Below are 95,148 nucleotides of genomic sequence, written 5' to 3'. Positions count from 1 at the left end.
GCACGTTCTATACAAACACATTATCTGGATATAATCAATTTCTTTGAAAGGAGGGCAACCAATGCCGCAGCAGAGTCATTCAATGCTAAAATCAAAGCATTTAGAGCACAGTTCAGAGGAGTAAGAGATAGAGCTTTTTTCTTATATAGACTTGCTAAATTATATGCTTAAATATAGAATCCCTCAGATTGTTACGTTGACCCCAATTTAAACCAACGAGTTACGAGGGATAGAAAAGAAAAGCGGAGAGAGTTTTTCAACTTTCTCCGCTTCAGTACCCAGACCCGGGGTCGAACCGGGATGGAAGTGAATCCACTGGTGTTTGAGACCAGCGCGTCTACCGATTCCGCCATCTGGGCATACTTGATTTCTCAATTGCGGTGCAAAGATACGACATTATTTTGAATCTGCAATAGTTTGGTAGAAAAAAAGAGAAAAAAATAATAAAACATATCTCAAACACTTCTATATTCAGAGAATAAACCGTACATTAGCAGAAACTTTTAAATAGAGTCTCTGTTATGACAAACAAGGATAATTATTGCGTGATTATGGGTGGCGGTATTGGAAGCCGCTTCTGGCCGTTTAGCCGCAAAACATTGCCTAAACAATTCTTAGATTTCTTCGGAACCGGTCGTTCACTCTTACAACAAACGTTTGATCGTTTCCAAAAGGTAATACCAACAGAAAATATTCTTATCGTTACCAATGCAATGTATGCAGACTTAGTTAAAAAGCAGCTACCCGAAGTAAACGAAAAACAAATACTGCTAGAACCTGCACGAAGAAATACCGCTCCATGTATAGCTTGGGCCTCCTATCACATCAGGGCACTGAATCCAAATGCCAATATAGTAGTGGCCCCCTCAGACCACCTTATTTTAAAGGAAGATGAATTTCTTGCCGCTATCGAAAAAGGACTGGATTTTGTCTCACACTCTGAAAAGCTACTGACACTAGGAATTAAGCCTAATCGACCGGAAACCGGATACGGATATATACAAATCGCCGAGCCTGCCGGAGATAACTTCTACAAAGTAAAAACATTCACCGAGAAACCAGAACTGGAATTAGCTAAAGTATTTGTAGAAAGTGGAGAATTTTATTGGAATTCCGGACTGTTCATGTGGAATGTAAATAGCATTATCAAAGCAAGTGAGTCCTTATTGCCCGAGCTGACTTCTAAACTGGCGCCCGGAAAGGAAATTTATGCCACTGATGGAGAAAAAGCATTTATTGAAGAAAATTTCCCAGCATGCCCTAATGTGTCCATCGATTTCGGCATTATGGAGAAAGCAGATAATGTATATGTGTCATTAGGTGATTTTGGCTGGTCTGATCTTGGAACCTGGGGATCACTTTATGATTTATCAGACAGAGACCAAGAAGGTAACGTCAGTTTAAAATGTCATTCACTTTTATATAACAGCAAAGACAATATGGTAGTATTACCGAAAGGAAAACTCGCTGTAATTGACGGGTTGGAAGGATACCTGATAGCGGAATCCGAAAACGTCTTACTTATTTGCCGTAAAGACGAAGAACATTCCATCCGCAAATATGTCAATGACGCCCAAATTCAACTGGGCGATGACTATATTTAATTTAATAAATAAGGCAACTTCTTCATTACGAATTAGTTGCCTTATATTCTATATTTAAGGAATATCCCTAAAAAAGCTTGCAATACTTTGAGTACACGTTATACTCTCATAAATCAAAATCTGTAAGAGGTTCCCACCGAGAATGACGCATGAACAGGAGTCAAATCTCCACCCGACCATATATCTTTAGTGTATAGTCGCAAACGAGGTTCGGCAAAAACACCGAATCCCTTAAGCAATCTATAATAAAAATGTACGCCGCCCTCCGCACCAATATTCGTTTTATTAGGCTCTTTTCCGAATGACAACACAGGACCTGCAAGCAACTCGACACCAAATTTACGGTCCGGATTATAACCTCCCATAAAATGAGTCACATCAAAGAGATAATCTGCCGATAAACTAATCAACTTACGGGCATCCGATCCGTTCTTTCCCGGCAAAGCAACATAATCCAAGCCTATCCGTGCACCAGAACAAGGGAAGAACTGCCGTCCTCCAGACACTCCTATTAAAACTCCAAGACCAGAACCGTCATCTAATTTCACCCGATGAATAGGCATATTTCCACCTACATTCCATGAGGCAAAATAATAAGGCTCGAATTCACTTCTGCGAGCAGCCAGCTCTTTCAACGTCTTACCACCTGCACGACGGAATTCCAGTCCGACCTGCACACTCATCACATTATCTGCCGTAGAGATGCGAGGCCCCACATAATTATCAATAACGTTGACATCTCTGTAAGAATAAGGAATACGAGAGAAACGAGGTTCTATAAATAATGCCGTATGATCGGAGAAGTAATATTTACATTGCAGCCCTGCCGTCACACCGGCATATGCAGCACCTGCCGCACTAACCTTTATATTTTCATTTTGCCTCCGTACCTTACCTAGTTCCAGACCTAACATCGGAACAATTCCCCAACGTTGTTCATTATCATGCTGCCAGAAAGAAAGAAAATTCAACATACTCTCTATCCGGACTCCTCCTTGCATCGTTCGCTTGTCAGCAAGAGTTCCATCTTCACGCGCAGCCTGCCCCCAACTACTTATACCTGCAAAACCGGAGAAACGTAATCCCCAGAAAGGTAGAAACCATTTACCGGCAGATACACTCATAGTAGGCCCTACCGAAGCTAAAGCCCCCATAGAACGTCCCGAGCCACTCAGGAACTGAAAGCCGACCCCTCCACTGATGAAAGTATTTCCCCAGAATGTTCCATCACCAAAACCGCTTTCTAACAATCTCTTACGATAAGAAGGGCTGAATCGATACGAAGTACCCACCGCAAAAGAGAGCTGTAAAGGAGTTCCCTTACCCTCACGCGAATTAATATAACGTTGCGTATACAGTCGCAATTTAGACTCAGCAAAAACATCAAATTGCTCACCTAGCCTCCAATAAGGACGTACACCGCCTTCTCCTCCCAAATAGGTCTTTCCCGGTTCAAAGCGATGGGTAATGACCGGACCGGCAAAAACTTCCGTACCAAACTTACGTTCCGGATCATAACCGATTACCCAATTGGATATATCAAACATATAATCCAAAGAAAGGCTCGTAAAAGTGTAACGGTCAACCTTAGCATCCGCCAAACGGGTAGCCGCATTGTTGAAGTCAAGTCCTAAACGGAATCCGGAAAGCGGACTAAACTGCCGTCCGACCGCAGCTCCGGTAATGAAACCCGGACGGCGTGAAGTAGGCCGGTTCAACTGTTGCGGCATTGTCATGCCGACAGCATAAGAAGTATAATAATAAGGAGTAAAATCTCCCCTAAGTTTGGCTAACTGCTGCCATTGCGGACGAGTAGGACGACGCAATTCGACCCCTACACTAATATTCATCAGCTTATCCATAAAAGAATACTCATTCACTTTTCCGGAAATCGTCTTCTCTGTAAAGGTATAAGGTACGAAGGACATACGTGGTTCTACGAAGAAAGCCAAGTTCTCTATCGGATAATACTTAAACTGTACTCCACCTGTCCATCCCGTATATGTTTTAGAAATAACCTCCTGCTCATCCTGTTTCTTCATCATCCCCAACTCGACACCGAACATCGGGACAACTCCCCACCGCATAGAACGCGCTTCTTTCTTGAACAACACAAAAGGATTCAACATCACTTCTGCCCGTCCGCCTCCATACAGAGTCATTCTGTCCATACCTGCCTTTTGATTCTCTTTCCACGCATCATACGATCCGAATGCAGATAAGCGGAAACCAAACAGATCCAAAAACCATTTACCTAAGGACACATTAAAAACAGGTCCTGTAGAGCCCAGCAGTCCTTGTTCCCTGGCCAATGAGGAATTTTGCGCTTGAAGTCCCATAGCCGCACTGATGAAAGTATTGTCCAAGAAGTTCTCCTCTCCTGCTTCCGTACTTCCACGCTGCTTGAAGGTACCTAAACGATAATTCATCCCCACACGGGCATTCAATCCCAAATCATATCCGTGCCAGTTATTTTCTCCGGAGATATCGATATTATCGGTATAAAAGGAGATTGCCGGTTCTACAAACACGTCCAGACGCGTGCCGGTGGCCAACTTCATCTGTAAACCTAGATGGAAATCGCCCGCTCTTTTTTTCTCTCCAGCCAAAGAAGCGAGATGTACACCCAGCCCTTCAACCGTAGAAATCTCGAACATACGATAAGGATTATATCCGGCAAAAGCCGTACTAAGATTGAATATATGATCTATACCGAACGAATAATTGCTCCATTTTTCATTATCACTCTGGCGACTGGCGCTTTGCCATGTTCCATAGAGTCGCATTCCGTTTTTAGAAGAAAAGAATTTAGTTGCAGACAGTCCGATTTCCGGTCCGCCGGAAAGATTCATATCCCCTTGTGGAATAATACGGTTGTAACCACCCCAAAAACCGAAGAAGAAGTTATCAAGAAACTTTTTATTGTTGAACTCCATCCCTTTAGGCTGATAACGTTTCTGCATTGAATACTTCATTGCATTGAACTTCACACGATAGGCTGTATCGGCCTGGCTTCTTCGTTGCATTGCGGAATCCTGAGCAGCTGCTGCATCTCGCATCTTTGCAATGGAATCTTGCTGCTGGGCAAGTACGCCGCCCGCAAATATTCCACAACAAATACACGTCAATATATATCTTTTCATCACCATTATTTATCTATTTAAGCTATTCATTTCCTCCCGTAGTCATTGCATCTTCATACCCCATCTTAGCATATTTGAAACAGTCTTCACTGATATCTCCATCCCATTCGGCTATTGAGATATAACTGCTGTCCTTCTTGAAACAGTTTGTCAACGCCTCTTCTGCCTGCATGGCATAAAAGTCTCCTTTACGACAATATAACACCGCTTTCAGATACATCGTCTTCGGATCGTCTGCGGGTAAATCCTCCAATGCTTTCTCCGCTTTTTCATTCCATGCGTGTGTCTTCATCGCCAGACACATCACGACATTATTAAGAGGAGAACTATTCTTGACCAATTCAAATGTTTCCAGACGACGGGCTATTTCCGCATCATTCAATCCGCTGGTCACTTTATAATATCCTCCCAAGCAGAACGCAAATGCCTTTATCTTCTTGTTCTTCTCATTGTCGGGCAGCAATTGCGCCAGACGACTGGCCTCCGAAAAATCTCCCTTCTTCAAATACATGGCAAGTTGATTGGCTACCACCTCCTCAACATTATCAATACCAATCACACGTCCGTCAAACGTACGCTCCACATTACAGCCTCTCACTGAGAAATCAATTAACGGCTTCAATACTTCCGTATCCACCGTATCGCGTTTCAAGTAAGCCACCGCTAAATTATTAGCAGCCAGCACCCACGGTTTTCCACCCGTCAATTCTTGAGAATAGTGATATGCACGGCGATACAGCTCCTCCAATTCCTTAGGATCTTTCACCATATTGAATAAGTGCCAGTATTCATACAAAGCAAAATTCTTTTTTCCCGAATGATAATCAGGATCATTCCGGTAACGATTCAATATTTCCTCCTTCGTCAAGGCACGATAAATTTCTGCGGTATATTCGCACTTCATTGAACGCAATTTGGGAAGATGGCTTTTTATAATAGTACTATAATATGGTAAAGCAGCTACTTGCCGAAATTGCTGGTCTTGGTTCTTCGGGTATTTCTCTACAATTTCGCGAATAGCGGCAGCCTCCGCAGCCAGCGTATCTTGCTCCAGCAAATCCGCTACCTCCAACCAAGTAGCAACTCGCGAATCATTAGGTGTATAAGTATACAAACGTTGCATCGTATGAGCCGGAATAACAGAGTACACCAACGAACGTGCATACGCCAGACGACGTTGCGACAAAGCCATATTAGACGCATAAGAACCTTCCGGTGACGAAACGCTATACAAATGAAGCTCTTTCAAAGTAGAACTTTCGCCATTTACCACCTCCAACAGTTTCGCTTTCAGTTTATTCAACTGTACTTCATTATTAGGATCTTCAGGATCCAATTCCGCCTTCCCCAGTAAGAAGCTCAAAGAAATGTCTTCCACACCGGTACGGCGTTCAACTTTCGGTTTTTCCTCATATTTCTTAGGGTCCAGTTCATACTGGTCGAGCGAATATTCGAGGAAACGTAACGGACGTCTGGGGCTACGGGTAGAGAGCTCCAACAAGCGCTCGTAATAAGGACGCGTATAATCTTCCATCTGCATAAGAGCCAGCACTTGAAAGTTATCTTGCGCATTGGATAGTTTGATTGTATCATTCCACATATAGGAAGCCTTCTCCGCTGAGAGGGGTTCGTTTTCAATGATAAAAGCGTCCAGCGAATCCCGGGTTATATCATATCCCATACGACGGTCCTGAGTCAGATAATATTGCGAACCATCGTATACACGAGGCAGACGATACATTTCAACTTTCTTTCCTTTACTATTATTTATCACGTATGGCTGTACGATCATTCGGGCATTGTCCTTTCCAATACGTGGAGGAACTGCAACTTTCGCTCCGTTCAAAATAATCATATCTCCATACTGATCAGGCGTTTCGGGCATGGACGTAACCTCCGTACGTTGCCCCACAACGGTTACCTGACTAATCATGTGTCCCATATCTACATACGTAGTAATCTCCCGTCGACCACTGATTGCTTCAAATACAGCGGGCGCCGTACTTACTTTGATAACCAATGAACCGGTCTCCGGTAAAGTAATCTGATAAGCTCCCGTCGCATCGGGTACTTCGTACATGGCTGAAAGGGTCAAACTGATATTGTCTTTGTTCAGTGCCGCTTCCATATCCTTTCCTTCTTGAACGGTATTGAAATAATAAATCTTTATGTCACCAATAGAAGAAATATCAAACGGGACAGGTTTGCGTTTCTTCTCGGATGCTTCTTTGTCCAAAATACGTCCCATCACTAATTTGGGGGCTTGCGCATTCAACTGAACACAAGTAGCTAAATAACATATCAATAGAAAAGCTATTCTCATAGCTCCGTTCACCCTTATCAAATTTACTTTCATATCTACAATCTCACTTTCTAACTATCTAATAATATAAGAAATAGAAACCGCTAACTTGGCTGGAAACAATTTATATCCATGCGCATTCGTCTTTCCCGGATTATTTATCAGATAATCCTCAAAATTATCATTCTCATAGTATTGTTGGTGCCAGAAACAAACGGCTCCGAAACCTGCCGAAAATTCAAGGTTCAAGCGTTTTCCCAATACCATTGAATATCCCATCGTTATACCAATACCTATGGCATCTCCATCGTAAATATGTTTTCCCAGATGCATATCATAGCTCGCACCTAAAGCGGATATACCGATGTATTCACGCACCATAGGACGTCCGTTAAACCAATATCGATACTCCGGCTGTACTCCGATAAGCTTGATATCTGTCCCCCAAGGTTTGTATCCTCCATAGAAACTTAAATCAACACTGGAGCGTTCTCCCACTACAAGTTCACATCCTAAGTTAGGCACTCCTGCCAAAAGTGACAAGCCATTGGTTTTCACTGCTATTTGCTGGGCGCACATCTCTTGTGCTCCAGCTCCAAGCAGCAAAATAAAGAAGAACAGATATTTTACGATTCGTGTCATGTCGTTATTATAACTTTACATCTTTATCAATAGTCGTATTGCTATCCCATGAATTTACATCGACTGCAGATGAGATGGATGCATCTTTTGGCAAGAATTTAACATTCATATTTGTTATTTCTCCTTGCCGTACCGGAATTGTATAACCGGAATATTGATCATAAATAGTATATTTCTTAACCTCTCCAGCTCCGCTTCTCATAACACAAGTCACTTCTTTTATCAGCGTCTGAGTATGAGGAAACATAAAACGAGCTGCCGGTTCACCTGGTATATTCCATGCGACAGAACCATCCACGACTTTATATGTAGAAGTAAATTGCTCTGTTGTAAATGACATACTTCCATTGGCAATTGCCATCCAACCTTTTTTACCGGAAATACAAGTTATTGTAACAGACTCTACAGTATAATTCTTATTAAGAACAGCCATACTCGTCGTATAGAACTTAAAATCCACTCTACCAAAGGCATGTTGAAACTCCAAAGTAATTGGATTGAGTCCCCATTCTGAATATCGAACGAATTTTTCACCTGTATAAAGATAGTCTATTGTATTAGCCATATTGTCAGTATCTAGTTGCCATGGAACAGCCCACTGAGAAGCTCCGGCAATTTCACGATATTCCGCCTTGTCCGTATAAGGATAATACCCATACAAATATAAAGCAGGATTTGCTCGTGATGGATATGTAGCCTGAAATTCCGATTGTAATTCGTCATACCCAGAAACATAGGTATATCGACCATTAAACAAATATTTTTGAAAATCGGATTCAAATTTACAATCACGCAAATTACATGATTCATTCTTCCCTCCATCAACTCCCGGTATTCCATAAATTCCAATTTGAGAGTTGTTCTCAAAAGAGCTCAATGGCGCACGAGTCGAACTTCTAGTAGGATCAACGTCAACCACGATAGACGAAAGAACATCGGAGCTGAATTTCAATTCAGCCCCTCCATTCATTATATCATCAGATTGAGGTGTACCCTCATCATTATCTTTACTACAAGATGTCAGTAAAAATAATATAACCGATACACCTAATATCCATTTATTCATAAACACTTTTTTAATGTTTAATTGACCTCTTGAGTTATATCCTCTCCGGTTTCCCACTTACCCAATGTAGCATGAACCTGGACTATCTGTAATCCATACACTGTCAAAGTGACTTTATATTTGGTATTAGGAGCGAAATCGACTTTACTGTTAATTTTCACAATACCCTTTTCTGGTTTTCCAGTAGGAGTGTTATTCTCGTCGAGGGCTACCAAAGTAACTTCCAACTCATATTCTTTTGTTTTTGAAGGCATTAACAGCACTGTTCCCAATGCTTTTTCTTGACCAAGTTCAGGAACAACAATCGTATCAAAAGAAGGAGTATCTCCATTATACAAAGACAACTCACCTGTTGCACCAGACTCTGTCAAGGTTCCAGCACCATCTCCCACAACTGTTAAATTAGCCGCAGTAGGAACATTCAAGACTTTTATATCTTGAACAGCAACAGGGACAGGTTTTCCTCCCCCTTCAATTCCTTTTTGAACTACAAAGTTTAATCTAGTCAAGCAATGTTGAAATTTCAAATCAGGAACAGGTGCGTCAACCACTTTACGAAAATATAATGCATTATAACCTGAGTATGTAACACCATCGACCATCTTATCTTCACAAACTGCACTTCCCCACATAATATCAGTCTTACCATCAATTGTATATGGACAAGAAATCGACCTCCTAGCAGCAACAGCAGTTCTAACGACCGGATAACAAGAATAGAAACTATAATTAACTTTAGAACTCATCGGATAGTAATAAGGGCCATTATCAAAAGTCACATCTCCACCACTTGCAACCGTAGCAGTCACAGGATCAGTTTGCCCAAATATATGAGAACTAACCAAGTTCCATTCTGCAGTTTCTGAACGATCTACTCCCCAAATTCCAATTTGTTCACCGTTCCAGGTATCCCCAAGAGCTGCTCTAGTATTATTATACTGTTGCACTGCACTCACCGTAGTTGCTTTTCCAAAAGCTATTTCGACTTCACTATTATCTACCGGTTCTACTGGAGTATTATTTCCTTCTTTTTCGTCAAAACCTTCACCACTTGAACAGCCTGCGAAAACAGCGGCCATTGCCATTACATATAAAAGATTCTTTTTCATATTCATTACTTATTTTACATCATTTGAAAAATCATTATCAGGATCGAACACAATACTTCCTCCATCTTTCCATTCGCCCAATTTAGCAGTAAGAGTTATCTCAGTTAAGCCATGTACCTGAATAGTTACATCGTAAGATTTAGAAGCTTCAAATATTGTGGGAGTCGGTTCACCTTTAGGAGGAGCAACTTTAGCAATGTCCAAATTCAACTTATAAGTATTTTCACGTTGAGTTAAATCTGTTATTATCTTACCATTTTTATTATAATATTGTACAACATCCACTTCAAGGGCATACGATGTTACACCCGGTTCAACCAACAAAGCTTCTCCTACGGGAGTCGCATTTGCAGCACCAGTTGCAGACGCATGGTATTTTCCGATAGTACCTTTGAAATCTTTTATATCCTCAGTCAGGTCAGCCTCTGTGAAAGTAATGTCTGCGTCCAATGCCTGCATAACACCTTGCATATTTCTCTCTTTCAGATATAAGAAAGGGAGAGTCTCCGGTGTAAATTGGTCAAAAACAGCCCCCTTATCAGTATCTGTTACATAAGCAAAAACCAATTTACCTGTATTTCTTGATTTAACACGAATACTCTTTACATATACATTTTCCGGACCTTGATCGCCCATACCCTGTATATTAAAAGTTAAACGAGTCAATAAGTGTTCAAATGTCATTGCTGGTTGATATCCTTTACGAGCAGTATATGCACTATATGCTTTATACTTGTCATCGCCAAGTGCAGCCTCCTGTTCTGTTGACAATTTTGCTTTAGCAATCATAAGATCCTGAGAGCCATCAATTGTAAAGTTTGCATATAATGTATTTGTTCCTGTTTCATAAGTTGGATTTGCTCCCAATGCATCATCTGCATAGTAACCAAAGAAATCATAAGCACCACTACGAGGGAAATATAAAGTCTGATCATTTTCCCATTTAACTACGGTTTCATTGTCACTGGCAGCAATACCAATCTTATCAAAGAAAGTCTTATCACCTGTAATTTTATCACCATAAGTTTCACCAGTAGTTGCGTCTTTTTGGAATGCAAAAATATGCAATCTTTGACCACTCCAAACATTAGCGTCACCTTTCCCACCAACAGTACCTGCACTTCTTGTCGAAGCCTCAACAGAAGCTGAAGGAGCCACAGCCGACAATAGAATAGGAGCTGCATCAGTACCTCCATTTACAGAATCATCTTGAGGTAAACCATCATTCTCACCCTGTGAACAAGACGCCAACACTCCGGCTGTCATCATTGCATAAAGAAGAAATCGTTTCATAAATAATACAATTTAAATTAATAAATATATTTGAATTTCACATTTTATTTATCTTCAAATTCCCCATCCGGATCTAATATAGTTTCTCCACCCGGTGTCCATTCACCGATTTCAACATTAGGTTTAATATCAGATAAACTATTAATTGTTAAATAGATTACATACGCACCACCTGCTACAAAACCAGCTCCTCCACCAGGCTCCAAATCAACATCTACAAATCCATGTCCTGGGTCACTCGACTTATCTTCATCCAAAAAGATACGTGCCGAATAAGTAGTAGCAGGCGCTAATAACAAGCTGGCACCGCTATTATCATTCTCATCTTCTTTTCCTAAAAAAGAAGGCTTCTTTTTATCTTCCGCACTTAACTCTGAATACTTCTTGCAGTCAATTACCCGACACCATCCGTCACTCCCTATCTCCTCACCATTCTTTTTCAACAAGTACAGATAGTCTTCACTATTCGCATAAGCCTCCTCCGACGCGTAGTCTTCTCTATTAAAAGATAGCCCTACATGAGTTTTTCCTGCATCATCCGCATCTATATCATTGACAGCAACGGTAAAACGTCCCCGAACTTTAGATTTTACACTAACCTTTTTTACAACCAAACTTTCATTGATAGAAGGTACACTTCCACCCTCCTCCGGACGGCAGATTACAAATCGCAGACGTACCAAATGGTGCTGAAAACTAAACACTGGATTCAAACCATGACTAGCAGAATAGGCGCTATATGCACGGTCCATGATTTTTTGTTTATAGGGATTATTTGCATATTTATCTTCCTGCAATTTGGGATTGGCCACAGAAGACATAAAATCCCTACGCCCATCCAACTCTACATCATAATAAATACGATTCTTCTCCCGAACGCATTGAAGTTGTGTTAAATCCAAATCATCCAGATAATAAGCAAAGAAGTTATACGGCCAATCCGTATGCTTCATATTATAGTAAATATCCTGTGAGCCTGTTTTATCATCAGGAAAGAATGGCATTAAGTTCGAATTATCAACCTTTACCCGAACCTCTTTCCCATGGCTGGAGGATTGTCCCCCATCTTCCGAAAGTCTGTTTGCATCCAATAAACAAATGTCTTCATTTGCCTCACTCCAACGAACAGACAAATCGGTTTCTACATTCTTATTAAATGCATAAACGTAGAACTTCGCATTCTTCCAAAATTCTAAATTTGTTCCACTCTCGACAGCTCCACTTCCACGCGTCAATATATCAAAGCTCGATACACCAAAACCTAAAACGATAGGAATATTCTCCGTCAAAGGTGCATCGTCATCTTCCGGTAACTCGCCCACATACGTACCTCTGGAACAACCGCACAGCAGCAACATACAAAGTCCTACCCACAAGACCTGTCTTACGCCTATATATGTTTGACCTCTTTCCATCATACTTTTATATATCCACATGAATCTCATTCGTTACATCGTCCCAGCCTATTACTCCATCACTACCTGCTCCACCTTGTGCACCGGAAGGAGTGATACGTAAATGGACATCAATAGTCAATTCACCGCTATCTTTCAGTCTCCTTCGCTCATTCACCTGTCCGGTTTCTTCGGTCAAGCCTAATTCCTTGATCTTTCTGGAAAGATTGGCTATACCGTTAGAAATAAATTCTTTTGTTCCGGTCTTCACTGAAAGAGCCAGACAGCAAACTCCCGGTCCCATAATCGCATAATTATCCATACCACCGACTAAACCGAACACATCCATAGAGGCAGTACATTTCAAGGTGGTGCATTTCTTGCCACTTTCTTCCGTTATAGTTTCTCCAGTAGTAGGAACAGGCACTTTCACAATCACCCTTTTCAAAGATGAAGTATTCAACAATCCGGTAGAAAGAGAAATTTCCGGTACAATTCCAGACATTTCGACAAAAATATATTTGATATCTTCCGGTTTCAGCTGTTGTTTATCTTCACCCTCTCCATCCTCTACCAAGTCCAGGTAAAAGTTAATATCAATATGCTGAGTTAAAGAGGTGAAATTGAATGGTTGTTCATAATTATTCCCCGCATTCAGTTCCAGATAATCACAACGGGAAATGATTAATCTACGACCTGCCTCCCATACATGTTCAATGCCGGGATTCAAATCCTTCCATGTATCATGAACAATATCCGTAACACTCTCTAATGCATGATGACGCATTTTTACTTCTTTCATGTGAACAGCATCGTTTTCCTTGAATTCATCCAAATTATGCAATTCAACTCTCGTATCTTTCACTTCCTCCATGACGATATTATCATTCATGTCTTTTACAACATTCCCGTCCTCATCCTTCTTCTCTTTCTTCACCATCGGATATGCCGGATCAGTAAAAGCCATCATCACATATTCACCTCCAGGAAGCTTGATATCAGGCTGATACTCACTCTGAGGTTCGGACTGGTCATCGGGAGTCGTGATGTCGGTATTGTCGCGAGTGGTTGAGCCATCACCCGAAGTTTCAGTATTTCCGTCATCAGGAGTTATTGCCGTTTCTTCTTTGCTCTTCTCCACTTTAAAGTTTCCATCTTTATCTGTCTGATAAACTATATGCCGTGTATTCAGGATACGAGTAGCTACAAAATATAGTTTCTCAGGCGTTTCATTGGCAGATAAGCCCAGTTCATTCCAATTATATGTAACCGAGAACCCGTCCACCACGTGCGGATGTGTAGTTTCATCACACAGATCTACCTTTGTACAACCGACCAAAAGCAAGGAAGCCAATAGAATTTGATATATAACAGTCACTTTCATTACGCTTCACCTCCCTCATTAGTCGTTAGTGGCACGATTTCCTGATCTTTCAAAGATTGTGGTTCGACGCCCTGCGGTTCAGGCGAGTCAGACTCAGCAGGCTGTTTCTCCTGAGCAGGTTGCTGTTCCTCCGTTGATTGTTGTATATCAGGTGTTTCCACTACTTTCCCAGCTTGCTTCTTCTCTTCCTTTGAATTTTTCTTCTCCAACTTTTTCACTTGTTCCAAAGAATCTTTCATCAACTTATCTTGTCTCTTAAGTGAGTCCTTTATATGATCCAAAGCTTCTTTTGCCAATCGTATAGAGTCTTTCTGCAACTCTTTCAGATGTTTCGCCCTATCCCGTGCTTCACTAATAGAATCACGCCTCAATTGCTTTTGACGCTTAGCTTCCGCACGCGCATTTATCTTATCATAATCAATTAGTTTATACTTGTTCTTGACAGAAGTAGAGAAACGATAAACAAAAGCTACCCGCAAATCACTGACAACCGGGAAAGGAACTAAATGACCTCCCTTACTTTTTTCAGGTAAGCGAGGATAACAATTACTTTCAGCATCATGCTTATACGCATCATATTTAGTATATACAAATCCGACACTGGCACCTAACTCCAAATCAATGAAGTTCTGGCGATAACCATATAAAGGAATACTGAATCCACCGGATACACCCAAACCGTAAGCAGAACCTTGCATTCCTGTCGAACCAAATTTAAAATTATAATTAGCAACGTCAGCATACACCCCCCAATAATAGGCACGCCAATAACGAGGATGGAAACGTTTAATAGTGAACACTTCCTCTTTCATCCGTTGAAAGAAAGAAGCAGAATCCAGATGATGGAAGTTACGTTGAGTAGTACGGAAATATTTCCGGAACTCCATACGGGCATCAACCAGATTATATACAATGCTAGGTTTATAATTTTGAGAAGTGTTCCAGTTGCCTTTGATACCGAGACTTAATGTGTAGTGTTTATAAGGAGAACCGAACAAATCGAATTCGGCAGTAACATTAGGTAACAATACAAGCCACTCGACAGCATTTGTTTTAAATGCCCATCGAGACTTAAAAGGCATGATGGAATCCTTATTTTCCACTGCCTTCTTACGCATAGAAGATTGAGCATAGCATTCTACCCCTAAAAAGGAAAAGAATAAAAACAACACACAAAATAGTAGTTTTATTCTAGAAATATGCCAAATCTTTTTGTGCTTACATATAAACGACACCGGCTTTCCTTGTACAAGGAAAGCACTATGCCCTTCGCCCTCATTTCCCATAACCTGCGTCTTACGCGTTTGTTTTTGCTTATTTGTTCTACATTGTTCCCTAATACAATGCTAATCAGCAGCAAAAGTAAATTAAATATCGCAAGATAACAAATATAAAACAAACTTTTAATAAAACACAAAAAGAAAAAAGAAAAAAGAAAAAAGAAGTTTTTCAATCTTTTCATTAGCAGAAAGTAAACGAAAAAGAAGATGTTTGTATGACAAATAGAAAAAAGGAGACTTTTTTAAAGATAAAAGAATAATAGTAAAACAAGGTTGCAGACAATCACTGCTCCGAAGCCTCCCAAAATCCAAGGACGAAGTTTACTTCTTTTCCCGGCAAAAAATAAGGCATAAAACATATTCACCAATATATTACTTACAATCGCCTGCATACTGCAAGCTGTAATAATCAGTACGGCAACGCTCCCCGTATTTTGCAATAAGTTCAAAATAAAAGGGGTTATATCGCTGAAACCGGATACAAAAGAGAGCAAATTCAATCCGCTTGTACCGGCGTAAACCAAAGTATAATGTGTCAAAACCGTAAATACGACAAATAATACAGCAAAGATCAACGCAACCTTAAATTCCAATGGATTGCTGCTATCATCCTCTTCCGACTCGACAGAAGTATCTTTAGGAAGTTTCTGCCGTGAATGAACAAACCAACCTACTATCGCGGATACCACTGACATTATCAACAGGTACGGATAAATAGAAAGAAAGATTTCCCTGCTAAAAATAAGTATCAGTATCATAAAACGCAAAAACATCATACTGACCGCCAATAACATGGCTGCGACGTACTCCGTAGCCTCTTGCTCCGAAGCTTTCCGACTTTTACGTGCAAGTACCGAAATAGTGGCTGTACTACTATACAACCCACCTATAATACCGGACACCAAAGTACCGGATTCATGAAACACATACCGCTTCAGCAAATAAGAGAGGTAGGAAATACCTGAGACGACCACTGTTGCCAACCAAATAGAATAAGGAGTCAGATTTATATCCAGAATCAGGTTTTTATGTGGAAGCATAGGTAATATAATACCACTAATAGCCAAAAACTTTGCCAACGTAATCATTTCATCATTTTTCATCCGCTGGGCAAATTCCGTAAAGGTATGCTTTAGTTCTGTAAGCAGAAGTACCGTCACAATCACCATGACATAAAACCAGGAAGGTTGGGTGGACACAATGGGAGCCAGACAATAGGTGATTAAGGCGATAATAATAGTCGTCACGCCAAAAACATGAAATTGAGCCTGCTTCACATAATAGTTCAGTCCCAGCAACAGTCCCAAAACAGCGCCTCCTCCCATAAACAAACGCATCCCCGTAGGGTCCAATATATAAAGAAGATAGCCTAATATACCGATGAAAGTAAATGTACGGTCAGTACCGAAAAGAGTTGTCTCCCCTTCACGCTTCAGACTGATACGGCGCTGTGAGAGTCCGATTAACAAAGAGAATAAGGTCACCAGAATAAAGGTAACCAATTCTCGTGGCACATAACCATATAACTGTTCCATATACTACCCTTTTTATTATAAGAACAAATATACGGTTTATTTGTTAACGTTCACCACATCTTATACGGTTTTTTCATTAGTTGGGAATTGTAATAACGTATATCGCCCGTCACTTCTTCACCGATAAAGTCCGGCTTCACAAAGGCCTCATCTTCAGAAGCCAGCTCGACTTCCGCCACCACAAGCCCCTCATTCTCACCATAAAACTCGTCAACTTCAAATATATGCCTGCCGCTACGAACCAGATAACGGGTCTTGTCAATAATTCCCGGTTCACACAATTTCATCAGTTCTTCCGCCTCCGGCAAAGACAGTTCCTTTTCCCATTCATAACGGCTTGTACCGGAAGCGTTGGAAGCCCCCTTGATAGTCAGGTATCCCTTATCATCCCGGATACGTATCCGGACAGTCCTTCCACGAGCACTGCTGATATATCCCTGCACAATACGACTTTTCGCAAATGCCAACGACTTATACTCTCCGATAACTAAAAATTTACGTTCTATTTCTTGTGCCATGCCACAAAAGTAATCATAAAAATCAGAACCTTGTCATAAATTCAATTACGATTTTATCCTGCTCCGATTCTTTCGGGATACCGTTTTTTTATAGAAATACTTTTCGAAGTTCAAACGAAGGTCGGCAATGAAAGCTTTTGAAAGGCTAAGTGTGATCCCACCCGTGACACGATGGCGTGCATAATCGTTTATAACCAAGGCATTTGTCGTCTTATCTATTTTGCCGTCACTATGATCCGTCATCATGTCATAACGTGCAAGAAAAGAAATTTTATTGAATACTTTCTTCAAAGGCAAGTCGTAATTGACAAAGCTATTCACAGCGTGCACATCTTTAAACGTCTCATGCCCGTACATTTTATATAGATATTCCGCTTCAATATGAAAACGATTATTTTGATAGTAAATACCGGCATCATACATATTAATCCGTACGGATTCCGGCTTTATCATCTGGGTGCTGAGTGTTATATTCCAATTTTTGCCGGGCAATAACTGAGCTTTAACCGAGTAGTTCAATGTTTTATGCCATTCTTTCTGATTGGTAAGCCCCGAACCGTTAAATAATCCGGCCTCAAGAATAAACGGGAAGCCACTCGTATGTTTATAAGCAGTAGTGAACCCGACATCACGGACATTTCCTACTTGCTTGGCTATGAATGAACGATTGGCAAAATACTGTTGGTGAGGAGAACGATGAGCATCAATCGTAAAAGGTACCCGCATTTGCCCAATCGTGAAATTAAGATCTTTCATCGGAAAGACACGTGCATACGCATCCAGCATTTTAATAGAGCCCTCGTCAGAAAGGTCGATTTCCGCTTTATAAGCAACCAAAGGATGCACATTTCCCGAAACACTAAAGCGCGCGTTACGTACTTCAAAACGACTTTCCTCTGTTTCTGTCTGGAATTCGTATTTTCCCCGAATCGTTCCGTGAATCTCGGGCAAATAGTCTTTCCATTCCATCGTCTGCTTATCTAATTTTTTGCCATCTCCGGCGTCTTCTTTAGCCTGTCCGAAAGCTGTTGCCGCCAACAATAATGTTACGACTGTTGTTGTAATTCTACTCATTTCAGTTGTTTGCTACTTAATCCGCAGCAAAAGTACAACTGCAAGGATACACAAGAATGACAATCCGGTTACAGTAGTATTACAAAAAACTCACCACAGATTACACAAACCTGTGGTGAGATTATCAGCCGAAAAAGGAAAAGGCAATCAGCATAATCAGTGCCAAAATAATTAATGAGACAAACACTATTTTGACAACCTTCTGGGCCTGCTCTTCTTCCTTCTTACTAATCGCTACTTTTTTCTTACCCTTGCCCATAATAGTTAGCTTTAAAGTTCAACGCTAACAAAGTAAGGACAAATCTTTTAACTTTCCAAAAATAACAGTTGCTAATTTTGTATTTTATGATTCCTGTGAAGAGAATTCCATCAGATAAGCCTTAATAAAATCCTCTATCTTACCATCCATCACTCCGTTCACATCCGAAGTCTGATAGTTGGTACGATGATCTTTCACACGGCGGTCGTCAAAAACATAACTTCGGATCTGCGAGCCCCATTCGATCTTCTTCTTTCCCGCTTCCACCTTCGCCTGTTCTGCCATACGGTGCTGCAACTCTTTATCATATAAGATAGAACGCAACTGGCGCATTGCATTTTCACGGTTCTTAGGCTGGTCGCGGGTTTCCGTATTTTCAATCAGAATCTCCTCTTCCTCACCGGTATAAGGATCTTTGTATTGATAACGCAAACGGACACCGGATTCTACCTTGTTCACATTCTGACCGCCGGCGCCACCGCTTCGGAAAGTATCCCAAGAGATACGTGCCGTCTCAATATTCACCTCAATACTGTCGTCTACCAACGGGGTGACAAAGACAGAAGCAAAAGATGTCATACGTTTACCCTGTGCATTGTAAGGAGAGACACGTACCAGACGGTGCACCCCATTTTCTCCTTTCAGATAACCGTAGGCAAAATCCCCTTCAATATTGATCGTACAGGTTTTGATTCCGGCCTCATCACCTTCCTGAAGGTTGGCAATAGTAGCCTTATAGCCATTTGTCTCAGCATAACGCAAATACATACGCATCAACATAGAAGCCCAATCCTGACTCTCCGTACCACCGGCACCGGAATTGATCTTCAACACACAATCCATTTGGTCGGCCTCATCACGAAGCATATTCTTGAGTTCAAGCGCTTCTACCGCCTCACGCGCTTTCGCATAAGCAGTATCCACATCTTCCTCTGTTACCAGTTCCTCTTTATAGAAATCAAATGCCAGCTCAAGTTCATCTGCCAGCGTTTTGACCTCATTATAGCCGTCAATCCACTTTTGCAGGTCTTTCACCAACTTCATTTGGGCTTCAGCTTTCTTCTGGTCATCCCAAAATCCCGGAGCCTGCGTTCTTAACTGTTCTTCTTCAACTTGAATTTTCTTCCCGTCGACGTCAAAGATACCTCCTCAGCGCATCCGTGCGCTCTTTCACGTCTTTAAGTTGTTCAATAGTAATCATCTTCTTAAATTAGAAATTAAAAGTTATAAATTATAATCGTACACTTATCTCACATCGAATCTCAAGCCTGGCTCTCAACTCTCCTCGTACATCTTCTCAATCAGGTCTTTATAATTTTCAGAAACGACTGAACGTTTCAGTTTCAATGTATTGGTAAGCTCTCCACGCTCCATACTAAATGGTTCGGGAAGCAAGGTGAAACGTTTGATTTGCTCATAATGCGCAAACTGTTGTTGCAAGGTTTCTATCCGCGCACGGAACAGCCCTACAATCTTTGGATGTTGCAACAATTCACTCATATCCTTATACTCAATACCTTTTTCCTTCGCATACTCTTTCACATATCCATATACGGGAACAATCAAAGCAGAAACGAACTTACGCTGATCGGCAATAATAGCAATCTGGTCAATATAACGGTCGATAACCAACTTTGTTTCCAAAGCCTGCGGAGCGATATATTTTCCATTCGAAGTTTTGAATAGGTCTTTAATACGCTCTGTCAGGAACAACTGCCCATTCTTAAAATAGCCTGCATCGCCCGTATGAAACCATCCGTCCGAATCAATAGCAGCAGCCGTAGCTTCCGCTTTCTTATAATATCCTTTTGTAATGGTTTTACCTCGAAGAAGAATTTCATTATCCTCACCGATCTTCACTTCAACTCCCGGCAATACAACACCTACCGAACCAATATCATATCCCACCGGCAATGTGCAAGACACAGTAGCCGTAGACTCTGTCAGTCCATAACCGACAACCATATTAATGCCTACCGAATGGACAAATTCATTGATTTCATCGGGTACGGCAGCACCGGCAGTCGGAAAGAAATTCCCGTTTTCAATACCGATGGTCTTCTTCAGTAAAGAATAAATGGTCTTTTCGTAGAACTTATATTTCAATTGGTTCATCACAGGAGGCGTCTTTCCTTTCCGCAGATAATCAAGATTGTGAATCTTACCAACCCGGATAGCATCCAACATCAATGCTTTCTTCATTCCTGTGGTCTCATTGATCTTCTCTTGTACTCCGGCATACACTTTTTCCCAGAAACGAGGAACGCTGCACATCAATGTCGGACGAATTTCCTTAATGGTTGTCTGTATATCCGCCGGACGGAGATTGATACAGATCTGTACCCCTTTATGGATACAGAGATAGCACCAAGCCTTTTCAAATACATGCGTCAATGGAAGGAAGTTCATAGAAACATCCTTATCCGACATCGTAGTCAGGCGGTCGTCATGAGTGCGAAACTGTTCCAAATAACAAGAATGATGAAGCATGACTCCCTTCGGTTCACCTGTCGTTCCGGACGTATAAAGAATATTAGCCAAATCGTCATAAGAAGCACGTCCCGTACGCTCTTCCACCACATCATTGTGCGGAAGTCCTTCTCCCATCGCCATAAACTCATCAAAATAGATGGACGACACATCACGGGGGTCTTTTACTACCGAACGGTCAAAGATAATCAGTTGTTGCAGTGAGGTGCAAAAGCCAAAGATACTGAATGCAGCGTCGTATTGAAATTGCTCACCTACAAAAAGATAGCGTATTTGTGCGTCGTTGATAATGTATTGTGCTTGTGCCGGTGAACTGGTCGCATAAAATGGAATGGTCACAGCACGATTGGCGAATGCACCAAAATCTACATAAAACCATTCAGGCTTGTTTTGCGAAAAGATACCGATATTCTCTTGTTCTCCCACTCCCAACGCAACGAGCGCATTGGCAGCCTGCCTCACAGTTCCGGAGAATTGATTCCAGGTGATCGGAATCCATTGAGCTGTCTCATAGTCACGGTACCTTAAGGCTACCTTGTCGCCATACTTTTCAGCCTGACGATGGACTAAGACAGATAAATGATGATAAGTCATACTCTTTGTATTAGTAAATATGGTACAAAGGTATTAGTTTTATTTGAAACAATTGCGCAAAACGACTATCTTTGTGCAAATATTAAGTAATAGACAAAATATTTGCAGTATGAAATATGATATTCCGACTATGACAGCAGAGGCTACAAGCCTTCTTAAATCATTAATCAGTATCCCTTCTCTTAGCCGGGAAGAGACTCAAGCCGCAGACTTCCTGCAAAATTATATTGAAATGGAAGGTATGCAGACCGGGCGCAAGGGTAATAATGTGTGGTGCTTTAGCCCCATGTTTGACCTGAAGAAGCCGACTATACTGCTCAATTCCCACATAGATACCGTCAAACCTGTCAACGGCTGGCGGAAAGACCCGTTTACGCCACGTGAAGAGAACGGAAAATTGTATGGACTGGGAAGCAACGATGCAGGCGCAAGTGTTGTATCTCTATTACAGGTGTTTCTGCAACTATGTCGTACTTCACAGAGATATAATTTGATTTATCTTGCTTCCTGTGAAGAAGAAGTATCGGGCAAAGACGGAATTGAAAGTGTATTACCTGGACTCCCCCCCATTTCATTCGCCATCGTAGGCGAACCGACGGAGATGCAACCTGCCATTGCCGAAAAAGGGCTTATGGTATTGGACGTTACCGCCACAGGCAAGGCAGGACACGCCGCACGCAACGAAGGAGACAATGCCATTTATAAGGTCTTGAATGATATTGCCTGGTTCCGCGACTATCGCTTTGATAAAGAATCGCAGTTACTAGGACCGGTAAAAATGAGTGTAACTGTAATTAATGCAGGTACTCAACACAACGTAGTTCCCGATAAGTGCACTTTCGTTGTTGATATCCGTAGCAACGAGCTTTACTCGAATGAAGATTTATTTGCTGAAATCAAGAAACATATCTCTTGCGAAGCCAAAGCCCGCTCGTTCCGTCTCAACTCCTCACGGATCGACGAGAAACATCCGTTTGTCCAAAAAGCAATAAAAATGGGACGTATTCCTTTCGGTTCCCCTACTCTATCCGACCAGGCATTAATGTTTTTTCCATCGGTAAAAATAGGACCGGGACGTTCTTCACGTTCACATACGGCAGAAGAATATATTATGCTGAAAGAGATAGAAGAAGCTATCGGACTATATCTGGAATTATTAGACGGACTTCTGCTTTAATACAGAAGTCCGCTCGTTATACTCTTAGTATCTTCAACTATCACTTTATCGATTGAGCCAAGGCTCCGGATTCAGTTTCTCCTTTTCACGACGCAGTTGGAAATGCAACACCGTCCGTCCATTATCCGTTCCATCCGAAAAGACCTCTCCGATGTGCTGTTTAGTTTTCACTGTATCACCGGACTTCACAGAAGCGGAAGACAGATTACAATAAACAGAAATATAATTCCCATGCCGGATAAGAACATTAAATAATCCGTTCAGTTGGAATACGGCTGCCACTTTTCCGTCAAAGATGGCACGTGCCTGAGCACCCGGCTTTCCTTGTATATCTATTCCTTTATTATCAAGTTTCACATTGCGTAGTCCCTCTACCGCATATTGCCCATAATGGCTGGTGATGATATAAGCACCGGATATGGGCATAGGAAGCTTTCCACGATTGGCGGCAAAATTGCCGGATAGCTCCCGATCCGCCTTACTCATTGTATACACCTCCAAAGGCTTCGACTTCGTTTTCGCTCCGGTTCCAGCCGATTGTCCTTCCTTGCCTTGCGCCTTCCTGCGAGCCGCCTCCTCACGACGGGCTTCCTCCTGTGCACGCTTACGGGCACGTTCAATCTCTTCCGCAATCAGCTTGTCAATACGGGCATTCAGTTGATTAGCCTCTCTCCGTTTCTTATTAATCTCATTCTGCAATCCTCTTTGTTTCTTTTGCAGATTGGCAACCAAAATCCTTTTTTCTTTCTCCTGTGCTTCCAACTTCACTTTTTCACCTTCACGTTCTTTCAGCAAATTCTCTTTGGCAGCCTTTACCTGCTGCCGTTCCGCCTTCTTTTTACGTATCTGTTCCTGTTTTTTCAGGATTTCTTCTCCTTGCAAACGCTGATAGGTAGCATATTCGCGAACATAACGCATACGGCGATAAGTTTGCCCCAAGTTCTTGGCAGAAAAAATAAACATCAGTTTTTCCTCTATCGATTTATTCTTATACAGGTACTGGACAGAAGCTTCATATTTCTTTTTCTTATCTTTCAAATCTTTTTCCAAGCTCCTCAATTGCCGTTGAAGAGAAGCCAGCTCACGCTCGATAGCCTCTACATCATTGTTAATAGCCATGATATAACGTTTCCTCTCTTCAATCTGCCCGGTCAATGTCGCCAGACTATTCAACTGACTACCTACATCTTTCTTTGTATTCTTCAATATCGTTTCCGACTCGGCAATCTGTTTTTGCAGCGCACCACGTTTGCTCTCCAACTCACGAATCAGTTTGTTCGATTGAGCGAAAAGCGGAACTGCCAGCCAAAGGCAACCGATAAGAATAACAAAAAAACGTTTCATCATAACAAAGCTACCAACATTTTTATTAATTCTTCCAAAGGAACCTGCCTGTACTTAGAACTCAACTCAGTCGGAGTCATTGAAAACTCTTTCGTAGAGAACTCATAAAGTTGCACCTTTACTTTTTCCAACGAAGAAATTCCTATATCCTTTCCTGTCAGTTCTGTCTTTCCACCGGGTAAAGACGCATCTGTCAGTATCTTCTCCAAACGAGAGAACTCCGCATTCTTGGGTAATATACCCTTCAGTTCTTCTTTACTTGCACGAACAAATCTTCTGTTCATCCTGTCCACTAACAATACCTCCTCAGGAGTCACTTCGATACGTGCTACCTCTGTACGCAGAATAGGCATCAGCAAAGAGATTTGCACCCGCTCATGAGTTTTCATCCTCATGGTTCCTCCTACCGACAGGCTTCCTCCTTTTTTATCGGGAATAGTCAGTTGGAGCTTGGAAGCCAGATAACTGGATACAGGTGCCTTTGTCTCCGAAGTCACCAGGCGCTTCGAACTCTTACAACCAGCCAACACAACCACAACCAACAATAGATAAACTATCCTTTTCATTCTGCTATAAATTTCTTCTTTTCTATTTTCTGCTTCAATGTTTTCGACTCACTACCCATCTCCAATGCCTTCTTCCAATATCCCAGTGCGCCTTCCACATCACCCGTCATAAAATAAATATCCCCGCAATGCTCCACTATTACATCACTTTTCCCTCCATCACTCTTCATTGCATTATCAATATAAATACGAGCCTCAGCATAGTTGCCTTTCTCAAAAAGAATCCAGGCATACGTATCGAGATAAGTCGAATTATTAGGTTCTGCCTTTACGGTCTTATAACTCATTTCTTCCGCTTTATCCAAATCACGCCGTTCCACAGACAGATAATAGGCATAATTATTCAACGCACCGATGTTGGAAGGGTTATACACCAAAGCTGAATCGTAGGCAGCATAAGCTTCCTTCATTTGCTTTTTGGTATGATAGATATCCCCCATAATTGAATAGAAATCCGAAATGACCTCTTTTCGGGTATCGGGTGTAATATGCTCTAATGCCCTACTACAAATACTCAACACACTGTCTGTCTGCTCTGCCTGATGATAGGCAATAGCCAGATAATAATAAAGTTCCAATGCATCCGGAGTAGCTTCAATGCCCGGCTCGCAGACTTTTATAATCTGCTTGTAGTCTTCCTTTTTCACGGCAGCGCTGACCAACATCAAGCGGGCAGCCTTATTCGTGGGATCTAAATCAACCACCTGTTCCAATACAGGCACTGCTTCCGGTTCCATATTCTTCGACAATAGATACTGTGCATAAAGCATGGGAATCTGCGGATCATCCTGGTCCAGTTTCATAATCCGATCAAACAGGGCTATCACTTGGGTACTGTCTTTAGCGGCCGATTGCTCATTCTCCACAATAATCTGACGCATCACATTAATTTTAGTATCAGGCGCCACTTTCTTATTCAGCAATAATGTGTCCAATTGTTGCTGATACAATTCTTTCTGTCCAATCTGATCATAATAGGAAGCCATCGAGAAAAGCGCCATCGGATTATCCGGTTCCACAGCCAATACCTTTTGGTACGCTTCGTATGCTTCCTGCTTCTTTCCGTTTTGCAGATATACATCCCCCAGTATCACTTGATAGCGCATGTCCATCGGATATTCCTGCACCAGACTTTCTATCTCCCTGAATGCTTTTTTATCATCTTTCATCTGAAGATAAATACGGAATTTCTCCATAGACAACTGTTCGTTCTTTCCCAAACGTTTCTCCAAACGGTTCAATGTGGAAATCACATCATTATATTTCTCCTGATGGCTGTAAATATCAAGCAAATTGAACAAAGGGTCTTGCTTCGCCGGAAAACGAGTAACCATTGTTTCAAGCAAAGTCACAGCCTTATCCAGTTCATTCTGCTGCTGATACAGGCTGACTAATCCCTGACTATACCAATAATTGTCCGGAGCATAAGCTACCGCTTTCTCTAAAGCAGCCTGTCCCTGAGGTACCTGACGGAGAAACATATAATATTGAGAAATTTCATAAAGGGCGGACGAAGCGTTCGGGTTGATTTCCAAACAATGTTGTAACAGACCAAAAGCCGTAGCATATTCTTTCTTTTCCTTCATTCGTATAGCTTCAAGAAAGAAATAGTCATATTTACGTTGCTGCTCTTCCGTCAGTTGCAGTACAACAGTTTTCTCCTCCTTCCTCACCTTTTTCTTTTTACCTTGCACAGTCGTGCAAAGAGGAAACAGTAAGGCATTTATCAGCAAGAATAGTATTATCTTTTTCATTTTTTCCCTGTATGACCGAAGCCTCCGGCTCCACGTTCTGTTTCATCAAGCACTTCCACTTCCTGCCACACGGCTTGTTCGTGCTTGGCTATCACCATTTGGGCGATACGTTCTCCATCTTCAATCACAAACGCTTCGGACGATAAATTAACTAAAACAATGCAAATCTCCCCCCGATAATCCGCATCAATCGTTCCGGGAGAATTGAGAACAGAGATTCCTTTCTTGATAGCCAGCCCGCTACGGGGACGTATTTGTGCTTCGAATCCTTTCGGAAGAGCTATATATAATCCGGTAGGTACCAGACAACGCTGCAACGGTTCCAATATAATAGGTTCGGAAAGATTAGCACGGATATCCATTCCTGCAGATAATTCTGTGGCATAAGCCGGAAGCGGATGCTTCGATTTATTGATAACTTGAATATTCATAAAATACACGTTTACTATATTAACAGGCGAAAATACACATTTTGAACTGAAAAATAGTTAAGTTTGCAGTTAAATAATAAATAATGCACACATTTGCCATGAATTGGAACCAATTAATATCAGCTAAACGCTTCGGAATGGAAGAATTCCACGAAGTACGACAGGAGAACCGCTCGGAATTTCAACGGGACTATGACCGTCTGATCTTCTCCGCTCCTTTCCGCAGGTTACAGAATAAGACGCAGGTATTTCCCCTGCCGGGCAGTGTCTTTGTACACAACCGGCTCACACACAGTCTCGAAGTTTCTTGTGTCGGCCGTTCTCTAGGCAATGATGTAGCCAAAGCCATCCTGCAACGCCAACCGGAGCTTCAAGAATCCTTTTTACCGGAGATCGGTTCTATTGTCTCCGCCGCTTGTCTGGCGCATGACTTGGGCAATCCTCCCTTCGGACATTCCGGTGAGCGGGCTATATCCACATTCTTCTCTGAAGGGAAAGGACTCCACTTGAAAGAAATACAGCCGGACGGAGAGCAACTTTCTACGATGGAATGGGAAGATCTGACACATTTTGAAGGAAACGCAAACGCATTCCGACTCCTGACCCATCAATTTGAAGGCAGGCGGAAAGGAGGATTTGCAATGACATACACGACATTGGCTTCCATTGTGAAATACCCCTTTTCATCAAGTCTTGCCGGCACAAAATCCAAATTCGGATTCTTCGTCAGCGAAGAAGAAAGTTTCCATAAGATAGCAACCGAGTTGGGATTAACCTTACTTAATGAACATCCGTTGAAATATGCACGTCACCCATTGGTCTACTTGGTAGAGGCCGCAGATGACATCTGCTATCAAATGATGGATATTGAAGATGCGCATAAACTGAAAATCCTCACTACCGAAGAGACAAAGGAACTGTTAATGGCCTATTTCAGTGAAGAACGCCGGGAACGCATCCGACAAACCTTCCTCATTGTCAGCGACACGAATGAGCAAATCGCTTATCTGCGTTCTTCCGTCATCGGATTACTGATTCGCGAATGTACCCGTGTATTTCTGGAGCACGAAGCGGAGATTCTATCCGGCACTTTTGAAGGAGCGCTTATCAAACATATATCCGAGCGTCCGGCAAACGCATACAAGCACTGCGCCGAAGTATCCCTGAAAAAGATCTACCGGTCAAGGGATGTACTGGACATCGAGTTAGCCGGTTTCCGCGTCATCAGTACCTTGCTGGAACTGATGATAGATGCGGTAACCTCTCCCGGAAAGGCCTATTCCGAGTTGCTCATCAATCGGGTTTCAAGCCAGTATAATATAAAAGCGCCTGCACTCTATGAAAGAATACAGGCGGTACTTGACTATATATCGGGTATGACCGATGTCTTCGCTCTTGATCTTTATCGTAAAATTAACGGCAACAGTCTGCCTGCGGTGTAACGACTTTCGGAGCGAATGCTTCATCATTATCACAAGGCATTTTCATCGCATCCGGATGGCTTTCTATAAACGTCTGGATGTGTCTCATCCGCTTATCCTCCAATATTTCATCTACCGCAATCAGGATTCCGGTTTCTTCCACATCGCCAAATTCATAGTTGATGGCGGTTCCGAACATCCGCATCGTAGGGCTCAAGCTCATATAAGCATTCACCAACGGCGGGATGTTATATCCCAATTTGCGAATCTCACAATTCAATATCTTATAGTCCTCCTTGAAAGTATCCTTACAGAACAAAGCCTTCAACTCTTCTTCGGAAGTCTCCGACTTCAAAGGCTCCATTGGAGTAACCAATTCTTCTTTATCATAGAAGTGCTTTTTGAGGAAATAAAGAATCATATCACGTCCCCGACGATGATAACTAGGATACATGGTCACTTTTCCAAAGAAATACTTCACGTTCGGCATGACCACCGTTAACGCGCCCAACCCATCCCACAAATTATCCAGAGCAAACAATCCTTTGCTACCGGCACGTGTAGACTGATATTCGAGCGTAACGAACGAACGTCCCAGTTCAATGGTCTGAGGAAGATATTCTTTAATAAAAGTTTCCGAGAAATGAAACATATGAGAAGTAGCCAGGATCGGAGCGCCTTTCTCATCGAAACGCACATCCGTTCCAAGCAAATACCGATAGCCGCCCAATATTTCTTCTGCTTCCGGATTCCATACGATCAACTGCTTATATGGATGTTCCATAGTGTCATATTCATCTATATCCATCGACAGCCCCGTTCCTCCACCGGCAGCACGAAAAGCGATTTCACGCAAACGACCGATTTCCCTCATTACATTGGGTGCATTCTGATAAGTAATAATATAAATCTGATTATTACTTTTATTCGTCATTCGCAAGCGTTTGTCTTCCGTCAACTCCGCCTTCAGCAGCTCTTTGCTTACCGGTTTAATAATCTCTTCCATATTTCTTGTTATAGTTGTTCTATCAGTTACAGTTTATATACAATGTCTTTCACGTACTCCGCCCACTGTGCCGGAGTTTTCGATTTATCGAAAGTCTGCCAGGGTATCGGCTTACCGAAAGTTACAGTAAAAGTCTGGTGTCGGTTCTTGAACATTTCATCCGCAAGGTACAACATGGCGATATTGAACTTAATACCTAATGCTTTGCAGAAATTTGCCAGATTATAAAAGAAATCGGAGTTCCGACCTCCAAAATGCACGGGGATCACATCACGTTCCGTCTGTATACTCTTTACTACAAATGTCTTCTTCCATTCCAGATCGCGAATCACTCCATTACGCCGACGCGAACAGAGACCGGCAGGAAACATGATCAGCTGATCGTCGGACTTAAATCCGGCCTCCACCATCTTAGGGAAATCCTTTGCCTGTTTGCCGGTTTTATTAATAGGTATGCAAAGCGGAGCTAATCCGTGAAGATTCATCAACAAGTCGTTCACCAGATATTTCACCTTCCCGTCATAATGCCGCCCCAACACATAACCAAGCGCGACACCGTCCTGCCCTCCCAACGGATGATTGGACACAAAGGTGTACAATCCGTCTTTAGGCAGGTTTTCGATACCTTTCACATCCACCTTCGCATCCAGAAAGTCCATACATGCCTCCAAGAAGTCTACCCCTACTTTATCTTTCGATTCATTCAGGAATACATTGATCTCATCCTGATGAACAATTTTCTTCAAATAAGAAATCACGAACTTAGGGATGTACTTATATCGCTTCGGAGCTTTTGTCCGAAGAATCTTATCGACATCAATCAAAAATAAAGAGTCATCAGTCATTCTTTTCAAATAAAAATGATGGCACAAAATTAACGGTTCTTTTTTATTAATCGCAATAATTTGGTAGAAAATGCAGGATTAAAGTTCATAACACAAAAAAATAGCACCCAAAAACTATCAAATACCACCTAAAAACTATCAGCTGACAATTTTCAGGTCAAATTCAGTCTGATTTTCCCCCATCGAATTCCTGAAAATACCGTAAAATTGCAACATCGAAATTTACGAACGAATATTCACAATTTAAAAGCAACACAGTATGAAAAATTTAAGCTTCAGAAAAGATTTAGTAGGAGTACAAGAAGAATTATTCCGCTTCGCCTACAAACTGACAACTGATCGTGAAGAAGCAAACGATTTGTTGCAGGAGACGTCATTAAAAGCATTAGATAACGAAGATAAATATATGCCTGATACTAATTTTAAAGGATGGATGTACACCATCATGCGCAATATATTCATCAACAACTACCGCAAGGTAGTCCGCGATCAAACATTTGTTGACCAAACCGACAACTTATACCACCTGAACTTGCCGCAAGATACAAGTTATGAAAGTACAGAGAGAGCATACGACCTGAAAGAGATGCACCGGGTAGTCAACAAACTCCCTAAAGAATACAGAGTTCCGTTTGCAATGCACGTTTCAGGATTCAAATACCGAGAAATTGCGGAGAAACTGAACCTCCCTTTGGGTACAGTAAAAAGCCGCATCTTCTTCACACGCCAGAAATTGCAGGAAGACCTGAAAGATTTTCGCTAGACCTTAACTAAAAAGATACTAAATTGTACGAGCCCCGAGTGTTGAACATACCGACACTCGGGGCTCTTTTTTTCAAGTAAATCAACATTTAACACTCTGTTGAAAACTTCTCTAAAAGTTTTTGTGGAAAATCGTGGGGAATTGTGGGGAATTTCATACTTTTACGGTCTCTTATTATAATAAGGTAATGATACGTTTTTTAGGTAATATTGAAGCCAAAGCAGACACTAAAGGAAGAGTGTTCATTCCCGCTATCTTCAGGAAGCAATTACAAGCTGCTTCTGAAGAAAGGCTTATTATGCGCAAAGACGTATTTCAAGACTGCCTGACTCTATACCCAGAGGGCGTGTGGAACGAGGAGTTGAACGAACTTCGCAGCAGACTTAACAAGTGGAACAATAAGCATCAACTCATTTTCAGACAGTTTGTGAGCGACGTTGAGGTGGTGACACCGGACAGCAACGGACGCATATTAATCCCCAAGCGGTATTTACAGATCTGCAATATACATGGGGATATACGCTTCATCGGCATCGACAACAAGATAGAGATCTGGTCGAAGGAGCGGGCAGAACAGCCGTTTATGTCACCCGAAGAGTTCGGAGCGGCATTAGAAGAAATTATGAACGATGAAAACAAACAAGATGGAGAAAGATGAACTGACATATCATGTACCTGTGCTGCTGAAAGAAAGCGTTGACGGGATGAACATCCGCCCTGACGGAACGTATGTAGACGTTACCTTCGGTGGAGCAGGACATTCGCGAGAGATTCTTTCACGGCTCGGGGAAGGCGGACGACTTTTAGGATTTGACCAAGATGAAGACGCCGAACGGAATATCGTTGATGATCCCCACTTTATTTTCGTACGCAGCAACTTCCGTTACCTGCACAATTTCCTGCGCTATCACGATATAGAGCAAGTAGATGCGATTTTAGCTGATCTAGGTGTGTCTTCCCATCATTTTGATGACAGTGAACGCGGTTTCTCTTTCCGTTTCGACGGAGATCTGGATATGCGCATGAATAAACGTGCAGGACTTACGGCAGCCGATATCGTAAACACTTACGAAGAGGAACGCCTCGCCAACATTTTCTATCTCTATGGAGAATTAAAAAATAGCCGTAAACTCGCGTCTGTGATTGTCAAAGCACGGAACGGGCAGGCTATCCGTACCATCGGAGAGTTTTTGGAAGTCATCAAGCCACTTTTTGGTCGCGAAAGGGAAAAGAAGGAATTGGCAAAGGTATTCCAAGCACTGCGGATTGAAGTAAACCAAGAGATGGAAGCATTGAAAGAAATGTTACTGGCAGCAACAGAAGCATTGAAACCGGGTGGCAGACTAGTAGTGATCACCTATCACTCACTGGAGGACCGCATGGTGAAAAACATTATGAAAACCGGAAATGTAGAGGGAAAAGCAGAAAGCGATTTCTTCGGGAATCTGAATACCCCCTTCCGCCTTGTCAACAACAAAGTGATTGTTCCCGACGAAACGGAAATAGAAAGGAATCCGCGTTCAAGAAGTGCTAAATTACGAATTGCAGAAAAGAAATAAAGAGAAATGGAAGAGGAAGTAGTAAATAAGAAAACAGAAGAGGGAAAAAAGAAAAAACGCACCTCACTAAAAAGTATTCTGGGTGGGGACATTCTGGCTACCGACTTTTTCCGCCGTCAGACGAAGTTGCTGGTACTGATCATGGTATTCATCATCTTCTACATCCATAACCGCTATGCCAGTCAGCAACAGCAGATCGAGATAGACCGGTTAAAAAAGGAACTGATAGATATAAAATACGATGCGCTGACACGTAGCTCGGAACTGATGGAGAAGAGCCGCCAGTCACGTATCGAAGACTATATTTCTAGTAAGGAGAGTGATTTGCAGACATCCACCAACCCTCCTTACCTTATTAAATAGGTGGAGATCTGGGAGTTTTAAAAGACAAGCACTGTGGCAGTTAATAAAAAGAATATAATGACCCGCTATTTCTTCGTCATCCTCGTGATGGCGTTGATAGGTGTAGCAATTGTCGTAAAGGCAGGAATCACTATGTTTGCCGAGCGTCAGTATTGGCAGGACGTAGCCGATCGTTTCGTGAAAGAGAACGTAACGGTGAAGCCTAATCGTGGAAACATTATTTCCTCCGACGGTAAACTAATGGCCAGTTCCTTACCCGAATACAGGATATATATGGACTTTATGTCCGGTGAGAAGGACGAAAAACGAAGAAAGAAAGATCAGGCCAGACGCGACTCCATTCTTAATGCCAACATGGATTCAATCTGCATCGGACTGAACAAGATTTTCCCGGATAAGAGTGTCGCTCAATTCAAGGCACATCTTAAAAAAGGGCGCCAGGCTAAGAGCCGTAACTATCTGATTTACCCGAAACGCATCTCCTATATACAATATAAAGAGGTAAAGAGATTGCCTGTGTTCTGCCTGAACCGATACAAAGGAGGATTCAAGGAGTTAGCCTACAATCAGAGGAAAAAACCGTTTGGCTCGTTGGCAGCACGTACGTTGGGAGATGTTTATGCCGATACGGCAAAAGGAGCCAGAAATGGCATAGAGTTGGCTTTTGACACCATCTTGAAAGGGCGGAACGGACTGACACATCGCCAGAAAGTGATGAATAAATACCTGAATATAGTAGACGTACCACCGGTTGACGGTTGCGACCTCCTCACTACTATTGATGTGGGTATGCAGGATATTTGCGAAAAGGCATTGGTAGACAAGCTAAAAGAGTTGAATGCAAGTGTTGGTGTAGTCGTTCTGATGGAAGTGGCTACGGGAGAAGTAAAAGCAATCGTCAATATGATGCAGGGCAAGGACGGAGAATATTACGAAATGCGCAATAACGCCATCAGCGATATGCTTGAGCCCGGTTCTACCTTCAAGACGGCCTCCATTATGGTAGCTCTTGAAGATGGAAAAATCACTCCCGACTACGTAGTGGATACAGGCAACGGGCAAATGCCGATGCATGGTCGCGTGATGAAGGACCACAACTGGCATCGCGGAGGATACGGCAAACTAACTGTCACCGAGATATTAGGAGTGTCTTCCAACGTGGGTACATCGTATATCATAGACCACTTCTACGGAAGCAATCCGCAGAAGTTTGTCGACGGACTAAAACGGATGAGTATTGACCAACCTCTCCATCTGCAGATAGCCGGAGAAGGGAAGCCGAACATTCGGGGCCCCAAAGAGAGAAGTTATTTTTCAAAGACCGCGTTGCCATGGATGAGTATCGGTTACGAGACACAAGTACCACCGATGAACATCGTTACTTTTTACAATGCAATAGCCAACAAAGGCGTAATGGTGCGTCCCAAGTTCGTAAAAGCAGCGATAAAAGACGGAGAGATAGTAAAAGAATATCCGACCGAAGTTATCAATCCGAAGATATGTTCGGACAAGACATTGGCAGACATACAGATGATATTGCGTAAAGTAGTAGGTGAAGGACTTGCCAAACCGGCAGGAAGCAAACAGTTCCATGTTTCGGGAAAAACGGGGACAGCGCAAATCTCACAGGGAGCAGCCGGATACAAGACGGGGAGAACGAATTATCTAGTCAGTTTCTGCGGTTATTTCCCGTCAGAGGATCCTAAATATAGCATGATTGTTTCCATTCAGAAACCGGGACTACCAGCCTCAGGAGGTTTGATGGCAGGTAGCGTATTCAGCAGGATTGCCGAAAGAGTATACGCCAAAGACTTACGTTTGCCGCTCACCAATGCGATTGATACGAATTCCGTAGTCATTCCGAACGTAAAAGCCGGAGAGATGAGGGAAGCTCAGCGGGTATTGGAAGAACTGAATATTCAGGTGCAAGGTAAAATAGCCGACGCAGGAAAAGAAGTGTGGGGAAATACCCACCTGGCTCCACAAGCCGTAGTGCTGGAAAGTCGGAGCAATATGCAGAATTTTGTACCGAGTGTCATAGGTATGGGAGCTAAAGACGCTGTATACCTGCTGGAAAGTAAAGGGTTGAAAGTGCATCTTGTCGGAGTGGGCAAGGTAAAAAGTCAGTCGATAGCCAACGGAAGCATTGTTAGAAAAGGACAGACAGTGACGCTTACGCTAAAATAGTGAATGATTAAAAACAAATAGAGTAATGTTATTAAATGAGCTACTGAAAGCAATCCAACCGGTACAGATAGCCGGAGATTCAAATATAGAAATTGCCGGAATCAACATAGATTCCCGTTTGGTAGAAGCCGGACAACTGTTCATGGCTATGCGCGGTACGCAAGCCGACGGCCATGCCTATATACCCGCCGCCATCAGTAAAGGCGCCACCGCTATCCTCTGCGAGGATATGCCCGAAAAACCGGTGGAGGGAATTACCTATATACAAGTAAAAGACAGCGAGGACGCGGTAGGTAAGATTGCCACTACCTTCTATGGAGATCCGACTTCCAAACTGGAGTTGGTCGGTGTCACCGGAACAAATGGAAAAACGACCATCGCTACCTTATTATATAATACCTTCCGCTATTTCGGATATAAAGTAGGACTTATCTCTACAGTCTGCAATTATATCGATGACGAGCCGATTCCAACGGAGCACACCACACCTGACCCTATCACGCTGAACCGTTTATTGGGACGGATGGCAGACGAAGGATGTAAATACGCCTTTATGGAAGTCAGTTCCCATTCGATCGCACAGAAGCGTATCAGCGGATTAAAATTCGCCGGAGGTATCTTCACCAATCTCACCCGTGACCATCTGGACTATCATAAGACAGTAGAGAATTATCTGAAAGCTAAGAAAAAGTTCTTCGATGACCTGCCGAAGAATGCGTTCAGTCTGACCAATCTCGATGACAAGAACGGACTGGTAATGACGCAAAACACACGTTCCAAAGTCTATACTTATTCGCTGAGAAGTCTCAGTGACTTCAAAGGACGGGTGTTGGAATCCCATTTTGAAGGAATGCTACTTGATTTCAACAATCACGAGCTGGCAGTTCAGTTTATCGGCAAGTTCAACGCTTCCAACTTATTAGCGGTATTCGGTGCCGCTGTCCTGCTCGGAAAAAAAGAAGAAGATGTGTTGGTTGCCCTTAGCACACTGCATCCGGTTGCAGGACGTTTCGACGCTGTGCGTTCAAAAGACGGAGTTACCGCAATTGTCGACTACGCCCATACTCCGGACGCCCTTACTAATGTGCTGAATGCCATACATGGGGTATTGGAAGGGAAAGGAAAAGTAATCACCGTAGTAGGTGCGGGTGGCAACCGTGACAAAGGCAAGCGCCCCATCATGGCAAAGGAAGCCGCCAAAGCCAGCGACCGTGTTATCATCACTTCGGACAATCCACGTTTTGAAGAGCCGCAAGACATCATCAACGATATGTTGGCCGGACTGGATGCAGAAGACATGAGAAAAACATTAAGCATCGCCGACCGCAAGGAAGCCATCCGTACGGCCTGTATGCTGGCTGAGAAAGGAGACGTAATACTCATTGCCGGAAAAGGGCACGAGAATTACCAAGAGATAAAAGGAGTAAAACATCACTTCGATGACAAAGAAGAAGTGAAGAGAATGTTGAACGATTAGACACCAACCACTGAAGAAATGTTATATTATTTGTTTGAATGGCTGCATAAGCTCAATTTTCCCGGAGCGGGAATGTTTGGATATACCTCATTCCGTGCACTGATGGCAGTTATCCTCGCCCTACTTATTTCGAGTATCTGGGGAGATAAGTTTATCAACCTGCTCAAGAAGAAACAAATCACGGAGACACAACGGGATGCGAAAATCGACCCGTTCGGCGTCAACAAAGTAGGCGTACCAAGTATGGGAGGCGTCATCATCATTACCGCCATCCTGATTCCTTGCCTGCTTTTAGGCAAGTTGCATAATATATATATGATACTTATGTTGATCACCACCGTATGGCTGGGATCACTCGGTTTTGCCGACGACTACATCAAGATTTTCAAGAAAGATAAAGAAGGACTGCATGGCAAGTTCAAGATCATCGGGCAAGTAGGTCTGGGACTGATTGTCGGACTTACTTTATATTTAAGTCCGGACGTGGTCATTCGCGAAAACATCGAGATACACAATCCGGGACAGGAGATGGAAGTGGTACACGGAACAAATGACTTGAAATCTACCCAGACGACCATTCCTTTCTTTAAGAGCAACAACCTTGACTATGCAGATCTGGTAGCTTTCATGGGCGATCACGCACAAGCGGCCGGATGGGTACTGTTCGTTATCATCACCATCTTTGTCGTTACCGCCGTATCCAACGGAGCCAACCTGAATGACGGCATGGACGGAATGGCGGCGGGCAATTCCGCCATCATCGGAGCTACGCTAGGGATATTGGCTTACGTATCATCACACATTGAGTTTGCCGGCTATCTGAACATTATGTACATCCCGGGATCGGAAGAACTCGTAATTTACATCTGCGCCTTTATCGGTGCATTGATCGGCTTCCTCTGGTACAATGCCTATCCGGCACAAGTATTCATGGGAGATACCGGCAGTCTGACGATTGGCGGAATCATTGCCGTATTCGCCATCATCATCCATAAAGAATTGCTGATACCGATTCTCTGCGGTGTATTCCTCGTAGAAAATCTATCGGTCATTCTCCAACGGGCTTACTATAAAGCCGGAAAACGAAAAGGAGTGAAACAACGGCTGTTCAAACGGACGCCGATTCACGATCATTTCCGCACTTCCATGAATTTGATAGAACCGGGATGTACGGTGAAGTTCACCAAGCCCGACCAACTGTTCCACGAATCAAAAATTACTGTCCGTTTTTGGATTGTGACCATCGTGCTGGCAGCCATAACGATTATAACGCTGAAAATAAGGTAAACGCTGAAGATAACTGAGGCGTGAATTAACAATAAAGAATCAGAGAGTATTAACCCGATTATTAACTTTTAAAGGATGTGCACAACTAATAGGCAATTCAGCATATTGGAGACAAGAGCACATTAGTGTAAATGAAAAGAATAGTAATTTTAGGAGCTGGCGAAAGCGGTGCAGGTGCAGCCGTACTCGCTAAAGTCAAAGGATTTGAGACGTTTGTTTCGGATATGTCCGCCATCAAGGACAAGTATAAGGAACTTCTCGACAGCCACCACATTGACTGGGAAGAAGGCCGCCATACCGAAGAACTCATTCTGAATGCCGACGAAGTAATCAAAAGTCCGGGTATTCCGAATGACGCTCCCCTCATTCTGAAACTGAAAGCTCAAGGAACGCCGGTTATATCAGAGATTGAGTTTGCCGGACGTTACACGAACGCCAAAATGATCTGTATCACCGGTTCGAACGGGAAGACGACTACGACTTCCCTCATCTACCATATTTTCAAGAGTGCAGGTATGAACGTAGGTTTGGCAGGCAATATCGGCAAGAGCCTGGCTTTGCAGGTAGCCGAAGACCACCATGACTATTATATTATCGAACTGAGTTCTTTCCAGTTGGATAATATGTATAACTTCCGTGCAAATATAGCCGTATTGATGAATATTACTCCGGACCATCTGGACCGCTACGATCATTGTATGCAGAATTACATCGATGCCAAATTCCGTATCACCCAGAATCAAACTCCGGACGACGCTTTTATCTTCTGGAACGACGACCCTATCATTAAACGCGAATTGGCAAAGCATGGTCTGAAAGCACACCTCTACCCTTTCGCAGCCGTAAAGGAAGACGGAGCGATTGCATACGTAGAAGATCACGAAGTGAAAATCAACGAGCCGATTGCTTTCAATATGGAACAGGAGGAATTGGCTTTGACAGGCCAGCATAACCTGTACAATTCTTTGGCAGCCGGTATCTCAGCCAATCTGGCAGGTATCACCAAAGAGAACATACGCAAGGCCCTCTCCGACTTCAAGGGCGTGGAACACCGGTTGGAGAAAGTGGCACGTGTCCGTGGAATTGATTTCATCAACGACTCCAAAGCGACAAACGTCAATTCGTGTTGGTATGCCCTGCAAAGCATGACTACCAAAACAGTATTGATTCTCGGTGGAAAAGATAAAGGAAACGACTATACGGAAATTGAAGACCTGGTACGCGAAAAGTGCTCGGCTCTTGTATATATGGGACTTCACAACGAGAAACTGCATGATTTCTTCGACCGTTTCGGTTTGCCCGTAGCAGACGTGCAAACCGGCATGAAAGACGCCGTAGAAGCCGCCTATAAATTGGCGAAGAAAGGTGAAACCGTATTATTAAGTCCTTGCTGCGCTTCTTTCGACCTCTTCAAGAGTTACGAGGATCGTGGCGAGCAATTTAAAGAATGCGTCCGTGCCCTTTAATTTTTAATTTATAATTTTTAATTTCTGCAAGATTGGATTTATTAAAGAACATATTCAAAGGCGACAAGGTAATCTGGATTATTTTCCTTTGTCTCTGCCTCATCTCGATAATCGAGGTGTTCTCGGCAGCGTCGACACTGACCTATAAAAGTGGCGACCATTGGGGACCGATTACACAGCACTCTGTTATTCTGATGGTGGGTGCAGTAGTAGTGGTAATTCTACACAACATACCCTACAAATGGTTTCAGGTATTTCCGGTCTTCCTGTATCCGATTTCTCTGGTACTGTTGGCATTTGTCACCCTGATGGGTATCATTACAGGCGACCGTGTCAACGGAGCTGCGCGTTGGATGACCTTTATGGGATTACAGTTCCAACCGTCGGAGTTGGCAAAAATGGCGGTTATCATTGCCGTCTCATTTATCTTGTCCAAGAAACAGGACGAATACGGAGCCAACCCGAAAGCCTTCAAATACATTATGATTCTTACCGGACTGGTCTTTCTGCTTATTGCACCGGAAAACCTTTCAACAGCCATGCTGCTATTCGGAGTTGTATGTATGATGATGTTCATCGGGCGGGTATCTTCCAAGAAACTGTTCGGTATGCTGGGGCTAATGGCACTTGTAGGCATAGTGGCTGTGGGAATACTAATGGCCATTCCCGGAAAGACACTGCACAATACGCCGGGACTTCACCGTTTCGAGACCTGGCAGAACCGTGTTTCCGGCTTCTTCGAAAATAAAGAGGTACCTGCCGCCAAGTTCGATATTGATAAAGACGCACAGATAGCACACGCCCGAATCGCCATTGCTACCAGCAATGTAGTCGGCAAAGGTCCGGGCAACTCAATACAACGCGATTTCCTCAGTCAAGCCTTCTCCGACTTTATCTTCGCCATTGTGATCGAAGAGATGGGATTGATAGGGGGGATATTCGTGGTATTCCTCTATCTATGCTTGCTGATGCGGGCCGGACGAATCGCCCAGAAATGCGAAAGGACTTTTCCCGCCTTCCTTGTGATGGGGATTGCCTTGTTGTTGGTATCGCAGGCAATACTGAACATGATGGTTGCCGTCGGACTATTCCCCGTCACAGGACAACCGCTACCTCTAGTCAGCAAAGGAGGAACAAGTACATTGATTAATTGTGCTTACATCGGAATGATATTAAGCGTCAGCCGATATACCGCTCATCTGGAAGAACAGAAAGCGCACGATGCGCAGATTCAGTTGCAGATCGCGACAGATGCGGCCGCCAATTCGGAAGCTCAGACTGCTGCCGAGCCAACTGCACAGATTTTGAACAGCGATGCAAAATTCGAGGATGAGAGTGACAAGCAATGAACGGTCAGTAGCACGAAACGGATAGGAGAAAAGAACTATGACGGAAAAAGAACTTAGAATTATTATTAGCGGTGGAGGTACGGGAGGGCACATCTTTCCCGCCGTCTCTATTGCAAACGCGATAATAGAGTTACGCCCTGACGCCAAAATCCTCTTTGTAGGAGCGGAAGGTCGTATGGAAATGCAACGGGTTCCCGATGCGGGCTATCAAATCATCGGTCTTCCGATAGCCGGTTTCGACCGCAAGCATTTATGGAAGAATGTATCGGTAATCATCAAACTGATACGCAGCCAATGGAAGGCGCGCAGTATCATCAAGAACTTCCGTCCGCAAGTAGCGGTAGGCGTAGGCGGTTACGCCAGTGGTCCCACGTTGAAGACCGCTGGAATGATGGGAGTGCCTACCTTGATACAGGAGCAGAACTCGTATGCCGGAGTCACCAATAAACTATTGGCACAGAAAGCCCGGAGAATCTGTGTAGCTTATGACGGTATGGAGAAATTCTTCCCTGCCGATAAGATTATCATGACGGGAAATCCGGTACGTCAGAACCTGACAAAAGATATGCCGTCCAAAGAGGACGCACTACGTTCTTTCCATCTGCAACCGGACAAAAAAACGATTCTTATCGTAGGTGGCAGCTTGGGAGCGCGCACCATCAATAACACGCTGACTGCCGGATTAGCGACAATCAAAGAAAACGGAAACATACAATTTATCTGGCAAACCGGTAAATTTTACTATCCGCAAGTGACAGAAGCTGTGAAAGCGGCAGGCGCACTTCCCAATCTATATGTAACGGATTTTATCAAAGATATGGCTGCTGCCTATTCAGCGGCCGACCTTGTTATCTCCCGTGCAGGAGCAGGCTCCATCTCTGAATTCTGCCTATTGCATAAACCTGTCATTCTGGTACCTTCCCCCAATGTGGCCGAAGACCATCAGACTAAGAATGCCCTAGCACTGGTAGACAAACAGGCAGCTATCTACGTCAAAGACAGCGAAGCGGAAAAGACATTGGTAGATGTTGCTTTAACCACCGTCAATGATGAGCGGAGATTAAAAGAATTAAGCGAGAATATAGCCAAGCTGGCTTTACCCGATTCTGCGAAAATCATCGCGCAGGAAGTGATAAAACTGGCGGAAGCAAAGAACTAATCGATTCATACAAATACTAAAGATAGAAGAAATGAATATCGAAACTATAAAATCAGTTTATTTCGTAGGTGCCGGCGGTATCGGTATGAGTGCCCTTGTACGCTACTTCCTCTTCAAAGGCAAGGTAGTAGCCGGATATGACCGTACTCCCACTCCATTGACTGAAGCTCTGATTGCCGAAGGCGCGCAGATACATTACGAAGAAAATGTGGATTTGATTCCGGAAGCTTGTAAAGACAAAGAAAGTACGCTCGTCGTATTCACCCCCGCCGTCCCACAGGAACACGAAGAACTGGTTTACTTCCGCAACAACGGATTCGAGATACAAAAACGCGCTCAAGTATTGGGAACGATTACACATTCGAGCAAAGGCTTGTGTGTAGCCGGTACTCATGGAAAGACCACTACATCCACCATGACGGCACATCTGCTCCATCAGTCACACGTAGAATGTACCGCCTTTCTCGGAGGAATCTCGAAAAATTACGGAACAAACCTCTTGCTTTCACAGAAAAGCCCTTACACGGTAATCGAAGCCGACGAATTCGACCGTTCCTTCCATTGGCTGTCCCCGTTTATGTCTGTCATTACAGCTACCGATCCGGATCACTTGGATATTTACGGAACAGAAGCAGCTTATCTGGAAAGTTTCGAACATTACACAACCCTCATCCAGCCGGGCGGCGCATTGATCATCCGCAAAGGCATCTCACTACAGCCCAAAGTGCAACCCGGTGTACGCGTTTACACCTATTCACGTGACGAGGGCGACTTCCATGCAGAGAATATCCGCATCGGAAACGGAGAGATATTTATAGACTTTGTGGCGCCGGATACCCGTATCAATGATATCCAACTCGGAGTGCCCGTGAGTATCAACATAGAAAATGGCGTAGCCGCTATGGCATTGGCACACCTGAACGGAGTAACCGATGAAGAGATTAAAAGAGGCATGGCTAGTTTTCGGGGAGTAGACCGCCGGTTCGACTTTAAGATCAAGAACGACCGGATAGTCTTCCTGAGCGACTATGCCCATCACCCTTCAGAAATCAAGCAGAGTGTACTGTCGATGCGGGAGCTTTACAAAGACAAGAAAATCACAGCTATCTTCCAGCCACACCTTTATACCCGTACGCGCGATTTCTATCAAGACTTTGCCGACAGCCTGTCGCTGCTTGACGAAGTGATTCTGGTAGATATCTATCCGGCACGCGAAGCCCCGATTCCGGGAGTTACCAGCCGGCTGATTTACGACAATCTCCGTCCCGGTATCGAAAAAAGTATGTGCAAAAAGGAAGATATACTGAACATTCTGAAAGATAAAAACATTGAAGTATTAATAACTTTGGGAGCAGGAGATATAGACAACTATGTCCCCGAGATAAAGAAAATACTGGAAAGGAAGAATGATTAATAATTTATGGTAAAGAGAATCCTTTTGTCCATCGTCATGTTGGTGCTCATAGCCTACCTGGTCGTAGCTGTCAGCGCCTTCAACCGCAAGCCTGCCGACCAGACCTGCCGTGACATGGAATTAGTTATCAAGGATACCGCTTATGCCGGTTTCATCACTAAAGACGAACTGAAAGGTATCCTTCAGAAAAAAGGCATCTACCCCATCGGGAAAAAGATGGGACGCATCTCTACCAAGTCACTGGAACGGGAACTGAGTAAACACCCGTTGATTGACGAAGCAGAATGCTACAAGACTCCTAGCGGCAAAGTCTGCGTGGAAGTGACACAACGCATTCCCATCTTACGGGTAATGAGCGCCAACGGTGAGAATTACTACCTTGACAACAAAGGAACCGTCATGCCTCCCGATGCAAAATGCGTCGCTCACCGGGTAATTGTCACCGGAAACGTAGAAAAGTCGTTTGCAATGAAGGATTTATATAAGTTTGGTGTATTTTTGCATAACAATAAGTTCTGGGATGCGCAGATAGAACAGATTCATGTATTGCCCGACCGCAATATCGAATTAGTGCCACGTGTGGGAGACCACCTTGTCTATCTCGGCAAACTGGATGACTTTGAAGACAAACTGGCACGCCTGAAAGAATTCTATAAGAAAGGGCTCAATAAGGTAGGCTGGAACAAATATTCACGCATCAACCTTGAATTCAGCAATCAGATTATCTGTACGAAAAGAGAACGATGAGTGATAAGTGATGAGATATAAGTGACAGATCTCTCCAAATAGTAAACTGTAAACAATTAAATAGTAAATAAAGAGATGGCAACAACAGAATTTATCGCCGCTATTGAACTTGGTTCATCGAAGATAACCGGTGTGGCCGGAAGAAAGAACAGTGACGGAAGTATGCAGATACTGGCGTATGCACAGGAAGACTCTTCTACGTTCATCCGTAAAGGAGTTATCTTTAACCTGGACAAGACGGCACAAAGTCTGACTTCTATCATCAACAGACTGGAAGGTGAGTTGAAAAACTCAATTGCTAAAGTATATGTAGGTATTGGCGGTCAATCACTTCGCACAGTACGCAACGTGGTAAGCCGCGATCTGGAAGAAGAAGCCATCATATCGGAGGAACTTGTCAGTGCTATCGGCGACGAGAACATCGCCATCCCGGTGGTAGATATGGACATACTGGACGTAGCGCCACAGGAATATAAAGTGGGAAATAACCTGCAAGCCAATCCGGTGGGTCTGGTAGGAAGCCATATCGAAGGCCGTTTCCTCAATATTGTCGCCCGTGCTTCCGTGCGGAAGAATTTGGAGCATTGCTTCCAACAGGCAAAAATAGATATAGCCGAACAACTGATTGCCCCGCTCGTGACAGCCAACGCGGTATTGACAGAAAGCGAACGCCGTTCGGGCTGCGCTTTGGTCGACTTCGGTGCAGATACGACTACCATCTCCGTTTACAAAAACAATATCCTCCGCTTCCTGACTGTGCTGCCACTAGGAGGTAACAGTATCACACGAGACATCACCACCTTGCAGATGGAAGAGGAAGAAGCAGAACGTTTGAAGAAAACCTACGGTGACGCTCTTTATGAAGAAGAGCCCGAACAAGAAGAGGCTACTTGCAAACTGGACGATGACAGCCGTATCATTAAAGTAGCCGACCTCAACAATATCATCGAAGCCCGTGCCGAAGAAATCATCGCCAATGTATGGAATCAGATACAACTCTCCGGCTTTGACGACAAACTGCTGGCAGGAATTATCATGACAGGAGGAGCTACCAACCTAAAGAACCTGGAAGAGATGTTGCGCAAACGTAGCAAAATAGAGAAAATCAGAATGGCAAGACTTCCACGCAATACCGTTCATGCCCCTAGTGATATCCTGAAAAAAGACGGCTCGCAGAATACGTTATTCGGACTTCTGTTTGAAGGGAACCAGAATTGCTGCCTGATAGAAACTGTTTCTCAACCTGCTCCGGCCACTCCTAAACCGGAAGCGGAAGTTCTCAAGACAGCCGATATGTTCGAAAACGACCAAGATTTGAAAGAACAGGCCCGCATCGCCCGACTCAAGAAAGAGGAAGAGGAACGAGAAGCCAAACTGGCTGCCAAAGAAGCCGAGAAACTTCGCAAACAGAAAGAAAAGGAGGAGAAAGAAAGGCGGAAAAAAGAAGCTAAGCCCGGTTGGTTCACAACAAAAATGAAGAAAACGATTGAGGAAATGACCAACATCTTCAATGAAGATGATGAAATGAAATAACTTCCGGAGACATAGCTTGTAATTTGTAAATAGTAACTAGTAATTAGCATAAGATTATGGACGAGATAGTACAATTCGATTTCCCGACAGATTCACCGAAGATCATCAAAGTGATTGGCGTAGGTGGTGGTGGTGGCAACGCTGTAAACCACATGTACCGGGAAGGTATTCATGATGTAACGTTCGTTCTTTGCAACACGGACAACCAGGCATTGGCCGAATCACCGGTTCCGGTGAAACTGCAACTGGGCCGTAGCATCACACAAGGTCTTGGGGCCGGCAACCGTCCCGAACGGGCACGCGATGCCGCCGAAGAAAGTATAGAAGACATTAGAAACCAACTGAACGACGGCACCAAGATGGTATTCATCACTGCCGGAATGGGTGGTGGAACAGGAACCGGCGCAGCCCCTGTCATTGCCCGCATCGCAAAGGAGATGGATATTCTGACAGTCGGTATCGTTACCATCCCCTTTATCTTCGAAGGGGAAAAGAAAATTATCCAAGCGTTGGACGGCGTGGAACGTATCGCTCAACACGTTGACGCTTTATTGGTTATCAACAACGAACGCTTGCGCGAAATATATGCCGACCTTACCTTTATGAATGCATTCGGCAAGGCCGATGATACACTCTCCATCGCTGCCAAAAGTATTGCCGAGATTATCACCATGCGCGGTACGGTCAACCTGGACTTTGCCGATGTGAAGACTATCTTGAAAGATGGTGGAGTAGCCATCATGAGTACCGGATTCGGTGAAGGAGAAAATCGGGTAACCAAAGCAATCGATGATGCGCTGCATTCTCCGCTACTTAACAACAACGATATCTTCAACGCCAAAAAAGTGATGTTGAACGTTTCTTTCTGTCCGTCATCCGAATTGATGATGGAAGAGATGAACGAGATACATGAATTCATGAGTAAGTTCCGCGAAGGCGTGGAGGTTATCTGGGGTGTTGCCATCGACAACTCTTTGGAAACAAAAGTGAAGATTACCGTACTTGCAACCGGATTCGGAGTAGAGGATGTTCCCGGCATGGACAGCCTGCACGCTGCGCGCAGCCAGGAAGAAGAGGAACGCCAACTGCAACTGGAAGAAGAAAAAGAGAAAAACAAAGAACGCATCCGCAAAGCATACGGAGAAAGCGCCAGCAATATCGGAAGCAAGAGTCTGCGCAAACGTCGTCACATCTACCTCTTCAATATGGAAGATCTGGACAACGACGACATCATCGCTATGGTAGAAGATTCTCCCACATATATGCGCGATAAGACAACCCTCACCAAGATACGGACCAAAGCCGCTTTGGAGGAAGAAGTCACAACGGAAGAAGCAACAGACGAGAATGGCGTGATTACGTTCTAAACAAAGAACTAAAAACGAAGATTATAAACTCGCAGAATCAGGCTTCAGTTATAATTTTTAATCTTTAATTTTTAATTATAATAGTATGGATTTATTTGATAAAGTCAGCGAAGACATAAAAAACGCAATGAAGGCAAAGGACAAAGTAGCCTTAGAGACTTTGAGAAACGTTAAGAAGTTTTTCCTTGAAGCAAAGACTGCTCCGGGAGCTAACGATACACTGACAGATGACGCGGCACTTAAAATCATCCAGAAACTCGTAAAACAAGGAAAGGACTCTGCCGAGATCTATATCGGACAAGGCCGTCAGGACTTGGCTGACGCAGAGCTAGGACAGGTAGCCGTTATGGAGAAGTATCTGCCGAAACAAATGTCTGCCGAAGAACTGGAAGCGGCATTAAAGGAAATCATTGCCGAAGTGGGTGCCACCAGCGGAAAAGACATGGGTAAAGTAATGGGAGTAGCTTCCAAGAAATTGGCAGGACTTGCCGAAGGCCGTGCCATCTCAGCAAAAGTAAAAGAGCTTTTGGGATAATTCACCCACTCTCTACTGAGAAGTTTTTTTTACTTTCGATCTCTCATCTCTCATAAATCAGAGATAAAAGATTAAATATCAGCAATATACTTTATGAGAGATAACTCACGATGAGTTATCTCTCATCATTTCTCCCAGTATCTCTCATCATTTCCTCAAAACGTCTCTCATCATCCTTCAAGTACCGGCATTCATCTATCAAAGCACTGGCATAAGTTTATAAAACTACCGACATTGTTCTGTTAAAACACCGACATAGTTAATTCGTCACGGCCGTGACGAGATCTCGTCATGGTTGTGGTAGGATCTCGTCACAGCCGTGGGAAGAAGTCACCACAGCCATGACAAATCATCTATACCGGTATCCAATATGAACAATGCAGGGAATAAACACATTGTATCCCTACTTCTTTCATCTACTAAATCAGTGCCTATCAGCCGAAAGGAGCTAATCAAACAGTTCTTTCAACACTTCTAATGATTTCAATACCGGGAAGTCCGGCAAATGCAGACTATAATAATCATTGATAGTCGTCAGACAACGAGTACGTTCGGCACGACTCATACCGAAAAGATGCATAGTCTCATAATTCATACGCATCAATTGCCGAAGACGTCCCGCATCTTCAGGATTGATATAGGATGAATGCAGTTGGGGACGAGTAGAAGTAAAACAAGCATTCAGCAAATCGAAGTAATCACCGGCATGATAGTCTTCCAGATTGGGATAAAGGCCCAAAAACGGGAAAGACGCATTAGAAAAACAAGATGGAAATTAGAGAATCCTTCCCTGCACTCATCCAGCCAAATGATGGAATGCTGCAAATAAGCAAACAACGGACGGTTCTCAGCCTCCTCCCGAATAGCCCGATAAAGGAATTCCGATAGAAAAAGTGCCATCGCAGATTTATAAGGATCATAGGGAATGGAAGAAAAAGGATAAAAGGATTTCGCCTCTTTCACCCGATAAAGAGTCGCATTCGGTCTGTAATCCGCCTCAAATTCAATAAAAGACAACGGCTGGAAAAGAACGGATTTCACCGCTGCTTTTCGTGAACGGGGAACTGCCACAAGAAAAGAAGCCCTGCCGGAAAGCTCCGTATATATATCTACAATGATAGAAGTATCATTATACTTTAATGTATGAAGAACGATTCCTTTCGTTTTTTGCAGCATAACCAATCACAAATTTCCATTCCGGAACAAAACTACAAAAAATCTTCTAAATAAGAATCCCGTTGACTGCCGAATAAAAGAAAATAAGCGATTCCGTTCGCAGAGAGAAGGAAGAGGAAAAGAGCGCCCTTTATATATAATAAGGTATAGGCAAAAGTACATCCGATATTGGCAAAAGGAAAAATGAAGTTTTTTCACGAGAAACAGAGAAGTATAATTAATTGAATATCAGAAAGAAAAGAAAGACAAAAGAAGACAACCGGAAAATTTATGCTATTTTTTTCAGCAAATTGTTTGTCAGTTTCAAAAAAGTTCCTACCTTTGCATCCGCAATCGAGAAACAAACACAGATTCGAGAAAGCAAAAGCAGAAATGCAACACAGAATGGCCCGTTCGTCTATCGGTTAGGACGCAAGATTTTCATTCTTGAAAGGGGGGTTCGATTCCCCCACGGGCTACAAGTTAAAAGAATAAACGAACTAAAAAAAACAGATTAGTCGAGATGGCAAATCATAAATCATCACTGAAAAGAATCAGACAAGAAGAGACTAGAAGACTTCACAACAGATATTATGGCAAGACCATGAGAAACGCTGTTAGAAAGCTTCGCGCAACTACTGACAAAGCAGAAGCAGTTGCAATGTATCCGGGCATTACAAAGATGTTGGATAAGTTGGCTAAGACAAATGTGATTCACAAAAACAAAGCTAACAATCTGAAATCTAAGTTGGCTATTTACATCAACAAGCTCGCTTAATAAGAAGAATTCAATAATTCTATATAGCACCAGGCTGAACTTTTAAGTTCGGCCTTTCTTGTTTATAATTACCTATATACCAGTTCACCCAAGAAAACGGAGAATCCTCCTCCATTCTTAATTTTTCACGGTTTATTCTTCGTCAAGTCGACAAATTTCACTATATTTGCTCTGTTATTAAAGTTAGAAAGGCAATTATGAGCGAAGAACAAATCACTCCCAATAACGGGTCTTATTCTGCGGATAGTATCCAGGTATTGGAAGGTCTCGAAGCAGTAAGAAAACGCCCTGCGATGTACATCGGTGACATCAGCGTAAAGGGACTTCACCACTTAGTATACGAAATTGTCGATAACTCCATCGACGAAGCGTTGGCAGGATACTGTACGCACATAGAGGTGACAATCAACGAAGACAACTCAATCACAGTACAGGACAACGGACGCGGTATTCCGGTAGACTATCACGAGAAAGAAAAGAAGTCGGCATTGGAAGTAGCCATGACCGTACTGCATGCCGGAGGTAAGTTCGATAAAGGTTCCTACAAAGTATCCGGAGGTCTGCACGGTGTAGGTATGTCTTGTGTGAACGCATTGTCCACACACATGACTACTCAAGTATTCCGGGGTGGTAAGATTTACCAGCAGGAGTATGAAATAGGTAAACCACTTTATTCTGTAAAAGAAGTCGGCACTTCCGACATTACCGGTACCCGCCAACAATTCTGGCCGGATGGCAGCATTTTCACGGAAACGGTGTATGACTACAAAATATTGGCTTCACGTCTGCGCGAATTGGCCTACTTGAATGCAGGACTACGCATCTCACTGACCGACCGCCGCGTGGTAAATGAAGACGGCAGCTTCAAAAGCGAGCAATTCTATTCGGAAGAAGGTCTGAGAGAGTTTGTACGCTTCATCGAGTCTTCTCGCGAACACTTGATAAACGACGTTATTTATCTCAATTCAGAGAAGCAGGGAATTCCTATTGAAGTGGCTATCATGTACAATACCGGATTCTCCGAAAACGTTCACTCATACGTTAATAATATCAACACCATCGAAGGTGGTACGCACCTGGCCGGTTTCCGCCGCGCATTAACCCGTACATTGAAGAAATACGCCGAAGACAGCAAAATGCTGGAAAAGGTGAAGGTGGAAATCTCGGGAGATGACTTCCGCGAAGGCTTGACCGCTGTTATTTCTGTAAAAGTAGCCGAACCTCAATTTGAGGGACAGACCAAGACGAAGTTGGGTAACAACGAAGTAATGGGTGCTGTAGACCAAGCGGTAGGTGAAGTGTTATCCTACTATTTGGAAGAACATCCGAAAGAGGCCAAAACAATTGTTGACAAGGTGATTTTAGCCGCTACCGCCCGTCACGCTGCAAGAAAAGCCCGTGAAATGGTACAACGCAAGTCTCCGATGTCCGGAGGCGGTCTGCCGGGCAAACTGGCCGACTGTTCGGACAAAGATCCGTCTAAATGCGAACTGTTCCTTGTCGAGGGAGATTCGGCAGGCGGTACTGCCAAACAAGGCCGTAACCGTATGTTCCAAGCCATCCTCCCGTTACGCGGTAAGATTCTGAATGTGGAGAAAGCCATGTACCACAAAGCTTTGGAAAGCGAGGAAATCCGTAATATATATACCGCATTAGGGGTGACAATCGGAACGGAAGATGACAGCAAAGAAGCAAATATCGAAAAGCTGCGTTATCACAAGATTATCATCATGACCGATGCCGACGTCGATGGTTCTCACATCGACACATTGATCATGACTTTCTTCTTCCGCTATATGCCTCAAATCATTCAGAACGGATACCTGTACATTGCTACTCCTCCGCTCTACCTTTGTACGAAAGGCAAGGTAAAAGAATATTGCTGGACAGACGCGCAGCTTCAAAATTTCATCGACACTTACGGCGGTGGTTCCGAAAGCGCCGTACACATCCAACGATACAAAGGTTTGGGTGAGATGAATGCGGAACAGCTATGGAGTACGACTATGGACCCCGAAAACCGTATGCTGAAGCAAGTAAATATAGATAATGCAGCGGAAGCCGATTATATCTTCTCCATGCTGATGGGTGAAGACGTAGGTCCGCGCCGCGAATTTATTGAAGAGAACGCAACGTATGCAAATATCGATGCATAGTTGTCATATTACGTTTTTATAAACCAACCTCACATCTTACAACGAGGAAACGCCTGCCGGAGAGTAATCTCACAGCAGGCGTTTTTCTTTTCATCTTACTATCCCGTGGAACCGAGAATCAGAGAAGATGTTGTTTTTTCAGTTCCTCAACCGCTATTTCCAGTTCTTTATACCATTCCTCCCCGAACTTACGGATCAAAGGCTCTTTCAGGAACCGATAAACCGGGAGGTTTTCCTTTTTACCTAGCAACACTGCCGCCTTGCATACATCCCAACGATGATAATTGACAGCCTTGTAAGGTCCGTAATCTCCGATACGGATAGGATAAAGATGGCAGGATACCGGTTTATAGAAATCTGTTTTTCCTTCACGATAGGCTTTTTCAATAGCGCAGTAGCAACATCCCTTCTCATCATAACAAGTAAAGACACAGTCTTTATTATTAACAATAGAGGTCACCAGATCTCCTTCCTCATCCGTATATACCACTCCTTGCTTTTCGATTATCGCACGGGCTTCGGGTGCCAGCTCATCCCAAATAACCGGCAACACTTCTTCCAGTTTCTCCACTTCCTCCAACTCTACAGGTGCCCCTGCATCTCCCTCAATGCAACATTCACCTTTACAAGCGTCCAGATTACAAAGGAACTTTTCCCGAAGCACATCCAGCGATACAACTACATCATCAATCTGTATCATTTGCAATATTTATATCAGACAAAAAAGGCGGAGTTCTACCCCGCCCTCCCAATTATAAAAATCTAAATTACTTAATCAACACGCTACCGTCCATCTCAGCCGGAACTTCCAATCCCATAATCTTCAGGATAGTCGGAGCGACATCAGCCAGACGGCCGTTCTCTACTTTCGCAGCCTTATTCTCTGTCACGTAAACACAAGGAACGGGATTCAGAGAGTGAGCCGTGTTTGGAGTACCGTCCTCATTCAAAGCGTGGTCAGCATTACCATGATCGGCAATGATGATTGCTTCGTAATCCTGTGCTTTAGCAGCTTCGATCACATCTTTCACACAAGCGTCTACAGCAACAACAGCTTTCTCGATAGCTTCGTAAATACCCGTATGGCCTACCATATCACCGTTGGCGAAGTTCACTACGATGAAATCATATTTGTTTTCGTTGATAGCAGCCACCAGTTTATCTTTTACTTCGTAAGCGCTCATTTCCGGTTTCAAGTCGTAAGTAGCTACTTTCGGAGACGGAACGAGGATACGGTCTTCCTTGTCAAACGGAGTTTCACGTCCACCGTTGAAGAAGAACGTCACGTGAGCATACTTTTCCGTCTCAGCGATATGAAGCTGGCTCATACCCTTAGCAGAAAGATACTCACCCAAAGTGTTAGCCACATTTTCTTTGTCGAACAGGATATGTACACCTTTGAAAGAAGCGTCATACGGAGTCATACAGTAATATTGCAATCCCGGAATGGTGTGCATGCCTGCTTCCGGCATATCCTGCTGAGTCAACACAACGGTCAGCTCTTTGGCACGGTCGTTACGATAGTTGAAGAAGATTACCACGTCACCTTCTTTGATTGTTCCGTCGACATTGGCATTTACAATCGGCTTGATAAATTCGTCCGTCACACCTTCATCGTAAGATTCCTGCATTGCCTGAACCATATCGGTTGCCTTCTTTCCTTCACCGTTCACCAACAGATCGTATGCTTCTTTTACACGTTCCCAACGTTTGTCACGGTCCATTGCGTAATAACGGCCGATGATGGAAGCGATCTTTCCTGCCGATTTCTCACAATGAGCAGACAGTTCCTCAATAAATCCCTTACCGCTCTTCGGGTCCGTATCACGACCGTCCATGAAGCAATGGATGAATGTATTGTCGATATTATATTCCTTAGCGATATCGCAAAGCTTGAAAAGATGAACCAGTGAGCTATGTACGCCACCGTTGGAAGTCAGTCCCATGAAATGCACATTCTTTCCGTTTTCCTTTGCATAAGAGAAAGCCGAAATGATTTCCGGATTTTTCAGAATACTATTGTCAGCGCACGCACGGTTGATTTTCACCAAGTCCTGATAAACTACGCGTCCTGCACCGATATTCAAGTGTCCTACCTCTGAGTTACCCATCTGTCCGTCGGGCAAACCTACATTTTCACCGCTTGCCTGGAGCTGAGAGTGAGGATAAGTGTTCATCAGATAATCCCAATAAGGAGTGGGAGTGTTGAAGATTACGTCGTCTTTCTTTTGGTCACCTAGTCCCCAACCGTCGAGGATCATTAAAAGGGCTTTCTTACTCATAATATTTCAATATTTAAATTATCACTCTGATTTTCGGGCGCAAAGGTACAAAAAAGATGGTTACGATGACGCTTAATCTATGTTAAGCCAGTTGATTATCAACGGGCAATCCAACTATTTTATTTACCTTTGCAACGCTTTTAAATTAAAATCATAGAAATATGGACGATTCAAACCCGCGAACGTGCACAACTAGTATTAATTAAAGCGAACAGAGTCATTAATATCCGATGTCTCTGCTCGTACTAAACAACGAAAGGAGACAATTAAGATGAGAACGTATCTTTATTGTGAGGCTGGCTTTGTGGAAAAAGCACAATGGCTGCCCAATAGCTGGGTCAACGTAGTATGCCCGAACAATGATGACTTTGAATTTCTGACTAAAACACTAAATGTTCCCGAATCATTTCTTGATGATATTGCCGATACCGACGAACGTCCGCGTACAGACACGGAGGGGAATTGGTTGCTCACCATTCTGCGCATCCCGGTGCAGAACAAGCAAAACGAGAATCTGCCTTTCGGCACTGTCCCCATCGGCATTATCACCAATAATGAAATCATCATATCCGTCTGTTATTACAACACTGATTTGCTGCCGGACTTTATCGAGCATACCCGTCGGAAAGGTATCATTGTCCGCAATAAGTTGGATTTGATTTTACGGCTTATCTATTCTTCTGCCGTATGGTTTCTGAAATATCTGAAACAGATAAATCTGGACATCAGTGCTGCGGAAAAGGAATTGGAACGCAGTATCCGTAATGAGGACCTGCTTCGCCTGATGCGATTGCAGAAAACACTGGTTTATTTCAATACTTCCATACGGGGCAATGAAGTGATGATCGGCAAACTGAAAACGATTTTCCAAGACACGGATTACCTGGACAAGGAATTGGTAGAGGATGTTATTATTGAATTGAAACAGGCACTCAATACCGTCAATATTTACAGTGATATCCTTACAGGCACAATGGACGCTTTCGCTTCCATCATCTCGAACAATGTGAATACAATCATGAAACGCATGACCAGTTTATCCATTGTATTAATGCTCCCGACATTGATTGCCAGCTTCTATGGTATGAATGTGGATATCCACCTAGAAGAAGTACCTTTCGCTTTCTCGTTGATTGTGCTCTTCTCCATCGGATTGTCAACATTGGCGTTCGTGATATTCCGGAAAATCAAATGGTTCTAAATTCAACTCAGAACCTCTTGTATGGAATACTACTCCACATAATTGAGGTCGTCCAAACCTGCAAAATAAAAACAGCTTGTCATCTTATATAAACCATAAGCGACAAGCTGCACATTATACGTTTTTTCTTCTAGAGAAATTAATAAAAAGAGAATAGAGAGAGAAATTATTTTTTATCCTTGTTTACAGCAAGCTTTTCTTTTATTCAATGGAATAGAAACTCCGATAAATCCATTAACTGAGTTTGAGTTCTTTCCTAAGAACATATAGTCAGTTCCAAGAAAGATCGGTCCCAATTTCAAACCAAGTCCGAAAGACTTACCTGCTGACTGAATAGCCGAATAACTAAGCGCTACGTTAAACCAACTCTTCGGACGATAGTTTGCTGACAATGTCAATTCAGTAAGGGCATCTGGTTGTACAAAACGAGTTGTTGACAATACACCAACAGCCAATTTATTATTGAAGAAACCGTATTCTGCACCTAATACTAAAGTAGAAGCAAGACGAGATTTCCGAGATTCTTTAGCTTCACCTACTTCGAGCTGCAACATATCATAGTTAAGCACATCACCTTGCGTCACAAGATCCATATAATTTTCAGTATCATTCTGTAGCTGATTCAATGCACCCTTAACACTATTTTGTGGGTCAGTTATATTAATCATATCTGCATAAGTACTTCCTTTAATATTGATTGGATCCGGATTAGCAGATGCAATCTTTGTACTTGATTTAGACCAAGAAATAAAACCTAAATCGAGAATAGAAGCAGATACAGTCAAATTATCCAGAATTTTATAAGACGCACCTAAATCAATGCCAAAACCATAACCAGCTATACCTAAATTTCCACTATCAAAGTCAAAATCAGTTACATAATCTTTACCCTCTTCTTCTTTTAATTCTAAACCTTTGAAAGAACTCTTAAGCTCGGCACCAACAGTGAGGTTTGCATGATAGTTATCAAACTTTGCTTTCAAGTCTTTAGCTTTTGTTTCAATCTCCCCCAAAGAGCCACTCCAATAGCTATCATTAGACCATTCATTTATTTGTTGGTCAGTAGGTAGATTAGCACTCATTGCTATTCTATTAAGCTTCAATTCCATATTACCAATACCTAATAAAGCCTTTACTCTAGCACCAACAGTCAAACGACTATTAATCTGGCGGGAAAGTCCTAAACCTATTTCTGTATAAGCATTGATATTCAATTGCTGACCACTAATATCATAGTTGCTATTTCTCCAATTGTCTTCTATTGTCTCCATCTGATTTAGGAACGTAAACATTGATTTGGTCAAATTAGCACCAATATCTGTACGAAGACCAATATTGAATGACCAGAAGTTCTTTCCTTTATACCATCCAGCAGAAAGGATTTCAGTACTGAAATTCACATTCAGCGTATTATTATCTTTCAAACGGTTCATGAAATCTGGTTTGGTATAAAAATCACCACCGTCGTCTATAATATCAATAATATCCTGATAACCTAATGAAGTAGAACCAACCGTTGCATTGACGGCACCTATCACCGGAAGATTAATAAATCCTTTCGTCGGTGTCAAAGCGGGATTCAATTGCTGACGATAGTGTGTACCTTCCATAAAATAAGAAGTACGTAAGAACTGCGCATTCGCAGGAAGAGTAATAATTGTCATAATGAAGGTCATCCCAATGAGCTTCATAAAAGAAAGTAGCTTGTTCGTTGCCATGATTTTATACTTTTTAATCCTTGTTATTGTTTGCAAATATATAGTATTTCAATAACAAATAAAAGCACTAATCAACAGCTTTTTAGCCTAAATAGAACATTTTTGCGGTTATACATAACAAAAACGTGTCTATTCTGCAAAAAAATGTAGAACGGATGAGAATAGAAGAAGCCCAAACTGATTTAAAAACCTAAAGTCAGTTGTCCATCTCCCAACAAATTGAAGGTCATTCGATGGTAAGGAGTCGTTCCCCGTTCGGCAATAGCCGCGCGGTGCTTTTTAGTCGGGTAGCCTTTATTGTGATCCCAATCATAATAAGGGAACTCCTCATGAAGACGATTCATATAATCATCTCTGTATGTCTTTGCCAATATAGATGCGGCCGCTATTGAAAGATACTTTCCATCCCCTTTCACAATCGTTGTATGAGGAATGCCGGGATATTTATTAAAACGGTTTCCATCGATCAGCAAATGTTGGGGACGAATAGCCAATTGATCAACGGCACGATGCATGGCCAGGAAAGAAGCGCGCAAAATATTTAGCTCATCAATTTCTTCCGGTGAGACAACACCAACCGCCCAAGCCACCGCTTCCCGTTGTATGACCTCACGCAATGCATAACGCTGTTTTTCCGTCAGTTGTTTGGAATCATTCAACAACTCATTCTTAAAATCTCCCGGAAGAATAACCGCAGCAGCATATACCGCTCCTGCCAGGCAGCCACGACCGGCCTCATCGCATCCTGCTTCAATCAGATTCTCATTTAAATAAGGTAATAACATCTTTATCGTTTTTATTTAGCTGCAAAATTAAACGAAATAAAAAAGGAGACCGTATTTCGCCTCCTTTTTCTTCCTTATTTCTCACTTTTTAAAATAAGCTCCAAGCAACAGTAAGCCCTGCCATCACAATAGCTACCATACTCATAAGCTTTATCAAAATATTCAAGCTCGGACCGGACGTATCCTTAAAGGGGTCACCCACCGTGTCACCCACTACCGTCGCCTTGTGAACCTCACTTCCCTTTCCACCGAAGTTACCTTCTTCCACATATTTCTTTGCGTTATCCCATGCTCCTCCGGCATTAGCCATAAAAATAGCCAATACAAAGCCACTACTTAAACCGCCAATCAACAACCCAAGCACACCGGGAACGCCAAAGATGAGCCCGGTAAAGATAGGAGCGATAATGGCAATCAAGGAGGGAACAACCATTTCCCGTTGAGCGCCTTTCGTAGAGATGGCAACACAACGTTCGTAATCCGGCTCCGCCTCTCCTGTCAGAATACCTTTAATCTCACGGAACTGCCGACGCACCTCATCTACCATGTGTCCCGCCGCACGCCCAACAGCGTTCATTGTCAGTCCACAGAACAGGAAAGCCATCATCGAGCCAAGGAACATACCTGAAAGGACTTTCGGGTTCATCAGGTTTACTTCATAATAATTCATGAAATCTACAAATGTGGCATTTGCCACACTGACAGTTCCACCATCCGGGAAAGTAAGCTCCACGCTTCCAAGACGTGTCAAGCCGATTCGTATTTCTTCAATATAAGAAGCCAGCAAAGCCAAGCCGGTCAGTGCCGCAGAACCTATCGCAAAACCTTTACCGGTAGCCGCAGTCGTATTTCCCAACGAGTCGAGCGCATCAGTACGCTTACGGACCTCAGCGCCTAGCCCGGACATCTCGGCATTACCACCTGCATTATCCGCAATCGGACCGTAAGCATCGGTCGCCAACGTAATGCCCAACGTAGAAAGCATGCCGACAGCCGCAATGCCGATTCCGTACAATCCCATTCCGACATTAGTGAAATCACCACCGGAAGCCAGCAGATAAGAAGCAATGATACCAACCACCACAGCAATTACGGGAATTGCTGTAGAAAGCATACCCAACCCTATACCGGAAATAATGACAGTCGCAGGTCCCGTCTTACCGCTCTCGCTCAACTTTTGTGTAGGACGATAGGATTGGGAGGTGTAATATTCCGTAGAACGTCCGATGACAATGCCGACCAGCAGGCCGACTACTACGGCACAAGAAATCAAAATCCAATTATCCAACTGCAAAAGCCATAGTATCAAAAAAGTGGCAACAACAATAAGTACCGAACTAAGATTTGTCCCAAATGCCAATGAGCCAAGCAAATCTTTCATCGTCGCATTCTCTTTAGTACGGACAGCGAATATACCTATAATAGAAAGAATGATTCCGACAGCTGCAATCAGCATAGGCGCAATCACTGCCTTAAACTGCATTGCCGTATCCGCCGAATGGATAAAGGCGGCAGCACCCAGCGCAGCCGTTGCCAGAATAGAGCCGCAATAGGATTCGTATAAATCAGCTCCCATACCTGCCACATCACCGACATTGTCACCGACATTATCGGCAATAGTAGCCGGATTGCGAGGATCATCTTCCGGGATTCCGGCTTCTACCTTACCTACCAGGTCAGCCCCGACATCGGCAGCCTTCGTATAGATACCTCCGCCCACACGGGCAAAAAGCGCCTGCGTCGAAGCTCCCATCCCAAAAGTAAGCATGGTAGTGGTAATCACACAGAGTTTATGAGTAGGTGTCAGTGCATCAGCAGGAATCACCGCATTCAGCAACAGATACCAAAAGGAAATATCAAGTAAACCTAGACCGACAACTACGAGCCCCATCACCGCACCGCTCCGGAAAGCGATTCTTAACCCCGCATTCAGTGAATTGCGAGCTGCATTAGCGGTACGTGCCGAAGCGTAAGTAGCCGTTTTCATTCCAAGAAAACCGGAAAGACCGGAGAAGAAACCACCTGTCAGGAAGGCAATGGGAACCCATGCGTTTTGTACGTGGAAGCCGTATGCCATAATCGAAAACAAAATCACCAATCCCAAGAATACGCAACCTACTATTTTGTACTGTTGTTTCAAATAAGACATAGCTCCCTTGCGCACAGCGGCAGCTATCTTTATCATTTGAGGTGTACCCTCACTCTCTTTCATCATTTGCTTATGAAAGTAATAGGCAAAACAGAGGGCCAACACGGAAGCGACCGGAACCAGCCAGAAAAGAATGTCATCCATAGATCCAAAATTATTAAAGGGTTTACAACCGCTAAAAATATGGAAATCAATCGAAAAAAGCAAGTAAAAAAGAAAGAAAATCAAAAAGGGATGAATAGCAGTGTCCATGAAAAAGTTGCAGCTATACCGTATGTATTTTACGATATAGCTGCCATTAATGTTAAAGAGAGAGAATTTATAATATAAGCATAGTCTCACGACCCTCCAAATATTCGTTTTATATATTAGACGCATCAAACTCCAAATAACTGCACTCGGAGGGAACTTTTTTTAGTTAAAGAATAAAAAAATCGCCATTCCTTCAAGGAACAGCGATTTAATATATGAGACTATTTTGTTTTATGGACTAAAACATACGGCTGACACGTTCGATTCCTGCCACCAATGCATCTACTTCAGCTTTCGTATTGTACATAGCAAACGAAGCTCTGACGGTACCTTCAATGCCAAGTCGCTGCATCAAAGGTTGTGCACAATGATGTCCTGTGCGGACAGCGATACCCAAACGGTCTAATAACGTCCCTAAGTCAAAGTGATGAATATTACCTACCAGGAAAGAAATTACAGCTCCCCTGTCGGAAGCTTCACCGAATATACGCATATCGGGAATTTCCTTCAATCGTCGCAAAGCGTAATTAGTCAGTTCATGTTCGTGATCCGCAATCCGTTCCATGCCGATACCGTTCACATAATCAAGGGCTTTCGCCAATCCGGTCGTACCGATATAATCCGGTGTGCCGGCTTCAAATTTGAAAGGAAGTTCATTAAACGTCGTTTTCTCGAAAGAGACATGCTGAATCATCTCTCCTCCTCCTTGATAAGGCGGCAGACGGTCCAACCACTCTTCTTTTCCATACAGCACGCCGACTCCTGTCGGTCCGTATATCTTATGGGCAGAGAACACTAGAAAATCGGCTCCCAAATCCTGCACGTCCACCTTCATGTGAGGAATGGACTGGGCAGCATCTACCAGGAAAGGCACACCATGGGCATGTGCTGTCGCAATCATTTCCTTGACCGGATTCACAGTGCCCAAGACATTGGAAACCTGGACTACACTGACAATTTTAGTACGTTCGGAGAAGAGTTTCTCATATTCATCCAACAATAGCTCACCTTTATCGTTCATCGGGATTACTTTGATGGCAATACCTTTGCGGGCTGCCAACAACTGCCAGGGAACGATATTGCTGTGATGTTCCATCACCGAAAGGATAACTTCATCTCCTTCTTCCATAAATTCATCACCGAAACTGGAGACAAGCAGGTTAATGCTTTCCGTTGTTCCCCGAGTGAAGATCACTTCGTTAGTAGTACGGGCATTAATAAACTGACGTACCGTCTCACGAGAAGCTTCATGCAGTTCCGTAGCCTGTTGAGAGAGATAATGTACGCCGCGATGCACATTTGCATTCACGGAGTAATATTCATCTACCAACGAATCGACCACCAGACGAGGCTTCTGCGTCGTCGCACCGTTGTCGAAATAAACCAAAGGCTTACCATAAACCGTACGGCTCAAGATCGGAAAATCCTCACGTATCTTTTGAATATCCATTTTTATGTTCATTTACAGATTGCACATCCCTGACATCTGTTCAACTCACCACGGAAGCGTTTTTCCACCAACAGATGAAGGCGGTCCTTCAACGCATCCAGACGAATCGTATCAATCACTTCATTGACAAATGCAAACATCAACAGCAACCGCGCTTCTTTCTCCGCAATTCCACGTGCACGCATATAGAACAACGCATTTTCATCAAGCTGTCCCACTGTCGCTCCGTGCGAACACTTCACGTCGTCCGCATAAATCTCCAACTGGGGCTGTGTATACATCCGCGCATCACGGGTGGCGCAAAGATTACGGTTGGTTTGCTGGGAACTTGTATGCTGCGCATCAGGACGCACCAGTACCAACCCGGCAAAAGCACCTACCGCTTGATCATCGAGCACGTATTTAAACAGCTCATTACTCGTACAGTTGGGCACTGCATGGTCAATACTCGTGTTGTTATCCACATGCTGGTTCTTATCAGCGATAGCCATGCCGCAAAGATTTATTTCAGCTCCCTCGCCTGCCAACAACACTTCGGTTGTATTACGGGTTGTACCGTTATGCAACGTCATGCCATTCAGATGTACATTGCTGTTCGCTTCCTGCTTCACATACAGGTTGCTGAAACGCACCGTGCTGGTATGTGTCTCTTCCAACTCATACATATCGAATACCACATTCTCTCCGGCAAAAACCTCAATCACCTGCGTTGCCAGGAAATTCACGTTATCCATTGCATGGTCGCAAAGCAATAAACGTGCCTGCGCACCGTCTTCCAGAATAATCAGCACACGGCGATTGACCATAAAGTTGACATCCGCACGCAGGATGTTCACCAACTGAATAGGTTTTTCCACAACCACATTCTTCGGCACATAGAAGATAACACCATCCTGTGCAAAAGTCGTATTAAAAGCTGTCACACCATCTTTGGAGGTATCCGCCAACTTACCATAATACTTCTTCACCAACTCCGGATACTGTTCGGCCACCTCTTTCAGGCTACCGAAAATAACGCCCTCCGGTAAATGGGTTTTAGGGAGTGCCTTATTATAGAATGCGTCATTGACCACAAAATAAAGAGCTGTGCTCATGTTCGGAACATCGCACTTAAACACCTCATACGGATTGACCGGAATAGCAAGACGGTTCAGATTCAGACCGAAATCCGGTTCAAAATACTTGCTTACATCCGTATATTTGTACTTCTCCATCTTACGGGTCGGAAATCCGATTCGCTCAAAATCGGCAAAAGCAGCAGCACGAGGGGCATTTAACACCTCAGCGCTATGTTTGCAGATCATGGCTTCCGTTTGTGAGAAGAGATCTATGTATTGTTGTTCAGCATTCATCGTCATTCTCCTACTTCTTTCTTAATCCAGTCATAACCTTTATCTTCCAATTCCAGAGCAAGTTCCGGTCCGGCAGTTTTCACGATACGACCTTTGTAAAGCACATGCACAATATCCGGTTTGATATAATCGAGCAAACGTTGGTAGTGGGTGATGACAATCGTACTGGTTTCGGGAGTCTTCAGTTTATTTACCCCTTCGGCCACAATACGGAGCGCATCGATGTCCAAACCGGAATCCGTTTCATCGAGAATGCTCAAACGCGGTTCCAGCATTGCCATCTGGAAAATCTCGTTCCGTTTCTTCTCTCCACCGGAGAAACCTTCGTTCACCGAACGGTTAGCGAGCTTATTGTCCAGTTCAACAACCGCACGTTTCTCGCGCATCAGTTTCAAAAACTCACTGGCGGTCAGTGCAGGCAGACCTTTATATTTGCGTTGTTCATTCACAGCAGCACGCATAAAGTTTACCATGCTCACACCCGGAATCTCTACCGGATACTGGAAACTAAGGAAAATACCCTCATGACTGCGGTCTTCCGGACTCAGTTCTAACAGATTCTTTCCATAAAAAGTAACCGAACCTTTCGTTACCTCAAAAGCAGGATTACCCACCAATACGGAGGAAAGCGTACTTTTACCGGAACCGTTCGGTCCCATAATCGCGTGTACTTCGCCCGGCTTTACCGTCAGGTTAATGCCTTTCAATATCTCTTTGCCATTGATGCTGGCATGCAGGTCTTTTATCTCTAACATAATCTTGATTAAAATTCATTTATCCTACGCTTCCTTCCAACGAAATAGTAAGCAACTTCTGTGCTTCTACCGCAAATTCCATCGGAAGCTTATTCAATACTTCTTTCGCATATCCGTTCACAATCAGCCCGATAGCGTCTTCTGTCGGGATACCACGCTGATTGCAATAGAAAATCTGATCTTCACTGATCTTGCTCGTCGTAGCTTCATGCTCCACTACCGCCGTCTCATTGTGAATGTCCATATACGGGAACGTATGCGCACCGCATTTATCCCCCAGCAACAGCGAGTCACACTGACTGTAGTTACGGGCATTATCCGCTTTTTCCGCCACACGCACCAACCCGCGATAGGAGTTCTCGCTATGTCCGGCAGAGATACCTTTACTTACAATCGTACTACGGGTATTCTTCCCTAAATGAATCATCTTCGTACCGGTGTCCGCCTGCTGAAAATTGTTTGTCACAGCTACGGAATAAAACTCGGCCGTCGAATTATCACCTGTCAGAATACAGGAAGGATATTTCCAGGTAATTGCCGAACCGGTCTCCACCTGCGTCCAAGAGAGTTTGCTGTCCACCCCTTTGCAGTTACCACGCTTCGTCACAAAGTTATATACACCGCCCTTACCTTCGGAATCTCCCGGATACCAGTTCTGAACGGTACTGTATTTCACCTCCGCACGGTCGTGTACAACAATTTCTACAATAGCGGCGTGCAACTGGTTCTCATCCCGCATCGGAGCCGTACACCCTTCCAGATAGGAAACATACGAATCATCATCCGCCACTATCAATGTGCGTTCAAACTGTCCCGTGTTGCGGGCATTGATACGGAAATAGGTGGAAAGTTCCATCGGACAACGTACTCCCTTCGGTATATAGACGAATGAGCCGTCCGAGAACACTGCCGAATTCAGTGCGGCAAAGAAATTGTCACGGTAACCCACTACCGACCCCATATATTTCTTTACCAAATCCGGATGTTCGCGCACCGCCTCACTGAACGAGCAGAAAATAATTCCCTTTTCCATCAATGTTTCCTTGAATGTCGTCTTTACGGATACGGAATCCATTACTGCATCCACCGCCATCCCGCTAAGAGCCATCTGTTCTTCCAGAGGAATTCCCAGTTTATTAAACGTCTTTATAAGTTCAGGATCTACTTCTTCCATACTTTTCGGTCCCTCTTTCTTCTTCGTCGGGTCAGCATAGTATGAAATAGCCTGATAATCAATCTCCGGAATACGGAGATGTGCCCATGTAGGCATTTCCAGCGTCAGCCAATGGCGGTACGCTTTCAGCCGGAACTCCAGCAACCATTCCGGTTCGTTCTTTTTCGATGAAATCAAACGAATCACATCCTCATTGAGTCCACGCTCAATGACATCGGTATGCACTTCCGTGGTGAAGCCATATTTATACTTCTCCTGCGTCAGTTCCTTTACATATTTATTGGGTTCTTCTTGTTGCATCTTTATTCTCTAATATATATTGTTGAGTCATATTCTTTGCAGCAGGAAAAAAAATTCCCGCAAACGTCTCCATCGGATAATATAACAAGGATTCTTCCTTTTTTGTTGCACTAATTAACTTATTATCGCCATCCACAAACTCTATCGCTCCAATCACCACACTTATTAATAACAGAAATTTAAGCGCTCCCAACCCGCTTCCCAGCCAACGGTTCAACCAGTTCAGCGAAATGGCTTTCATCGCTTTTGTCAACAAAGAGGCAATCAGCACAAAAATCAACGGAACGGCAATCCATATCATTATGAAAGCCAATACCTGCGCAACGGTCATCGAATCTGTCACTGCCGGACAAAGCTTCTCCGCCAAAGAAGCATACAAAGCCTTTGCCGCCAGCAAACCGACTATCAATCCCAAGATAGAGGCCAACTGACGGATAAAGCCCTTTATAAAGCCTACAATCGCCCCTGCACCCACTACTATAAGGATTATTATATCAATCGTTGTCATATTCCTTTCTATAAAGAAAAAAGAGGCACGGAGTTATAATTCACTCTGTGCCTCCGTTTATTCTCAATACAGTACAGTTTATAATGTCTGTTTCACTTCTATTTCCTCGAATGTCTCGATCATATCGCCCACCTTCATGTCATTGCAATTCACCAGACTGATACCACACTCGAAGTTTGTACCCACTTCCTTCACATCGTCCTTGAAGCGTTTCAAAGCGTTGATGTTTCCGGTAAAGATAACGATACCATCGCGAATCAAACGAGCCTTGTCGCTGCGTTTCACCTTTCCGGTCTTCACCATCGCACCGGCTACAAGTCCCACCTTCGTGATGTTGAATACTTCACGCACTTCGATCGTAGCTGTCACCTGTTCTTTCAGTTCCGGTGCCAACATACCTTCCATAGCAGCTTTCACCTCCTCGATTGCATCATAGATGACAGAGTATTTGCGGATATCGACACCTTCCTGTTCCGCCATCTTAGCGGCAGCACCCGAAGGACGTACCTGGAATCCGACGATAATCGCATCTGAAGCGGCAGCCAGAGAAACATCCGACTCGGAGATTGCTCCCACACCCTTATGGATTACATTAACCTGGATCTGTTCGGTAGACAACTTAATCAAGGAGTCGCTCAATGCTTCGACAGAACCGTCCACGTCACCCTTCACAATGATGTTCAATTCCTGGAAGTTACCCAAAGCGATACGACGACCCAACTCATCCAATGTAAGGATTTTCTGCGTACGCAAGCCCTGTTCGCGAGCCAACTGCTCACGTTTGTTGGTAATTTCACGGGCTTCCTGATCGCTTTCTACCACGTGGAATGTGTCACCTGCGGCAGGAGCGCCATTCAATCCCAGAATCAATGCCGGTTCGGCAGGTCCTGCTTCCTTAATACGCTGATTACGTTCGTTGAACATTGCCTTCACACGTCCGTAGCTTGTTCCTGCCAATACAATGTCTCCCACTTTCAAAGTACCGTTAGATACCAGCACAGTAGCTACATATCCACGTCCCTTGTCCAATGAAGATTCGATGATGGAACCCGTAGCATTACGGTTCGGATTCGCTTTCAGATCAAGCATTTCCGCTTCCAGCAATACCTTTTCCAACAAATCTTCCACACCTATGCCTTTCTTGGCAGAGATATCTTGTGACTGATATTTACCACCCCATTCTTCAACGAGATAGTTCATGGCAGCCAGTTCTTCCTTAATCTTATCCGGATTTGCCGTCGGCTTATCAACCTTATTAATGGCAAAGACAATAGGCACACCTGCCGCCATCGCATGGTTGATTGCTTCCTTTGTTTGCGGCATGACGTTATCATCGGCAGCTACAATAATAATGGCGATATCCGTTACTTTCGCACCACGGGCACGCATAGCGGTAAACGCCTCATGACCCGGAGTATCGAGGAATGTGATACGGCGTCCGTCCTCCAACTTCACATTATATGCACCGATATGCTGTGTGATACCTCCGGCCTCACCGGCAATCACATTCGCCTTACGGATATAGTCAAGCAATGAAGTCTTACCGTGGTCAACATGTCCCATCACCGTAACAATCGGAGCGCGCGGTTCCAGATCTTCCGGAGCGTCTTCCTCTTCCACAATAGCCTGAGCAACTTCCGCACTTACATATTCGGTCTTGAATCCGAATTCTTCAGCCACCAGATTGATTGTTTCAGCATCCAGACGCTGATTGATGGAAACCATGATACCGATACTCATACAAGTGGCGATTACCTGGTTGACAGAAACATCCATCATCGTTGCCAGTTCATTAGCCGTAACGAATTCGGTCAGCTTCAATACCTTGCTGTCCGCCATTTCTTGATCTTCCAATTCCTGCATACGGTTGGAAGCCATCTCGCGTTTCTCTTTACGATATTTGGAAGTCTTATTCTTACCTTTGGTTGTCAGACGAGCAAGAGTTTCTTTTACCTGCTTTGCTACATCTTCCTCGCTTACCTCCTGTTTGATAACCGGTTTCTTGAAGCGATCCTTATTATTATTTTTACGGTTATTATTGCCACCCTGGTTGTTGCCACCATTGTTACCGCCTTTGCCTTGCACATTCGGTCTCGGAGCAGCAAAGCCCGAAGTAGCCACGTTGTTCACGTCCACCTTCTCTTTGTTGATACGGTTCCGTTTTTTCTTGTTTCCGGCTGCGTCAACATTATCTTTCACTCCACCCTTCTGCAGTTTCGAGTCATCCTTGCGAATCTCTTTGATGATAGCTTCTTTCATCAACTTCTTCTGATCCTGACGGATTTTCTCTTTCTCTTCACGTTCACGGCGTTTCTCTTCCTTCGATTTCTTCTTAGGACGGGTAGACTGGTTCAATGCAGCCAAGTCAATCTGACCGATTACATTGATTTTCGCACCCAATTCCGGTTGACGGATTTTGAATATCTCTTCTTCTTTAGAAGTTTCTTTCTCTACCGTTGTCTCCGGGGCTACTTCCGCCGATACTGTTTTCACAGGTTGTTCCATGCTGCAATGTTCTTCCGCCTTCACAGGTGCAACTTCTACCTTCGGCTCTTCTTTAATCACTTCCTCCACTACTTTTTCAACTTCTGCCGGTTGCTTTTCCACTATAGGTTCCGACTCTTTCACCGGTTCCGGTTTTACAGCCTCCGGTTGCTTCACCGGTTCTGTCTGTTTGACCGGTTCAACTTGTTTAGCCACAGGTTCCGCCTGAACAGGTGCTACCACCTCTTCTACCTTCACCTCAGGTGCCTTCTTCACTTCCGGTTGAGCTACTGGACGTTCTTCAACAGTTTCTTTCTTCTGTTCCGGTTCTTTCTCAACTTTCTCAGTTCTACGACCGTTCAATTTATCCAAGTCAATTTTCCCGACAGGTTTAAACTTCGGGCGTGCATCCTCCGGTACGACTGTTTTGATCACATCTTCCGACTTCGGTTTTTCCGGTTGCTTTTCAAAGCCTTCAATCGAAACCGACGCCTTATTACGATCCTTATTCTGACGTTCCTGAATGAAACGCTCCGACTCAAGTCTAAGGTTCTTATCTGTACTAAACTCTTTTACGAGTATAGCGTATTGCTCCTCGCTAATTTTTGTATTAGGATTAGCCTCAACGGTATACCCCTTATTTTGCAGGAACTCAACTACCGTCGCGATTCCTACGTTCAAATCTCTTGTAACTTTGTTTAACCTTATCGTCATATTTTAAATTTAATGAATAAATGGAGCTTTAAGAAGTTGAGAGTGGAGAATTGAAAGTTGAGAGTGGAATGAGTATGGATTTCTTTCACTCCCAACTCTCAACTCTCAATTTTCAATTCTCACTTTCTTCAAACTCCGATTTCAAAATGCGTATTACCTCGTCCACCGTCTCTTCTTCCAAGTCCGTCTTTTCAATCAACATCTCACGAGGAGCATTCAACACAGCCTTCGCCGTATCGATGCCGATAGCTTTGATAGCGTCGATCACCCATCCGTCGATTTCGTCTCTGAACTCGTCAAGATAGATATCCTCATCAGCTACACTCTCATCCAACTCACGGAACACGTCGATAGTGTACTCAGTTAACATACTGGCCAGTTTGATATTCAAACCGCCTTTACCGATAGCCAGCGAAACTTCTTCCGGTTTGAGGAAAACCTCCGCTTTCTTCTCTTCCTCATTCAGACGGATAGAAGAAATCTTAGCCGGGCTCAAAGCACGCTGTATAAACAATGAGATGTTCGATGTGTAATTAATTACGTCGATGTTCTCATTGCGAAGTTCACGAACAATGCCATGAATACGACTTCCCTTTACACCTACACAGGCTCCTACAGGGTCGATTCTGTCATCGTAAGATTCTACCGCGATCTTGGCACGTTCGCCAGGGATACGGGCAATCTTCTTGATGGTAATCAAACCATCATTAATTTCGGGTACTTCCATCTCGAACAGACGTTGCAGGAAAACGGGAGAAGTACGTGACAAGATAATCTTAGGATTATTATTCTTGTTGTCCACGCGGGCAACCACCGCACGGGCCGTTTCACCTTTACGATAGAAATCGCTTGGAATTTGCTCCGTCTTCGGCAACAGCAACTCGTTTCCTTCATCGTCCAGAAGCAACATTTCCTTTTTCCAGATTTGATAAACTTCTGCATTGATGATTGTACCTACCTTATCTATATATTTATTATAAATACTGTCTTTTTCCAATTCCAGAATCTTGGAAGCCAATGTCTGGCGGAGATTCAGGATAGCACGACGACCGAATTTGGCAAAGATCACTTCGTCAGTCACCTCTTCACCCACCTCATAGGAAGCGTCGATTTTCTGCGCTTCACTCAATGAGATCTGCATATTCGGGTTCGTCAGGTCTTCATCGGCCACAACTTCACGGTTACGCCATATCTCGAAGTCCCCTTTGTCCGGGTTCACGATCACGTCGTAATTCTCATCGGTGCCAAACATTTTCGCGATAACACTACGAAACGACTCTTCCAGTACGCTAACCATCGTCGTTCTATCGATATTTTTCAGTTCCTTAAATTCCGAAAATGTATCAATCAAGCTGATTGTTTCTTCTTTTTTGGCCATAACTATTTAAAGCTAATTAAGTATTTAGTATATTTTATTTGCTCGTAAGTGAAGGTTTCGTCCTCTTCCACCAGTTTCGGACGCTTAGCACCTTCCATTTTCACTTTCTTCTGCACAGACACTGTAAATTTCTCTTCATCTGCATGTTTCAGAACACCGGTCAGTTTCTGTCCACCCTTAGTCATCACTTCCACTTCCTGTCCGATGTGGATGTAATACTGTTGCAGCACCTTAAAGGGCTGTCCGATACCGGCCGAACCCACTTCCAGTTCATAATCCTCCTCTTCACGGTTCAGTTTCGACTCTATGTAGCGGCTAAGCTCCACACAATCTTCAATCCAAACACCTTCTGCATGGTCTATCTCAACCACGATCTTGTCATCCGGGCTTACGGTCACTTCTACTAGAAAGTAGTCTTTTCCTTCCAGCCACTCTTCTACAATCTGACAAACAGTTTTCTTTTCTATCATTTATTAACTATATAAGAACAAAAAAAGGAGCTTAATCGCCCCTCCACCTTTCATCCGTTTTCGGTTGCAAAGATATAAATAATCTGTTCGACTACAAAACATTAAAGAAAAAAAGTATGAATTAACAGCCTTATCTTTGTATCTTTACACCGCAATTAAAAAAATAAGCACTATGGCACATCGTCTAAACACCAATAAACAGTTCATGGTAGGCAACGGAATTCTGGCTTTTGCCGTCATCTTTGTCGTTGTTATTTTCGTATACATGAGTATGCGGCTACAACGGGAAAAGCAGGAAGAACGTCATTTCATCGAAAGCTATACAATCAGTCTGGTAAAAGGTTTTGCCGGAGATTCTATCTCTTTGTTCGTCAACGACAGTCTTATCTCCAATAAAACCATATCGGAAGAACCTTACACGGTAGAAGTAGGACGTTTTGCAGAACAAAGCGCTTTATTGATCGTAGATAATAACACAGAACTAGTCTCTACGTTTGATCTTAGCGAACAAGGAGGGGCTTATCAGTTTGAAAAAGAATCGGACGGGATTAAACAATTAGCCAAATAATAAAGACATATCCCCCTATTACGTATCATAACGAACCATCATCAGGAATGTATAAGATTTAGAAGACAGCCAGAAATAGGAGCTTACAAGGCTTTACCCAAGATAGAATAAACTAAGTTCGTGACAATGCAAAAATATTATCTTGGCTGTAAAGCATTTTATATTTCCGTACGGTACTTTCTCAATTCTCCCCGCAAGGCCAATGCTTTTCCTTCTGTAAATTGATTCAGCAATGCCCAGAATCGTTCGCTATGATTCATCTCGCGGGTATGGCATAATTCGTGCAACAACACATAGTCTATCAAATGAGAAGGCAGCAAAACCAGGTAATAGGATAAATTAATAGCTTTTCGAGCCGAACAACTCCCCCATCTGCCCTGACTGGAGTTTATTTTCACACTCGAATAGGGCAATCCGCATTGCTTGGACAAGAAGGTCAAACGTGAAGGCAGAATACTTTTGGCATTTCGCCTCAATGATTCTTCAATAACCTTATGCAACCAGCTTTGCAGTTTTTCATCTGTAAAATCAGCATGAGGCGGACAAACGATCTCCATGACACCCAACCGGGAATTAGCCAGAAACTGATCTTTCTCGCCCGACACCAAAGATAGTTTAAAATGCTCCGCATCAATCTTATAATTCAAACCAATCAACGAACGAGCGATTTTTTGCCGGGAGGCCAGAAGTTTTCCACGCAGGTTCTCTATGGCCAGTTTCACTTCTTTCAGGGTGGTACCAGGAGGAACTGAAACATAAACAGCATCACTCTTGGTACGAAACACAAGACTTTTCGCACGTGAATTGACGCGTATCACCAAACGCCCTAACTCATCATCTTCTATAATCTTATCCATTATAATCCTCCTATCAACAGCCACAAAAGTAATAAAAAAGAAGACGCTAACGAAAAACTTTATGGAAGATGCAACTTTAGATCAAATTCTTCCGTCTAACCATTATATCAATCATAAAAAAGCGTAATTATGAAAACAAGTTTATTGCTCGTATTAGTCACGGGAATGTTTCTAGTACTTACTGCCGGCTCTTGCTTGCAGGGAAAACACATCGTAGGCAGCAAGAATTACATCTCCAAAGAAGTGAAAGCCGACCACTTCAATGAAATCAAACTAGTGGGAAGTGCCAACATCAGTTATTGGCAAGACACATGCAGCCATGTCGAAATTCATGGTTCCGACAACATCATACCACTTATAGAAACGTATGTGGAGGGTAGTACATTCATTATAAAATTCAAGAAGAATGTCACTATCTGGAAAGGAAAACTGGAAATAAAAGTTTTTGCTCCGGAGCTGAATAAACTGTCGGTCAACGGTTCAGGAAATATAAGATTAATCAATGGGATACAAACCTCTAAAGATATTGAATTCCACATCAACGGTTCGGGCAACATTCAGGGAGAAGGATTCAATTGCCAAAAAATGGCCGTTTCAATTAATGGCTCGGGAGATGTAAGACTACAACAAATAGAGAGTCAGGAATGTCAAGCAAGTATTTCCGGTTCGGGCAATATCAATCTGAACGGCAAAGCCATTCAAGCGAGCTATTCTATTGCCGGATCAGGAAATATTCAGGCCGCCGATTTGCAGGCAGAAAACACAGACGCAAGCATTAGCGGCTCCGGCAACATCAGTTGCTATGCCAGTCAGAAGCTGGTTGCCCGCGTCAAAGGAAGCGGTGATATTGCCTATAAAGGAGATCCTCAAGAAGTGGATGCTCCAAGAAAAAATATACGGCAGATCAAATAAAGACAGTTTAAATAAAGACCGTTTAAAAGCATAAAAGGGCTACTGCATCACGCGGTAGCCCATTTATTTAGTTAGTTTTAATCTAAAAAATTGAGAGAATTGAAAACTTCACAGTTTCGCCTTCGTTGTTGTTTTAATTAAGCACACTAACTATATTATATGTTTAAAGCAAATGAAAATGTCTATTCGTTCATAACGTGCGCCTTATGATCAATCCTCGCCAAACTGTCAACGAGTGCCTGATCCGCTTTCACGTCATTCGAGATTGCGACCGACGGTGCGGTTACCTGCTTACCAATGGTATCTGCCGCCAATACACTTCCGTCATCTCCGGAGAAAGAATGTTGTGCCACATTCCCCAAAGAAAGGATGATTGCAATTACGGCAGCCGCCTTGAAGAGAGGAACGAAGCGACCGACCAGCGTCAAGCGTTTTGCTTTTACCACCACCGGCTCTACCTCTGCCAGAATACGCGCGTCAAAGTCTTCGCCCAGCCCTACCTCTTGCTGAACCTGTTGATAAACGAACAAGTTCTTATAACGGAGCAGATGAGCCGGAACTTCTTCCTTTGCGAAGAAGTCGCGCAATGTTGCTTCCTCCTCAACGGAAGTTTCGCATTGCCAGTATCGCTCGAGGAGCTGTTCTATATCTTTATAATCCATATTCGTCAATTTCTAAATACCTTTGTTTCACCTTTTGTCTGGCTCTGAACAGATTTACTTTTACCTGTTCTTCGGTCAGATTCAGAAGGGCTGCAATTTTTTTATAGCTTTCACCTTCAATGTCCCTCAGTTGCATGATAAGCCGCTGTTTTTCGGGAAGTTCGTCGACCAGCCTGTTAATGATCCTCATTTTTTCATCATGAACCATCCGGTCATACGGACTATTGGCATCAGGCTCCTCCTCCATTTCCGGAGTGAGTTCCACATTCTGAGCTTCTTTCTTCTGACTCCGGTCTATCGCCAGATTCTTTGCCACAATCAGGCAATAGGCTTCGACCGATTCGAATTGCGGCCACTCATCACGCTTGTTCCACACTCTTATCATGGTATCCTGAACGACATCCTCGGCTTCAGCTCTATCCAGAGTAATTCTGAGAGCCAATCGAAAGAGTTTATCTTTCAACGGCAAAATATCGTTTCGGAAGCTGATTTCTTGCATCTCTATAATAATGACGGGCTAGGATACGAAAAGTTACAGGCGCCCACTACTTTTTTTTGAATTATTTTTTTATTTTTGTTCCTCCATTGTCGTTAATCGCTGACGCTAAGGTGATTATCACTTCCGACACCCCCGCATTTATTGCTTCAAAAGAGTTCTCCAACTTCGGAATCATACCGCCTTGAATAACGCCGTCGGCTACGTATTGTTCGAATTCGGCACGGGTAATCTGCGGAATCACACTATCGTCATCGTTCTCGTCACGCAGCACTCCTTTCTTTTCGAAACAATACACCAACGTCACATCAAACAGTGCCGACAAAGCCTTAGCCGTCTCTCCGGCAATCGTATCCGCATTGGTATTCAGCATATTTCCCTGTCCGTCATGTGTCAACGGAGCCATCACCGGAACAACTCCTTTGTGTATCAAATCCGACAGTAAAGTTGCATCCACCTTTTCCACATCCCCAACAAATCCGTAATCCACATCCTTGACCGGACGTTTCACCGACCGGATCACATTCATATCCGCCCCGGTCAATCCGAGTGCATTCACTCCACGCGCCTGCAGTCCGGCAACAATACTCTTATTGACCAAACCGCCATACACCATAGTTACCACTTTCAATGTCTCCACATCAGTAATACGGCGACCATTCACCATTTTGCTTTCAATGCCCAGTTGTGCGGCAATCTTTGTAGCCGACCGACCGCCGCCGTGAACCAGCACTTTGTGTCCTTCAATGGCAGCAAAGTCATTTAACAACTGACGAAGGGTGGCTTCCTCTTCTACGATTTTGCCACCCACCTTAATTACTGTTAGTTTTTCTCTCATTATTATTCCAAATACGTATATCCATAAAGTCCCGAACGGTAGTTGGAAAGAAATTCTTTTCCCTCTTCCAAAGAGATCTTACCCTCTTTCACCGATTTCGTCACCCAAGTTTCGAGTGTACGTACCAGTTTCTTCGGACTGTATTGCACATAATCCAATACTTCCGCTACCGTTTCTCCATCAATAATCTGTTCGATACTGTATCCCTTCTCATTCACCGAAACGTGTACGGCATTCGTGTCACCGAACAAATTATGCATATCTCCCAAAATCTCCTGATAAGCCCCCACCAGGAAAACAGCGACATAATAAGGCTCCGTTTTCTTCAAAGCATGTACAGGCAGATAATGAGCTACATTACGCGTAGAAATAAAGTTGGCAATCTTACCGTCCGAGTCACAGGTTATATCCTGCAAAGTAGCCGAACGTTCGGGCTTTTCATCCAACCGCTGTATAGGCATAATCGGGAATATCTGGTCAATCGCCCAAGAGTCCGGCAGTGACTGGAACAATGAGAAGTTACAGAAGTATTTATCCGCCAACAGCTTAGACAATCCCCGGAATTCATCAGGCGCATGTTTCAAACCACCGGCAATCTGATTGATCTCACGAGTGATCGACCAGTACAGACGCTCGATCTGCGCACGGGTCTTCAAGTCCACGATTCCATGACTAAACAAATCCAACGCCTCTTCCCTGATCTGCTGCGCATCATGCCAAGCCTCCAACATCTTATTCTGGTTCAGTGTATCCCAAATGGCATACAATTCCTGCACCAGTTCATGTGCATCCGGAGCAATCTCCTCTTCATCGTCCCATTCGGGCAAGGTAGCCGTTTCGAGCACCTCAAAAATAAGTACCGAATGATGCGCCGTCAAGGCACGGCCACTCTCTGTTATGATGTTCGGATGCGGGATACCGTTTTTGTCACTCACGTCCACCAAAGTGGAAATCGAATCGTTCACATATTCCTGGATCGAATAATTGACACTCCCCTCACTGCTGGATGAACGTGTTCCGTCATAATCGACTCCCAATCCGCCACCGATATCGACGAACTCGACCTTGAATCCCATCGAATGAAGTTGCACATAGAACTGTGAAGCCTCACGCAAGGCGGTCTTGATGCGGCGGATCTTCGTCACCTGACTTCCGATATGGAAATGAATCAACTTCAGACAATCCTTCATGCCCTTACTTTCCAGAAAATCGAGTGCTTCGAGCAACTCACTGGAAGTCAAGCCGAACTTGCTGGCATCTCCTCCCGACTCTTCCCACTTTCCGCTACCGGAAGAAGCGAGTTTGATACGGATACCGATGTTGGGTTCCACATTCAGCTGTTTTGCCATCTTCGCTATCAGCTTCAGCTCGTTCATCTTCTCCACAACGAGGAAGATACGTTTACCCATTTTCTGGGCAAGCAAAGCCAGTTCTATATAACTTTCGTCTTTATAACCATTGCAGACAATCAATGAGTCGGAATCCGTATTGACGGCAATCACCGCATGGAGCTCAGGCTTGGAACCGGCTTCCAGTCCAAGATTGAACTTCTTTCCGTGACTGATAATTTCCTCCACTACAGGGCGCATCTGGTTGACCTTGATCGGATAGATAATAAAGTTCTGCGCTTTATACCCGTATTCCTCAGCCGCCTGTTTGAAACAAGACGACATCTTTTCAATACGGTTGTCCAGAATATCCGGGAAACGTACCAGCATAGGGGCTGCCACATCCCGCAACTGCAACTCGTCAACCAATTCTTTCAGATCGACAGTCACTCCGTCTTTACGCGGTGTAACAACGACATGTCCTTTGTCATTAATACCAAAGTAGGAGGTCCCCCAACCTGTGATGTTGTAGAGTTCCTCAGAATCTTCAATACGCCACTTTCTCATTTTTCTGTAATTCAGTATTTTTAGTAAATAATTGGAGGGCAAAAATACAGATTTATCTACATCTTGCCAATTAATTGCTTATTAATTCGTTCAATTATGCTATAATCCGAGAAGTTGTTGCAAACGTTGCACCGATGTTTCAATCTGCCATCGGTCTTCCAATTCGTCCGCATTAAAGATATAATGTGCCTGATGATAAAAAGGCGCGCGTTTTTCAAGTGCCTGTATGATAAAAGTTTTCAACTCGTCATCTTCTTTTCCCTGAAGGATGGGACGCTGCTGCTTGGCCACACGCAAGCGTCTGAACAGCACATCGGGATGCACATCCAGAAAAACCGTCTTACCTGCCCGATTCATAAACTCCATATTATCAAAAAAACAAGGCGCTCCCCCACCCGTAGAGATTACCACATTCTCGAACTCGGCTACCTCATGAAGCATATTCCTCTCCAGCTCCCTGAATCCGGCCTCACCCCGTTCTGTGAATAACTCTCCCACCGTTTTGTGGAAACGCTCTTCGATATACCAATCCAGATCAATGAACGGTATATTCATCTTGCGGGCAAAAGCCTTGCCCAATGTCGTTTTTCCGGCGCCCATATAGCCGGTAAGGAAGATACGAATCATAAATGACTAATTTTACCTGCAAAATTAGTCATTTATTTCATTATTTAAAGATTTTCACTCTTTCTTCGAGTGGTTGGAATTCTTTTTCTCCCGGTTTTTCGGCAGGAAGCCCGAACGGCATTTCGGCAATCAAGTGCCAATGCTCCGGCAAGTTCCATGTCCGACGCACTTCCTCGTCAATCAACGGGTTATAATGTTGCAATGACGCTCCGAAGCCCACATCTTCCAGCATTGTCCACATAGCCAGTTGGTGCATGGCGGAAGTTTGCAGCGACCATCCCGGAAAGTTTTCCTGATAGGAGGGAAAAGCTTCCTGAAGCCCTTTGACTACTTTCTGATCTTCAAAGAACAACACAGTTCCATATCCACAGGCAAATGAGTGGTCTATCTTCTCCTCTGTTTTCACAAAGGCGTCTGCCGGCACAATCTTCTTCAAAGCGTCTTTCACGATTTTCCACAATTTCTTGTGAGACTCACCCAGCAGTAACACCACGCGTGTGGACTGAGAATTAAATGCCGAAGGCACGTGACGAACAACCGTACTCACGATACACTCGATTTCCTGATCGGATATAGGTGATTGATTAGTAATTGAATAGTAAGTCCGACGATGTTTTAATGCTTCACTAAAAGATCTTTCCATAATATATCCTTTCTTATATATGATATTTCTTAAACTCTCTTTTTTTTATAACAAGTAACTCTACTAACTTGTTCAGTTAGAGAATATATTCGTACCTTCGCAGCCGAATAAACCATTATCTTTTATGGCTAAACAGAAATTCTACGTAGTATGGGAAGGCGTCACTCCCGGAGTTTATACCTCCTGGACGGATTGCCAGCTCCAAATCAAAGGGTATGAAGGCGCCAAATATAAATCTTTCGACACCCGCGAAGAAGCCGAACGCGCACTCTCAGCCTCACCATACGCTTATATAGGAAAAAACGCAAAAAAGAAAAATGAAAAGATATCCTCCGACCTGTTGCCTCCTTCCGTGATAGACAATAGCCTGGCGGTAGACGCGGCTTGCAGTGGAAATCCCGGCCCTATGGAGTATCGCGGTGTACACATAGCCAGCCGACAAGAGATCTTCCATTTCGGTCCGATGAAAGGAACGAATAATATCGGAGAATTTTTAGCTATCGTGCACGGACTGGCGCTATTGAAACAGAAAGGATTCGATATGCCCATTTATAGCGACAGTGTCAATGCCATCAGTTGGGTACGACAAAAGAAGTGCAAGACCAAACTCCCCCGAAATGAGGAAACAGAAGCACTATTTCAATTGATAGAACGGGCGGAAAGGTGGCTGAGCACGAATACCTACACTACCCGTATCCTCAAATGGGAAACGAAAGAATGGGGAGAAATCCCGGCGGACTTCGGAAGAAAATAAATATGATATAAAATTCAAAACAAATAAATATGAAAACATTGACTTCTAACAAAGCTTTCTGGCTACTATTAGTCATTTGCGTAGTAACGATCCTTCCTTTTCTCGGGCTGCCGGAGTATCACACCAAAGGCGAGCCCCGCGAATCGATTGTATCCTATTCTATGTTGGAAAGCGACAACTGGATTTTGCCGAGAAATAATGGAGGAGAGATACCCTACAAACCACCTTTCTTCCATTGGACTATTGCAGCCGTTTCAACATTGAACGGTGGTCAGGTTACGGAGATGACTTCCCGTTTGCCATCGGCCATCGCGCTAATCTCCATGACTCTTTTCGGCTTTCTTTTCTTCGCCAAAAGAAAAGGAACGGAAGTGGCGCTGCTCACCGCATTCATCACCTTGACCAACTTCGAGTTGCATCGTGCCGGAGCCAACTGCCGGGTGGATATGGTGCTGACAGCCCTCACCGTCTGTGCGTTATATTGTTTTTACAGATGGTACGAGAAAGGGCTTAAAGGCATTCCCTGGCTGGCTATCCTTCTTATGAGTTTGGGAACGTTGACCAAAGGTCCGGTAGGCACTATCATCCCCTGTCTGGTTACAGGTGTATTCCTTCTGCTCAGAGGAGTAAACTTCTTCAGGGCTTTCCTTCTCCTTTCCGCATGGGCCATCCTTTCACTCATCTTGCCGTTCTGTTGGTACATAGCCGCTTACCAACAAGGGGGAGAAGAATTCCTTGCATTAGTCATGGAAGAGAACTTCGGACGTATGACCAACACAATGAGTTACGACTCCTGCGTGAATCCCTGGCATTACAACTTCGTAACCCTGTTTGCCGGTTATGTACCTTGGACGTTATTGGCACTGCTTTCTCTTTTCAGTCTCACCTATCATAAATTCAGTATCCAGCCGGCTGCCTGGTGGAAACGCTTTACCGCATGGATCAAGAATATGGATCCGGTGGATTTGTTCGCTCTTACCAGCATAGTTGCCACATTCATATTCTATTGCATACCGCAAAGTAAACGTAGCGTATACCTAATGCCTATTTATCCTTTCATCGCATACTTCCTGGCAAAATATTTATTCTATCTGGTGAAGAAACGCTCTAAAGTGATAAAAGTATACGGTAGTATCCTCGCCGTACTGAGTTTACTATTGTTTGCCTGTTTCATTGCCGTGAAATGCGGTCTTATCCCGGAAACAATCTTTCAAGGCCGTCATGCGCAGAACAACATCAATTTCCTGCATGCCATACAGAACATTAACGGAATCGGCTCTTTCATATTAATTGCCATTCCTACATTGCTTGGCATCTGCTGGTGGTTCTATCAACGCAAATATACACTCAGCAACCGATTCCTCTATGCCATCGTTGCACTGACTATGGGAATGTATATCGCACTGGACGGAGCTTACCAGCCACCTATTCTCAATTCAAAATCGGTAAAATCCGTTGCTACGGAGATAGACCGGGTAGTACCGGCAAGCGCAGGCACGCTTTACGAATTTATCGAGGCCGGTGTACGCTCCATAGGTGACCCTGTACACTATTTTGAAATCAACTTCTACCTGGGAAACCGGATCGGAAATTTCTACAAAGACCGTCCTTCGGAAGGGTTCCTGCTAATAGGAATGCAGGATGCGGAACGGAATCTTCCCGAGTTCGAAAAGGAAGGCTACCAGTTCGAACGGATCTATCAATCACCCAAACCCGTTCTTCGCCAGACTGCCGAGATATACAAATTCATCAAAAAGTAGTCTCGGATGAATTCACTGTTTTTCCATGCTTCACCAGATATTCCGCTGACTGGAGCATGGAAAAACTATATTCTTTCAAGGGCAGAAAACTATCATCCATCGGGACGTGAACCAGCTTCCCATTATCGGTATGATAGGTAAATTCCTGATTCGTCTCATAATTGTACATATACAACTGAGTCGCATTACGGCCTACAATCATATTATCGGCTGTATAAAACATACACGGACGTTCTTCTTTCAACAAGTCCACTCCGAAATTATTCTGCAAATAATCAATACCCAACAGTCCCAATACCGTAGGCTGTATGTCTATTTGTCCACCAAAAGCCATATGTTCCGCTGGAGTTATACTGCTGGAATAAATCATCAACGGGATATGATTATACGATTGCGGAAGTTCACACTCCGCATCCCCAACCAATTTGCCATGATCTCCCTCCAACACGAATATCGTATTCTCAAACCACGACTGTTTGCGCGCTTCTTCGAAAAATTTACGCAAAGCCCAGTCCGCATATTCCACAATCTGAGTTTCCGGTTTGTCCGTTCGGGGATGGAAATAAGGAGGTATTACATAAGGCGGATGATTGCTGATTGACAATAAGGTAGCGAAAAACGGTTGCCCTTCGTCTGCCGTCCGATTCAAAACCGGAATAGCATAGTCGTATAAGAAATCATCCTGTACTCCAAAACTATTCACAACCTTCTCTGACGGATAATCTTCCTGAGCAAAGACCTCATCAAAACCGTTCGTCCTGAAAAAGGCATTCATATTATCGTACTGCCCTTCATGTGTCATAAAAAACAGATTATGATATCCATTCTCCTTCAATACCGTAGGCAATCCCGAATAATGGGGAATCACCGAACCTTTCATCAAGTTCCGTTTCATCATAGCAGGAAAAGAATATAAAGTAGCGTACAAACCATGATTGGTATGAATCCCCGCCGAATAAAAGTTGGGGAAACTAAGGGAACAGGCATACAGGCTATCCAAAAAAGGAGTCAGATTCTGTGACTGCCCGAAACGTTTCATGAAATTGGACGACATCGACTCCATCATAATCAATACCACATTGGGACGGCGTCGCGATACGCTATCCTGTGAATTATGCCGATAAACCGCCAACGGAGAGACATCCGGTTCACCCGGCCGTGCTAACAAAGCTTTTACTTTTTCCAGCGCTTCCTGTTCATCCATCAGATGCAGATATCTGTTTTCCGGCCGTCGGTCGTCCAGCACGCTCGTCAACAAATTAAAGGTCGGACTGACCCCCAACTGATTCAAAAAGGCATCCTGACAGAAATAGGCGGCACTTACCTTGATCGGATTATAGCCTGTACGTCCCCTAATGCCAAATACACAAAGCCCGATCAAGCCAAGCCCTACCAAACCCGCAACACTTCGTTGCAAGCAAGGGAATGAACCGGGAGCAGACAGGCAACGGTGACGGAAATACCGGCCAAGAAAGGCAATCCACACAACAAAGCCAATCAGAAAGAGCAGGAATAAGGCAATGGACAAATAATAGGAAGTCTCTCCCAATATCATCCCCGCAGTAGTACCCGCATAACCGAACCATTCGAAAATGGAAGAATTGATATGCTTGAAAAAGTAGGCGAAATAAGGAATATCAGCCGCACTGATCAGATAAACCAACCCATAAAAGACACCGAAGAAGATAGTGAAGAAACGGAATAAAGCCCTCCCATAACAGTTGCAAAGCCCACAGGCTACAGCTACCGTCAGCGGAAGCAGTAATATGTAACAACCTATCACGTTATCGAACCATACTCCATGTATAAATGCTATCAATGACAGACTTTTATCAGACAGTGCTTCGGCAGTCAGTTGATGGTAAGAAGAAATGAACAATACCCCTCTAAACAATCCGGTGATTATCAGTGCGGAAAGATGCACGGAAAGTATATATACAATAAGATTTAGAAAACGTTTCATAATAGCTTTTTCTTTTTATGAATAGTTCTGAAAGCAGACCTACTGTTTATTTTTATAAGTATATACGAAATGAAGAATCAGGAAATTGATGGGAACGACTACGATAAGCACCAATATAGGAGCGAGAAACTCGCCGAATCCGATCCACAGGAAAAGGTTCAGCAAACCTACCTCAAGCAGATAATTAAGTAAATGACTAAAGCCAAACCCGACAGCGTTGCGCGATGAAGGCTTGGAACGGAATGTAAAGAATGTAGTTAGAAAATAGTTACAGACAAATCCGACCGCATAACCTGCCGTAAAAGAAAGCGTCGGATTGGCCACCAACAGTACCAGACAATATACGCCATAGTGAATCGCCGAAGATATCGTACCGACGATGCCAAAACGCATAAACTGCCAGAATTTCTCCTGCCAGTCCGGGTGTTGTTCCCATGTCTCTTTAATGACTTTGTTTATCCTCATCGCATAACACCTCTTCTACATTATAAAGCGGACGATGTTTCACCTCTTTATATATCTTTCCGATGTACAGCCCTACCGCACCGATTGACATCAGGACGACACCGCCTACAAACCATACGGACAACATCAGAGAGGCCCAGCCATGTTCCGCCGTTCCCGCAATCAACGAATAAAGGACATAAAAACCGATCAGAATGCTGATAAAGACAAAGATAATACCCAAATAGACAATGCCATAAATCGGCTTCACCGAGAATGAGGTTATTCCGTCGAGAGCCAGTCCCAGCATTTTCCGCAGAGTATATTTAGAGCTTCCGGCTGTGCGTTCCCGAATCACATCGTCCACCGTAGTGGAAGGAAAGCCCAGCAGAGGAATAATGCCGCGCAGGTATAGATTACGCTCTTGATAATGTGACAACTGTTCCAGTACCCTCCGGCTCAGAAAGCGGAAATCGGCATGGTTATAAATGGATTCCACTCCCATCCTGCGTTGCAGTTTGTAGAAAGCCGTAGCGGAAAGACGTTTCAACAACGGGTCGGCCTGGCGGGAGACCTTCACTCCGTACACCACATCGTAACCGGCTGTATAAGCATCAATCATTTCCTCTATCGCATTCAAGTCATCCTGCAAATCCGCATCAATGGTAACAACAGCGTCACTCCAGTCTTTGGCAGTCATCATCCCTGCCATGATAGCACTCTGGTGACCTACGTTCCGCGCCAGATTCATTCCTTTCACGTAAGGATTTTCCTTATGCAGCTTCTTGATAATGTTCCACGTACGGTCCTTGCTACCATCATTTACAAAAAGCACGAAGCTGTCCGCACTGATCTTTTCCTTCCCAACCAGCTCATCAAACAAGGCTGTCAAACAGGCGGCTGACTGTTCCAACACTTCTTCCTCATTATAGCAGGGAGACACAATTGCCAATTTAATCATTTCTCGTTCTATTTAGTTAGTTCTGTCCGTTTCATTTTCGCAAATTCCGAGTACGTCAGAAAATCGGCTCTCTTCTCCTTGAAATTACGGATCAGCAGATCCAGCCGTTCTTCCATCCCTTTGCCGGAATGATTACGGATAATAAACGGCATTTTAAATTCGGGATGTTCATTCAATGGATAAAACTCCCACGGGTGGAAATAGGTCACAAAATAGCCGTCGTGCTTCAGCACCCTGTTTGCCATCCATTGGTACAACTTCACCGGAAGATTATGGCAAGACAACCAGAATAGCGGAAAACGTATCCACGGAGTCACCGACGCAGGAATTTGAAGAACTTTACCCGTCATAAAGCAAGTACGCGGCTCAGAAAGATGCATATATCTGCCGGGAATAAACGCCGGATTCAATGAAGAATTATACAGATATCCCATCCGCTCTATTTCTTCATCGGACACCGGAAACATACGCGGCTGGCGATACCCCTCTATCTTCCTCCCCGTCAACCGTTCGAGTATCTCTTTGGAACGACTGACATCCGAAGCCTGAGGCTGCCAATGGTCACACCCATGAGCCGCCACTTCATGCCCTTCATCCATAATACGGTGCATCACCTCCGGAGCATTCTCCGCAAAGTTGCTTGTACAGAAAAAAGTAGCCCGCACCCCATTCTTTTTCAGACAGTCCAGTATCTTGTTCGTACCATAAACCGATACTTCCATTGCCTTATCCAACGGAAAGTCCACTCCATGTTCACGGGGTACATCAAACTCCTCTGTGTCAAAACTTAATAATATCATTGTCAATTAGCTTTCTATTTGATATCCACTTATAATGGAAGATCGTGCAAAGATAATTATTATAAAATAATAAAGTCCATTCCCTACATAAAAAGAAATAAAACAAAAATGCACATATTAAACAATCATATCACTCCAAAGCCACCACATGATAATACACCCCATGTGTTTTCCTGAACGACTCTACTCCCAACCGTCGCAGGATACGCCCGAAATGGGTGGCTTGTCCGAAGGAGAATTTCATTTTGGCGGCTTTCTGTATACGTTGCAATATATCCGCAGCAAGCAACCATTCGCCTTCTTCCTCCTTTCCTGCCGCCCGATAATACACTTGAAACAACTGTTCAATAGCGGGCGACTGCTCAAATTCCTGATTGGCCTCCGTCATGATGGCCTCATCCCGCTCGTCAAACCAATACCGTTCATTCTTATATAATGCCGCCATCGCTTGCGCGTAAAGCTGTTCGTAATCAATAGGACGGACAACATCTATCACTCCCGTCACCTCGACAGCGATATAGCGGCGGCTGCCGGAAGTGTCCGTCAACAAGTCCTTATGATTACTCGTACCGATAAAAGAAGCATAGCGCCGAAGTTCCTCCACCGCCGAAGCATTGGGACGCCTTGTATTCACAACCGGTTTTTGCAGAATATGCTTTAGGAAAGGCTGTTGAGCAATGCTGATCTGGTCGAATTCATCCATATTAATCAACAGGAAACGATTCAGGTACAGTTCCGCATCCCGCTTCCGGCTGAAATCAATGCTATCCGTGTAATAAGCTTGCAGACACGGTGGCAGAATCAAGCGACAGAACGTAGATTTCCTGTATGCCTGCGGACCAACCAATATCGGTGAAGTGCTATTCGCATAATTCTTCCTCATCATTCCACGCCAATGCGCCACCATGCTGAGAAACCAACGGCGAAACAAATGCGGCCAATGAGGATTGTCGCAAGGCACCCGTTTTGCCAGATCTCCAATATGATCCTTCCCATCCCAATGGGGAAGGTCATAAAGAAATTCTTCAGCTGGTTGATACACAGGAACATGATCGGAATTCAGATAACGCACCACATCCTTGTCCCAAAGCTTAAGCCCCTCGTACTGCGCATTCATCGTAATGCTTGCCATCTGCCGTTTGTCCACCGGATGAAAATAGAAATTAAAGGTATTCCGCTCCCGACATTCCACCTGTGTAGTTAACTGGTTGAAACGAAACTCATAGCGGCGTTTCATAAATTCATCCATCTGCATAACAAATATCTGTTCGGGAAGCAGACTGCTTTTATCGGCAAACCCACGTCCGGAACGATAGACATTCTTCACCGTCTCCCGAATCAGAAAATCATCTTTCGGCAAGTGATAATGAGCGCGCGACCACCGTACCGTATCCTCTTCGGGAATACCTGCACGGAAACAATGTCCCGCAAGGGCAACCAGCAACGAATGTATATCTCCGTCCGGCTGAAATTCCTCCTGTTCCTCCAGCGCCCGCGCAAAAGCCGCTTCGAACAGAACGGAAAGCGCTTCATGACTTTCATATCCGGGCGCAAGCCGTTGTAAAGGGGAAGCCTCCGTCTGTACCTGTTCACGATAAGTCGTTTCGCCGGGCATAGATACAGGCTGCTTCATGTAAATCGGCATTGATTCGGGATTGAAATACAGCTCCGGATCGAAAGTCAGGCGACAATACTGTTCCAACGAAGGCTCTTTCAGTTCAATATGAAAAGGAAATTGAGGTTGGTAGAACTTCACCGCCAGCCGATAAGCGTGCGCATGAAATAATTCCGCTTGTTCACGGGTAACCGGCAAAAGATCGTCAGGATAAGTAAAACGTACCCAGATCTTGACAGACTTCCCGGAAGAACCGACAAATGCCAGATACGTTTGCGGGAGTTCTTTCACCCACTTCTTCACCTCATCGGCCTCCATAGGCCCCGACAGATTATTCACCTGAATCATTACAATTCCATTGTATTCCGCCATAACCATCATCCCGTTTTTACGGACAAAGGCGGCAGCAGGAAGCAGTTTCGGCACTTTCTGAACATAGTCGTTTTTATCACCGGGAAGCATATAGGGCAGGACTTCTCTCATTTTTGAGACGGGCTGTGCTTTGGTTTCCACTTTCATCAGCTCCACGAGCTGCTCAATTCTCAACGTACGCAGTGTATTCACCTTGCCATCGTCTCTCACCTGTGTTATTCTCATTATTTTATTTATTTGTCCTGCATGTGTGGTGTAGGGCTGTTGTTTATAGACACAAATGTACTGCAAATATTTCACAGAAGCAAATGTATCGTCTCGACACCTCGAATACCGTTCCGACAGTATACTAACAAGAAATCTCGTACCCCATCTCTCATATCTCTCATACTTCCTCCCCCCTCCTTCTCCCAACAAGCTGTATTCCACAAAACAGCTTACAGTATTTCATATGAAAACAACTGACTAATCTCTTGTTTTCCAGCTCCAAATGTCGTATCTTTGATGAAGCATTGCAACCGTTCCACTCCAGTGATCAGATCCGTCTACTCTAGTGAACAGTACCGTTCACAATAGTGCACAGAACCATTCACTAGAGTGGAACGATTATAATGCCGTAGAATTATCCGAAAACAAAGGCAAGATATGCCAACAACATAAGTAGCCTGACATATAAATCACCATTAAATCAAAACAGAAATGGCAATACAATTCGAGTTTTACAAGAATCCCCAACCGGAAAAAGAAGGGGAAGAACCAAGTTACCACCCAAGAGTGGTTAATTTTCAGCATGTCACTTCTCAAAGGTTGGCAATGGAAATTCATCAGGCAACTACTTTCGGGAAATCAGAAGTAGAAGCTATGTTAATGGAATTGAGCAGATGCATGGGAAATCATCTCCGCGAAGGAGAAAGAGTACATTTAGACGGAATCGGTTATTTTCAAATCACTTTGCAAACAACCGAACCGGTACATTCGCTCGGCACACGTGCTGATAAAGTGAAATTTAAGTCCATTCGCTTCCAAGCCGATAGAGATCTAAGAAGTTCATGTATAGCTACTCATGTGCGACGCTCAAAATACAAACCACACTCCGCTTCCCTTTCCCAAGAAGAAATAGATAATAAATTGACGGAATATTTTGTAACCAATGTCGCCTTGACACGCTCCAGAATGCAATCGCTTTGTGAATTCACCCAAAGCATGGCGGCACGGCAACTCCGTCGGTTGAAAGCGGAAGGCAAGTTGAAAAATATCGGAAAACCGACACAGCCCATCTACGTTCCGGCTACAGGATATTATGAGAGATAAATCGGAAATCTATGAGAGATGCAGGAGAAAAGTATGAGAGATACTTTAGATTTCTGCATCTCTCATAATATAGTTTGTTGTAAATTAAAGGATTATGTTAATTTATGAGAGATATGAGAGATGAAGAATCAAAATGCATCTAGTATGAATCAGCCTTCAAAGAGTTCCCGCTTTCCTTGAAAGTAGGTTTCAAGCGTAGAAATAAGCAAACTTTTGCCAAAACGACGAGGACGACTCAGGAAATAGTAACTTCAATCTGTTTAGGGATATTCAGTAAATGCTCCTATTTATGTCTAATATCCTGACAATATTTTATTGTCAGGATATTATAAACAAGCCACTCATTCTCTATGTATGTTTACCTCCATCCCATCGTATCCCGTATTCCTTTGCATACCTCTTGAAAACGGTCAACTTGTTGCATCCATATAGGAACATCTTTGTTTATCCACCCCATTACGGTGAGCATTTCTTGATGTATTTCCTCTACCCGCTGTAAGTTCCAGCAAATTGATTCATTATGAAATACTTGGTTGCGAAAAATTCAAAAGGTGTTCAGTGGTGCAGATACATTCTTACGCTGCCTCTGCTTTTTGAGCATAAACGGAAAAAGCTCTTCGCAAGTCTTTCCACAATATTCTTTCATACTCACTATTCAGAAGCGACACCCAAAATCCTAAGGTCAATTCCGCTATTATTTTTGAAGGTGTAGCACTTTCGTGTCGACCTGCAATCTGTTTATTGGCTTGGGTAATATATCTGTTCAAATTGGTCAATCCGGGTGTATTCGGGAATATAGCGTACCAATCCTGCCGCCCTGTCATCATTTCGAGTTCACGGCCCAAAGCATTGCGTAAAGTTACCTCAAACACAGATAAGCTAACATAAAAGGACTCAGCCAAACATAAATTACATTGGTAGTGCAATATAGCTCTAGCTTCATCTTGTGGATAAAGCTTGAAATATCGTTCCATCCTTTTGTTAGAAAAAACTTTTTCAAAGAATATTTTGTTGTATCCCATAATTATAGTACTTTTGTACTGCAGCCCCGGGCGTTCCTCTCCCAGTTTTTAGATACTGGTGATAAATCCAGTTTTTTATATTCTTTTGCAAAGTCAGCCAACATCCAATGTACGCCTAATTTTTCAACAACTATTTATTCAACTTATATATGTCTTATTTCAAAAAAGGGAATAGATATATTAATTAAAAAATACATTTTGATAAATACAATAATCTGACTATATTTGCGAAAATATAATATCCAATATTAAATACTATAACACAATGACAGAGCCCCCTATATATGTAACTTCTCCCTTGTTACCTTCTTTAGATGATTTTTCATCCTCTTTAAAAGAAATCTGGGAAAGTGCAATTTTGACAAACAACGGCTCTTTCCACAAAAAATTAGAAAAAGAGCTTGCTACTTATTTAAAGGTACCCTATCTGTCTTTATTTACCAATGGCACATTACCTTTAATTACCGCTCTACAAGCAATGCGTATAACAGGCGAAGTCATTACAACCCCTTTCAGTTTTGTTGCCACCACACATGCTCTTTGGTGGAATGGAATCAAACCTGTATTCGTTGATATCGAGCCTACAACCTGCAATCTAGATCCTGATAAAATTGAAGCAGCCATAACTCCCCGGACAACAGCCATCATGCCTGTACATGTATACGGCAAACCATGCAATACAAAAAGAATTCAAGAAATAGCCGACAAGTATGGGCTTAAAGTCATTTATGATGCGGCGCACGCTTTTGGAGTAGAAGTTAATGGAGAAAGTATTCTGAAAGCAGGTAACATGTCAACACTAAGTTTCCACGCCACTAAAGTATTTAACACCTTGGAAGGCGGAGCTCTCATTATGCATGATGAACAAACAAAAAAAAGAATTGACTATTTAAAGAATTTTGGATTTGCCAATGAGACAGAAGTAGTAGCTCCCGGTATCAACAGCAAAATGGATGAAGTACGCGCTGCTTTCGGACTACTAAATCTTAAAATTGTAGATCAGGCAATTTCTAAACGCCGACAAACTGCCATCCAATATCGTGAGATACTAGCAACTGTTCCGGGAGTGACATTTTTTGAAGATATGCCAAAAGTCCGCCACAACTATTCTTACTTTCCTATTTTTATAAACGAAAATATTTATGGAATGACAAGAGATGAACTCTACATAAAAATGAAGGAACACAACATATGGGGAAGGCGCTACTTTTATCCACTCATTAGTACATTTTCAACATATCGCGGATTAGAATCAGCCAAACCTGAAAATTTACCTATTGCAACAGAAATGGCCAATAAAGTTATTTGCTTGCCCATGCACCATGCTTTAAAAGAAAATGATATTGAACGTATATTAAAACTTATAATGAACAATGGCTAACAACCAGAAAAAAATTTTGATGTTAGGTGGACTGAGGTATTTAATTCCTGTTATCCAAGCTGCTCATGAATTAGGATACTATGTAATTACATGCGACTACCTGCCTCATAACGTAGCTCACAAATATGCAGATGAATATCACAATATAAGTATCACAGATAAAAATGCTGTATTGGAATTAGCCAAAGAATTAAAGATTAACGGCATAATGTCTTTTGCAGTAGATCCCGGAGTTTTAACTGCCGCATATGTCTGTGACAAACTTGGATTGCCCGGTAACCCATATACCTCTGTACAAATCCTCCAAAACAAAGCTCTTTTCCGGAGCTTCCTTGAAAAGAACGGATTTAATACTCCGAAATCTCGTGGTTATAATAGTATAGAAGAAGCATTATCCGACATAGAATCATTTCAATGGCCTATTATTGTAAAACCTGTTGATTCTGCTGGTAGTAAAGGAGTCTCCCGAATAGATAAAACCACAGATCTAGAAAAAGCTATAACATATGCTTTGAAAAATTCCTTTTCTCATCGTTTTATTGTTGAAGAATTTATTGAACAACAAGGATATTCGTCGGATTCCGATGCATTCTCGATAAATGGAGAATTAAAATTCATCTCCTTTTCCGACCAATATTTTGATAATAAAGCTACCAATCCTTATACTCCCTCCGCCTACAGTTGGCCTTCTTCAATGCTTGATAGAAACCGGGAATTTTTATCTTCTGAAATACAACGATTGCTACAATTGTTACATATGAACACTTCAATATATAATATAGAAACACGAGTTGGAACAGACGGAAAAGCCTATATCATGGAAGTTTCCCCTCGTGGAGGTGGCAATCGCCTATCAGAAATGCTACGTTATGCAACAGAAACCGATCTTATAAAAAATGCCGTACGTGCAGCCGTTGGGGAAATAATCCCCCCTATAGCTCCTTGTGTTTACAACGGTTATTGGTCTGAAATCATTCTGCATGCGGACAGGACAGGAATATTCAAGGATATCCAAATAGAACAGAATATGAAGGAAAACCATATTATCGAAACAGACTTATGGGTTCAGCCTGGCGACCTTATTCATTCATTTAATGGGGCAAATGACGCCATAGGAACATTAGTAGTAAGTTTCAATAACGAACAACAGCAACATAAAATGATGTCGTGTATCAACTCGTGGGTAAAAATCATTACTGAATAAGATGAAAAAAATTGCTATACTTGGAGCAAGTGAGCCTCATCTTCCGTTATTTCTGAAAGCAAAAGAAATGGGGCTTGAAACGTACTGTTTTGCATGGAGCCAAGGAGCCTATTGCAAAAACTATGCAGATCATTATTATGATATATCTATTGTTGATAAAGAACAGATTGCAGTAATTTGTCAAAAAGAAAAAATAAATGGAATTATTTCCAACGCATTAGAGATTGCAGTTCCTACTGCAGCGTATGTAGCAGAACTCCTTGATTTAAACGGAATCCCTTATGAAGTAGCATTAAATGCACGCAATAAGTTTCAGATGCGTGAGAAGGTATCCCATCAAAAAGCTTGCCAACAACCTACTTACACACTTTATCAATCCGGATACCTACCCTCATTTTATCCGGTAATAGTCAAACCTATAGACGGTTCATGCAGTAACGGAGTCACCAAAGTCAATAAAAGAGAAGATCTCACACAAGCACTAAACAGGGCTTCGCAAGCTTCTCTTGCCAATTGTATACTGATTGAAGAATATATAGAAGGCAAAGAGGTCTCTGTCGAATCTATTTCATTCCATAGTAAGCATTACGTTTTAACTATCACGGATAAAGAAACAACCGGGGCCCCCTATTTCGTCGAAACAGCTCACCACCAACCTTCTACTCTTTCTCTCGATATTCAGGAAAAACTTAAATATGCGACTTGCAATATATTAAACGCTATTGGAATTAATAACGGCGCTTCACATACAGAGTTCAAGATAGATCAAAATGGAAATATTTTTTTCATTGAAGTTGGTGCTCGTGGTGGAGGAGATTTTATCTCATATGATTTAGTAAAACTAAGCACAGGATATGATTATGTAAAAGGCATGATAGAAGTCGCACTTGGTGAGTTTAATATCCCCAAGTGGTCTTTTCACAAATGTTCCGGAGTTTATTTTTTGAGTAAAGAAGTATCTTATATAAGAGCATTTATTGAAAACAATAAAAATGCAGAGTGGGCTGTCAAATATCATATTGATAAAGGTCCCTTACAGGAACTTAAAAAGTCGCAAGACCGTTCCGGATATATCATATATCAAGCAGACCAGCGAATCCATGTATCTTAAAAAAATAAAAATCAACATATATGAATAAAAAAGTAATTGTATTTGGCGCAACAGGAACGCTTGGAGCCCACATAACCACTCATTTGCAGCAAAAAGGCTATCAGGTATATGCTGTTGGACATAGAAAATCAGACAATGGCTTTTTCGGAGACTATAATGTCCCATATTACTCGTTGGACATAGAAAATATGGAACAATTTAGGCGGCTTCCTCAATCAGGTATCAATACAGTATTGCACTTTGCCGGTGCACTTCCCGCCACTATGGAAGGATACACTCCACATAAATATATAGACTCTATTGCCAAAGGAACCCTTAATGTTCTGGAATATACCCGGCAATGTGGTGCGCACAAAATTATATTTCCGCAATCTCTATTTGATATCAGCTATTTATTTGGGAGTAAAATTCCTATATCTCCCGATGCCATACGCAAGGCCCCAATGACAGGTGACCATGCAATATACGTCATAGCTAAAATGGCAGCAGTTGATTTAATCGAGCATTATTATCATATGTATGGAATCAAACGCTTTATTTTACGTCTTCCTCGAATATATATGTTTCACCCTAACCCATATACTTACACAGATGGGGTAAAATGCCTTATTTCAGACCGATATTTGATACAACAAGCAATTAAAGGGGAGCCAATAGAAATGTGGGGAGATCCTGAGCGGTTACTAGAGACTATTTGTATTAAGGATTTCTTACAAATAATAGATAAATGTGTGGAATCCCCTCTTGACGGTGGTATTTACAACGCAGGAAGTGGTGGTTCAACTTTAAAAGAAAGAATTCAAGGAATAGTAGAAGTTTTCTCCCCTAAAGAACATCCATCACCTATTATCCATTGTCCTGAAAAAAGAAGTTCCCAACAATTTGTATTAGATATCAGCAAGACAATAAAACAATTACAATATATTCCCCAATACAGTTGGAAAGACTATCTACTGGATTTTAAAAAGGATATGGAAACCCAGCCATTCAAAAAACTATGGGGAGAAAATAAAGACTACACTATGTAGCTAAAAAATATAACCCGCAGAAATTACCAACTTTTGTATCCACAATAATTTTTCCTTTATTGTTGAAACTAAATATTAACACTTACTAGATTATATTTTTATTTTCACCCTCTTTATGGGAAAATGGGAATGGAAAATTATAATCAATAATTTACTTTAAGAAAAATGAGAAATACGCTCCCACTTGCCAGTATCAGATGTTTGACCTATAATCATGAACAGTACATTCGCCAATGTCTAGATGGATTTGTTATGCAAAAAACAAATTTCCCATTTGAGATAATAATACACGATGATGCCTCTACGGATAAAACGGCAGAGATTATTCGTGAATATGCCGAGAAATATTCTAATATTCATGCTATTTTGGAGACAGAAAATCAATACTCTAAACATGATGGCTCGTTAGCGCGAATTGTAAACCAAGCAATTCGAGGAAAATATGTAGCGTTATGTGAAGGGGATGATTATTGGACAGATCCACTCAAACTGCAGAAACAAGTAGATTTTTTAGAAAAGAATCCCGACTACGGAATGGTCTATACACTTAGCCAAGTATATAACCAAAGTAAGATGAAAATAGAAGAATATCTATTTGGAGAAGAATATAATGAGTATTACGATTTACTTACATATAACCGGATACCAGCACTAACCACTTGCATAAGAACACAAGCCATGATAGAATATATAGATGACATAGAACCGCAAAAAAAGAACTGGCTTATGGGAGACTATCCTATGTGGCTATGGATAAATTACCATTATAAAATAAAATTTATCCCGGAAGTTACTAGTGTATATCGGATACTAGAAGAATCAGCAAGTCATTCCAAAGATATAATCAAAAATGAAAAGTTCATTTTATCAACTATTGACATTACCTCTTTTTATATTAAAAAATTTAAGCTCTCACCTACAGAATCATATTATCATGCTTTAAATAAATATTATCATCAACTGTATAGCGAATATAAACATATAGGAGATTATACCCAAGCAATGCACTATGCCAAGCTTATAAATAATAAATATGCGGCTCCCAAAGTACGGCAAGAAAAGAGGAAGTTTTACCTAAAACATATAAAACTTTGGCTACATAGTTATTGTCATATCAAAATTATCAAAAGTACTAGTAATTAATATGGAACGCGAAGAGCAAGTTTTTATTTTCCGGCACTGTCCACAATTTTGTGTAAATAGAAAACTTCAGGATTCGGGTTTTATACTTGAATCCTGTTTTCAAATATAGTAATAAATTGGTTAAATATCAATGCCCAATTCCAAATAGGTTGGTACCATTTCTTTTCGATTTCGTTAATGGCCAGATAGACAGATTTTTTCAGTGCATCATCATTTGGAAATGATAGCTTATTTTTGGTGTACTTTCTAATTTTCCCATTCAGATTTTCAATAAGATTAGTGG

General features: G+C 43.1%; 80 protein-coding genes, 2 tRNA genes and 3 pseudogenes. 34 read left to right on the top strand and 51 right to left on the bottom strand.

Going from position 1 to position 95,148, the window contains the following annotated elements; genetic code table 11:
• On the top strand, positions 1-171 hold a 171-nt coding region (locus BACFIN_RS21950; protein ID WP_007756601.1), incomplete at its 5' end, for a transposase.
• Positions 172-275: 104 nt separating this feature from the next.
• Here the strand turns inward: BACFIN_RS21950 and BACFIN_RS04500 are convergent.
• Positions 276-359: transfer RNA gene (locus tag BACFIN_RS04500), tRNA-Leu, on the bottom strand.
• A gap of 162 nt (positions 360-521) precedes the next feature.
• Between BACFIN_RS04500 and BACFIN_RS04505 the strand changes: the two genes are divergently transcribed.
• Entirely contained in the window at positions 522-1,604 is a 1,083-nt protein-coding gene (locus tag BACFIN_RS04505; protein WP_007756599.1) for a mannose-1-phosphate guanylyltransferase, read from the top strand.
• Between the two features lie 113 nt (positions 1,605-1,717).
• On the opposite strand, the gene BACFIN_RS04510 is transcribed toward BACFIN_RS04505, so the two are convergent.
• The 15 genes and pseudogenes from BACFIN_RS04510 to BACFIN_RS04580 all read right to left on the bottom strand — a co-directional run bounded on the left by BACFIN_RS04510 (position 1,718) and on the right by BACFIN_RS04580 (position 21,687).
• Positions 1,718-4,747 carry a hypothetical protein gene (locus BACFIN_RS04510; RefSeq protein ID WP_230325696.1) on the bottom strand — a complete coding sequence of 1,010 codons (3,030 nt, stop codon included), beginning with the start codon at positions 4,745-4,747 and terminating at the stop codon, positions 1,718-1,720.
• 22 nt (positions 4,748-4,769) lie between these two features.
• Positions 4,770-7,103 carry an OmpA family protein gene (locus BACFIN_RS04515; RefSeq protein ID WP_007756597.1) on the bottom strand — a complete coding sequence of 778 codons (2,334 nt, stop codon included), beginning with the start codon at positions 7,101-7,103 and terminating at the stop codon, positions 4,770-4,772.
• A 21-nt stretch (positions 7,104-7,124) separates the two neighbouring features.
• Positions 7,125-7,691, bottom strand: a complete 567-nt coding sequence (locus tag BACFIN_RS04520; RefSeq protein ID WP_007756596.1) for a DUF3575 domain-containing protein — start codon at positions 7,689-7,691, stop codon at positions 7,125-7,127.
• A gap of 7 nt (positions 7,692-7,698) precedes the next feature.
• Positions 7,699-8,757, bottom strand: coding sequence for a fimbrillin family protein (locus tag BACFIN_RS04525; protein ID WP_007756595.1), 1,059 nt, complete (start codon positions 8,755-8,757; stop codon positions 7,699-7,701).
• A 17-nt stretch (positions 8,758-8,774) separates the two neighbouring features.
• Positions 8,775-9,866, bottom strand: coding sequence for a fimbrillin family protein (locus BACFIN_RS04530; protein ID WP_230325695.1), 1,092 nt, complete (start codon positions 9,864-9,866; stop codon positions 8,775-8,777).
• Between the two features lie 9 nt (positions 9,867-9,875).
• Positions 9,876-11,159 (bottom strand): fimbrillin family protein, encoded by a 1,284-nt coding sequence (locus BACFIN_RS04535; RefSeq protein WP_007756585.1) that lies wholly within the window; start codon positions 11,157-11,159, stop codon positions 9,876-9,878.
• A 44-nt stretch (positions 11,160-11,203) separates the two neighbouring features.
• Positions 11,204-12,577, bottom strand: a complete 1,374-nt coding sequence (locus BACFIN_RS04540; RefSeq protein WP_230325693.1) for a hypothetical protein — start codon at positions 12,575-12,577, stop codon at positions 11,204-11,206.
• 4 nt (positions 12,578-12,581) lie between these two features.
• The gene (locus BACFIN_RS04545; RefSeq protein WP_007756574.1) at positions 12,582-13,937 is read right to left on the bottom strand and encodes a hypothetical protein; all 1,356 of its coding nucleotides are present in this window, start codon (positions 13,935-13,937) and stop codon (positions 12,582-12,584) included.
• Positions 13,937-15,055, bottom strand: a complete 1,119-nt coding sequence (locus BACFIN_RS04550) for a DUF3575 domain-containing protein (protein WP_230325694.1) — start codon at positions 15,053-15,055, stop codon at positions 13,937-13,939. Before BACFIN_RS04550 ends, BACFIN_RS04545 begins: the two co-directional genes overlap by 1 nt.
• Positions 15,056-15,459: 404 nt before the next feature.
• Complete coding sequence (locus tag BACFIN_RS04555; RefSeq protein ID WP_007756569.1) at positions 15,460-16,752, bottom strand: MgtC/SapB family protein; 1,293 nt, start codon at positions 16,750-16,752, stop codon at positions 15,460-15,462.
• Between the two features lie 50 nt (positions 16,753-16,802).
• Positions 16,803-17,270, bottom strand: a complete 468-nt coding sequence (locus BACFIN_RS04560; protein ID WP_007756567.1) for a CYTH domain-containing protein — start codon at positions 17,268-17,270, stop codon at positions 16,803-16,805.
• A 22-nt stretch (positions 17,271-17,292) separates the two neighbouring features.
• Positions 17,293-18,344, bottom strand: a pseudogene (locus BACFIN_RS20970) (porin).
• A 124-nt stretch (positions 18,345-18,468) separates the two neighbouring features.
• Positions 18,469-18,603 (bottom strand): hypothetical protein, encoded by a 135-nt coding sequence (locus tag BACFIN_RS23625; protein WP_007756564.1) that lies wholly within the window; start codon positions 18,601-18,603, stop codon positions 18,469-18,471.
• Positions 18,604-18,687: 84 nt separating this feature from the next.
• Positions 18,688-19,804 (bottom strand): peptide chain release factor 2 gene (gene prfB, locus BACFIN_RS04575; protein ID WP_143865140.1). Its coding sequence is split into 2 segments (ribosomal slippage): positions 18,688-19,740 and positions 19,742-19,804, totalling 1,116 coding nucleotides; the frame shifts between segments, so codons are not numbered across the junction.
• A 74-nt stretch (positions 19,805-19,878) separates the two neighbouring features.
• A complete protein-coding gene (locus BACFIN_RS04580; RefSeq protein ID WP_007756561.1) occupies positions 19,879-21,687 on the bottom strand; it encodes an AMP-dependent synthetase/ligase in 1,809 nt (602 codons plus the stop codon).
• A 109-nt stretch (positions 21,688-21,796) separates the two neighbouring features.
• On the opposite strand from BACFIN_RS04580, the gene BACFIN_RS04585 reads away from it, so the two are divergent.
• A complete protein-coding gene (locus BACFIN_RS04585) occupies positions 21,797-22,864 on the top strand; it encodes a M20 family metallo-hydrolase (RefSeq protein WP_007756560.1) in 1,068 nt (355 codons plus the stop codon).
• Positions 22,865-22,909: 45 nt separating this feature from the next.
• Here the strand turns inward: BACFIN_RS04585 and BACFIN_RS04590 are convergent, their stop codons facing one another.
• The 4 genes from BACFIN_RS04590 to dut are packed head-to-tail and all read right to left on the bottom strand — an operon-like array spanning position 22,910 to position 26,959.
• Positions 22,910-24,211: a murein hydrolase activator EnvC family protein gene (locus BACFIN_RS04590; protein ID WP_007756559.1), complete on the bottom strand. Its 1,302-nt coding sequence runs from the start codon at positions 24,209-24,211 to the stop codon at positions 22,910-22,912.
• Positions 24,208-24,774 (bottom strand): DUF4292 domain-containing protein, encoded by a 567-nt coding sequence (locus BACFIN_RS04595; RefSeq protein WP_007756558.1) that lies wholly within the window; start codon positions 24,772-24,774, stop codon positions 24,208-24,210. Before BACFIN_RS04595 ends, BACFIN_RS04590 begins: the two co-directional genes overlap by 4 nt.
• Positions 24,771-26,528, bottom strand: coding sequence for a tetratricopeptide repeat protein (locus tag BACFIN_RS04600; RefSeq protein WP_007756557.1), 1,758 nt, complete (start codon positions 26,526-26,528; stop codon positions 24,771-24,773). The genes BACFIN_RS04595 and BACFIN_RS04600 overlap by 4 nt, the downstream gene beginning before the upstream one ends.
• Complete coding sequence (dut, locus tag BACFIN_RS04605; protein WP_007756555.1) at positions 26,525-26,959, bottom strand: dUTP diphosphatase; 435 nt, start codon at positions 26,957-26,959, stop codon at positions 26,525-26,527. The genes BACFIN_RS04600 and dut overlap by 4 nt, the downstream gene beginning before the upstream one ends.
• A 98-nt stretch (positions 26,960-27,057) precedes the next feature.
• Between dut and BACFIN_RS04610 the strand changes: the two genes are divergently transcribed.
• Positions 27,058-28,401 carry a deoxyguanosinetriphosphate triphosphohydrolase gene (locus tag BACFIN_RS04610; protein WP_032839850.1) on the top strand — a complete coding sequence of 448 codons (1,344 nt, stop codon included), beginning with the start codon at positions 27,058-27,060 and terminating at the stop codon, positions 28,399-28,401.
• Here BACFIN_RS04610 and BACFIN_RS04615 read toward each other — a convergent pair.
• On the bottom strand, positions 28,373-29,386 hold the full coding sequence (locus BACFIN_RS04615) for a GNAT family N-acetyltransferase (RefSeq protein WP_007756549.1): 1,014 nt from the start codon (positions 29,384-29,386) through the stop codon (positions 28,373-28,375). The genes BACFIN_RS04610 and BACFIN_RS04615 overlap by 29 nt on opposite strands.
• 26 nt (positions 29,387-29,412) lie before the next feature.
• Entirely contained in the window at positions 29,413-30,231 is an 819-nt protein-coding gene (locus BACFIN_RS04620) for a 1-acyl-sn-glycerol-3-phosphate acyltransferase (RefSeq protein WP_007756548.1), read from the bottom strand.
• A gap of 259 nt (positions 30,232-30,490) precedes the next feature.
• Here BACFIN_RS04620 and BACFIN_RS04625 point away from each other — a divergent pair, with 259 nt between their 5' ends.
• The 15 genes from BACFIN_RS04625 (at position 30,491) to BACFIN_RS04695 (ending at position 47,437) form a co-directional block, all read left to right on the top strand.
• Complete coding sequence (locus tag BACFIN_RS04625; RefSeq protein WP_007756541.1) at positions 30,491-30,994, top strand: RNA polymerase sigma factor; 504 nt, start codon at positions 30,491-30,493, stop codon at positions 30,992-30,994.
• A 187-nt stretch (positions 30,995-31,181) separates the two neighbouring features.
• On the top strand, positions 31,182-31,652 hold the full coding sequence (gene mraZ, locus BACFIN_RS04630) for a division/cell wall cluster transcriptional repressor MraZ (RefSeq protein WP_007756540.1): 471 nt from the start codon (positions 31,182-31,184) through the stop codon (positions 31,650-31,652).
• Positions 31,639-32,553, top strand: coding sequence for a 16S rRNA (cytosine(1402)-N(4))-methyltransferase RsmH (gene rsmH / locus BACFIN_RS04635; RefSeq protein WP_022276268.1), 915 nt, complete (start codon positions 31,639-31,641; stop codon positions 32,551-32,553). Before mraZ ends, rsmH begins: the two co-directional genes overlap by 14 nt.
• A gap of 6 nt (positions 32,554-32,559) precedes the next feature.
• The gene (locus BACFIN_RS04640; RefSeq protein WP_007756538.1) at positions 32,560-32,916 is read left to right on the top strand and encodes an FtsL-like putative cell division protein; all 357 of its coding nucleotides are present in this window, start codon (positions 32,560-32,562) and stop codon (positions 32,914-32,916) included.
• A 57-nt stretch (positions 32,917-32,973) separates the two neighbouring features.
• Positions 32,974-35,103, top strand: coding sequence for a penicillin-binding protein (locus tag BACFIN_RS04645; protein WP_032839844.1), 2,130 nt, complete (start codon positions 32,974-32,976; stop codon positions 35,101-35,103).
• 25 nt (positions 35,104-35,128) lie between these two features.
• Complete coding sequence (locus BACFIN_RS04650; protein ID WP_007756532.1) at positions 35,129-36,580, top strand: UDP-N-acetylmuramoyl-L-alanyl-D-glutamate--2,6-diaminopimelate ligase; 1,452 nt, start codon at positions 35,129-35,131, stop codon at positions 36,578-36,580.
• Positions 36,581-36,598: 18 nt separating this feature from the next.
• On the top strand, positions 36,599-37,867 hold the full coding sequence (gene mraY, locus BACFIN_RS04655; RefSeq protein WP_007756530.1) for a phospho-N-acetylmuramoyl-pentapeptide-transferase: 1,269 nt from the start codon (positions 36,599-36,601) through the stop codon (positions 37,865-37,867).
• Between the two features lie 131 nt (positions 37,868-37,998).
• Positions 37,999-39,333 carry a UDP-N-acetylmuramoyl-L-alanine--D-glutamate ligase gene (gene murD, locus BACFIN_RS04660; RefSeq protein WP_007756529.1) on the top strand — a complete coding sequence of 445 codons (1,335 nt, stop codon included), beginning with the start codon at positions 37,999-38,001 and terminating at the stop codon, positions 39,331-39,333.
• Positions 39,334-39,365: 32 nt separating this feature from the next.
• Entirely contained in the window at positions 39,366-40,682 is a 1,317-nt protein-coding gene (locus BACFIN_RS04665) for an FtsW/RodA/SpoVE family cell cycle protein (protein WP_007756527.1), read from the top strand.
• Between the two features lie 37 nt (positions 40,683-40,719).
• Positions 40,720-41,841: an undecaprenyldiphospho-muramoylpentapeptide beta-N-acetylglucosaminyltransferase gene (murG, locus tag BACFIN_RS04670; protein WP_007756521.1), complete on the top strand. Its 1,122-nt coding sequence runs from the start codon at positions 40,720-40,722 to the stop codon at positions 41,839-41,841.
• Positions 41,842-41,872: 31 nt separating this feature from the next.
• Positions 41,873-43,255: a UDP-N-acetylmuramate--L-alanine ligase gene (gene murC, locus BACFIN_RS04675; protein WP_007756520.1), complete on the top strand. Its 1,383-nt coding sequence runs from the start codon at positions 41,873-41,875 to the stop codon at positions 43,253-43,255.
• A 6-nt stretch (positions 43,256-43,261) separates the two neighbouring features.
• On the top strand, positions 43,262-44,002 hold the full coding sequence (locus tag BACFIN_RS04680; RefSeq protein WP_007756519.1) for a cell division protein FtsQ/DivIB: 741 nt from the start codon (positions 43,262-43,264) through the stop codon (positions 44,000-44,002).
• 75 nt (positions 44,003-44,077) lie between these two features.
• On the top strand, positions 44,078-45,535 hold the full coding sequence (gene ftsA / locus BACFIN_RS04685; RefSeq protein ID WP_007756517.1) for a cell division protein FtsA: 1,458 nt from the start codon (positions 44,078-44,080) through the stop codon (positions 45,533-45,535).
• A gap of 56 nt (positions 45,536-45,591) precedes the next feature.
• On the top strand, positions 45,592-46,902 hold the full coding sequence (gene ftsZ / locus BACFIN_RS04690) for a cell division protein FtsZ (RefSeq protein ID WP_007756514.1): 1,311 nt from the start codon (positions 45,592-45,594) through the stop codon (positions 46,900-46,902).
• Between the two features lie 85 nt (positions 46,903-46,987).
• A complete protein-coding gene (locus BACFIN_RS04695) occupies positions 46,988-47,437 on the top strand; it encodes a GatB/YqeY domain-containing protein (RefSeq protein WP_007756512.1) in 450 nt (149 codons plus the stop codon).
• 448 nt (positions 47,438-47,885) lie between these two features.
• Here BACFIN_RS04695 and recO read toward each other — a convergent pair.
• Positions 47,886-48,613, bottom strand: a pseudogene (recO, locus tag BACFIN_RS20965) (DNA repair protein RecO).
• 386 nt (positions 48,614-48,999) lie between these two features.
• On the opposite strand from recO, the gene BACFIN_RS04700 reads away from it, so the two are divergent.
• The 3 genes from BACFIN_RS04700 to gyrB all read left to right on the top strand — a co-directional run bounded on the left by BACFIN_RS04700 (position 49,000) and on the right by gyrB (position 51,526).
• A tRNA-Glu gene (locus BACFIN_RS04700) sits at positions 49,000-49,071 on the top strand.
• A 44-nt stretch (positions 49,072-49,115) separates the two neighbouring features.
• Positions 49,116-49,370: a 30S ribosomal protein S20 gene (rpsT, locus tag BACFIN_RS04705; RefSeq protein WP_007756504.1), complete on the top strand. Its 255-nt coding sequence runs from the start codon at positions 49,116-49,118 to the stop codon at positions 49,368-49,370.
• A 197-nt stretch (positions 49,371-49,567) separates the two neighbouring features.
• Entirely contained in the window at positions 49,568-51,526 is a 1,959-nt protein-coding gene (gyrB, locus tag BACFIN_RS04710; protein WP_007756494.1) for a DNA topoisomerase (ATP-hydrolyzing) subunit B, read from the top strand.
• A gap of 118 nt (positions 51,527-51,644) precedes the next feature.
• Here the strand turns inward: gyrB and BACFIN_RS04715 are convergent, their stop codons facing one another.
• A complete protein-coding gene (locus BACFIN_RS04715) occupies positions 51,645-52,226 on the bottom strand; it encodes a DUF3109 family protein (RefSeq protein ID WP_007756492.1) in 582 nt (193 codons plus the stop codon).
• A 67-nt stretch (positions 52,227-52,293) separates the two neighbouring features.
• Entirely contained in the window at positions 52,294-53,808 is a 1,515-nt protein-coding gene (gene gpmI, locus BACFIN_RS04720; protein WP_007756490.1) for a 2,3-bisphosphoglycerate-independent phosphoglycerate mutase, read from the bottom strand.
• Positions 53,809-54,079: 271 nt separating this feature from the next.
• On the opposite strand from gpmI, the gene BACFIN_RS04725 reads away from it, so the two are divergent.
• Positions 54,080-55,009 (top strand): magnesium transporter CorA family protein, encoded by a 930-nt coding sequence (locus tag BACFIN_RS04725; RefSeq protein ID WP_007756488.1) that lies wholly within the window; start codon positions 54,080-54,082, stop codon positions 55,007-55,009.
• 173 nt (positions 55,010-55,182) lie between these two features.
• Here the strand turns inward: BACFIN_RS04725 and BACFIN_RS04730 are convergent, their stop codons facing one another.
• From BACFIN_RS04730 to BACFIN_RS04740, 3 genes are all read right to left on the bottom strand, one after another.
• Positions 55,183-56,727 carry a DUF5723 family protein gene (locus tag BACFIN_RS04730; protein ID WP_007756482.1) on the bottom strand — a complete coding sequence of 515 codons (1,545 nt, stop codon included), beginning with the start codon at positions 56,725-56,727 and terminating at the stop codon, positions 55,183-55,185.
• A gap of 182 nt (positions 56,728-56,909) precedes the next feature.
• Positions 56,910-57,512 carry a ribonuclease HII gene (locus tag BACFIN_RS04735; RefSeq protein ID WP_007756479.1) on the bottom strand — a complete coding sequence of 201 codons (603 nt, stop codon included), beginning with the start codon at positions 57,510-57,512 and terminating at the stop codon, positions 56,910-56,912.
• Positions 57,513-57,600: 88 nt separating this feature from the next.
• Complete coding sequence (locus tag BACFIN_RS04740; RefSeq protein ID WP_007763251.1) at positions 57,601-59,805, bottom strand: sodium-translocating pyrophosphatase; 2,205 nt, start codon at positions 59,803-59,805, stop codon at positions 57,601-57,603.
• Positions 59,806-59,844: 39 nt separating this feature from the next.
• Between BACFIN_RS04740 and BACFIN_RS23430 the strand changes: the two genes are divergently transcribed.
• Entirely contained in the window at positions 59,845-59,991 is a 147-nt protein-coding gene (locus BACFIN_RS23430) for a hypothetical protein (protein WP_229101746.1), read from the top strand.
• A gap of 160 nt (positions 59,992-60,151) precedes the next feature.
• On the opposite strand, the gene BACFIN_RS04750 is transcribed toward BACFIN_RS23430, so the two are convergent.
• From BACFIN_RS04750 to rimP, 8 genes are all read right to left on the bottom strand, one after another.
• Positions 60,152-61,363: a cysteine desulfurase gene (locus BACFIN_RS04750; RefSeq protein ID WP_022276254.1), complete on the bottom strand. Its 1,212-nt coding sequence runs from the start codon at positions 61,361-61,363 to the stop codon at positions 60,152-60,154.
• An 8-nt stretch (positions 61,364-61,371) separates the two neighbouring features.
• Positions 61,372-62,715 (bottom strand): Fe-S cluster assembly protein SufD, encoded by a 1,344-nt coding sequence (gene sufD, locus BACFIN_RS04755; RefSeq protein ID WP_032839849.1) that lies wholly within the window; start codon positions 62,713-62,715, stop codon positions 61,372-61,374.
• Positions 62,716-62,717: 2 nt separating this feature from the next.
• A complete protein-coding gene (gene sufC / locus BACFIN_RS04760) occupies positions 62,718-63,470 on the bottom strand; it encodes a Fe-S cluster assembly ATPase SufC (RefSeq protein ID WP_007756466.1) in 753 nt (250 codons plus the stop codon).
• Between the two features lie 19 nt (positions 63,471-63,489).
• On the bottom strand, positions 63,490-64,944 hold the full coding sequence (gene sufB / locus BACFIN_RS04765) for a Fe-S cluster assembly protein SufB (RefSeq protein WP_007756465.1): 1,455 nt from the start codon (positions 64,942-64,944) through the stop codon (positions 63,490-63,492).
• Positions 64,922-65,452, bottom strand: a complete 531-nt coding sequence (locus BACFIN_RS04770) for a CvpA family protein (RefSeq protein WP_007756464.1) — start codon at positions 65,450-65,452, stop codon at positions 64,922-64,924. The genes sufB and BACFIN_RS04770 overlap by 23 nt, the downstream gene beginning before the upstream one ends.
• Positions 65,453-65,530: 78 nt before the next feature.
• Entirely contained in the window at positions 65,531-68,650 is a 3,120-nt protein-coding gene (gene infB / locus BACFIN_RS04775) for a translation initiation factor IF-2 (RefSeq protein WP_007756463.1), read from the bottom strand.
• A gap of 112 nt (positions 68,651-68,762) precedes the next feature.
• The gene (gene nusA / locus BACFIN_RS04780; RefSeq protein ID WP_007756462.1) at positions 68,763-70,028 is read right to left on the bottom strand and encodes a transcription termination factor NusA; all 1,266 of its coding nucleotides are present in this window, start codon (positions 70,026-70,028) and stop codon (positions 68,763-68,765) included.
• A 2-nt stretch (positions 70,029-70,030) separates the two neighbouring features.
• Positions 70,031-70,498 carry a ribosome assembly cofactor RimP gene (gene rimP, locus BACFIN_RS04785; protein WP_007756461.1) on the bottom strand — a complete coding sequence of 156 codons (468 nt, stop codon included), beginning with the start codon at positions 70,496-70,498 and terminating at the stop codon, positions 70,031-70,033.
• A gap of 172 nt (positions 70,499-70,670) precedes the next feature.
• On the opposite strand from rimP, the gene BACFIN_RS04790 reads away from it, so the two are divergent.
• Positions 70,671-71,066 (top strand): hypothetical protein, encoded by a 396-nt coding sequence (locus BACFIN_RS04790; RefSeq protein WP_007756458.1) that lies wholly within the window; start codon positions 70,671-70,673, stop codon positions 71,064-71,066.
• 158 nt (positions 71,067-71,224) lie between these two features.
• Here BACFIN_RS04790 and BACFIN_RS04795 read toward each other — a convergent pair whose 3' ends face one another.
• On the bottom strand, positions 71,225-71,923 hold the full coding sequence (locus BACFIN_RS04795) for a YgjP family zinc-dependent metalloprotease (protein ID WP_007756449.1): 699 nt from the start codon (positions 71,921-71,923) through the stop codon (positions 71,225-71,227).
• Between the two features lie 129 nt (positions 71,924-72,052).
• Here BACFIN_RS04795 and BACFIN_RS04800 point away from each other — a divergent pair, with 129 nt between their 5' ends.
• Entirely contained in the window at positions 72,053-72,835 is a 783-nt protein-coding gene (locus BACFIN_RS04800) for a head GIN domain-containing protein (RefSeq protein ID WP_007756445.1), read from the top strand.
• A 182-nt stretch (positions 72,836-73,017) separates the two neighbouring features.
• Here the strand turns inward: BACFIN_RS04800 and BACFIN_RS04805 are convergent, their stop codons facing one another.
• The 6 genes from BACFIN_RS04805 to BACFIN_RS04830 all read right to left on the bottom strand — a co-directional run bounded on the left by BACFIN_RS04805 (position 73,018) and on the right by BACFIN_RS04830 (position 77,996).
• Entirely contained in the window at positions 73,018-73,497 is a 480-nt protein-coding gene (locus BACFIN_RS04805) for a hypothetical protein (protein ID WP_007756443.1), read from the bottom strand.
• Positions 73,487-73,996, bottom strand: coding sequence for an RNA polymerase sigma factor (locus tag BACFIN_RS04810; protein ID WP_007756441.1), 510 nt, complete (start codon positions 73,994-73,996; stop codon positions 73,487-73,489). The genes BACFIN_RS04805 and BACFIN_RS04810 overlap by 11 nt, the downstream gene beginning before the upstream one ends.
• Positions 73,997-74,057: 61 nt before the next feature.
• Entirely contained in the window at positions 74,058-74,831 is a 774-nt protein-coding gene (argB, locus tag BACFIN_RS04815) for an acetylglutamate kinase (RefSeq protein WP_007756439.1), read from the bottom strand.
• A 2-nt stretch (positions 74,832-74,833) separates the two neighbouring features.
• Positions 74,834-76,726 carry a biosynthetic arginine decarboxylase gene (speA, locus tag BACFIN_RS04820; protein WP_007756434.1) on the bottom strand — a complete coding sequence of 631 codons (1,893 nt, stop codon included), beginning with the start codon at positions 76,724-76,726 and terminating at the stop codon, positions 74,834-74,836.
• Between the two features lie 99 nt (positions 76,727-76,825).
• A complete protein-coding gene (locus tag BACFIN_RS04825) occupies positions 76,826-77,353 on the bottom strand; it encodes a shikimate kinase (protein WP_007756430.1) in 528 nt (175 codons plus the stop codon).
• Between the two features lie 40 nt (positions 77,354-77,393).
• Positions 77,394-77,996, bottom strand: coding sequence for a nitroreductase family protein (locus tag BACFIN_RS04830; protein WP_007756427.1), 603 nt, complete (start codon positions 77,994-77,996; stop codon positions 77,394-77,396).
• Between the two features lie 124 nt (positions 77,997-78,120).
• On the opposite strand from BACFIN_RS04830, the gene BACFIN_RS04835 reads away from it, so the two are divergent.
• Positions 78,121-78,750, top strand: a complete 630-nt coding sequence (locus tag BACFIN_RS04835; protein WP_007756422.1) for a ribonuclease H1 domain-containing protein — start codon at positions 78,121-78,123, stop codon at positions 78,748-78,750.
• Positions 78,751-78,779: 29 nt separating this feature from the next.
• Positions 78,780-80,510, top strand: coding sequence for an ArnT family glycosyltransferase (locus BACFIN_RS04840; protein ID WP_007756420.1), 1,731 nt, complete (start codon positions 78,780-78,782; stop codon positions 80,508-80,510).
• Here BACFIN_RS04840 and BACFIN_RS04845 read toward each other — a convergent pair.
• From BACFIN_RS04845 to BACFIN_RS04865, 5 genes are all read right to left on the bottom strand, one after another.
• Positions 80,500-82,473, bottom strand: a complete 1,974-nt coding sequence (locus tag BACFIN_RS04845; protein WP_007756418.1) for an LTA synthase family protein — start codon at positions 82,471-82,473, stop codon at positions 80,500-80,502. The two genes, BACFIN_RS04840 and BACFIN_RS04845, sit on opposite strands and share 11 nt — an antisense overlap.
• 39 nt (positions 82,474-82,512) lie before the next feature.
• Complete coding sequence (locus BACFIN_RS04850; RefSeq protein WP_007756417.1) at positions 82,513-82,938, bottom strand: GtrA family protein; 426 nt, start codon at positions 82,936-82,938, stop codon at positions 82,513-82,515.
• Positions 82,916-83,878, bottom strand: a complete 963-nt coding sequence (locus tag BACFIN_RS04855; protein ID WP_007756415.1) for a glycosyltransferase family 2 protein — start codon at positions 83,876-83,878, stop codon at positions 82,916-82,918. Before BACFIN_RS04855 ends, BACFIN_RS04850 begins: the two co-directional genes overlap by 23 nt.
• Positions 83,879-83,886: 8 nt before the next feature.
• On the bottom strand, positions 83,887-84,678 hold the full coding sequence (locus BACFIN_RS04860) for a polysaccharide deacetylase family protein (RefSeq protein WP_007756413.1): 792 nt from the start codon (positions 84,676-84,678) through the stop codon (positions 83,887-83,889).
• 130 nt (positions 84,679-84,808) lie between these two features.
• Positions 84,809-86,890, bottom strand: a complete 2,082-nt coding sequence (locus BACFIN_RS04865) for a BT4734/BF3469 family protein (protein ID WP_022274918.1) — start codon at positions 86,888-86,890, stop codon at positions 84,809-84,811.
• Between the two features lie 474 nt (positions 86,891-87,364).
• On the opposite strand from BACFIN_RS04865, the gene BACFIN_RS04870 reads away from it, so the two are divergent.
• Complete coding sequence (locus tag BACFIN_RS04870) at positions 87,365-87,976, top strand: HU family DNA-binding protein (RefSeq protein ID WP_007756408.1); 612 nt, start codon at positions 87,365-87,367, stop codon at positions 87,974-87,976.
• A gap of 152 nt (positions 87,977-88,128) precedes the next feature.
• Here BACFIN_RS04870 and BACFIN_RS21945 read toward each other — a convergent pair.
• Together BACFIN_RS21945 and BACFIN_RS23425 are read right to left on the bottom strand one after the other, a co-directional pair.
• A pseudogene (locus BACFIN_RS21945) lies at positions 88,129-88,227 on the bottom strand (AAA family ATPase); the annotation flags it as partial.
• Between the two features lie 324 nt (positions 88,228-88,551).
• Positions 88,552-88,998 carry a hypothetical protein gene (locus BACFIN_RS23425; protein WP_007756406.1) on the bottom strand — a complete coding sequence of 149 codons (447 nt, stop codon included), beginning with the start codon at positions 88,996-88,998 and terminating at the stop codon, positions 88,552-88,554.
• A gap of 265 nt (positions 88,999-89,263) precedes the next feature.
• On the opposite strand from BACFIN_RS23425, the gene BACFIN_RS04875 reads away from it, so the two are divergent.
• The 5 genes from BACFIN_RS04875 to BACFIN_RS04895 all read left to right on the top strand — a co-directional run bounded on the left by BACFIN_RS04875 (position 89,264) and on the right by BACFIN_RS04895 (position 94,865).
• Entirely contained in the window at positions 89,264-90,379 is a 1,116-nt protein-coding gene (locus tag BACFIN_RS04875) for a DegT/DnrJ/EryC1/StrS family aminotransferase (protein WP_007756403.1), read from the top strand.
• Positions 90,372-91,583, top strand: coding sequence for an ATP-grasp domain-containing protein (locus BACFIN_RS04880; protein ID WP_007756402.1), 1,212 nt, complete (start codon positions 90,372-90,374; stop codon positions 91,581-91,583). The genes BACFIN_RS04875 and BACFIN_RS04880 overlap by 8 nt, the downstream gene beginning before the upstream one ends.
• A gap of 1 nt (position 91,584) precedes the next feature.
• The gene (locus tag BACFIN_RS04885; protein ID WP_007756401.1) at positions 91,585-92,694 is read left to right on the top strand and encodes an ATP-grasp domain-containing protein; all 1,110 of its coding nucleotides are present in this window, start codon (positions 91,585-91,587) and stop codon (positions 92,692-92,694) included.
• Positions 92,695-92,714: 20 nt separating this feature from the next.
• A complete protein-coding gene (locus BACFIN_RS04890) occupies positions 92,715-93,722 on the top strand; it encodes an NAD-dependent epimerase/dehydratase family protein (RefSeq protein WP_007756400.1) in 1,008 nt (335 codons plus the stop codon).
• A gap of 165 nt (positions 93,723-93,887) precedes the next feature.
• Positions 93,888-94,865, top strand: coding sequence for a glycosyltransferase family 2 protein (locus tag BACFIN_RS04895; RefSeq protein ID WP_022274929.1), 978 nt, complete (start codon positions 93,888-93,890; stop codon positions 94,863-94,865).
• Positions 94,866-94,945: 80 nt separating this feature from the next.
• On the opposite strand, the gene BACFIN_RS04900 is transcribed toward BACFIN_RS04895, so the two are convergent.
• Positions 94,946-95,148 (bottom strand): IS256 family transposase (locus BACFIN_RS04900; RefSeq protein ID WP_007756285.1); only part of this gene is annotated, 203 nt, incomplete at its 5' end.

Origin of the sequence: Bacteroides finegoldii DSM 17565, from assembly GCF_000156195.1 — a bacterium.
In the GTDB taxonomy this organism is placed as follows: domain Bacteria; phylum Bacteroidota; class Bacteroidia; order Bacteroidales; family Bacteroidaceae; genus Bacteroides; species Bacteroides finegoldii.
The sequence above is the reverse complement of the archived record's forward strand: the minus strand, read 5'-3'. Positions and strand labels throughout refer to the sequence as shown.

Bases quoted from the DNA above. Each gene is read 5' to 3' on its own strand.
- BACFIN_RS04505 (WP_007756599.1), top strand. From the start codon at position 522: ATGACAAACAAGGATAATTATTGCGTGATTATGGGTGGCGGTATTGGA.
- BACFIN_RS04510 (WP_230325696.1), bottom strand. From the start codon at position 4,747: ATGAAAAGATATATATTGACGTGTATTTGTTGTGGAATATTTGCGGGC.
- BACFIN_RS04515 (WP_007756597.1), bottom strand. From the start codon at position 7,103: ATGAAAGTAAATTTGATAAGGGTGAACGGAGCTATGAGAATAGCTTTT.
- BACFIN_RS04520 (WP_007756596.1), bottom strand. From the start codon at position 7,691: ATGACACGAATCGTAAAATATCTGTTCTTCTTTATTTTGCTGCTTGGA.
- BACFIN_RS04525 (WP_007756595.1), bottom strand. From the start codon at position 8,757: ATGAATAAATGGATATTAGGTGTATCGGTTATATTATTTTTACTGACA.
- BACFIN_RS04530 (WP_230325695.1), bottom strand. From the start codon at position 9,866: ATGAAAAAGAATCTTTTATATGTAATGGCAATGGCCGCTGTTTTCGCA.
- BACFIN_RS04535 (WP_007756585.1), bottom strand. From the start codon at position 11,159: ATGAAACGATTTCTTCTTTATGCAATGATGACAGCCGGAGTGTTGGCG.
- BACFIN_RS04540 (WP_230325693.1), bottom strand. From the start codon at position 12,577: ATGATGGAAAGAGGTCAAACATATATAGGCGTAAGACAGGTCTTGTGG.
- BACFIN_RS04545 (WP_007756574.1), bottom strand. From the start codon at position 13,937: ATGAAAGTGACTGTTATATATCAAATTCTATTGGCTTCCTTGCTTTTG.
- BACFIN_RS04550 (WP_230325694.1), bottom strand. From the start codon at position 15,055: ATGCGTAAGAAGGCAGTGGAAAATAAGGATTCCATCATGCCTTTTAAG.
- BACFIN_RS04555 (WP_007756569.1), bottom strand. From the start codon at position 16,752: ATGGAACAGTTATATGGTTATGTGCCACGAGAATTGGTTACCTTTATT.
- BACFIN_RS04560 (WP_007756567.1), bottom strand. From the start codon at position 17,270: ATGGCACAAGAAATAGAACGTAAATTTTTAGTTATCGGAGAGTATAAG.
- BACFIN_RS23625 (WP_007756564.1), bottom strand. From the start codon at position 18,603: ATGGGCAAGGGTAAGAAAAAAGTAGCGATTAGTAAGAAGGAAGAAGAG.
- BACFIN_RS04580 (WP_007756561.1), bottom strand. From the start codon at position 21,687: ATGACTTATCATCATTTATCTGTCTTAGTCCATCGTCAGGCTGAAAAG.
- BACFIN_RS04585 (WP_007756560.1), top strand. From the start codon at position 21,797: ATGAAATATGATATTCCGACTATGACAGCAGAGGCTACAAGCCTTCTT.
- BACFIN_RS04590 (WP_007756559.1), bottom strand. From the start codon at position 24,211: ATGATGAAACGTTTTTTTGTTATTCTTATCGGTTGCCTTTGGCTGGCA.
- BACFIN_RS04595 (WP_007756558.1), bottom strand. From the start codon at position 24,774: ATGAAAAGGATAGTTTATCTATTGTTGGTTGTGGTTGTGTTGGCTGGT.
- BACFIN_RS04600 (WP_007756557.1), bottom strand. From the start codon at position 26,528: ATGAAAAAGATAATACTATTCTTGCTGATAAATGCCTTACTGTTTCCT.
- dut (WP_007756555.1), bottom strand. From the start codon at position 26,959: ATGAATATTCAAGTTATCAATAAATCGAAGCATCCGCTTCCGGCTTAT.
- BACFIN_RS04610 (WP_032839850.1), top strand. From the start codon at position 27,058: ATGAATTGGAACCAATTAATATCAGCTAAACGCTTCGGAATGGAAGAA.
- BACFIN_RS04615 (WP_007756549.1), bottom strand. From the start codon at position 29,386: ATGGAAGAGATTATTAAACCGGTAAGCAAAGAGCTGCTGAAGGCGGAG.
- BACFIN_RS04620 (WP_007756548.1), bottom strand. From the start codon at position 30,231: ATGACTGATGACTCTTTATTTTTGATTGATGTCGATAAGATTCTTCGG.
- BACFIN_RS04625 (WP_007756541.1), top strand. From the start codon at position 30,491: ATGAAAAATTTAAGCTTCAGAAAAGATTTAGTAGGAGTACAAGAAGAA.
- mraZ (WP_007756540.1), top strand. From the start codon at position 31,182: ATGATACGTTTTTTAGGTAATATTGAAGCCAAAGCAGACACTAAAGGA.
- rsmH (WP_022276268.1), top strand. From the start codon at position 31,639: ATGGAGAAAGATGAACTGACATATCATGTACCTGTGCTGCTGAAAGAA.
- BACFIN_RS04640 (WP_007756538.1), top strand. From the start codon at position 32,560: ATGGAAGAGGAAGTAGTAAATAAGAAAACAGAAGAGGGAAAAAAGAAA.
- BACFIN_RS04645 (WP_032839844.1), top strand. From the start codon at position 32,974: ATGACCCGCTATTTCTTCGTCATCCTCGTGATGGCGTTGATAGGTGTA.
- BACFIN_RS04650 (WP_007756532.1), top strand. From the start codon at position 35,129: ATGTTATTAAATGAGCTACTGAAAGCAATCCAACCGGTACAGATAGCC.
- mraY (WP_007756530.1), top strand. From the start codon at position 36,599: ATGTTATATTATTTGTTTGAATGGCTGCATAAGCTCAATTTTCCCGGA.
- murD (WP_007756529.1), top strand. From the start codon at position 37,999: ATGAAAAGAATAGTAATTTTAGGAGCTGGCGAAAGCGGTGCAGGTGCA.
- murG (WP_007756521.1), top strand. From the start codon at position 40,720: ATGACGGAAAAAGAACTTAGAATTATTATTAGCGGTGGAGGTACGGGA.
- murC (WP_007756520.1), top strand. From the start codon at position 41,873: ATGAATATCGAAACTATAAAATCAGTTTATTTCGTAGGTGCCGGCGGT.
- BACFIN_RS04680 (WP_007756519.1), top strand. From the start codon at position 43,262: ATGGTAAAGAGAATCCTTTTGTCCATCGTCATGTTGGTGCTCATAGCC.
- ftsA (WP_007756517.1), top strand. From the start codon at position 44,078: ATGGCAACAACAGAATTTATCGCCGCTATTGAACTTGGTTCATCGAAG.
- ftsZ (WP_007756514.1), top strand. From the start codon at position 45,592: ATGGACGAGATAGTACAATTCGATTTCCCGACAGATTCACCGAAGATC.
- BACFIN_RS04695 (WP_007756512.1), top strand. From the start codon at position 46,988: ATGGATTTATTTGATAAAGTCAGCGAAGACATAAAAAACGCAATGAAG.
- rpsT (WP_007756504.1), top strand. From the start codon at position 49,116: ATGGCAAATCATAAATCATCACTGAAAAGAATCAGACAAGAAGAGACT.
- gyrB (WP_007756494.1), top strand. From the start codon at position 49,568: ATGAGCGAAGAACAAATCACTCCCAATAACGGGTCTTATTCTGCGGAT.
- BACFIN_RS04715 (WP_007756492.1), bottom strand. From the start codon at position 52,226: ATGATACAGATTGATGATGTAGTTGTATCGCTGGATGTGCTTCGGGAA.
- gpmI (WP_007756490.1), bottom strand. From the start codon at position 53,808: ATGAGTAAGAAAGCCCTTTTAATGATCCTCGACGGTTGGGGACTAGGT.
- BACFIN_RS04725 (WP_007756488.1), top strand. From the start codon at position 54,080: ATGAGAACGTATCTTTATTGTGAGGCTGGCTTTGTGGAAAAAGCACAA.
- BACFIN_RS04730 (WP_007756482.1), bottom strand. From the start codon at position 56,727: ATGGCAACGAACAAGCTACTTTCTTTTATGAAGCTCATTGGGATGACC.
- BACFIN_RS04735 (WP_007756479.1), bottom strand. From the start codon at position 57,512: ATGTTATTACCTTATTTAAATGAGAATCTGATTGAAGCAGGATGCGAT.
- BACFIN_RS04740 (WP_007763251.1), bottom strand. From the start codon at position 59,805: ATGGATGACATTCTTTTCTGGCTGGTTCCGGTCGCTTCCGTGTTGGCC.
- BACFIN_RS23430 (WP_229101746.1), top strand. From the start codon at position 59,845: ATGGAAATCAATCGAAAAAAGCAAGTAAAAAAGAAAGAAAATCAAAAA.
- BACFIN_RS04750 (WP_022276254.1), bottom strand. From the start codon at position 61,363: ATGGATATTCAAAAGATACGTGAGGATTTTCCGATCTTGAGCCGTACG.
- sufD (WP_032839849.1), bottom strand. From the start codon at position 62,715: ATGAATGCTGAACAACAATACATAGATCTCTTCTCACAAACGGAAGCC.
- sufC (WP_007756466.1), bottom strand. From the start codon at position 63,470: ATGTTAGAGATAAAAGACCTGCATGCCAGCATCAATGGCAAAGAGATA.
- sufB (WP_007756465.1), bottom strand. From the start codon at position 64,944: ATGCAACAAGAAGAACCCAATAAATATGTAAAGGAACTGACGCAGGAG.
- BACFIN_RS04770 (WP_007756464.1), bottom strand. From the start codon at position 65,452: ATGACAACGATTGATATAATAATCCTTATAGTAGTGGGTGCAGGGGCG.
- infB (WP_007756463.1), bottom strand. From the start codon at position 68,650: ATGACGATAAGGTTAAACAAAGTTACAAGAGATTTGAACGTAGGAATC.
- nusA (WP_007756462.1), bottom strand. From the start codon at position 70,028: ATGGCCAAAAAAGAAGAAACAATCAGCTTGATTGATACATTTTCGGAA.
- rimP (WP_007756461.1), bottom strand. From the start codon at position 70,498: ATGATAGAAAAGAAAACTGTTTGTCAGATTGTAGAAGAGTGGCTGGAA.
- BACFIN_RS04790 (WP_007756458.1), top strand. From the start codon at position 70,671: ATGGCACATCGTCTAAACACCAATAAACAGTTCATGGTAGGCAACGGA.
- BACFIN_RS04795 (WP_007756449.1), bottom strand. From the start codon at position 71,923: ATGGATAAGATTATAGAAGATGATGAGTTAGGGCGTTTGGTGATACGC.
- BACFIN_RS04800 (WP_007756445.1), top strand. From the start codon at position 72,053: ATGAAAACAAGTTTATTGCTCGTATTAGTCACGGGAATGTTTCTAGTA.
- BACFIN_RS04805 (WP_007756443.1), bottom strand. From the start codon at position 73,497: ATGGATTATAAAGATATAGAACAGCTCCTCGAGCGATACTGGCAATGC.
- BACFIN_RS04810 (WP_007756441.1), bottom strand. From the start codon at position 73,996: ATGCAAGAAATCAGCTTCCGAAACGATATTTTGCCGTTGAAAGATAAA.
- argB (WP_007756439.1), bottom strand. From the start codon at position 74,831: ATGAGAGAAAAACTAACAGTAATTAAGGTGGGTGGCAAAATCGTAGAA.
- speA (WP_007756434.1), bottom strand. From the start codon at position 76,726: ATGAGAAAGTGGCGTATTGAAGATTCTGAGGAACTCTACAACATCACA.
- BACFIN_RS04825 (WP_007756430.1), bottom strand. From the start codon at position 77,353: ATGATTCGTATCTTCCTTACCGGCTATATGGGCGCCGGAAAAACGACA.
- BACFIN_RS04830 (WP_007756427.1), bottom strand. From the start codon at position 77,996: ATGGAAAGATCTTTTAGTGAAGCATTAAAACATCGTCGGACTTACTAT.
- BACFIN_RS04835 (WP_007756422.1), top strand. From the start codon at position 78,121: ATGGCTAAACAGAAATTCTACGTAGTATGGGAAGGCGTCACTCCCGGA.
- BACFIN_RS04840 (WP_007756420.1), top strand. From the start codon at position 78,780: ATGAAAACATTGACTTCTAACAAAGCTTTCTGGCTACTATTAGTCATT.
- BACFIN_RS04845 (WP_007756418.1), bottom strand. From the start codon at position 82,473: ATGAAACGTTTTCTAAATCTTATTGTATATATACTTTCCGTGCATCTT.
- BACFIN_RS04850 (WP_007756417.1), bottom strand. From the start codon at position 82,938: ATGAGGATAAACAAAGTCATTAAAGAGACATGGGAACAACACCCGGAC.
- BACFIN_RS04855 (WP_007756415.1), bottom strand. From the start codon at position 83,878: ATGATTAAATTGGCAATTGTGTCTCCCTGCTATAATGAGGAAGAAGTG.
- BACFIN_RS04860 (WP_007756413.1), bottom strand. From the start codon at position 84,678: ATGATATTATTAAGTTTTGACACAGAGGAGTTTGATGTACCCCGTGAA.
- BACFIN_RS04865 (WP_022274918.1), bottom strand. From the start codon at position 86,890: ATGAGAATAACACAGGTGAGAGACGATGGCAAGGTGAATACACTGCGT.
- BACFIN_RS04870 (WP_007756408.1), top strand. From the start codon at position 87,365: ATGGCAATACAATTCGAGTTTTACAAGAATCCCCAACCGGAAAAAGAA.
- BACFIN_RS23425 (WP_007756406.1), bottom strand. From the start codon at position 88,998: ATGGGATACAACAAAATATTCTTTGAAAAAGTTTTTTCTAACAAAAGG.
- BACFIN_RS04875 (WP_007756403.1), top strand. From the start codon at position 89,264: ATGACAGAGCCCCCTATATATGTAACTTCTCCCTTGTTACCTTCTTTA.
- BACFIN_RS04880 (WP_007756402.1), top strand. From the start codon at position 90,372: ATGGCTAACAACCAGAAAAAAATTTTGATGTTAGGTGGACTGAGGTAT.
- BACFIN_RS04885 (WP_007756401.1), top strand. From the start codon at position 91,585: ATGAAAAAAATTGCTATACTTGGAGCAAGTGAGCCTCATCTTCCGTTA.
- BACFIN_RS04890 (WP_007756400.1), top strand. From the start codon at position 92,715: ATGAATAAAAAAGTAATTGTATTTGGCGCAACAGGAACGCTTGGAGCC.
- BACFIN_RS04895 (WP_022274929.1), top strand. From the start codon at position 93,888: ATGAGAAATACGCTCCCACTTGCCAGTATCAGATGTTTGACCTATAAT.